Origin of the sequence: Saezia sanguinis (assembly GCF_963921665.1) — a bacterium.
In the GTDB taxonomy this organism is placed as follows: Bacteria; Pseudomonadota; Gammaproteobacteria; order Burkholderiales; family Burkholderiaceae_C; genus Saezia; species Saezia sanguinis.
In genome coordinates this window covers 287,483-402,825 of the sequence record NZ_CAWUGC010000001.1, presented here as the reverse complement: position 1 = coordinate 402,825, position 115,343 = coordinate 287,483, and the positions used below count along the sequence as shown (strand labels likewise).

Below are 115,343 nucleotides of genomic sequence, written 5' to 3'. Positions count from 1 at the left end.
GGAATATATTCAAACAGCAGCAGAATGCGTGTTGCCCATTGTTGACCTTTTCAAGACCGAAGAAAACCGACCCGAAGGTATCAAACTGGTCAAAGCCATTTTGACACGTGTCATGTCTTTTCTTTAAATCATCAAAAATTCATTAATCCGGCTGGATTGCTCTAATCCTACCGGATATGAGCGATCTGCCATATCAAAGAAAGATACTGCGACCATGAATAATAGCTCACCCATCTTATTAATCGAAACTCAGTTGAGCGAAGAGGCCGGGGAACACATGAAAATTGTTCTTCCTGCCAATGTCAGTCTCGATTTGCGTAATATCAAAAACGACATCTTGCTTGAAGAGATGCGCAGACGTGGTTACTTCCTCAGTGTTTATGATCCTGAGGACATCAATCACACGAAGTTTATCCATGAAACGACCACTCGCTTCTTTGAAGTTTTAACGCTTTTTGAAGCTCGTGACATCAACAAGGCTTCTGAAAAACTCGGAATGCTTGTCGATGATGTTTTGGACCGCTTTTTGCACAGAAGCGCTGCATAACTGAGTTTTTTGTTTAACCCAATGGGAAATCATTTCCTATTGGGGAGATGGTTTCTCTTTATCTATAGGAGAAATCAAATGACAGATTAAATCTTTAATTTCATCACATTTTTAATCAGAAAACCTCCTGGTTTTATAGGAGGTTCTAATTTTTTATATTGGAGATATTTTATGTCTAACATGAATCACGGGTTTATTGTTACCACCTACCCAGAGGTGGAAAATGAGCATGCACATGCATACGAATTCATCAATGAAACTGAATTTTATTATTTCGTCGAAAAAAGTAGTGCAGAAAAAACGCAATTGAGAGAGCGTCCCAAAGACAACAAAGAAGCACTAGCGATCCTGTTCAAATCTATGCGTGTTCGCTTTTGCATCGTCTACTGGCAGCAATACCAGCGTATTAATAATTGGACGGATGCATTTACTGCTGCCGCTCAAAGGTTGGGCTGGTTACATCCTGTAATTGATTTTCCAGATGATTAATAACAGTATGACCTGTTAGTTATATCATTGAATGGATAACTTAAACCTCCCGGCCAAACCGGGAGGTTTTTTATGGAAATCTGCTCTTGCCCATATCGCTTTCAAGTGGATAAGTCAAAGTTTTTAAATAACAATGAAAAACATGTAACGCCGCTGAGTCGGCAACATGCCCAGGCAGCCAGGATCATTAGGGCTGCGATACAGATGTTTATCTGCATTGATCCATCCAGTCCGTTCTCAGCATCCGACACGCGGACGATCATCTGAAATGATGAAGGATGTCATTTTTATTTCTACGGTCATATGACCTTCTTTAACCCTTGCGGGAGATAACTCTCTCCCGCAAGGGTGAAGTATCTCCGCTGTCAATCATTGGAGATATATATTATGAACAGAGGAAACAATTCAAATTCATCCAACCAGCCTAAAAGGCGGAATAATTGGGTCACCGCTGGTATTGCCGCAATGGCTTATCTGCAAGATTTTAAAATCATCAAGACAGGTGATAGCCCCTTTATGGTGTGTGACTTCAAGGTTCTTGAAAACACCAGCAAAGGTCGCTTCTATCACCGTTTCAGTTGTTACGTCATTGGTGAAGAGGCGCAAAACCTGCTTTGGGATCTTGAGCAGGACGTAGACGAGAAACGTGAAATCCTGATGGGTGTTTTGATGCGTGGCATGACGCCAAGCATTTTTCAACACCAAAAAGGTGATCGCACAGGCCAGACCGATGTCAGCTTCCAATCCAATCTGATGTATATCGACTGGATTCGTGTTGATAAGGATGAAATCTACAAGGTCCGTCCTGAAGACCGTGAAGATGATCAGCGCCTTTCTATTCCTCAGTACAGTGACAACAGGAGAAATGATAACAACTCCGGCCATGGTCGTGCTGATAATCAGAACTACGAGGAAGAGCCCCAAGAACCTCGTCGGGAGCAACCATCTCGCCGTTCATCTAGAGCACAGACTTCACGTTCTTCTTCCAGAAACAGCAGTGGTAATTCATCGAATCGCCATCGCAACTGAAAATGATTGATCGCACAATCCATCATTTTTTGTAATCCATGGGATTGGTTCTGATCATCAGAGCCAATCCCGTTTTTTAAAGGATCAACCATGAGTCAATCATCAAAACAAAGTAGCGTTAACCTTGATAGGGAAGAAACGATTCTGGGAATTGCAAAAAAATATTTTCGTGTTGAAACACTGAAATCCCGTGGTCTTGACAGTCTGGATTTCTATGACGTCGCCGTATGGAGCATTCAAAGCGCACTGACGGATGCTTATAACGCCGGTCAGGATTCCGTCAGAAAAAAGCGTCAGAAGTAGGATCGCTTTTTTTATCTCAGTTGAGGAAGTAATCATGGAAAGTAACTTCTTTGTTATCGGAGAAGTTTAAACATGACCAAACCCATTGTTCCGTGGATCGGTGGCAAACGCCGTTTATCCAACATCTTGCTCCAGCGGATACCACAACATAGATGCTATGTCGAGGTATTCGCCGGAGGAGCTGCAATTTATATGCTCAAGGAACCGTCAAAGACGGAAGTTATCAATGACATCAACGGTGAGTTGATCAATCTGTATCGGGTTGTGCAACGCCACCTTGAGGAGTTCGTTAAATCGTTTCGGTGGATGCTCAGCAGTCGCCAGTTGTTTCATTGGCTTCAAGACGCCAATGTCGAATCGTTGACCGATATTGAACGGGCGGTGCGTTTTTATTATCTGCAAAAGCATGCCTTCGGAGCCAAGGTATCCAGCCAGAATTTTGGTACTGCAACAACAGACCGAGCTCCAATCAATCTGCTGCGGATTGAGGAATCCCTGAGTTTAGCGCACTTGCGATTGCAAGGAACCTATATCGAGCATCTGGATTGGAAAACCTGCATCAAGAAGTATGACCGTCCTCATACGTTTTTTTATCTTGACCCTCCTTATTGGCAAGTGGAAGGATATGGGGTTGCTTTTCCGTGGGACGAGTATGTCGCTTTGAAAGAAGCGATGCAAACCATCCAGGGCAAATGCATCCTCAGCATCAATCATCATCCAGAAATTTGTGACCTGTTTTCAGCGTTCAGAAACGAGTCCGTTCAGATCGACTACACAGTCGGCGGATCGCAGGCAGGCCAGGTCAAGAAGGCCAAAGAACTGATTATCTATAACTGGTAATTCTTTTTTACCGGCGTACTGATCATATTGCGTTATCGCGCAATGTTGATGGGTACGCTTTTTTTCAACTGAATCGAAAGATTCAATTTTTTATTTCAAGGAGTTTTTATGAGTATCACTTTACATTTATCCGAAGGATACAAAGACGAGGAACAGTGGGCAATGAGCTGGTCTGATGAAGTCGAATCCGACCCACCTGTGGATGGACCAATGATCCAAGGTATCCGGTGCATTCGCTTTGATCAGACATCCATCGTTTTTTATTTTGAAAGCGATGATACCCTCAAAGCAGCAAAGGAACTGACTGGCTGGAGCGAAGAGTGTGATTCAACTACTGCTGAAAAATCGCTCAGAGCCACATTTATCGGTGATCACATTGAGTTTTACCACGATCCGGGCATCATGCTTGAAGCCCATCACATCAGATGCTTCGATCAGTATGGAGATGTACGGAGAGTATTCTTTTTCAAATGGGAATTTATCTACGAGTAACCAAAAAGGAGAAAAACATGACTTTTATCGTTGCCTCTTACCCGCTTGATGAGAATGTAAATCCTCGTGGGGTAAGTATTTTTGAAGATGAATCACATTTCATTAAACATGTTCAGTCGCTGAAGAAAGAATACAAACTGGACATGCCAGCAAGTTCATTGCATGAAGCTGTTTTTATATACAACAAAATTTATGGCTACTCTCATTGTCTGGTATCTAAAAGCGACTATCAGTCGAGTAAACAGTGGTCGACAGACTTCATTGAAGCAGCACGCAGCCTTGGCTGGTACCACGCTGATCTTGACTGGATATATAAACCGATGGCAGATAAATAATGATCCATTGATTTAAGCCACTTTTATACTTAAAAGCCGTTTCACCTGAAATCGGCTTTTTTTCTATCCGTAAGCCAGCACACCCCATCATTGGAGCATGTTCAGCTGACGTTGTCAGCAACTGCCCAGGCAACCGACATCTTTAAGGTTGCGGCCTGGTTCACCCAGGCAGATGCTTTTTTTTCAATTAATTCACCACCCGGCAGGGATATCTCCCTGCCAGGGAGTTACTCCGGCCATTTATATATGGAGAACTATTCTCATGAATTGGATTTTATTTGCAACCAGCACAACTGAAGTTGTGCATGAACTGCTACGGCCCAAAAAGACAGCGAATGTTGATATCTGTGTTCTTGATTTCACACCCGCTGTTGGCGGTCTATTTTGGTCAATCAATCAGGTAACAGCCAGAAATGATTCTCCCTTGTGGCACCTTGCTGCAGGTCAATCAAAAAAGATCATTGTAAGCAATCTGATTGAGCATGTTGATGCTCATTGGGGATATCAACAGATCGAAGAAGCATTTCACCCTTCTTACTATTCGTGTCCTTTGGCATATCTGGACAAAGTTCCAACTGCATCGGATAAGTGGCGAAACAAAGTCCGGTTGTTTCACGCACAACGTTGTGAAACACCAAAAACTTTGTGTTCATTTGCCATGTAAATCAAAGAGATTTTATTCATTCACTGATCGCTTTTGCGACCATATTTTCATTATCAGGAGATTATCATGTCTTTAAATATTGATTTTTTTCATACTTTTCAAAACCCAACTACAACCGGAAAGTTTATTAGCCCTAAGAAGCTAACCGTTTGTAACATTGGTGCCACGAAATATCAAAATGGCGATATTTCACTTCATTTCAAATGTAACGATGCACTAACACTTGCTCATGAAAAAACCGGATGGTTGCCTATCGAAAACGGAGCAGGTAATCATTGGCACGGGTTTATATACCTCTCATTCATATATCATCAAAAGCTGCACAAATTGATTGCTCTGATTGATTCATTCAAAAGACAAATCGTGAACAGTCCTGTATTTTGTCTATCCCATCAAAATGCAGGGCAGAAATTACATATGCGCCTGTTCACAGACTGCACAAATCAGAAATGTTGTGCAAATTCCAGCGTTATCACAATTGAAAACATCTCTGCGCTGAAATTCCATCTTGGTTCTTACTATCTGGAATTTGACGATATCAAGGCATTTCAAAAGTGCCAACAGCAAACGGGTTGGGAAACTGACATTGAAAAACATTTCAGGGTATACCTTCCTGAAACCCGTACCTGGAGTACGAAACAATGCCAGATCAGCGTATTTCGTGATGATGTAGAGGTTTTATACAACAATTTTGAGCTCATTTCTCAGTGAAATAGCCCATAACTTTTTTATTCCCCGCAGGGTAAACACCCTGATGGGATGTTTGCCCTGTATTTCTTTAATAAGGAGCAAACACATTATGTCACTTTATATGAACATCTTCCATGGTCGAACCTGGGATCAGGATCAAAAGCAGTCTTATCTCAAAGGCGATGGCTGGGGCTCACAAGGCCCGCGTTTAAACAATATCCATGCGCTCCGTTATCAGCGCGACAATCTGCATTTGTTTTACGCTTCACCTGAACAGCTTGTTCAGGCCAGTTGTGAAACCGGCTGGGCAATTATCAGTATGCCGCCTTTTGGCACATCTGATAACTGTTTGCAGACACATTTTCTTGACAGCAGGGATGATCTGCTGGGTTGCTATGACCGTGAGTTAAACCAGATGGTCTATTATGGCGACTTCAATATTGAACACCAGGATCATTGCCTCCTGAAAATGAGTCTTAAAATGGACGATCTCTATGGCAAAGGTTTTCCCGGGCATATACGAGAGCTGACACTGGAGAAGATTACTGATCTGCATTTTACCTACGGCACGTACACTGTCTGGTTTGACAATGAAACTGCCTGCCATAAAGCCAGGGTACTGACCGGGTGGCGTAGCGGAGCCGATGATGTCAGTCTTGTACTGCCAGTAAGCCCAATTCGCAATACAGTACTGGTTCAATCACAATGCTATGATGGAGAGTCATTGTTATACGAATATTTCGAACTATCCTCTACCTAATAGCACATCAACCCCCGGCTTATGCCGGGGTTTTTCTTTGAGAAAAAGCATTCTCGAAAAGAAATCAGCATATTTCTATTTTGCTTTATTTCACTGCTAACCTCACTGGTTTGTAAAGATCACTCATGGTTTTTATTCAATGGGAGCAAACAGTGATCCGCATTCATTCTTTTTTCAAACCGGCAGCATGCCTTTTTACGATGCTGCTGATCCTTTTCCTCACGGCATGTCAGACAACCCCACCGGCTAAAACATCGAAAGTGGATAAAACCTGTCCGCATTTGGATACTTCCCCTGTACAGGTTGTCCGCTATGGACGATATACGCTGGTAGAACTCATGCCTGAACAGGAACAACACGATCTGATGGCACAGGTTGTCGATGTAACCATGCCATTGTCCCAGGGCATGTCCGAAACAACCGTTGGCCAGGCCATCCGGTATGTGCTGCTGCGTTCAGGCTACCAACTGTGCGATGCCCTCAACACATTTGACGCGCTGCCGCTACCGCTTGCACACACCCATTTAGGGCCAATGCAATTACGAGATGCGCTAATGGTGCTGGCTGGTCCTGCCTGGGAATTAAACATCGATGAGATGGCCAGACAGGTTTGCTTTGTGTCAAGGTTGGATAGCCTGAGGGTCAAAAACGAAAAAGCGGAGAGCGTGCAATGATCCAACTTCCCGAACTCAAAAAACCCTCCAAACTGCACTATGTGTTCTTCGCGGTATCAGTCGTTTGGCTTTTTACACTTACTATCGCACATTTCATTCACAAAGATCAGTTGACCGTACTTGAATCCGGAATTAACGATTCACAAAACACAGCATTGATCCAATCACTGCAGGCCAGGCAAGTCGATCTCATCGAGCAGCTGGAAAGCATTATCGTCAACCTCAGCGACGAGCAGGCAATTACTGCCTCCCAACTACAGGAGCTCTCCCGTTTGGTTGATCAGCGTTTTGCAGACATTCAATCACGCTTGCAAAACAATCAGCCCGATCTTTCGATACTCCACGAAAGACTCGACAAGCTCGACGAACAAATTATCCAGTTATCTAAAAAGCAGCAAACCCCTCCTGTTGAAAAGGCTGCACCGCCAAAAGCATCACGAAACAACGTCAAGCCACAAAACCCGAGCTCCCCATCATTCCTGTTGATCGGCTCGGAGCTCAGGGGTGGCGAACGATTACTCTGCGTAGTTCCCAAAGCAACGCCTGCGCTATCAAACGCACGCCCAATCCGTGTTGGTGAAACCGTAGATGGCTGGACATTGCAGGAATTTGATGGTCGCTTGGCAACTTTTGAGAACCAAGGCCAGATCCGCAAACTGGTTGTACCCATGGGAGAACATCCATGAAAACATTGTGGCAAACACTTTTGTGCCTTATCACGGGTCTGTGTTTTTTCAGCATGACCCACGCACAGCAGCTCTCACAGCAACCGATCCAACAGCATTTTACCCCCGTCCAAAACAGCCAAGCCACTCAAGCACAGGTCAAAGGTGAGGAATGGGGACTTATACCTGAAGAATGGCAGCGTTACGAGGAACTGATGAACGGTCCTCGTGGCCTGTATTCTCCGGGTATTGATCCGCTTACTGCATTAGGTATTGAGGCACGTTCTGATGAAGAACGCCGCTACTATGCCGAAAAACAGGTCCAGGCCGAAGCTGCTCGTGTACAAAAAGAGCTCGCCTATCAGCACGCCTACGATGCTGCCTGGAAGCGGCTCTATCCGACGTTACAGCCAGTCACTGATTTGTCCGATGGCATCACCACAATCACTGGCGATGGACGCCTAGCTGTCTTTGTGAAAGAAAACTGCCTGCCCTGCGACCAGCAGGTCAAACACCTCCAGGCAAAAGGCCAGTCTTTTGATGTCTACCTGATTGATAGCCAAGGAGATGACACCACAGTACGCCGCTGGGCATCCAAAGTGGGTATTGATGCTGCCAGGGTGCGCTCAGGCAGCATTACACTCAATCACGACGCAGGCCGCTGGCAACTGCTTGGTGTTGGCGGTGAATTGCCTGCCGTAGTAAAAAATGTTCAAGGAATGTGGGTTCGTCAATGAAACCCCTTCTCTTCCTTTTATTGCTGTATAGCCTTGGAACAGGTACTCAAAATACCAAAGCACAAGCGCAGGAAATCCCACCGCCTGCCTATCAGATCGCCGCTGCTCATACCGAGATTCCTGCCACAGTACTTTATGCCATCGCCTTGCAGGAAAGTGGCAGGTCCGTCAATGGCAAACATCGCCCATGGCCCTGGACACTCAATATCTCAGGCCAGGGATATTACTTTGATACACAGGAAGCTGCCTGCTCCAGATTGACCACAACCCTCAAAACCACATCAGCCAAACGTATCGATGTGGGCCTGGGGCAGATTAATGTGGGTTATCACTCTCACAGAGTCGAGAAACCGTGTGATTTGCTTAATCCCTATGTGAATCTGGCACTCGCCGGGCAAATACTGGCTGAACAACACCGCCCCGGTCAGGATTGGCTCATCACGATGGGTAAATATCACTCCCCTGCCAACGGGGCTGCCGCTGCGCGGTATCGGGCAGCCATTCAAAGACACTATGCCCAACTACTACCGCAACAGCCACCCCAACGCCAATCATCTTTATCCAAACCACTGGTCGTGCTGAAATGAAACACTTTTGCCTTTCCCTTTTACTGTTATTGTCCGTAACCTGTATAAATGCCCAATCATTAACCGTTGTTGGGGACTATGGTGGCAGGTCTGCTTTACATTATTTTGACGCTATCGGCATAGTCCCGGATACACCTGCGCCTGCTTCCTCACACCAACCGGCACAAGTTTTTCGAGCGGACGAATCCTTCGTGTTACCGATAAGCTCCAAGCGCCTGACACCTGGGCCGGTTACCCCCCGAAGAATCAATGCGCCCGGTCTGTTGCCGTTCTTTTTGATTGGCGATGATGAACTGTCCCGAAAATGGCTGAAAGAGCGCAGTAGCATGTTGCGTGAATTGGGAGTATTCGGTCTGGTGGTCAATGTGGATTCCATGGACAGCCTGTCTCAGCTGCGCCAACTGGCTCCAGAAATCATACTTTCCCCTATCCCCGGTGACGATCTGGCCGCACGCTTGCAATTGTCGCATTATCCGGTACTGATTACATCATCCAGTATCGAGCAGTAACACTATGGCGCAGGATCAGTCTATTGAAGTCTTGCTGCGGCCAGCAGTCGAACTTTACACGGTCGCGGTCTGTATCTGTGCGGCATTTTTGTGTATTGCCGCACCCTGGGCACTGGCACTATCCCCTGCTTTTGGCGTTACCGCTGCCGCTTTGCTGCTGACATTTGCAGGTATCCGGCTTCGTGATGCCTGGATCATTCTGCGCTACCGACGCAATATTCGCCGTCTGCCCAAATACGCGCTGACCAGCAAGCAAATTCCAGTGAGCAACCAGCGGTTGTTTATTGGTCGAGGGTTTCAGTGGGGACAGCAGCACACACATCGCCTGGCACAGACTTATAAACCGGAATTTCGTAAATACGTGGAAATGCCCGTCTATTGGCATGGTGCCAGACGCTTTGAGGCAAAGCTGGAGTTTTCACCGAAATACATTGCATGGCTGACAAAGGTTACGCGCTGGGACAATCCACTGAACCTGGTCAGACCATTGCCACCCGTTGGCGGTATGCCCCGCTTGCATGGCATTGAACCCAACGAAGTCGATGTCACCCTGCCGCTGGGTGAGCGTGTCGGGCATACGCTGGTACTGGGTACGACTCGCGTTGGCAAAACCCGGCTGGGTGAACTTTTCGTAACACAGGATATCCGGCGCGCAGAGACAACGATTTTTATTGATCCCAAGGGCGACGCTGACATGCTGATCCGCATGTACATCGAAGCCAAACGCGCCGGTCGGGAAAACGAATTTTACATCTTTCACCTGGGCTGGCCGGAAATCTCGGCACGGTACAACGCGGTCGGACGGTTCGGACGTATATCTGAGGTTGCCAGCCGCATTTCCGGTCAGCTTTCTGGTGAAGGCAATTCTGCAGCGTTCAAAGAATTCGCCTGGCGCTTCATCAATGTGATTGCCCGCGCACTCGTGGAACTTGGCCACCGCCCTGACTACCTCCAGATACAAAGGCATGTCATCAATATTGACGAGCTCTTTATTGAATACGCACATCATTATTTTTCCCAGCGCAACTCAAAGGCATGGGATGCCATCGTACAGATCGAAGCCAAGATCAATGAGAAGAACATGCCTCGCAACATGATTGGCCGGGAAAAGCGCGTTGTTGCCCTTGACCAGTATCTGACACAGGAACGCATTTATGACCCAATTCTCGACGGACTGAAATCAGCTGTGCGGTACGACAAAACCTATTTTGACAAAATCGTTGCGAGTCTTTTACCGTTACTGGAAAAACTGACTACTGGCAAAATTTCACAGTTACTGGCTCCGAATTATTCGGACCTTAATGATCCCCGCCCTGTTATAGACTGGATGCAGGTCATTCGCCAGCGAGCCATTGTTTATGTCGGACTGGATGCCTTGTCCGACACCGTGGTGGCTTCTGCCGTTGGCAACTCCATGTTCGCCGATCTGGTCTCTGTGGCTGGCCACATCTATAAATTCGGATTGGATGATGGTTTGCCTGGAAATAACCCTCACGTCAAAGTACCAATCAATGTCCATGCCGATGAGGTCAACGAACTTATGGGCGATGAGTTTCTGCCCATGATTAATAAAGGCGGCGGCGCGGGTTTACAAATTACAGCTTATACCCAAACGATGAGTGATATCGAAGCAAGGATCGGCAGCAGACCCAAGGCCGGTCAGGTATTGGGTAATTTCAATAATCTGATCATGCTGCGCGTGCGGGAGACAGCAACGGCTGAACTGCTTACAAAACAGTTGCCCAAGGTTGAAGTCTATAGCTCACTTCTCATGAGTGGCGCAACCGATACATCCGATCCCACCGGCAACACCTCTTTTACCAGCAATACCGTCAACCGCATTACGGCAACCAGTGTCCCGATGCTAGAACCCTCGCATATCGTTGGCCTGCCTAAAGGACAGGCATTTGCACTGCTCGAAGGAGGGCAACTCTGGAAAATCCGTATGCCGCTACCGGCAACCGATCCAGGGGAGGAAATTCCCAAAAATATCCAGTCCCTTGCCAACTATATGAGAGAGCAATATGTCGAGTGCGGACGCTGGTGGGAGCAGCAGATATTACCGTCACTTCATAGTGAAAACCTGCCTGCCGATTTGATCGAGGATTTTAAACATCTGACTGGACAAGAGGCAACACCAGCGCAAGCCGATGAAGCGGGTATCTATCAGGTCATGTCGCCAGACCTTTCGGCCACGGAAGAAGTCGAGCATGGCTGATGCCACCGACACTGCTCAATCGCAGCAGGCCAAACCCAAAACCTTTATCGGAAAGATGCTCGGTCTGCCATTGACTGTATTCGGGATTCTGTGTGCCTCACTGGTACTGTCCATTCTTGTGGAAATCCTCGGGATGCATCTGTTTTGGAAAGATCAGGGCTATAAACACGCACAGAACATGTTTTATTACGAGGTGCAACAGTTTTCGCAAACATATACCGAAAGCATCCTGATCTCTGAGCCTGTAGAAAAAGTCGGCTGGCTTTTGAATCAGGCGTATGAATGGCTGTTTATTCGCACAGGACTGACCGAACAGGCCAAAGCCATCGTAACACCCACTGATATGGATAGCGCCCGCAAACTACGTTTCAGGGAGTATGTGGCACTGGCTTATGGATATATACAGGATGATGTACTGGCTGCGGCATACACCACGCTGACATTCATGGTGAGAACACTGGTGATTATGTTCAGTCTGCCGCTGATGCTGCTGGCAATCATTGTCGGCCTCATTGACGGACTGGTTAAACGTGATATCCGGCGCATGACTGCCGGATATGAATCCGGCTTTATCTACCACCGCGCAAGAACTTTTTTGATTCCATTTCTCGTTCTACCATGGATGGCATATCTGGCAATGCCATGGAGCATTTCTCCGATACTGGTGTTGCTACCCGGTGCCATGCTGCTTGGCACTGCTGTCAATATTACCGCAGCAAGTTTCAAACGATACCTTTAATTTTTATTATTGAAGTCATGATGAAAAGCCAAAACATCAAATTCATTCGGGATACCGAATGCCTGGATGGCGATTTTTCGAGCCGCTGTGATTGCGCTGAGTGGATGAGTGCGTTTGGAGCATATGTTAAATCCAGACTGAACACATTTGAAGTGAGGGTGGATGCTTACTATCACAGCGGAAATCTTTATCTCACCGTGGACTCATATAACCTCGCCACGAAAGATTCCATTGCCTCAACCATTGTTATCAACCGGGGATGCATTGATTTGGGTAATCCGCAAGATGACCAGCAGGATATCGCCTTACCCGGATTAGTTGATGGCTTTTTCTTTATCAAATCGTTATTGAATATAGCGCAAAACGCTAATACGCCTACCTCGTCTACTTCACCTATTCCCCGGATTCATCTCCAACAGGGGCTGTGGGTTTCTTTGAGGGACAGTTAAGTCGCATGGTAAAGTGAGATAGATGTTTAAAATCCACGCTATACCCCTTCTCCCCTTTTTTAAGACCCCCAATCCAGTAAATTGTGAAATAAGGATTGAGCCCATCGTTTACCATTTCCTGCATTTGATCGATATCCCGGTTAAAGCGTTTTGCAGGCCGATAACTTTGGATATCATCTTTTGATATGTATAAACTGATGTTTTCCCCATCTTTTTTGTCTATCAAGTTCAGCGCAAAGCCGTCTCCATACCGTTTGTAAAGACGCGCACCACCATGATAAACAGCAAATCCGTCCACAAGACCATACTGTATATGTCTGAACAGACTTCTGAAATTGATGGTGCCAGCACCACCGGATATGGACACTTCCTGTACATCGAGTAAATTCTGGTCTTTTAACCCTAAAAAGCAACTCACCAGAGAGTCCAGATTTCTGGTGGTAGCACCAGCTTGTTGTGCATATTCTTTTCTGGCACCCAGCCTTTTCTTGCGATCAACAATGGCTCTGATTTTCTTTAATTCATCATCTTGCAGCGTATCGACAGTCGGCTCTTTTTCAACATCGGGAATAATAAAATGACTGATCAGCCGCGTATTAATCGCCTGCAGTTGTGCAGCCACCCTGCTGGGGCGGGTGTTTGCAGTTGACTCTGTATCCTCTTGCTGCAATGCCTCATCCAACTCCATCCATTCACACTGCTCTGAATGTGTATCCCATATACGGAAATGCGGGCTTTTAAGAGGTGTATCTTCTGCAACCTTGTTGTGATTGATTGCCAAGACCCTCACACCGTAGTTTCTGCAAACCGGATCGGTACACAAAAAATGAAATTTGCTGACCTTGTCCTGCAGGGCAAACTCTACACATGCCTGTTCAATATCAACTTCCCTGCCTAGCTCTTCACAGTAGGCTTTATCGATCCTCATGCTCTCTCCACTACTTTATCAGGCAATCCTTTGTGAAAATAATCTTTCTACACTTCTTGCATTGGAACGGTTTGCCAACATCACATTGTTATTTTTTCCCAGGGCGGATTTTCAATTTTTCTATATCCTTGCCCTGCTCAATCCAGGCCATAACCCACTCGGGCTTTCTGCCACGTCCTGACCAACTTTTGCCTGAATCTGTCCGATGAAAATATACCGGCCTTAACGGTTTTTTAGACTGTTTTACCCCGCTCGTCTTTTTGGCTCGTTTTGCTGTTTTTAGAATTTGTGCGCCCATAGTCTCCTCAAGGCTTATTAATTCTTTAAATGCCACACCTTCTTTGGCACAGAGCATTTTTATTTCCGCTAAGAGATGCTCTTGTTTAGACTGACAGGTTCTTTTTTTAATCTCACTGAGAATGATCTCGTGGAATAGTTTCAGTTCGGACAGGTCTAGTTTCGAGATACTATCAGGCATTTTATGTTTTCCTCAAGTGGATGAATGACTCGATAATTTTATATCAAAGAAAACCGTCTGTATCAAAACCGCTTTTATTAATCCCCTGATGACCATCCTAATCGAACATCGGTATATCTTCACTTCACCAATGAAGTTATGCCTAAATTATTTTATTGTTTAAAACTCGCCATTGCAGTTCTATTTACCGGGCTGCTCCATGTTCAAGTACATGCACAACCAGCAGATTCAAACGAACACGCACAGCTGGCCTTATTCGTGCGGCAACTAAACACACTGGAGCGCATCGCAGATGAAAGCCATGCCCTCTCGCAGCACCAGGACAGTCGCTACCATTTCGACTATCAGCGACTGCATGAGGATATACAGCGTATCCGCAGTGGCATCCATGACTACCTAAGACCCCAGCGGGCACAACCCCGTGATCCGGTTGAGATCAGCGCTCACTACATCACCGAACACGTCAATAACGTGAGAGGCCAGCCATGAGCCTTTCTACTGACCAGCTGAATGCCTTCAAGGTCAATGGCGGTTTTGAGCCAGATGCCGTGGCCACGCTGCTCTTATGCGTCGTATTTGTCGTGCTGCTGGTGTGGGGTATATGGGCAATCCGCTCTGCCTACTCCTGCTGGGCAGTCAACGACCTTTCCCATAAAGAATTCGCGCTCGTCGTCGTGCGTTTTGCATTGATGTATCTGGTGCTTACTTTTCTTTTGCTTTCATGATTTTTCACTCACAAAGGTACATCCATTAATGACAAAACCATCCTTTATTAAACGACTGTTTCCCGCCGCTGCAATCACAGCACTTGCTCCACAACTGACTTTTGCCCAGGGCAGAATGCCCACAATTGAAGACCCGAGCCGAGGTACAGGAAGCGGTATTCTCACAACACTGCAAAACTACGGCTACGACATCATTATGCTAATTGCACTGGTCGTCATTGCCAGCATTTTTGTGGGAGTGTGCTATCACGCCTATATTTGTTATAGCGAAATCCAGACCGGCAAAAAAACCTGGGGCCAGTTTGGTCTTACGGTTGCCATTGGTGCCATGCTGCTGGTACTCGGTATCTGGTTGCTGACACAGGCCACAGAAATTCTTTGATCCAATGAGCAACGGTCAAAATAGCCTGCAAACACTCTCAGACGGTACTGTTAATTTTCTCCCACACCGGTTGAACCGTCAGCCAGTAGTGGTACGGGGTCTGACTGCGGATGAATTATGGATTACGGTTGGCATTACGGGCATCGGTGGACTGCTGGCGGGAATTCCATTAGGCATTGTGACCAGTCAGATCGGCATGGTGCCCACTTCCATCCTCATCTGTATTGCACTTGGCATCTTTGTTGGCGGCTCAATATTACGCAGACAAAAACGGGGACGGCCTGATACCTGGCTGTACCGGCAACTCCAATGGCAAATCCGCGTCCGTTATCCAATGATCTCCGACATGCTCGGTGGTTCCCATCTGATTACACGCTCCGGTCGTTGGACAACCCGGCGAATCCTCAAAAGAAAGGAGAACGGTCAATGAGCCGTTTTAGAAATGAGGTCGCGCACCTCAAATCTCATGTCAAGACTTTGCGCTTTCTGGCTTTGGCGCTTTTCCTGTTGGCTCTGGCCATGGGGGCAGGTTGGTGGAGTGCTCCCAAAAACCTGATGATCCATGTCCCGCCTGATCTGCGCTCGGGATCAACTCGAAAATGGTGGGAGATCCCACCCGAGTCTGTCTATGCCTTTACTTTTTATGTGTTCCAGCAGATCAACCGCTGGCCTACAGATGGCGAAACTGATTACGCCAGAAACATTCACGCTTACTCACCCTATCTCACACCGAGCTGCAACGCATTTTTGCAGCGTGATTACACCTTAAAACGCGATAGTAGCGAACTGCGGCGACGTGTACGTGGCATTTACGAGATACCTGGTCGGGGTTATGGGGATGATCCAACTGCCCGCGTCAAAATCCTCTCTGAGAGCGACTGGATTGTGACGCTCGATATCGCAGCAGATGAATACTACGGCACCGAACAGGTTAAACGCGCCCTGGTGAGATACCGCATCAAAGTCACTCGCTCGGATATCGATCCCGAGAAAAATCCTTTTGGCCTGGTGCTCGATTGTTACAGCGAGACACCTCAGCGCATTGAAATCCCCGAATCTGCTCCTGTTGCTACAGGTTTCTCCAACCGATGAAAGGCACCATCATGAAATTATTTAAATGCCTTATTCCATTTTTCCTCCTCTGTCTGGCAATACCTGCCAAGGCGGTACTGCTGATGTCCTGGGAGCGTCTGCCACTGGCCATTTCACTGGTCGTAGGTCAGGAACGTGTGATTTTTGTAGATCGAAACGTGCGCGTGGGTATCCCGGGATCAATTGCCAATAAACTGCGTGTACAAACGACCAACGGCACGGTTTATCTTTTAGCAAGAGAGTCAATCGACCCGGTACGTTTGCAACTGCAGGATGCCGAAACGGGGGAGTTGATCCTGATCGACATTGCTGCAACCCCGGCAGTTGAAGGTGACACACCATTAGAGCCGGTACGCATTATCGAAGGTGAAAATCCCCCTCGTCGTTATGGCACACCTGCGGTTACAACGCAGTCACAAAACCCGACAACAGCCACCAACACCCCCCGGCGCGAAACCCCTGTACCGGTCATTCTGACAAGGTACGCTGCACAATCCCTTTATGCGCCACTGCGCACGGTGGAGCCTGTTCAGGGCATTACCCGCGTGAATCTGAGACACAATTTTGATCTTTCCATGCTTTTGCCAACCTTGCCTGTGGCTGCCACACCGATGGCAGCCTGGCGGCTGGAAGATTTTTGGGTAACAGCGGTCAAACTGCAAAACACATCCAATACGGCTATACCGCTCGATCCGCGTTTGCTTCAGGGAGATTTCATCGCAGCCACTTTCCAGCACCCTGACCTCGGTCCTGCTGGACACGCCACAGACACTACAGTGGTTTACCTGGTAACACACAAACACGGTCTTGCCCAATCGCTGTTACCAGCTCTCAGCAGGATTGATGCCTCAATCAATGTGCCCTTCACATCTGTACAGGGAGGTCCCCATGAAAAGTAACGGACTGCTGAAATGGCTGCTGATTCCTGTGGTGCTGTTGGTACTTTTCATTGGTATCAAGCTGGTATCAGGAAATAAGGCAAACACAGGCTCATACGACGAAACCCCGAAACTCACAGCTGAAGAAATGAAGGCGCTCGGGATTGAGGGCGACACCCCACGCGATACGGTAGCGACTCTGGTTGGCCAGGTCAAACAAATGCGCTTTGAACTTCAAAATACCCTGAAGGAAAACACCCAGCAAAAAACCGAGATCGACCGCCTGCGTCAGCGTGAGCGCGATATTGAACAGCGTATCCAAAATACCCTGGATGATGAAAAAAACCGGCTTCGCCAGGAACGCAATGAAACTGCCAGCAATCAGCAGCAAACCCGCAGCATGATCGAGGACTTGCAGCGCCGCTTGGAAAATATCGGCAAAACATCTGCCCAACCAGATATTGCAAACCTTCCTAACCTTCCGATTGGCCTGGGACTGGAGCCGCAAGAGCAAGTACAAAATGACCAGGTTATCTGGATTGAACCCCAGGATGCAATCCAGCAGGACACTCGCAGCAACAAACCGACGATAAGTTTTCCCACGAGTTTTAGAAAATCCGATGAGCCCGAGTCCCTGTATGCCGGTGAAAAAATACGCCATGAACCGTATGGAGAAAATAGCGGCAAAACCAACCCCCGACCTGTATATACGGTTCCGGCTAATGCCACACTGATGGGGTCGGTTGCCATGACCGCACTGATCGGGCGTATTCCGGTCGATGGTACGGTCACAGACCCCTACCCCTTTAAAGTGCTGGTTGGTCCGGACAATCTGACTGCGAATGGCATCGAGATTCCTGATGTTGCCGGTGCTGTGATGAGTGGCAACGCCAGTGGTGACTGGACCCTCTCGTGCGTTAGAGGTCAGATTCACTCAATCACCTTCGTATTCAACGATGGCACGATTCGTACCATACCACCTTCAACCGGCAACAGCCGCTCCAACAGCCGTAATTCCACCAACGGCGCAGGGCTGACAGGACTTACAGGGGGGTTGGGCTGGATTTCTGATCCTTACGGCATTCCATGCGTAAGCGGTGAGCGCAAATCCAACGCACAGCAATACTTGAGCACACAAGCGCTGATTACAGCAGCTGGTGCAGGGGCTGCCTCCCTGATCAAAGATGAAGACGGCAGCTTCAACTACGCCAACTCCGATGGCACCGTTGGAACAGTGGGCATCTCCAGCAATCAGGCTGCAGGCCAAATTCTAATGGGTGGGGTACGAGACATGTCACGCTGGGTGAATAAACTGTATGGCGAGGCATTTGCCGCCATTTACGTGCAGCCCGGCGCACAGGTTGCAGTACATATCGACGAGCAGATCACCATTGATTTTGACGAAACAGGCCGCAAGGTCGACCATACTTTAGGGGGAAGTCATGTCCATGACCTCGATTAAACGAACCTTGATTTTAATAGTTTTGGCCACATGGCTGGCCGGGTGTTCCACGACCAAAGACGCTATGCTCACTCATGGCGACAAAACAATGATGGATGTTTGGGAGGTGGGAACCGGTGGATCTGCCGGGAGTCAGCAATCCCGCCAGTTGATGGATGCACGCCAGAGTTTGCGTCGCCCATTGTCAAACGCTGATATTGGGCAAACTCCGGTCATGCAGGCCACATATACGAGAACAGCAGTAAATGAAATTTATAGCCAGTTTCAACGTCTGCCCAACCCTGACATGGTCATGTACATATTTCCGCATCTGGCAGGAACTGATCCTGTGCCGGTACCAGGCTATACCACCGTATTTCCGCTGTACCAGCGCGTGCAGTATGCGATGCCCGGTGAGAGAGTTGAGGATTATTAATGGGCATATTCGACCGTATTTTTAAACGTAATACCAAGAGCCCAACAGCAGATTTAAACCATGATGCCTGGCAAAGCCATGTTAAAAACCTCAAAGCCAATGGTATTCCTGAACCTGGTGCGGCTGCACAGAAAAAACCGGCAACAAAACCGGTAACAGTAGCTGATGAGCAAGCCCTGTACCATGTGGGACCTTCTTTTACTGATCTGTTGCCCTGGGTGGAATACCTCAGCAAGTCGCAATCCATGCTGCTCGATGACGGGCAGTCTGTAGCAGCGTTTTATGAGCTACTGCCCATTGGCACCGAAGGCCGGGAGGCAAATTGGCTCCAGCATGTGCGTGACGCACTGGAAAACGCTTTACAGGACAGTTTTGATGAGCATGAAACAAATCCATGGGTCATTCAGCTTTATGCTCAGGATGAAACAAGCTGGGACAAATACCTCGACACCCTTGAAAACTATATCCATCCCCGTGCCAGGGGAGCGCAGTTCAGCGAGTTTTATCTCAGGCATTTCCGGCACCATTTGCAATCAGTTTCAAAGCCAGGCGGGTTATTTACGGATAACGCCGTTACCCGTTTACCCTGGAGAGGCCAGACCCGGTGCGTGCGGCTGGTGGTGTATCGTCGAGTGGCTGGCGCGGTTTCGCGCCGGGATATGTCCCCGGAGCAGGCACTGAATATCGCTTGCGAACGGCTCACGGGCGGACTTGCCAATGCAGGGGTCAAGGCCACTCGGATGGGTGTGCGTGACATTCACGACTGGTTATTACGGTGGTTCAACCCGCATCCGAGCATGCTGGGGGGTCATATCAATGACCGCGAACGCTTTTACCGGCTGGCATCCTACCCGCAGGAAAACGAGCCCGGTGAAATTGAGCTGGCTTGCGGGACAGATTTCTCACAACGTCTGTTTTTTGAACAACCCCGCTCAGACACTGAAACAGGCCAATGGTATTTCAATAACTGGCCTCACCGGGTGCTGGTGCTGGATCGTCTGCGTAATCCTCCAAAGATCGGCCACATTACCGGCGAGACCTCCAAAGGGGGGGATGCCATTAATGCGCTGATGGATCAGATGCCCGAAGATACGCTGATGGTGCTCACCATCGTGATCACTCCACAGGACACCCTGGAGTCCCATTTGAACTATCTGGCGAAAAAATCTGTTGGTGACACACTGGCTTCAGAACAGGCCAGAGCCGACGTCAGACAAGCCCGGTCACTGATTGGCAGTTCACACAAACTCTATCGTGGTTCCATCGCCTTTTATCTGCGTGGTAAAGACCAGGCCGAACTCGATGCACGGGATCTGCAACTATGTAATGTGATGCTCGGTGCGGGATTGCAACCGGTTCGGGATGAAGATGAAGTGGCGCCACTGAATTCCTACCTGCGTTGGTTGCCCTGTGTATTCGATCCCGACCGGGACAAGCGCCACTGGTACAGCCAGTTGATGTTTGCGCAGCACGCCGCCAATTTATCGCCTGTATGGGGCAGAAGCCAGGGTACTGGCCATCCTGGTATTACCTTTTTTAACCGGGGCGGCGGTTTGGTAACATTTGACCCACTCAACCGCAAAGACCGGCAAATGAATGCACATCTGTTTGTCTTTGGGCCAACCGGTTCGGGCAAATCCGCCACCCTCAACAATCTGCTTGCACAAATGGTCGCCATATACCGGCCACGTCTGTTTGTGATCGAAGCAGGCAACAGTTTTGGGTTATTTGGCGATCTTGCCAAAAAAATGGGATTGTCCGTGCATCGGGTACGGTTGGCTCCAGGTTCTGGTGTGTCGCTGGCTCCGTTCATTGATGCGGCCCGGTTGGTTGAAACCCCGGACAAGGTCAAAACCTTGGACGTGGATGCACTCGATGAGGATGCTGCACAGATTGCACAAAAAACTCAAGACGGTAGTCATGACCTCTTTGACGAGCAACGAGACGTATTGGGAGAATTGGAAATTACAGCACGTCTGATGATCACTGGCGGTGAAGAGAAAGAAGAAATGCGTATGACGCGGGCAGACCGCAGTTTGATTCGCCAATGCATTCTGGATGCTGCCCAAAAGTGTGCAAAACACGACCGTATGGTGTTGACGCAAGATATTCGTGATGCGCTGAAAACCCGCGCTAAAGACACCGGTTTGCCAGAATCCCGCCAATCCAGGTTACTGGAGATGGCTGACGCTCTTGCTTTGTTTTGTCAAGGTATTGATGCAGACATGTTCAACCGACCCGGTACACCCTGGCCGGAAGCAGACATAACGATTGTGGATCTGGCAACATTTGCCCGCGAGGGATATAACGCGCAATTATCCATTGCCTACATATCGCTCATCAATACAGTCAATAACATTGCCGAGCGTGACCAGATGCTGGGTCGCCCGATCATCAACGTCACCGACGAAGGGCATGTGATTACCAAAAATCCGCTGCTTTCACCCTACATTGTCAAAATTACAAAAATGTGGCGTAAGCTGGGCGCGTGGTTCTGGTTAGCCACACAGAATCTGGATGATCTGCCCAAAGCGGCTGAACCGATGTTAAATATGATTGAGTGGTGGGTCTGTCTGAACATGCCACCGGACGAAGTGGAAAAGATCGCCCGTTTTAGAGAGCTCAATGCCGCGCAGAAAACGCTGATGCTCTCTGCCAGAAAAGAGGCCGGGAAATTCACTGAAGGCGTTATTCTTTCCAAATCAATGGAGGTGCTGTTTCGGGCAGTTCCGCCAAGTCTGTTTCTAGCATTGGCTGCAACGGAACCGGAGGAAAAGCATGAGCGCTATCAACTCATGAAGGAGCATGGTATCTCTGAGCTCGAAGCCGCTTTCAAGGTTTCTGAAAGAATAGATGCGTTGCGAGGAATTGAGCCGCTTCAAATTGATCCTGATAAAACCACCGCATCATGATCTTTATGCTGCCAATCGGAATTCCTATTTTATGCCCCCTCCTTTATAAGTAGAGCCAATATTACACAATGTCATGCCGCTTAAGTCGGCAACATGCCCAGGCAGCCCCGATCTTTAAGGCTGCGACACCACGCCAGTGGTGCTGATTCTTAATAGTCCGCTCTTAGCATCCGCTTTGCGGCACGACCGGGAAAACCGGCAGGATGCCTTTTTTAACTAACCCTTCAGGGATGCTCATTTCCCTGAAAGGGAGAGTGCTCCCTGATTTTATTTAAGGAGTATTTTTATGTCCCGTTCTGATTACAGCTTGAGACTGCAGTTGTGGAATGGCAGAAAGAGTAAGCAGGAATTTTCAACGAAGATGGGATACACAGGCCCAACGATCCTCAAGGTTCAAAGTGTTTATCACAAAGGCCCGCGCCAGATTATGGTGGAATTTGAAACACCTGAAGATGCGCAAGCGGCCAGGAAGATCACCGGCTGGAATCTTGCAAACCAGAAAAACTGGTCTGCAGCAACGCTGGAGATATCCTTTGTTGGTACCGATATGGTGTGTCGCAATAAAAATCCACAAGGTATTGTTATCACCGAATATTACGCTCATTGGGAAATCACAATGGAGTAATCCTGACCCATTTTTTTTATTAACCCACAGGGGAAACATTTTTCTCTGATGGGAAAAGATGTTTCTTCTGTTCATTTTTAGGAGATACATCATGCCTCAAAATAATCAGCAAAATCAGTCCAATGATCAAACGCTGAACTACTTTGTGTTTTACAACATCTTTTTTGCACTGGGTCGCTTGACTGCTGTGGTGCGCAATTCTTTAATCGAGCTGTTGACCACAGTAACAACACGAAAGAACAGGTTCAATCCGGTTTGTTGCACACATGACGCTCATTCAGATATATCACCAGCCATGGCGATTCAATATGAAGACTGGCTTGCTGTACTCATCCCTGAACAGGTCAAGTGTTTTAGAGAAAAAAGTTTGGCAATGACATATCACCATGACTTTATTAATCAGTAGGAGAGAATAATGAACAAGCGTATGACCAACGTTGAATTCGTCACCGATTTAATGGAATATTCAAAATACGGTGCAATGGCACAACTATTTGTGATTGAAGCACTGCATCACTATTCAAATAGTGTAGCCAATGCCTCACATGAACAATTTGAAGAATGGAACGGGTTAATCAGTCCACAGGTCTGGCAAGGTGTTGCTCGTGAAATCGCTGAAAAAATTGAAAATCGTCATAAGCAAAAATAATATTGCTATTTACAACGCCCTTTGAAATAAAGGGCGTTTCTTTATCTCATACAAAATCAAGCCCGGCTACGAAAAAAAGTGACTGTCGGCAATCCTGAAGCTATCTGTTCCTTGCGAATATCAAATTCTTGCGACTCATGAAGTACATGACGCCAACTGCTGCATCCATATCGTTGGGGCATATGATAAGGTGCATTCTGGCGAATATATTCAATAGCATATTGAAGCGATGTCCATCCTGCTTTCGCCAGAACAGTTTCAGCTTTTTTCAACTGAGCAACGATTGTGCTTGAAGGCCAAAGAACCCCACCTCCCCCTGGAATAATTCCATGCAGGAGAAAATCCTGAAACTCAGGCGATTGAAAAAAAGCTGCCATCTGTTTATCCGCTTCAATATAGACTTTAGCTATCATACGAAATAACTTATAGAGTTCATCAATTTGCCTATAGCAGTCCTCCAGATAATCATCGGCACGCTGACAACCTGTTTCAGTCCCGATGTCATGTTTTTCAGAAAAATGATGAACTAACCTATTTCGCAGGTCAACGATCCTACCCATTTTTTCCTTAACTTCCTCGTACTCCTCCCCCTCTAACAAAACAGGGCGGTTTATAGAGAGCCAAATCTTATTCTGGCTAAAAGGAATTTCTTCATCTTTATTTAAATGCGACTCAGGCAATGTGGATACCAAGCAGTCGTTAATAAATTCACCTGTTGTCTGTCCAAGCGTTTTTTGGAAATTTTTCTCAATTCGACGTGCCTTGATATCAGGCCATTCATCGATAAACCCCGAAATTTCTTTGTTTGTAATAAATGCCTTTATCAGTCGCTCATATTGCTGGATAAGCAGAATATTTCGTCCGAGTTTGCGCTGGATTTCACGCTGAATTGTATAAAGATGATCTGCATCATTGTCAGCCTCTTCAGAAGCGACATTAAAAGAGTTATCGCACTGCTTCATCATTGACTCGGGGTCTTATTGGAAGAAATCTGCATAAATCAAAATCCGATTCTTGCGCATAAGAATCGCCAGAATCGATTGAAATCGGACCATATTGATCACTATTTCATTCGCTCATGCATAAGTATATCGTTTCATGTATCGCTGCCCTGGCATTGCTTGCCAGTTTTGGTGTTAACGCACAACAAATCCTGGTTTTTACCGACACCCAGCACCCGGTTTTTTCCGTACCAGATCAGACGCATGTCTATGAACTGGATCAGGTAGGGCAAATTGAAGAGTCACTTTTCGATGGCCTGGACACTCACAAGAGCGATCCGGCTGAGCTCGTAAAAGCCAGGCTCACCCCCCAAACACACCATCAGCTGGCTCAAGCCTATCAGGGCATTGTCGATGCCTGGACGCTTGGCATTCAAAAAATCCCCGCTGTTGTCGTAGACCGCCAGTATGTCATTTACGGTGAACCTGATGTGGGAAAGGCCATTTCACGCATTCAGATTTACCAGGAGAAGCATCAATGAACACACTTTTTTCACGGCTGCGCGTAACCATGCTTGCTTTAGCGGCAAGCATCAGCATGTCAGCCCAGGCCCTGACCACCCCCGCCATAGTCACTTCGGCTTTATCCCTTGATTGCCTGGATTACAAAATCGTGGGCATCTGCTACTGGCTACACTGCGACCTTGGTGGATGCAAAGTACGAACGTCTGTCAAAATCCGGCACTACGTTCCTGATGCGGTGGTATCAAGCTACCAGAATACGGGTAAAAATCCCTGGTCAGAAGTTGCCATCATGAGTACCCCCAACACAACCGCCGAAGACGGTGGCAATGGAACAACCAGCGAAAAGCATGAGAATGATTTATCACGCTTCAAAAACGCTGACGTAATCGGTCACCCGGCAAGCGAGGTTTTTAGCGAGTTTGTTGGCGCAATGGGCTACTCCTGCTCCGGCGCTGGCATGCCATTTATACCTTACCTCCTAAGTACCCTGGATACGCTCGCATGGCGCTATTATGTGCCTGAAATGGCCTATCCGGAAGCCTTGGTGCCCGGAATGCGGGAGGTTGGCAGCACAATTGCTGCCAATATGTGGGGCTCCGTTTATCCACGCGGAGGGTTTGTCCATCAGGCTGATGACCACAAAGCTGCTGCCGTCACTGCTCAGCGGGCAGGAGATATCGTCACCCGCAGCGCACAACCCCATGTCTACTACCCCCTTCTTGCTGAGTCCAAGGCTGGTTATTGGCCCGCTGGCGCTTTGGTCGAGGGCAACACCGCAACCGGCAAATGGCAGGAACTCACTCCCTCGATGTCCTCCTCGTGCATGACATTTCCCCGCTCCGGTTTTCTGACACAGGACACCCAGGGCGCTTATGCCTGGACACTCTGGCGACCTTATAGCTGCTGCAAAAAACGCGGTCAGATATTTTTGGGCAGTATTGATTTTTAATGAGGTAAAGGTATGAAAAAACAACTCCCCGCTTTGGCAAAAAAGATCAGCTATCTGCTGGTCGTTAGTGCCATAACACTTTCAACTGTGGTGCATGCTCAAAATCCCAACCAGACCCGGTTGGATGAGAACGGCTTTAATCATGGCGGAGCCATTATAGATGACCATGTTTTGTATAACATTGGCGGCGGCAGAGCCGTATCAATGACCAAAACCGCCAATATGCAGTCTCTGTCGGTTGGCGCTGGCTGGAGCTCCAACCTGATCTGTGGTGATATGTCGATCAGCACCACACTGCAAAACCAACTCAATGGCGTGACCAATGGTTTTCAGAACATCATGAGTAATGTGCTTGAAAACGCTACCTCAGCCGTTGCCTCTCTTCCGGCGCTGATCCTGCAGCGTGCTAATCCTGCCTTGTATAACCTGATCACAAACGGTATTCTCCAGGCTCGAATGGATTTTGACCGCTCCAAGCTGACCTGCCGCTCGATTGCAGAGCGTATGGCCGATGTTGCCGGAGGACAACTGGAGTGGAACCGGCTCTCCGAAGGCATGGCTTTAAAAGCAGCTGTTAATAAAAGCGATGCCGTATCTGCCATAGAAGAAGCCGAATCGGACCGGGGTAATTCCGGCGTGCCGTGGGTAGGCGGCACCAATGCCGGTGGCGCTGGCCAGGAACCGATCAAAATCGTTGGCAGTGTGACCAAAGCGGGTTACAACCTTTTAAGCGGTCGCAGCGTCACTGAATCATCTGCCATTAATCCATCAACCTGCCAAAACAATCTTGTCTGTCAGACATGGTCTTCCCCTGAAGATGCACAGAAATGGGCTGTACGCGTTCTTGGGGAGCAGGAGCAGCGCACCTGCGAAGGCTGCACCAAAACGCAGACAACGCCCGGTGTGGGCCTCACGCCGCTAATACAGGAGGAATATGAAGCCAAGATTGAAGCACTGCAGGCAATGCTCGATGGTTCAAAGCCCACGACTGCAGAAAACCTTGCCGCAGCAGGCAGCAGTTCCCTGCCAATCAGCCGAGGCGTGATTGAGGCGTTGCGCGAAGAGCCTGACCTTGACCTGATGGCAAAGCGCCTGGCTTCCGAAGTGGCCCTTGCCAGCGTGATGGAAAAAGCCTTGCTACTGCAGCGCACGATGCTCACCGGCTCCAAAGAGCCCAATATTGCCGCAAACGAACTGGCGCAAAAATCAATCAGCCGTGAAACTTCCGCACTGGATCAGGAAATCCAGAACCTTAAAACCGAACTGGAGCTGCGCCGGACATTGGCAGGAAATTCGGCCACTGCCATTTTAGAGCGTCAACGCATCCGCGCTGAGGCTTCTCGAGGTATTTATGAAGGCGATCCTGAAACGAATCGGCTCGATACAGTCAATCGTGGCATTGACGGGAGCATTGATGGGAGTACAGCACCATGAGGATTTTACGCAAGGTGTTTAACCGGCGCATTGCACTGACACTGCTCGCTCTCGCCCTGGTAGTGGCCGTTGCTGTTTTAGTCAATGTTGTCGGTATTGAACTCGCCGGTGATATTCCATCGTGGAGCCACTGGCTTAAAAATAACGCCCCTGTCTTTTTTGTTTGGCGCATATTCCTTTATGCCGCAACGGTCTATGGCTGGCTTTGGATGCGAAAGCGTGTATTGCAAAGAGAAGAAACTCTAGATGCCCGTAAGCGCCTTAAGCGCGTTGAGATTTGTGCAGCTGCTTCAATTGTGCTGCTTGAAGTGGCCAACTTCCTGGGGCAAAGTTAAGGGGGAGAAATGACGCTATATACAGGCGATTATTTAGAATATTACCTGACCCTGGTGGCCTGGGTCATTAACAATGGTGTGTGGAACATCCTGGTTGCGTCCGGCATTTTTGCCATTCCCTTTATCGCGATCATTATTCAGGAATGGTTAAAAGCCCGTGGTGAAGGCGTAGACGAGGGTAACAAAGGAGCGCTCTCCGCTATCCGTATCGAAAACCGTGTCTGGGTCGCCATTGTCGTGTTGCTCTTTGCAGGCGTTCCAATGATCACGATTGATCTTTCATCCATCAAATACGATGAGGGTCGAGCCAAGCAATGTCAGGTATCGGTTCCAAAGCCCGAGGAAACGCGCTGGGACACAGTATTTACAACCATCAACAACCAGTCGGCCAAGGTGCCGATATGGTGGTTCTTTGTGCATTCGCTCTCACGCGCAGTGACCGGCGCTTCAGTAGCATCCATCCCCTGCGGCACAGATCTGCGTCAAATGCGTATGGAAATCAACGATATACGGATCAATGACCCTGTGCTGGCTCAGGAGGTCGCGGATTTTACCAATGACTGTTATGCCCCCAGCCGTGCAAAGCTGTTCATGTCGCGCCCTGAATTGAGCAACAAACAGATGAATGATGTCGCCTGGATCGGGTCGCAGTATTTTGTTGGAACACCGGGGTTTTATGACAGTTTCCGCTCCAAGACACCAAGAGAGGCTTGGCCATACGATTCCACACGTGATGCGGGTCTTGCTCAGGTTGCAAGCGGCGGAGGCTATCCGACATGTACCCAGTGGTGGCTTGATAGCAGCAAAGGACTACGGGCACGCTTGATTGCACAGGTCGATCCGAGCCTGATATCACGTTTCGGCCACTGGATCGGATTCTTATCTCAGGATGAAGTCAATGATGAGCTGATCCGGGTCGTTGCCTCACCCCGTCAGCAAAATATGAATCGCGGGGCTGTTTATACCGATTACGGCGGTCAGGTTGGCGGCTCGCTTACCAATGGCGTCACCCGGTGGGGCAGCAATTTGGGGACGGCGGTGACCAGTTTCGGGTATTTCCCGGCCATGGATAACCTTCGACGGTCGCTACCGATGGTGCTCTCTTTTTTAAAAATGGCACTGGTGATTTGTATTCCAATGCTTCTTGTCTTTGGCATTTATGAGCTGAAAAACGTCATCACGGTAACGTGCATTCAATTCGCGCTGTTTTTTGTCGATTTCTGGCTCCAACTGGCGAGGTGGGTTGATTCGACCATACTGGATGCACTCTATGGCGGAGAGTCACCTCACAGCAACCTCAATCCATTGATGGGGTTTGATAACGGAATGAGCGATGCGCTACTCAATTTTGTGATGGGGTCTATGTTTCTGGTGTTACCGGCTCTGTGGATAACATCCCTTAGCTGGGTTGGCATTGCTGCAGGTAATTTTGCCAGTTCATTAAGTAATGGAACCAAGAGCAGTACGGAAGCAGGATCAAAAGCAGGGAGTCTTGCCAGTAAGGCAGGCGGTGAATTCAAAAGCGGTTTTGATGCCGGTTCGAAAAGCTGATAATTAAGCAGGTAAATTTAATCTTTGAACCTAGGGTCACGCTCATCACCAGGATAAAAGTGAGGATCATATCCAGGCTGATTACGGTGATCGTCTTCATCTTCAGGGAAATACGATGGCGATGGTTTTTCTTCCAGAACCTCTCCCAGCCAAGATGGCCAATTAGCCAGGATGAGCACCACCAGGATGATCATGACCAGTATTTGAGCGATTGCCCACAGCAGGGAAACTACACCGGTCGCAAACAACATGGCAACGAGGCCTGTCACCAGCAACAACCGAATGGTTATTATAGTGAGAATCACCGGAACTCTGATTTTTTTGAGCCGCAGCGCAAGGCGGTTTTCAAGACGAAGCCACCCCCGCCAGGCTCTTGCAAGCATGGCACCAATCCGATGAGAGGTTTTAGGGGTGGTTTTGTTCATATCGTCTGCTCTGTTATAACGACTGTATTCATCATTTACGGTTATGTCAACCTGAAATGACACTTTGACTATAAACACTTTGAGTGATTCGTGCCAAATTTTAAATGGAATAAATGGCATAAAAGGCACAAATGGGAATTAAGGGCAATGGATCATTAAGGGCAACGGTCCTACCCCTTTAAACAGCTAAAAAGGGAAAAGGCTTAAAGGGCCATTGGTTGACGAAACGATTGGAATAGAGATGTTTTCAATTCTGCGCAGGAAGCTGCCACTTCAGGCAACCTCTGTTACCCCCTCTGCACTGACAGAGACTACCGGTGATTTTTTACAGCCCATGATCGCCAGTGAGCTTTTGGCCACACCCCGGCGTCAAATGCTCCTCAAGCATATCTGGCAGCGAACCGCCCTCTCCCCTGCTCAGTTCGATTCTCTTTATCAGCGTCCCATTGAACGGTATGTTGCCCTTGTGCAGCAGTTTCCGGCCTCACAAGCCCATCACCATGCCTATCCAGGGGGTATGGTCGATCATGGGTTGGAAATCGTCGCCTACGCCTTAAAACTGCGCCAGTCGCATCTTCTCCCAGCCGGTTCTTCGTCCGAGACGCAAACAGCACAGGCCGAAGCCTGGACCGCCGCTGCAGCGTATGCCGCACTGTTGCACGATATTGGCAAGATCGCTGTCGATATCGATGTCGAGACAGCAGATGGTGGTGTCTGGCATCCGTGGCACGGGCCGCTGACACGCCCTTACCGGTTTCGCTATCGGCAAGGACGCGAATACCGGCTGCACAGCGCCGCCGCCGGGCTGCTGTACACCCGTGTGCTGGATCAGGACATTCTGAACTGGCTCAGCGGTTTTTCAGAATTATGGTCAGCGCTCTTGTACGTTTTGGCCGGACAAATGGAACATGCCGGAATTCTTGGTGAACTTGTCACCAAAGCAGATCAGGCTTCAGTGGCGCAGGAGATGGGCGGTGATCCGGTCAAAGCATTAACGGCACCTAAACATGCCCTGCAGCGTAAACTGCTCGATGGCCTGCGCTACCTTATTAAAGAATCACTGAAAATAAATCAACCCGAAGCCTCAGACGGCTGGCTCACTGATGACGGATTATGGCTTGTGAGCAAAACCGTATCGGATAAACTGCGGGCACATTTGCTCTCACAAGGCATCAGCGGTATTCCTGAAAAAAACACAGCAGTATTCGATGTACTTCAAGAGCATGGCATTGCTCAGCCTGCATCCAATGGTAAAGCGATCTGGAAAGTTACCATCAACAGCAAGTCAGGTTGGTCCAATACCCTGACGGTTTTTAAAGTAGTTCCGGCATTGATATGGGAAGCCGGTGATCGGCCTGACCCCTTTGAGGGATCGGTTGTCCCGGTTGACGAAGAATCTATCACAGAGTCAGCGGCATCTCCAGGAGACACACCAGAATCCACTGCCCTAACACAAACTGTTACTTTGATAACACCCCCCACTCAACCGATCAAAGCTGATAGCCTTGACGCAGTGCTGGATCTGCTGGGACCCAATGCATTAAACCAACCTGCACAAATGTTGGCTGAACCTATCACTGCCCCTGCAGCATCCTCCAGAACCGTTCCTGCCAGCAGCAATAAAACAGCGTCTAAATCCGTACAAGCCACCACACTCAGTAATAACGAAATTGATCCAGGTGGAGAACATTTTGTGGCGTGGTTAAAAGAAGCTATTCTTTCCAAAAAACTGATCATCAACGATGCTCAGGCCATGATACATACAGTTGCTGATACTGTTTTTTTAGTCACTCCGAGTTTATTTGTCCGATACGCCCAAGAATTCCCACTGAGCTTAAAACTGGCAAAACTCGATAAATTGACCGATTGGGAGTGGTGTCAAAAGCAGTTTGAACGCCTCAAAATCCATCGAAGGCAGCCCAATGGCTTAAATATCTGGACATGTGTTGTTTCAGGGCCTCGCAAAACCCGAAAACTCCATGGTTATCTGCTGGCCAGCCCCGAACTGATCATGCCTGATATTCCTTTTAACAACCCCTACTTGTCGTTATTGGGAAACGAAAAAGATTAAATATTATTTAATCCGTACTAGCTCAGATCAGATGAAACAATCACCAGTTTTTTGATGGTATCTGTCAGTCTAGATCTGGCTCAGGTTTTTCTCCGGCCAGATCCGCTTGCCGCTAAGCAAAGCCTGCATAGGCGTTCTCCCGCAACAGACTTTTCCTTGATGAACTCTTTCATTATTATAGAATTCCAGCCAGACATCAAGATTTTGCTGGAGTTCATCTAATGATATGTAAAGTTTCTTTCTGAAGGTGATCTGATAAAACTCCCGCAAGATAGTCTTATGGAATCGTTCACATATCCCATTGGTTTGAGGCGACAGGGCTTTAGTCCTAATGTGATCAATGTCGTTAACTGCAAGGTAAAACTGATAATTGTAGCGCTCAACAACCCCGCAATACCCCGCTCCTGTGTCAGTGAGTATGCGCAGCATAGGCAACCCATGTGCTGCATAAAAAGGCAATACCTTACCATTAAGTAAATCAGCTGCTGTAGTAGGTGTTTTACTTGTGTAAAGCTTACAGTGTACAACCTTGGAGTAGATATCAAAAATGTTTGCTGGTAAATTCGGCCTACGCCTTTAAGATTACCCACATAAAACGTATCTTGCGAACCCAAATAACCGGGATGTGCGGTTTCAATCTCCCCGCAAACTTCATCATCATGTTTTTTCTTCTCCAATGCAGCTATTTGTGTATCATTAAGAATAATACATTCTTGGGCAACTTTATCTTCTAAGGCCTCAAGCCGTTTCTTAAAGTTCTCCAGCTTATGGCGTAATCAAATTGAGCGTACTCCACCGCCAGAGACAAAGATACCTTGTTTGCGTAGTTCATTACTGGTTCGATGCTGACCATATGCCGGATAGTCAATAGCATAAGCTACAACCGCTTGTTCTGTTTGTTCGTCAACCCGGTTCTTGAAATTAGGAACGCACCGATTTGGGTTGATCAAGGAGTCTACATCTCCTTGATCGACTACTGTATCATTTCGTCTAAACTAATCCACTTTAGGGATAAGGCCTTTATCCCTTAAAAGCACATTCCCTTATTCCCTTTAAATTTTTGCCTCACATAGTTACATACACTACTCCAATCGCATTCTCAACCTTTTTGCCATGACGCCGCTTCTCTGCGAGCTGCATGGTTGCCGATTCTTCTTTCATCTCAATTAATGAATGAATCCTCAATCTAGTCAATGTACTTTATATATGGGAAAATCGGCAGTTATTGGCAACTTTAAGCCCATATCGGCAAAGGCAAGACGATAAATGAACACTGATGATGAGATCATGACTCTAGACGAAGTTACCTTGTACCTCAAGGCAGGGAAGCGGACAGTTTATCGTTTGATCCAAGAGGGTAAGATTCCAGCCTTTAAGTTGGGAGGCACGTGGCGCTTTCGACGTTTGGATTTGGAATGCTGGATTGCTGAAAGCACTAACAAACAGAAACCGGAGGCATGAGTGAGCATTTTTCACACCAACTTCTGCATCAGATTCCGGAGAGGGCAAATGGAGGATCACCGTAAATGAAGCAGCAGCTTCTGACGCCGCATCAGAGCCAGTACATCGCTTGGCTTTTGACTCGTCGCGCGGCTGGCGATACAGTTGAATCATTAGCATCGACGCTGGTTGACTCTCAAGTTGATCTGAACCCTCATCAAGTCGAAGCGGCGCTCTTTGCCTGCCGCAATCCCCTCTCGCGTGGTGTAATCCTTGCTGATGAGGTTGGCTTAGGTAAAACTATCGAAGCTGGCCTTGTCATTTCCCAACGTTGGGCTGAGCGCCGTCGTCGCATCCTAATTATCGTCCCGGCTAATTTGCGCAAGCAGTGGCATCAAGAGTTGCAGGATAAGTTCGGCCTGCAGGGGCTAATTCTCGAAACTAAAAGCTACAACATAATCCGCAAGCAGGAGCAGCAAAACCCTTTCCTGTTGGAGTCCGGCCCAATCATCTGCTCCTACCAGTTCGCCAAGGTCAAAGCCAACGACATCAAGGGCATCGCTTGGGATCTTGTCGTACTCGACGAAGCGCATCGGCTGCGCAACGTTTACAAAACCAGTAATGTCATCGCCAAAACACTCAAAGAAGCAATGGCGCATGTCCATTCCAAAGTCCTGCTTACAGCCACACCTCTTCAGAACTCACTGCTGGAACTGTATGGCCTTGTCAGTATCATCGATGACCGCGTCTTTGGCGATCTGGACAGTTTCCGCTCACAGTTCACCGGTAGAGGGCAATCATTCGATAGTTTGCGCGAACGACTTTCCGCTGTTTGCAAACGTACTTTACGCAGACAGGTGCAGCCCTACGTATCCTACACAGCACGCAAGGCCATTGTGCAGGAGTTTACACCGTCCGTCGAAGAGCAAGAGCTGTCTAGTCTCGTCGCAGATTACTTGCGGCGCCCCAATCTTCAGGCGCTTCCGCAAAGCCAACGCCAATTGATTTCGCTCGTGTTGTGGAAGTTGCTTGCTTCCAGCACTCACGCTATTGCTGGCGCACTAGAGACAATGACAAAGCGTCTGCAAAGCAAGCTTGATGAATCGCTGGTGGTCGACTTGACAGAGGAACTGGATGAAGATTACGAGTCGCTTGACGAAACTGCGGAAGAATTTGTTGATAGCAACAGCGGCCAAACAACCGATACTGCGGTGTTGAATCAAAGAGAGCGAGAGGCCATTTCCAGCGAGATGGAGGAACTGCTTCACTTCAAGACTTTGGCCACCAGTATCCGCGACAACACCAAGGGGACAGCACTGCTCACTGCCCTCGACCGCGCCTTTGCCGAGTTGGATCGATTAGGCGCGGCTAGGAAAGCCATCATCTTCACCGAATCCAAGCGTACGCAGGACTATCTGCTTAGACTACTGGAAAATACGTCTTATGGAGATGGCATTGTCCTCTACAACGGTACCAACAGCGATGTACGTGCACAGGTTATCTATAAGGATTGGCTTAAACGCCACGAAGGCACCGACCGAATTACCGACTCAAAGGCTGCTGACACACGTGCTGCGCTGGTTGAGCACTTCAAGGAACGCGGCACAGTTATGATCGCTACCGAGGCCGGAGCTGAGGGCATCAATCTGCAATTCTGCTCCTTGGTCATCAACTATGACCTACCTTGGAATCCGCAACGTATCGAACAACGCATTGGACGCTGCCATCGTTACGGACAGAAGTTTGATGTGGTGGTAGTGAATTTCGTTGATCGCAGTAACGAGGCCGATGCACGCGTATATGAGTTGCTGGCGAAGAAATTTCAGCTCTTTGAAGGTGTATTTGGAGCCAGCGATGAAGTGCTGGGGGTGATTGGCTCTGGCGTGGACTTTGAGCGCCGCATCGCCGAAATCTATCAGAACTGCCGCGAGCCTGCCGAGATCAAGGCTAGCTTCGAGCAGCTTCAGCTCGACCTTTCCAGCGAGATCAACGAGGCGATGGTCAAAACACGCCAGATCCTGTTGGAAAACTTCGACGAAGAAGTGCAAGAAAAGTTGCGCATCCGTGCCAAAGACAGCCGCAACACCCGCAGTAAATATGAACGCATGCTGATGGATTTGACCAGAGCTGAACTGAGCGACTGTGCCGAGTTTGACGACGATGGTTTCAACCTTCATCGTGCTCCGGTGGCTATCGCTAGCAATGGCCCTAGGGATATTGAATCGGGGCGCTACGAACTACCACGCCGCAGTGGTAACGCATACCTTTATCGGGTCAGTCATCCATTGGCGCTATGGGTTACCAATCAGGCAAAAAACCGACAACTGACAACAGCCAAGCTGGTGTTTGACTACGATGCTTACGGAGGGCGCGTCAGTACGCTGGAAGCTTATCGCGGAAAGAGTGGATGGCTCACACTGAAACTGATTGAAGTGGAAGCCCTAGGCAGTCAAGAGCAGCACCTGCTGGTGGCAGCCATCACGCACGACGGCATTGCGCTGGCCGAAGAAGATCCGGAAAAGCTGTTGCGCTTGCCCGCCACCTCTCAGGAACTAGGTCTGTTCAATGCTGTGGATACCGCGCTGCTGACTGATGTGGAGATGCGTAAGTTCACTCTGCTGCACGACATCAATCTGCGTAATCTTGGCTATTTCGAGCAGGAAGTTCAGAAGTTAGATGCGTGGGCAGACGATTTGAAGTTAGGCCTTGAGCAAGAAATTAAGGAGATCGACCGCGAGATCAAGGAAGTGCGTCGCACGGCGGCAATGTCGCCTACTCTGGAAGAGAAATTGTCGTGGCAGAAAAAACAGCGTGAACTGGAAGGTAAACGCACCAAGCTGCGCCGTGAGCTATTCAATCGACAGGATGAAGTCGAGGCCCAGCGTAATGACTTAATCAGTCAGTTGGAGATTCAGCTTCAACAGCAGGTGGCCGAACGAACGCTGTTCACCATTGAATGGGAGTTGGTGTAATGGCGACAAACATTGCAAGACCACTTGAGCTGGATTTGTTGTGTCAAAAGCTTGACAACGACTACTCAACCTTGATCGTCAGGAGTGGCACGGACGACGACGCCAAACGAAGAAATTTTCTCACTAAAGCGGTTGCAGCATTCGTACTGCACGAAGCTGCCGGTGCATCAATGGCAGATGCCGTTGCCGCCAGCATTGATGGCGGGGCTGATCACGGTGTTGATTCCGTCTTTATTGCCGCCGACTACACTATCTGGCTTGTGCAATCCAAATACATCGACTCTGGCATGGGCGAACCTGTGCTCGGTGATGTATCCAAGTTTCGTGATGGTGTAGCCGACTTGCTGCATGGCAATATGGATCGTTTCAACAATACATTGCAAAACCGTCAGGCTGCTCTCGCGAGTGCACTAAACAATGAGGTCTGCAAAGTCGAAGTGGTGCTGGCTCATACCGGCGGAGCTATCCACGATGATCGCAGGCATATCTTTGGTGACTTGGAGCGCAGTTTCAATGGCACAACTCCGGGCTTCATCCGCTGTCGTGCTTTCGGTCTTACCACGTTGCACGATCTGCATTTGGACGGTATATCTGCAGATCCAATCGATGCTGAAGTCGAACTGAAGGATTTTGGCTGTGCAAATACACCTTATCGCGCATTCTATGGACGCATGGATGTCAAGTACCTTGTTGAGCTATGGAACGAATATAAAGAGCAGCTTGTTGACCGCAATATTCGACGCTTTAAGGGAGCAACAGCGGTCAACGTGGGGTTGAGCAAAACGCTGAAGACAGAAGCCGAGCACTTCTTTTACTTTAACAACGGCGTTACCTTTCTGTGCCGGGCGATTATTGAGCAACACCCGCGCGATGCCAATCGGCAGAAAGGTAAGTTCCGAGTCCTCGGCATGTCTATTATCAATGGCGCACAGACGGTGGGTGCAATTGCACAGGAACCGGTCACACATTATGACGAACATCCAGCAGAAGTGTTGGTCACTTTTGTCTGCCTCGAAAACGCACCAGACGACTTTGGCGACCGTGTCACGCAATCACGCAACCGGCAAAATGCCGTTGATTTGGAAGACTTCGCTGCGCTTGATGAACGTCAGTGCAACTGGCAAAACACCTTGCGCATGGCAAATATTGCCTATCTCGTCAAACAGGGCGAGGACGATCCGCTGCCTTCAGACACCTGTTTCAGTGCACGTGAACTCGCACCATACCTCGCATGTACTATCACGACCGACAACTGGTCAGACTATGTCGTAGCCGCCAAGGCTGACAAAAAAAAATTGTTTGGGCGTGAAGGTTTTGTCTCTGCCAAAGATCCCTTGCGTCAAGCCTATGGAATTTTGTTCGCAGATTCACTTACAGCAAGGCGGATATGGCGCATCGTCCAGATAAGCCGTATCGTACTCGGCGCGGTGAAGGGACGATCGGCTGAACCCGACCCTGCTAACCAACTCCCCGGCACGCTTCCGGCCAGAGAAATTCTGGCTCATGCGGTGTGGCTGATTTTGCATGTTGTTTTTATTCGGCAGAAAGCGATCCTAGATGGTGCAGAGCTTGCTCTAACTGACGCCGAAAAGCAGATCTTGTCACGCGAAGTGGATCTGCTGGCGGACAGGCTTGTGGCTGTCATACAGGCCACACAGAATTGGGGCAAACAGGCACGCGCCTTGTTTGAAAACAAGACTGACTGCCGAACCGTGAAGGCAAGCCTGATGGCTGCCCTCGCGTAACAAAATCAAAGGTAAAACGAATGAATAAGCAAAAGTTAGAACTAACATGGATCGGGAAGGAAAAGCGGCCAAAACTGGAACCACGCATTCTGCTTGAAGACCCGGAAAAGTCGTATCACGCTAAACAACGCGTGACGGACAGTGACATCTTCAACAACTGGCTGATCTTTGGCGATAACTTGCTGGCGTTAAAAGCGCTGGAGCAGGAATTTACTGGGAAGGTGAAGTGCGTCTATATCGACCCGCCATTCAATACGCAGCAAGCATTTGAGCACTACGACGATGGATACGAGCATTCCATCTGGCTTGGACTCATTCGTGATCGCGCCGAATCACTTCGCCGCCTGCTGTCCGATGACGGAACACTGTTCGTTCACATTGACGACAACGAGCTTGGCTACTTGATTGTATTGCTAGACGAGGTGTTCGGGCGGGCAAACCGAGTTTCGGTTGTGTCGTTCAAGCAGGGGTCAGCGACTGGCCACAAAGCAATCAATCCGGGCGTTGTAAGCATCACGAACTTTATCCTGATCTACGCGAAGAACAAGACATCGTGGTCACCGAATCGAATTTTCACAGCTCGCACCCAGCGAGACAAACGTTATGGGCAGTTCATCGAGAAAATTAATGAGCCGTATCGCGGCTGGCGCTTTATTACCTTAACCAAGGCGTTTGCTCAGAGTCTCAGACTTCCTGAGAAAGGGGTCAAGAAAGCTCTCGGTGAGGAGTATGAAAAACTACTATCAGAATTCGTGATGAAAAGTGCGGAGCGTGTGGTTCGTCTTGCGCGTCCGGACTACAACGCGGTAAGCAATGAAGCGAAGGAGATGATTGACAAATCGAAGGCTCAGCCAAACGAAGTTTTTTTACTTAAGCGCGAGTCGCACTCGGACATGTACTTTGTAAATGGAGAGCGAATCCTTTTCTATTCAGACAAGCTCAAGCTTATCGACGGTCAGTATGTCGCGGGAGAACCACTCACAAGCCTATGGGACGACATCCTATCAAACAATCTGCATAACGAGGGTGGCGTTGAGTTCCCAAAGGGCAAGAAGCCTGAAGCGCTCATCAAGCGGTGCTTTGACTTGGCAACCAAGCCGGGAGATCTCGTTCTTGATTCATTCGCCGGCTCTGGAACGACTGGTGCGGTTGCACACAAGATGCGCAGGCGCTGGATCATGATCGAGCTTGGACAGCACTGCCATACCCACATCATTCCGCGCTTGAAGAAGGTAATTGATGGTGAAGATCAGGGGGGCATCTCCAAGGCAATGAATTGGCAAGGCGGCGGCGGCTTCCGCTATTACAGCCTCGCCCCAAGCTTGATTGTCAACGACCGCTGGGGCAACCCGATCATCAATCCAGACTACAACCCCGCACAACTGGCTGAAGCATTGGCCAAGCTGGAAGGTTTTGCCTACGCACCTTCAGAAACCCGTTGGTGGCAGCACGGCCATTCCAGTGAGCGTGACTTTCTGTTCGTCACGACGCAAAACCTGTCTGCTAACCAGTTGCAGGCTCTCTCTGATGAAGTAGGCGGCGAGCAAAGCCTACTAGTATGCTGTTCGGCTTTCCGTGGCGTAACGGCAGCACAGGCCTCACAACGTTGGCCAAACTTGACGCTGAAAAAGATTCCCAAAATGGTGTTGGCCCGTTGCGAGTGGGGGCATGACGACTACAGCCTGAATGTGGCCAACCTGCCAATGGCAGAGGAAGAAAATATGGGATTGACGGCTGTTGTTGCTACCAACAAAACCAAAAATAAAAAAGCTGCCTTCACAAACCCAGATCAAAGCGGTCTGTTCGAGCAGAATGCTGGAGAGGATGAATAATGAACATCGCCCAAAGTACCCGCGCTTTCCATCACGTCAGTGGCCGGTTGTCTCTGCGCCCTCCGCAGTCGGAATCCCTCTCCCGGCTGGTGCGTGCCCTTGAGGCCTCGCCAGAGTTGCTGACCCACAAGCGCGACGTTTCATCCATTCTTTCCACGCTCAAGGCTGAATTCAGCACATTAGATGACTTCGAGCGTGAATTCCCCTCTCTGTGTTTTGCACTGGCCACAGGTGTTGGCAAGACCAGGCTGATGGGAGCTTTCATCGCCTATCTGCATCTGGCGCACGACATCAATAACTTTTTTGTACTCGCGCCCAACCTGACGATCTACAACAAGCTGATTACTGACTTTACACGTAACACGCCAAAGTACGTGTTCAAAGGCATTGCTGAGTTCGCACAACAGTCGCCATTGATTATTACTGGTGACAACTACGACCAAACTGGTGCGGCGGTAGGTAATCCGCCGACAGGTTTTTCTCATGATGTACTCATTAATATTTTTAATATATCCAAGATTAACTCGGAGGTTCGCGGCGGAAAGGAGCCACGCATCAAGCGTATGCGCGAAGTGTTGGGTGACAGCTACTTCAATCATTTGGCGAACCTGCCTGATCTGGTACTGCTGATGGACGAGTCTCACCGTTATCGGGCACAAGCTGGAATGCGGGCGATCAATGAGCTTAAACCTCTGTTTGGTCTGGAAGTGACGGCTACCCCGTTCGTTGAGTCCAGCAAAGGGCCGGTGCCGTTCAAAAACGTGGTGATGGACTACCCACTGGCGCGGGCAATGGAAGACGGCTTCGTCAAAGAGCCCGCTGTGGTAACCCAGCGCAACTTCTCGGTATCAAACTACAAACCAGAGGACATTGAGAAGATCAAATTGGAAGACGGTGTGCGACTGCACGAAATCACCAAGATAGAACTGCTCACCTACGCCCGTGAGAATGGTGTGCAGGTGGTCAAGCCTTTCATGCTGGTGATTGCGCGCGATACTACGCATGCAGCGCAAATTAAGGCGCTGATTGAGTCAGATGCCTTCTACGAAGGTCGCTACACCGGCAAGGTGATTCAAGTCGATTCCAGTCGTACCGGCGCGGAAGAGGAGGAAATGATCACGCGCCTGCTGGCGGTGGAAAGTGTTGATGAGCCAACTGAGATCGTGATCCACGTTAACATGCTCAAGGAAGGCTGGGACGTAACCAATCTCTACACCATCGTTCCGCTGCGTGCGGCCAATGCCCGCACACTGATCGAGCAGAGCATTGGTCGAGGTCTTCGCCTGCCTTATGGCAAGCGCACTGGCGTGGAAGCGGTGGATCGTCTGAACATCGTTGCCCATGATAAGTTTCAGGAAATCATCGACGAGGCAAACCGTGGCGATTCGCCGATCCGTCTGAAACAGATCATTCTCGATGCGCCTTCTGCCAACGACAAGAAAGTAAGCGTACAAGTTGGAGCCAACACGATGGCCTGGCTTGGTTTGGCAGCCCCCCCTGTAGTGGCACCAACCGATGGAAGCGCTATAGGTGGCGGTGATTCCGCGCCGTCGTCCAGTGTTACTTCGCCTACGCCGGTGTTTACCACTGAGACTGAGAAGCAGGCTGCGCGTGTGGTGGTTGAAGTGATCAACAAATACGAGACCAAGCGCGATCTGGTGCCGACCAGCGGCGCACTACTGATGCCTGAGGTGCAACGCGCCATTGTGGTGGAGGTGGCTGAGCGCCTGAAGCCTGTTCAGGGCAATCTGTTGGCGAATGTGGATGAGGCTACACCTACATTGGATTTACTTGCTGTGGTGGCAAAAACGACCGAGATTGTGGTGCAGCAAACCATAGATATTCCACGCATTGCTGTGGTACCCAAAGGAAAGGTTACCACGGGCTTTCATCCATTCACACTAGATGCAAGCCGGCTTCACCTACAACCGGGTGAGCGCGAGATTGTCGGACAGATGCTACGTACAAACGAACAGTTTACGCTGGCGGCGGAAATAAGCCTCAAGGAGCAACGCCCTGAGGATTACATCGTCCACGCACTGGTGGATTTCGACGATATCGATTACTTCACTCATGCTGATCTGCTCTATGACCTTGCTGGCCAGATGGTGCAGCACCTGCAAAGCTACCTGACGGCGGATGAAACGATTAGCGTGCTGGATCAGCAACGGCGGTTAATTGCGCGTGAAATCCACGCACAAATGATGGCCCACTTTTGGGAGCAAGTCACCGAATACGAAGTGCAGGTTAGTCGCGGTTTTACCGCGCTTAAGCCTTGCAATTACACTGCCACAGCAGGCCAAACAACGCACCATTTCCGCGAAACCGTTGCCGAAGTCAGCCACATCAAACAAATGCTGTTTGGTGGCTTCGCACGCTGCCTATATCCGTTGCAGAAATTTCACTCGGACACGGAGAGACGCTTTGCAATCATTCTGGAGCGTGACGCCAACAAATGGTTCAAACCTGCCAAGGGACAGTTTCAAATTTTTTATAAATTAGGTACCGAGCAACCGGAATACATCCCGGACTTCGTGGCTGAAACCAACTCAACGATTTTCATGGTAGAAACCAAGGCGCGCGGCGATATCAACACGCAAGAGGTTCAGGCCAAGGCCGCTGCTGCCGTGCAGTGGTGCAAGCATGCATCGGATTTCACAGTAAGCGTTGGCGGCAAGGCATGGAGATATCTGTTAGTACCCCACGACGAGGTAAGCGAATCGATGCGGCTAACAGATTTCTTGCGGTTTGAAATGAAAGGGTAACTTGAAGGAATGCTGACATGAACCATGCCTAACTACGTTTTCAGGCTGATTACCGCGCGGTATCGAAAGCGGCGGCAGAATCGGTGCGCCGCCTGTTCCGAAAATTGACCAAAACCAAAAGCGCTTTCCCCAATGAAAACAGCCTGCTCAAGCTGCTTTATCTGGGACTGCAAAACGCACAGGAAAAATGGACCATACCCCCATACGCAACTGGAATCTGACTTTATCGCAGTTAGCCATTTACTTTGAAGGACGACTCGATCATGCGCTAACTTTATAATGTCACACTCTGCCTGACACAGAATTCTGAACGCTCTCGTTTCAGGGCCTCGCAAAACCCGAAAACTCCATGGTTATCTGCTGGCCAGCCCCGAACTGATCATGCCAGATATTCCTTTTAACAACCCTTACTTGTCGTTATTGGGAAACGAAGAAGATTAAATATTATTTTGTCAAATCAAAGCTATGATCTATTAAGGCGTAAACCTCTTTTGCCGCAACAGTGCCATCCAGAAGAATCGTCAGCCAATGCTCCTTGTTCATGTGGTAACCGGGAAAATAACCCGGTGTTTGTCTTAAGACCCCGCTGAGCTCGGGCCTGCATTTGACATTCATAATTTCGGCCCGACCCTCACCTTTTAATCCCAGCGTGCTTTTGGAAAGCATCATTAAAACGCCATACCATTTTCTGTTACCAGCATGTCTCAAGATGGCGTTGTTGGGTGTTTTTTTCCAAAGATACTCAGGCTGTGTCCCATATTTGTCCACCACATATTGCAGAACTCTGGATCTGTCTATCATTTTCCCTTCTCCAGTTCCTTTTTGTTTTTGCACTCACCTAAACACCATCTCTTTAAAACCCGACATTCAGATTAAACCCCGAAGTCCATTTAGAGGTCTCGAAGCCATCGGGCTTATGCAGCCATGTCCCCATAAAAACATCATACCTCACATGTTTGGTCATGCTGCCCCTAAGACCAAGCACCGTACCCGTCAGATTCTGACCCACCTGATAGCGCGTCGCCTGTCCTGCAACACTGCCAAAATCCAGCCCCCAATAAAGCTCCTGGCCCGTGGTAAATACCTGCCAGCCCAGGTCATTGCGTAATAACCAGCCACGATCCCCCATCAGCGTATTGCGTCCGTCAAAGCCACGTACTGTATAGCGCCCCCCAATAGAAAACTGATCCTGTGGAATCAGCGGGGTGTCGTTCCATTGAACACGTAAAACGTTACTGTAGCGAAACTGCTGTTTGCCCACCTTGAACGGCAACATCAGTGAAGCATCCAGATTATAGATTTTCATGCGCGAGGTTCCCTCTCCCGTTTCCTCCAAAGGAGAGCGCAACGCTTCCAGTGCGCCTGTACCCCGGCGGTAAGACAGATTGGCATTGAATACCGCGTTGCCTATGAACTGACGGTAATTCGCTCCAATCTCCCAACCCGCTGTGCGACGTTTCTGGTTTTGGATTTCTGTATCTTCTATATAGTTTTTTGAGCGCCGCTGCCAGCCACTTACATAAAAGTTCATCCTGCGTATCGCATCCCGGTAAACGCGCCGGGTGAGTGTGATGTCCATATTCTGGCTCGTGCCCCTATAGTCATAATCCCTACTACTTCCCGCAATCATCTGATGATAGTTGTAGTAGCTGGCATTCAAACTCAACAGCCAGTTGCCTTTTATGGGTACGGAGTAATGAACAGCGTATCCTTTGGAGCGCCCATCATTGCCATCCCCCAACCCGTGGTTATAGCTGACATAAAAAAGGTCGCTGAGTGCAAATGGATTGTCATACGCAACGGTCAATGCGCCCTGATAACGACTGGTATCGAGGCTTCCTCCATCGTCTATGGAAAGGTTCAACCGCAAAGGGAATGTTTCTTTCCAGTAGATGACAAGATCGCTCTGGCCGGTGTCGCCTACTGGTTCGATCTGTATATCTACATCGGTTGTTGGTACTCTTTTAAAGACTTCCAGTGCCTGCTCCAGATCACGCAGGTTTAATAGGTCACCCTCACGCATGGGCAATGCACTGTGCCAGTTAATGCGCGTATCAGAGCCTTCTCTCCATCGGATGGCATGAATTCTTCCAGGAGTAAACCCCAGCTTTAACACACCTTGCGTCAAATCCTGCTCGTCAACTGTAACGCGACTTGTGATATAGCCTTTTTCTACAATGGCGTTTTGTATCCGGCCCAACACGATGTTAATACCGTTTGCCCCCAGGCAGCGGTTAAGTGCCGGGTCAAGCTCTCTTTGGCTATTGCGATCTGCTGCTTTGAGTGCCCATTGGAATTTTTCTGCCAATTCACCTTCCAGTTCCATGGCATGGATCATAAAGCAAGGGGTTTCATCAGGAATTTTGTCTACAGCCAGGGGCATTGGTGTAATTTGCAGGCCGGGTTCATCTGCAACAGACTCCATCTGGCGTTGCAGGGCTTCTTCACGTTGTTGTTGCCGGATGAATTCCGAAGCGGCATTATGGGGTATGGGTATCTGAGCCTGAGCAGGCACAGTCAATGTTGCCAAGACAACGGCAGCCAGTAATGTGCTTGTTTGAGGAAATTTGGGACAAAAGAACATAACACCCTTTGAACAGGTAAAGCTATTAACAAATCTATTAACGGGGAAAAGCGTAAATACCAGCGCGGTAGTAAAAAATCAGAGACTGCACCACCTGTCTGACTTGGAAATCTATTTTTTTACTTTAGTGACGCCCTGTTTTTATTTCGCGCAAGCGTGCCAAAAACAAAACTAAACCTATTGGAAATCCAATCAATGCAAATTTTGCATGCTCAGCCACTAAATCCCAAGTTAGAACATATTTAAACACTCCTATCTTTTGATATGCCACACAAACAGCAATAAAATGAGCAAAAAATGCTATGACAAAAAAAAGAAGGTAACACCCTATACAAAAAATGCATAATGCTTTCAATATCCCCTTCATATTAATTGCTGCCATCGTTTTCCCTTTTAAGTATTGATTGCAATTGATTTTGGGTGTATTCAGCAGCACCAGATTCTGCAACGTTTCCGAAATAACTGGGGAGGTTACTAGGCGTACGGAACTTGGTAAGCTCTATAACGGTGCCATTTTTCCATTGCTGTAAAACGATTTCTTGTTGATATTTATAATTAATCGGATTTATTTGTGCATTAGCCAATTTTGTGATGGATTGCCCTACCCCCCAGCCAACTCCTGCGGATAGTCCTGAACCAGCCATACCCCATAAAATACTTTCCCCCTTAAGTCCGGCTGAGAGGCCGCCTCCAGCGGTATTGGTTCCAACCGTCACCCAAAAACCACCGCCAGCCCCTCCAGTGACGCCCCCAACCGTTGTAGCAATAGCAACATCAGCCCAGTTGATATCTCCTGTAAGCCAATACTGAATACCTGCGTTTGCCCCACCGGAGATACCTGCACCCACTACGGCGCTTTCCAACGCAGGTATTGAGATCGTTCCCTGCAACGCCGGAATACTGGATATACTTTGCGCCGCAGAACTGGCTGCATTCTTTGCAACTGTTCCCGCCCCAACAAGTTTGAGCACACCACCCGCACCGATGATGTACGTCTCCGGCATTACCTGCTCTATGGTTCCAAACGGGCTTCCATAATAATTACTCCAAAGGTTCTCAAGTGCCGAGCCCAGGTAGTTGCCCGCCGTATTGGATACACTCCAGTAATCATCATCGTTTTGCGGATACGCTGCCAGTATCATTTCATTGTTGCGCTGCTCGTCTGTGGCGCTAAAGTAATATAGCGGGTTGCCGTAGTAATCTTTCTCGCCTGTAATCTCCTGCCCCGATATTTCTTTTAATGCCCTATAAGCTCCAGCCAGGTCTGTCACCATATCGGTGATTCTGTCGCTGGCGTTCTGGTGCGAATACGCACCTCCCAATTGCGCCTGAAATTGCAGCATCTGGTCAATGTAGTATTCCGTAGCGGCTTCTGACTGGGTATCTACCAGATAAAGCGCAGCGGTCTCATAAGTCTTGTACCAGTAATTAATCTGGTCTTGTGTGCAAGTGGGGTTATTCTCACAGGCCTTTTCTTTAGCCAGTTTAGCCAGCACAGCTTTTTCATCATTATGCAGCTGCCTGTTATTGATATCCTGGTTAAAGGCGGCACTCGCTCCGGTATTGCCTCCAAGCACGCCACCAATACCCGCAGCAATACCTGCGCCTATAGCCTGCTTGACCCCATCGGGCAAGTCCTTGGTGATCTCATTCATCTGCCCGGCAACCAGGGCGCTTCCTCCTGCTCCCAGCGCACCACTCAAGTCCCCGGCAAGCCCTCCGGCGATGGCGTGTGCAACCACCTTGTAGACGCCACCTTCACCCCAGCGGTTATATTCCTCCCTGAGTTCGGCAAGCAGTTGCTGGTTTTCCGGGGTATCTTCTCCAAGCATTAAGTCGGCTACCTGCTTTTGAATGGCGGCCTGCCGGTTTTGCGCAAACGTACCGACACCCTTGGCTGCCTGTGAACTGAAGTTGGCAAATATCTGCGCTTCAGCCTGCACCTTGTCTAAAAGTTCCTGCGTATCCCAATCCTTGGCAAGTCCTCCGGTAGCCATACCGGTCTGTATGTTGGTGTTGATGTTATTGATAGTTTCTTCTGCGGTTTGCACTGTTTTCTGTTTCTGGCCTTCTTCATCTGTGATGGTGATCACCCCATTGCTGATACCCGCTACCGTAATGCTGGAGTCAAACCCGCTGTCCTTGGAAACACCAGCCATACTCCCCGCAGGGGAGAGCGCATTACCACCCCCGCCAGAAACCCCCATCGTCAGGGTACTGCCCTTGGCATCATAGCTGCTCACATTGATCAGGTCTTGTGTGGTCAGTGTCCCTGTGGTCAGGCTGTTTTTGTTGTTTTGTGCGGCGTTTTCTGTACTGGCAATAATGCCGCCAATCAATGCCGTATTGCCTTCTACATTGATATCAAACCCGCCGTCTCCGGCCATGATGCCTGCGTACTCATTGGCACTGATGTAGGTGCCACTGGCATTTGCCTTGCTGTGTCCAACGCTGCCACCAACAACACCGCTTAAACTCACACTCAGGCTTGCAGAAGTATCTTTCTGCTTGCTTTGGCTGATGCTCACGTCTTGCAGCGTCTGGATGTTGAGGTCACCGCCAATATCGGCAATCACGGTGTTTCCTGCAAGCTGTCCGCCAATCAGATTCGCATCCCCTCCGGTAACAACGGTTAATGTGTTTCCAGCTTCTACGCTGCCATAGCTCCAGGTCTGGTCAAGGCTATTGCTGCTGCCTTTACCCTGGCTTGCCCCCACACTGACACTTGGGCCACCTGCGCCAACACTCACCCCCACAGAAGCCGAAGAACTTTTATTGCTACTCAAGCCCATCTGCGTATTTTGCGCAGCTTTCACATTGAGCTGGTTATTGGCAATGAGCGTGATATCGTTTTGTGCGGTAACAGCGCTTCCCTGAATCAGGATATTGCCGCTATCTTTATTCCCCTCGATATCATTTTTATTTCCAGTTGCAACCATATTGATGTTGCCACCAGCACTGACGTTGGAGCCTTTGCCCGTATCACTGGTCTCCATGCTCTGGCTCTTGGCTTTTTGGGTTCCAAAGCTCACACTTAATGAGCCCACACTGCTTAAGTTGCCACTGGCAAGGTTTTTAACACTATCCACCGCACCATCATAATTGGTGTATACATTCAATGCCACCGCCCCGGCAGCCAGCGCATCCATCCTGGAACTGCTGGTTTTATCACTGGCATCACTCATCTGTTTGGCCTGTTGTGCCATGCTCACAAGCGGACTGCTTACACCAACGGTCACACCACTCTTTTTATATTCATAGGTTTCTATGTAGGTACTGGTTTCCCGCGCTTCTTCGATATGGATGTCCTGTGCAATGACATTGATATCTCCTTGCAGGGCAAGGACATCACTTCCCACCTGGTTATACGTGCCTTGCTGCGCACTGATGGTAATATCCCCACCCAGACTTCCCAGCGTTGTGCCCTGTGCCCCTTGGGCAATGCTCAGTTCTGTCCTGGTGGTCTGCTCCTTGCCAATGCTGATTCCCGCCCCACCTGAACCCGTAACCCCACTCTTTTGAGTCTTGTTGTAGGTCAGGCTCGTGCTGTTGGTTTCCCCAGCCGCTACATTGATGTTGCCTTCCTGGGATACCAAAGTGAGGTTCTCATCGGCAATCACGCTGCTGGCTGTGTAGTTCTGATCGCCCGTGGTCACGACCGTGATGTTCTTTGCCCCCAGGTTTGAGCTTGAGAGTCCCTGGCTATCCTCATAGCTCATGGCGTGACTCGTCTTCTTGCTCATCGTGCCCTTGTGTTCGGTATAGCTACTGCCCATCGCGGTATCGCGTGTAGCTGCTGCGCCAATGTTCACTTCTTTGGCACTCAAGGTCAGGTCGCCATCCATGCTTTCTACTTGTGAACCCGTAATATTGATCTGATTATTTGCAACCAGTGTAATATCACCCATCGCCTGAATCTGCGAAGCATTCTGAGTGGTACTCTCCTTACTGTACCAATTCATCGCGTCATAATTAAAGGATTCACTCCTGTAGCTCTCCAGGCTTTGCAGTTCAATGTTGTTGCCTGCCACCAATACAGTTTGTGCAGTTTCTTCCTGTGTTCCCTGCGCCGCATTGATGATCATGCCACCCGTATTGGTGATATCGCCTCCTGCCTGGATATAAATCTGGCCTGCATTGGTGCTACTGGTGTTGTTGGCCTGCGAACCTGTTTGGCTCTCTGTTTCGATATCCACTTCCTGTTGATCTTCTTGTTGACCTTGTTGCTGACGGTTTCCACTCAGGTACACCGCCGCCACATTGCTGATGTCCTTCACCGTATGGTGTTCCGTTTGGCTCTCAAACGTGGTGCTTTGCTGCGTAAAGTCACCCCCGGCCACGATGGTGATGCTGTTATCGGCACTGATCACGCCACCCGTGTTGGTAATATCCTGTGTGGCTTGCAGGTAGGTGTCATTGCCATGCAGGTGTCCCAGTTCATTGGTGATGTTTTGCGCACTTACAATCAAGGTGTTTTGTGCGGCTATGGTGGCGCTGTTGTAAAAATAGGTTGGGTTGGCTGTATGGTTTGCCAGTTCTGTATCGCCTATGACCACATTGCCCGCACTCACCAGTGCCCCGTCCGTTGTCAGCATACTGTTGCCGCTTTTAAGGTAGACCTGCGGCACCAGTACCGTTTCCACGCTCCCGTCTGGTAATGTGACTTCCTTGCTCACCAACCACACCATGTCGGTGGTAAGCACACTCATCTGCTCGGCGGTAAGCGTTATACCCGGCGTGATATTGAAGTCCTGCGCAAACTCCACACCGGCAACCATCAGTGCCTGATACATTTCCTCATTATTTTGATAACCCGCTAAAAAATGGTAGCCGGTAAGCTGCCCCACCTGTTCACGGATCAACTGCTGTTCATAAAAACCATCTCCGAACCTCTTTTGCGCAACCGCCGGGTCAAAGCCCAGGGCCTGGAGCATATAATCAGAAGATAGCCATGTGCCGTAGTTCGTAAACCGGGGATCGGTTTCTATGAGGTAATTACTGTTGGTTCCTGGGTTGATCTGGTACAGGGCATTGTTGCTCATGCCCGGTAGGTTGATGCTTCCTGCGCTGCCTCCTCCATTGCTACCGCTATAGCTGGCGTTTTGTTCATATTGAGCTATACCCAAATCCGTCTGGGTTGAGTTTACCGTTGTGGGGGCGTAAGTGACAGGAATAGACCATGTTCTGCCACTGGCATCGCGTATCGTCATCACCTGCGTGCCAGCGCGTACCACACTGTCCTCACCCTTGGTGGCGGTATTGATGAGGGTGTCAGCGTAGATGGTTTCTCCAGCCATTACACGGCTGTTGTCGTTGGTGAGTATCCCGTTGATGGTGATGTTGCCTGCGGCAAGGATTTGTCCAGGGTTGGAAGCAGTGACTTCGGTGCTGTACTGTGTTTCGGTATACTGGTGCAGGGTTTCGGCACTGACTTTGCGGTTGTCAAAGTCGCTGTTGTAGTCCATGATCACCAACCCCAGGTTCCAGTAGGCACCTGTATTATCCGTTTGCCATTGGACAAGGTCACTTTGGTAGGTGTCATACAGGGTCTGCTGCTGCGTGGAGCACGAGATGACCGCGCAGTCTACCGCTGGCGCTATGGGCGCTGCGCTAGGGGGCGTTAAATTAAATACATTCCAGATGGAATCATCGGGCGCATAGGCATCCAAGTTGGGTACACCCCCAACCAGACCGGCTTCATACAGCCCACCAACAGAAAGAACATAATCGGTTTGGTCTTTGGTGTAGACACTGGAAGGAATCAAGAGGAAGTAGTCCGAACTGGTTCCAATAAGGCTGATGGTGTCGCTGATGCTTGCGCCCTTGCCAATCGAATAATAGCTGTAGCTGCCGTTTGACCCCTCACCAATGTAGATCACATCGGCATTGTCCCACGAGAGACTCCCCAGCGGGATGTCATGGGTAAACTTGTTTTGTGTATCGACCACAATTTGCTGTGTGGCCAATTCACTGTTGAGGTTCTTGACATCTACCGCTGTGATGATGATGTTGCCACTGCTGTTTTGTGCGGTTCCCGCCGCTTCAATGATCGCCCCATCATTGGTAATCAGTGTGGCGCTGCCTGTGGCTTCATGGCTGGCATCAAGACTCCCGCCAATGGTGATATCGCCTGCACTGTAGATGAGGGCGTTGCCCTCATTGGTGAGTGTATCGGCTCCAATATGCAGCCCAGCACGCGCGGCAATGACTGCGGCACTTGTCTGGCTGCCCACCGTTTCAGCGTGGTTGTGAAGAATGCGTGCATCAATCGCGAGGGTATTGCCATAGATGCGCCCTGTGCCTACATTGTCCAGGGCATTGGCTTCAATGTGTACAGCCGCACCGTCTACCAGGCCCCGGTTGGTGAATGTAGTGGCTTCAATCGCAAGGCTCTTCTGTCCAACGATTTCCCCATCTTTGCTGTTGCCAAGGATGTCTGCAATGATGCTGGCATTGCCTCCTGCGATGAGGATGCCGTCATTGGTAAGGTGATAGGTGGCATTCAGGTCAAGGTTGCCTGTTGTGTTCAGGCTGTTGTCGCTATTAAGCCCTGCGGCAATCAGTGCATCAGACTGGTTGTCAACTGCTTGTGCATTAACACTGAGGTTGCCCTGCGCGGCAAGGGTTCCAGCGTTGGTAAGCGCCGCACCACTTTGCACACTGGCGCTGCCTGTGGTGTAGAGCGTTCCTGTGTTGCTGATATCATCAGCAGCATTAATCTGGATGTTCGCTCCATCTCCGGTACTGTTAATCCGCCCCTTGTTAATCAGCCTGCCTTCAGCGGTCAGATGCACTTCCCCGGCACCCGCCATAATCTGGCCTGCGTTGTTGACCCCAACGCCGTGTTCTGTACCTATCAGATATATCTTGTTTGAGTACATACCACCCAAAAGAGCCACATCAATGGCAAACTGCGGTTTGTTTGCCGTATCGGTTGTTTCCATGGGCGTGCCATCAGGGGCAAAGGTGCCTGTGCCTGCGGCTACCGTCAAATGGTTGGCCCATAGCCCGGCGTTAATCTCCACCGCACGGGTAATGATGGTGGTGTAGTCGGTATGGCTGGCGTTAAGCCCCAGGCCTGCGACTGAAATCCTGCCCCCGCCTACACGGTAGGATTCAATGGCACCCCAGGTGTTGAATTGCGGTATGCCTGTAGTTAAGGTCACGCCTGCGGCGTTGATAAAGCCCGCTCCATCCACTGAAATGCCAGCCGGATTGGCGATGATCACATCGGCCCGCTGGCCCCCGACTTCTATATAGCCGCCTAAATGGCTGGCGTTGCCTGAGTTGACTTCGTTGAGGATGACACGGGCGTTGCCATAAACCAGGTTCGCATTGCCCTGAATGTATCCGCCCAGTTGCGTGTTGGTGTTCACATTGCTGTTGTTAAGGATCAGTCCCTGGCTGCCAACATTGAACTGGTTATAGATGTTGTGGCTCACTCCCGCGCCATTAGGCGCAACAATGTTGACCACCGGCACATTGTTGCTGCCTGCGGTTGTACCCACTCCGGGCTGGTTCTGGATCGGGACGTTGGGCGCAACGACAACCTGGGCGTGGCTGGTCTGCAAATGGCCTGCCATTGAACTCAATGCTAGCAAGGCAAAAAAATTGCGTTTAAATGATTGAGGATTGGTTTGAACTCTGCCAGGATATTTTTTTGCCATATTCAATTGCTTAAAATTAAAGCGAATTGAATATCTTATTACAGATAATGAATATTATTCCAGTTTACATGTAATGAAACAGGTTATTTGTGTTAACTTGTCCACATTATTGAATATTTATGTTTTATTAAAAAACAATATTGATTAATAAGGAAATGTTTTTTAATGCAATTAATTTCAAAAAAGATTTTAAAAAGACAGGGAAGCATAGCAAACAATAGAGTGCCTTAGATACCCATACCAGACGGCCTTAATGACCAGCAACGATTGAAAAAGCAGGAGAGGTATTTCAGATCACTTTGGTACGGGCAAGACTTGTCAGTTTGGATGAAACCACACCTCTTCATTGCAACGAAAAAACGCTGCTTCAAAACCCTGTTGTTATGTATTCACAGGTACTAAAAAGTATGGTCAGCGTCTCAAATTTAGGGCCTATTTAGGGCCCAAACCCTAAAATGAAAAAGCCGATTTTCTAGGAAACCGGCTTAAGTCATTGATTTTAAATGGTCGGGGCGGCGGGATTCGAACTCGCGACCCCTTGCACCCCATGCAAGTGCGCTACCAGGCTGCGCTACGCCCCGACGTGAATTTGGTATTCTAATTCAAAATGGTTCGCGTGTCACGCAGTAGTTATTCGTCATTCAGTATTTTTTGGATCGCGAGCAATTCTTCACGCACCACTTTCCAGTCCATCGCAGACCATGCAGTATCCGTTTTATGCGACTGTGGCTCCATGGAAACAGGCACATCATTTTGGTGGTCAGAAACATCGGATTCATCTTGCCGGGAGGAAGGAAACTGGCTATCGAGTTCCGCAAAGCTCACAGCAATTTCTTCTTCATCTGCTGTTTTTTGAATAGCAGGAGATTCTGAATCGGTATTTAAGTTTTTATCGGATGAAGCATGTCCACCAGTTAGCTGTTGCCTGGCCCCACTGATGGTAAACCCCTGCTCATACAAAAGGTTGCGTATCCGCCTGATCAACAGTACTTCATGATGCTGATAGTAGCGGCGGTTTCCTCTTCGCTTGATGGGTTTAAGCTGCGTGAATTCCTGCTCCCAGTACCGCAGTACGTGCGGTTTGACACCACACAGTTCGCTGACTTCACCAATGGTGAAATAGCGCTTGGCAGGTATGGGTGGCAATACAGATGTCATGAAAGGCAGCCGAATAAATGTGTTTCGATTCGCCTTAAGGGCAATTGTTCAAATCATCAACCACTATGAAAGCGGTATTTCAGCCATTTGCCATGAAGTGCTTATTTGAAAAGTGTTCAACAAGCAAATACACAACCCGACGTTTTTGTACGATCGCCCCCCGCGATTCCTCAAGAGTAGATATTACTACAAATTAACGAAGCAAGTAATTGAAGTTATTATGATTGCTCATCGCCTGTGGCGATTTTCTGCTCTTGGACACTGCTTTTGAGCTTATTGCTGGCATGAAAGGTCACGACCCGGCGGGCTTTGATTGGCACTTCCTCACCTGTACGCGGATTGCGCCCTGGACGGGACGCTTTGGAACGGACCTGGTAGTTGCCAAAGCTGGAAAGCTTGACTTCTTCCCCACGCACCAGACTTTGGGTGATCTGGTCAAAAAATGCTTCCACAATGTCTTTGGCCTCGCGTTTGCTTAAGCCTATACGCTCGAACAGAAGTTCCGCCATGTCTGCCTTGGTCATGGTCGGCGTTTCGATTGTGGTCAAGTCAAATAAACTGTTTTCCATGACTCGCTTCCCTTCGTACTGTACCTAGATCTTGCCTAGTATCTGTTTTTATCCGCGCAATTTGGCATTATAAGCTTTTCCGGCAGCCTGAACCAATGTTGCAACGACTTCACTGATGCGCTCATCGGTTAATGTTGCAAGCTCGTCCACAAGTTCCAGCCGGAAAGCCATGCTTTTAGACCCTGCAGGCACGTCAGATACAGCACCCTCTTTAGGGCGATATACGTCAAACAGCGTAATTTGTTTGAGTATGCCGTCTTTGCTGACAGATTGCTGCATCACATCAACCAGCTGAGCATATGTCACACTCTCGGCAACAACCAGCGCCACATCGCGTAATACAGCGGGAAAGCGTGATACAGGCATATACCCGGGTAACTGAGTGTGCTGCAACGCGCTGAACTGCAGTTCAAACATCACCGGGGCGTGCGATAAATCATATTTCTGCCGCCATTGGGGATGCAACTCTCCCACCACGCCAACCACATGTTTGTTCAACACAACATGGGCACAACGCCCAGGATGCAGCATCGGATGGGATGCAGGCACAAACTGCACCTGCTGGGGCAAAAATAGTGCTTCAACATCCCCTTTGGCATCATAAAAATCTGACGCACCGGGCCTATCACCCCATTGCACCGGCTTTTTATCACCATAGATCAGCCCGGCTACGTAACGGGGCTGGGCAATGCCTTTTACAGTGGTGTCGGTATTTTCAACTGCAGCATCACGAATAAAAACATGACTCAGTTCAAAAACCTGCACCCGCTGCGTATGCCGACCCACATTCTGCCTCAGCACATTCAGCAGGCTTGGCAGCAAGCTTGAACGCATCACTTCCAGTTCGCTGGCAATCGGATTAAGTACCTCTATCGGTGTGGCATTGTCCACCAGTTCGTTTTCCCATTGACGCGGCACAAAGCTGAAATTGATGGTTTCCAGGTAACCCAGTTCAGCCAGTTTATGACGAACCTGCATCGGGGTACGTTGCATCTCAGAGCTGGTGCGTGCAAAGATAGGGGCCACTGGTGCTGTCACCGGCAGTCCATCATAGCCAATAAAGCGAGCCACCTCCTCTATCAGGTCCGCCTCTACTTCAATATCAAACCGCCAACTGGGAGGCGTCACTGTTATTTGTTTATCCCCTTGGGTTAAGGGAAAATGCATGCGTTCAAAAACACTGACACATTGTTCCTGTGTCACTGGTACGCCAATGATCTTGCTGGCCCGATCAATCCGTAATGTCACAGAACTGCGTTGTGGCATGTTGGGCTGAACATCGGTAATGACGCCACAACGTGTTTCAGGCGTACCGCAAATGCTCAGGATCAATGCCGTAATGTATTCAATGTGGTCAATGGTTGAAGCGGGATCAACACCGCGTTCAAAACGATAGCCCGCATCGGTTGCAAAATTAAAACGCCGTGAACGCCCTGCTACGGCTTCAGGCCACCAGAACGCTGCCTCGATATAGATGTTGCGCGTGGTATCAGCAACTGCCGATGCATCACCCCCCATGATCCCTGCCAGGCTTTCCACCCCTTGGCTATCTGCAATGACGCCGACCTGTTCATCCAGCGTTACGGTATTGCCATTAAGCAGCTTCAATGTTTCGCCTGTTTGCGCCCAGCGAACCTGCAAGTCACCATGAATTTTGTCTGCATCAAAAATATGGCTTGGCCGACCCAGCTCAAACATGACATAGTTGGAGATATCCACCAGTGCAGAAACCGAGCGCTGTCCGCAACGCTCCAGACGTTTGACGATCCAGTCAGGCGTTGCCACTTGTGTATTCAGGTTTTGCATCAACCGGCCTGAAAACCTGCCGCACAGATCAGGGGCCTGAACATCTACAGGCAGTACAGCATCTGTTGTAACCTGCTGCGCAGGGAACTGCAGTGTTTTCAACGGTGCACCCGTCAGCGCTGACACCTCACGGGCCACACCATACACGCTGTTACAGTGTCCCAGATTAGGGGTAAGTTTCAGCTCAAAAATCACGTCATCCAAGTCCAGCACTTCGCGGATATTTTTTCCGATCGGCGCATCAGAGGCAAGCTCCAACAGTCCACCATGATCTTCAGAGATGCCCAGCTCGCGCGCCGAACACAGCATGCCATAGCTTTCCACACCACGCAATTTACCGACTTTAATTTTGAATGGCTTGCCATCCTTGCTGTCTGCCGGTGGCGGCAGTTCTGCACCCACAGTCGCCACAGGCACACGAATACCCACCCTTGCGTTAGGTGCGCCGCATACAATATTCAGCAGTTTTTCTGCGCCAATATCCACCTGGCAAACACGCAGGCGATCTGCATCCGGATGCTGCACAGCCTCTTTGATTTCGCCCACGACAATACCTGTAAAAGCAGGTGCAGCAGGCCTCATCTCTTCCACTTCCAACCCGGCCATGGTCAGTACATTGGCCAACTGCTCGGTGTTCAGATCAGGGTTACAGTATTCTCGCAACCAGGATTCAGGAAATTGCATGGTATGTTTCTCTCGTACTATTCAATCGTTCACATAACAAAATTCGGCAGTTTTCTATGGCTTAACTGAACTGGGATAAAAAGCGCACATCGCCATCAAAGAACAGGCGCAAATCATTCACGCCATAGCGCAACATAGCCAGACGGTCGATACCAGAGCCAAACGCAAAGCCGATATAGTGCTCCGGATCCAAGCCCATATTGCTGACCACATTCGGGTGCACTTGCCCCATGCCCGAAATTTCCAGCCAGCGCCCCCGCAACGGTCCGGTATTGAACATCATGTCCATTTCGGCACTGGGCTCGGTAAACGGAAAGTAACTCGGCCTGAAACGGATATGCATGTCTTCCGTCTCAAAGAACTGATGCAGAAAATTAATATACACCGCCTTCAGATCCTTGAAGCTGACTTGCGTGCCAATCCATAAGCCCTCAAACTGGTGAAACATGGGCGAATGCGTGGCATCGCTGTCCACCCGGTAAGTACGTCCGGGCACAATCACACGGATGTCGGGCATGGTCTGCCCAGCATCTATCAGCGATTTGTATTTTTTGACATGCTGCACCGCGTAGCGAATCTGCATCGGGCTGGTATGGGTACGCAGCACATAACCCTGCTCGACATAAAACGTGTCGTGCATGGAACGCGCCGGGTGGTTTTCCGGCATATTCAGCGCGGCAAAATTGAACCAGTCTGATTCAATTTCAGGACCATCGCCCACGTCAAACCCCATAGAGGCAAAAATTTTCTCAATACGCTCCTGCGCACGGATCACCGGGTGCAATCCACCCTGGCTGCGTGAGCGTCCGGGCAAGGTCACATCCAGCGCCTCGGCCTGCAACTGTTGCGCCAGTTCAGCATCGGCCAACGCCTGGCGGCGGCTGGTCAATGCCGCTTCTATCGCCTGCTTGGCCTGGTTAATCACAGCACCCTGCTTCTTTTTTTCTTCTACCGGCAGGCTGGCCAGTTGTTTCATCTGCTCAGTAATCCGCCCGGCTTTGCCCAGGTATTTGGCTTTGGCATTTTCAAGCTCTGCGGCCGTATGGGCGTTTTCAAAATCGGACTGGGCTGACGCCACCAGTTGTTGCAGTGTATCCATATCAATCTGTGTATTTTGTTACAAACTTTTGCCAAGCACCAAAATGACAAAGGCCGAAGCTTGTCACTTCGGCCTGAAGAGCCAGGTTCTCCTTTATAGAAAACCTGCCCTGTTTCGTTTACGCATCTATGCAATGCCAGATAAAAAAATACAGTTCAGTGCATAAAGCGTCACGGCTGAAATCAGGCCGCCAGCTTTGCTTTCACCTGTTCCACAATGCTGGCAAACGCTGCCTGGTCATGGATAGCCATGTCAGCCAGCACCTTGCGGTCAATTTCAATGCCAGCCAGTTCCAGCCCGGCAATAAAGCGGCTGTATGTGAGGCCCAGTTCACGGGTTGCCGCATTGATACGGGCAATCCACAACTGGCGGAATTCACGTTTTTTGGCACGGCGGTCACGGTAGGCGTATTGGCCTGCCTTCATCACTGCCTGTTTGGCAATACGGTATACATTACCACGGCGACCACGGTAGCCTTTGGCTTGATCTAAAACTTTTTTGTGCCGTGCATGTGCGGTCACACCACGTTTAACGCGAGGCATATTATTCTCCTAAATCCGGTAAATCAAAAACGACAACAGACTGCGAATCACAGGCCGGCAAATGGCATCATTTGTGCCATATGGCCCAGATTGCTGTCATGGACATTCACAGCACCACGCAGGTGACGTTTGTTCTTTGTCGTCTTCTTTGTCAGGATATGGCGCTTGAAAGCCTGGCCGCGTTTAACGGTACCACCTGGACGAACACGAAAGCGCTTGGCAGCACTTTTCTTGGTTTTCATTTTGGGCATGACTGCTCCTTTGTTTTTGTCACTCTCAGGCGCTGCAAACTGCTTGCAGACTTCCCGGGCCCAGAGCGCTCGGACTGTTTGAAGCGCAGCTTCGAAACAGTGAAACGCGTATTCTACTACAAAAATGGCAATGTAGTCCAGAGCAGATATGGGGCAGGCCCTTACAGGGAACAACACCGTACCTCTGGGTACACAGTTTAAAACTGCAGAGTGATGCCGCCTGTTTTAAACAAAAAGGCAGCCTGCCTGGCTGCCTTTTGATTCATGGGGTGCAGGGTCGCACACCAAAACTCTTATTTTTTCTTCTTCGGGGCCAGCATCATCACCATCTGGCGGCCTTCCAGTTTGGGCATGGATTCCACCTGCGCCACATCTTCCAGCTCATCACGGATACGTTCCAGCAATTCCATTCCAAGCCGCTGATGTGCAATTTCGCGTCCGCGGAAGCGCAATGTCACCTTGCCTTTGTCGCCACCTTCGAGGAACCGTCGCAAATTACGCATTTTGACCTGATAGTCTGCCTCATCCGTCCCCGGACGGAACTTGACTTCCTTCACATCAACCACTTTCTGCTTGGCTTTGGCTTCCGCCGCTTTTTTCTGCTCGGCGTAGCGGAACTTGCCATAGTCAATCAGGCGGCATACAGGCGGGTTGGCCGTGGGTGCAATTTCGACCAGGTCGGTATCGTATTCGGCAGACAGGCGCAACGCCTCCTGCAAACTGACAACCCCCAGCGGCTCATTTTCCGGGCCATTCAAACGGACTTCCGGTGCCGTAATTTCACGGTTCAAACGGTGCTTGCGCTCAGTAATGTTATTCGGCGCGCGACGATCTGCTAAGGTAGCGATGGTTTCATCCTCTCTTCAAATTATTCAACAAAAATCAAACGGTTATTCATTGGCACAAGGCTCTCAACTCTTGGCGTCAATCTCAGAACAAACACGTTCGATCAATTCTGTCAGTGCCATTTCTCCCAGATTCTGGTTGCCACGGGCACGCACCGACACTTTCTGCTCTGCCATTTCTTTATCCCCAACCACAAGGATATAAGGCAACTTTTGCAAAGCGAGTTCCCGAATTTTATAGTTCACCTTTTCGTTGCGCAAATCGGTAACCACCCGAATGCCCCGTTTTTGCAGCGCATTTGCAACGGATTGCGCGTATTGCGCCTGCGCATCGGTAATGTTCAAAACCGCCACCTGGTAAGGCGCCAGCCATACCGGCATCGCCCCTGCATAATGCTCCACCAGAATACCAATGAAGCGTTCCATGGATCCGACAATAGCACGGTGCAGCATCACCGGGTGTTTACGCTCACCAGATTCTGCCACGTATTCGGCATCCAGGCGCTCGGGCATTGAAAAGTCTACCTGAATGGTGCCGCACTGCCACTGGCGCCCGATTGCGTCTTTCAGCGTGTATTCCACTTTGGGGCCGTAAAACGCACCGTCTCCCGGCGAAACAACAAACTCACAGCCGGAGCGGCGCAGGCTTTCCATCAGCGCATGCTCGGCCTTGTCCCAGATTTCATCAGAGCCAATGCGTTTTTCCGGGCGGGTTGCAATTTTGTAAATGATGTTGCTAAACCCGAAATCCTGATAGACCTTTTGCAGCAAGGTCGTATAGGCCACGCACTCTTCCAGAATCTGATCTTCCGTACAGAAAATATGGCCATCGTCCTGCGTAAAGCCACGCACGCGCATGATGCCGTGCAAACCACCCGAAGGCTCGTTGCGGTGGCACTGCCCAAACTCACCAAAACGCAAAGGCAGGTCGCGGTAGCTTTTAACCCCCTGTTTATAAATCAGGATATGCCCCGGGCAGTTCATGGGTTTCAGTGCATATTCACGCTTTTCACTTTCGGTGACAAACATGTTTTCGCGATACTTGTCCCAGTGCCCGGTTTTTTCCCACAGCGATTTATCCAGCAGTTGCGGGCCTTTGACTTCGCGATAACCATTGTTGCGGTATACCGCGCGCATGTACTGCTCCACCTCCTGCCAGATGGTCCAGCCTTTGGCATGCCAGAACACCACCCCGGGTGCATGGTCATCAATATGAAACAGGTCCAGTTCCTTGCCCAGTTTGCGGTGGTCGCGCTTTTCCGCTTCCTCCAGCATGGTCAGGTAGGTTTTCAGCTCTTCCTTGCTGGCCCAGGCGGTGCCATAAATGCGCTGAAGCTGCTCATTGTTGCTGTCGCCACGCCAGTAGGCGCCTGCCACTTTCATCAGTTTAAAAAACTTCAGCTTGCCGGTACTGGGCACGTGCGGGCCGCGGCACAGGTCGGTAAAACCGCCTTCTGTATAAAGCGATACCTCCTGATCGGGCGGAATGCTTTCAATGATCTCGGCTTTATACGCTTCGCCAATACCTTTAAAGTAGGCGACCGCTTCATCGCGCGGCATCACCTTGCGGGTTACCGGCTCGTCTTTGGCGGCGAGCTCTGACATGCGCGCTTCAATCGCCTGCAGATCTTCCGGCGTAAACGGACGTGAATAGGAAAAGTCGTAATAAAACCCGTTTTCGATCACCGGGCCAATGGTCACCTGAGCATCAGGAAACAACTCCTTCACGGCGTACGCCAACAGGTGAGCCGTTGAATGGCGGATAATCTCCAGCCCGTCGGTATCTTTGGCGGTTACGATTGACAGGTCTGCATCCTGGCTCAACACATAACTGGTATCCACAAGGCGGGCAGCTTCACCTGTTCCTACCCGGGCGGCCAATGCCGCTTTGGCCAGCCCTGGCCCAATAGACTCAGCCACCTGTGCCACAGTGACTGCCTGAGGATAGTCACGTTTGGAACCATCTGGAAGACGAACAGAAATCATGGTTTTTCTCTTATCAATAAAAGCATAAAAAAAGCGCGTAAACCGCGCTTATATATCAATGGGTGTGAAATAACGAATTCAATATCAATAACACCTTTACCGCATACAAGCGCAGCAGCGTACTCAACAAAAACCTTTGTTAGAAGTTCGCGGTGTCATAACCCATGGAGCCTTTCTCAGTCTTACATAAAAATCAGAATTTAAGGGAGATTTTACCCGAAAACCGCAACCCGTGCGCTTACGCTAAGGATTGCGGCGCGGAAAATCCAACAAAATAGCCTGAAGCAAGCGGTCCAGATCATCCACAGACAACTGCTGCTCTACCTGTTTGCTGTAAAAAAACACCGGTGCGCCTGGTATGGCTGGTATACCGTAGAGCCAAACCATCCCAGGCTCATGCCGATAAATCACCAGGCCATCCATATACAAGTTGTAGTTTTCCAGCACCGTTTGCATACGGTTGCGTGCAACCATGTTGCCATCAACGGCCAGTAACGCATCTTCTTGCGTAAGGCCTTGGGGAATGCGGTTTAAGAACAACTGGTCAATCCCCGTATAGGCACATTCGTAATTCTGGCAAACACTGCTGCGGTCCACCACATTTTCAGAAGGTAATGGATTGAGTTGCACCGTGCTTGCCTGCGCGCGCCAGCGGGTCATCAACACTTTGCCGTCCTGATACGCAGGTTCGGAAATATCCATAAATACAATATTCTGAGGCCGTGTTGTCATCCCCGCCCATGTTGCCATGCTGAGCAGCATAAAAAATACTGCGGCCAGAAGCAGGCATATCAAACGACCATGCCGTATTTCACGCATGGCATTTCCATAATTCGTGTATGCATGGAGGCAGCTCATAAAGTAAAGCCCTCATTCCACATCAGCAGTTGCCCCACCACCAAACGCTCCAGCAGCCAGTCAAAATCGGCCAGAGATAATTGTTCCGGCACATCATAGGCAAGCAAAAAAACGGGCGTGGCATCCAGTGCCCGCAGTGCATACAGTCTAACCTGACCAGCCTCATGCCAATACAGCACCAGGCCACTGAGGTAACGCTGCATCACGTCATCTGTATAAGGCGGCACATTGTATCTTTGCAAAATGCGCTGCAACCTGTTTCTGGCCTGCTCATCCCCTGCAATGGCGGCACGCGCATCTTCAATTGTAAGCCCCTGCGGCACGGCATTCAGGTAAAGCTTTCCAATACTGCGCCAGTCATCCTGATTATCTTTGCAGGCAAAACATCCCCGATAGCGGCCACCAAAGCGTGACCCTGCATCTGCACTGCGCAACTGGCGCAATTGCGACATGAGCAGCTTGCCATCCTGAAAAGCTGCTTCAGAGACATCCATGAACACAATGTTGTACTGCCGCTGGGCAAAAACAAGCTGCGAGCCACCCAGCAAAAACAGCAAAAGGCCAGATAGCCAGAGCTTTCTTAGCAAACGCCCGGCATCTATCACCGCTTATACCGCCGGCACATCAATTTCTTCCTGATGTGCCCGCTGCACAGAAGGGCGCTCACTGACAACATCCATCCAATTGGCCAGTTCAGGCCACTGCTCCAGATCAACACTGAACCGGGGCATCCAGCTCAGGATCGGGAATAAATAGGCGTCTACAATGGTGAAGTGTTCTCCCATCACATAAGAGCGCCCCTTCATCCTGTTGGCCAGATTGCCCAGCCGCCACTCCAGTTTTTCAGTGATGATTTCTTTCACCTCATCGGGAATTTCTGCCATGAACAGCGGCGCACATAAAGCGTGCAACTCGTTACTCATGAAATTCAGAATCTCCCATAACTCCACCCGCTCCCATGAACCCTGGGGAGGCGCAAGCTTGGTTTCAGGCTTCAGGTCTGCCAGATACTGAATAATTGCAGGCCCTTCTGTCAAAATCTTGCCATCATCCAGCGTCAGAGCCGGCACATAGCCATTGGGATTAATCTCCCTGAAATCCCCACCTTCAGAAGTATGCATTGACGCATAGTTCACCCGGATCAGCTCGTAAGGGATATTTTGTTCAATCAAAATAATGTGGGGAGCCAATGCGCTTGCTTCAGATGCAAAATAAAGTTTCATACCCGAAAAATTCCTAAAATTAACAATACGTCTTCAACATGGGCTATATTTTCCCATGTACATAGAATTCACATGCAGAGCAGCAGTATATACAAATCGCCTACTACCTCATTGTTATTGCTCAATATTTTAACTGATGCCTGAAAAGGTCTGATATTGGAAGTGCCATAAGGGCAGACAGCCCTTAAGCACACCAGCAGCAAACAGATCGCACACAGAGCAACATCACCACCGGTTGCCGGTGATCCAGCCATCAACACCGCTGGCGCAACGCCTCATACAGACAAATGCCACTGGCAACCGACACATTCAAGCTCTCTACCGCCCCCTTCATGGGAATACTGACCAGCAGATCACAGCTTTTACGCGTCAACTGCCGCATTCCAGGCCCTTCAGCCCCCAAGACCAAAGCCAGCGGCATTTTCAAATCGGCCTCATACAAGGACTGTGATGCATCATCAGAAGTTCCCACGCACCAGATATTGCGCTCTTTCAGTTCTCCCAAAGTACGGGCCAGATTGGTCACCATGAAATAAGGCACGGTGTCTGCCGCGCCACTGGCCACTTTGGCAACGGTGGCGTTGATGCCTACCGCATGGTCTTTCGGCGCAATCACAGCATGTGCGCCTGCACCATCCGCCACACGCAGACAGGCCCCCAGATTATGCGGATCGGTCACACTATCCAGCACCAGCAACAAGGGTGGTCCCTCAACAGCATCCAACAAATCATCCAGGCTTTTTGTCTGGGTCAGTTCCTCAACAGCTGCCACAACCCCCTGGTGGCGGTGCGTTTTGGCCATTTTTTCAAGGCGTGCAGCATCAGACTCAATGATACGCACACCTGCGTTTGCAGCCTGCTCCAAAAAACGGCGCATGCGCTGATCATGCCGCGTCATATCCGCATAGATTTCGCGAACTGACTGCGGTGCAGTTTTTAAACGGACACTGACAGCATGAAAACCAAACAACAACTTTTGCGACATTTTTACCAACCTGCTAACAAATTAAACACACAATAATGCAAATACCTGCCGGCATTATCCGATAACAAACCATCCGTAACCGCGCCCTTATCAATCCACTGAAACCAGATACAGCATCGTATTCAACAGCATCTGTGCGGGCAGCGCTCCATCAGTAAAGCAACAACGCATTGTAACCGCCGCTTGCCCCCTGACCAGGAACAGTCATGCCACGCGGTAACTTTGCAAACGGGTTCAAAACAACAAAGACACCAACACCATCAGGGCTGCCGCCTTTACACAACAGATAGTCTACCGTTACAGTGAACAGCGACATAGATATTTTTAATCGCGATTGATAAGCCCTTACCCGCTGTTTATTCATTAAACCACGCTGTTCCGACTTATACATATTGCTCTGACATGAAACTTCACTATCGTACGCACTCACAGCGTAGCCAAAAGATTTACAAGCGCTTGACCGGGCTTTGCGTGAATAGTGGCACAAGTTCAGACTTTGCCTTTTGGACACTGATCTCCGTTCGATTAAAACGCTGCATCCCTCCAGATTCAAAACAACTTATGTTGTAAAAATACCATAAATACATCACACATTGTTCCTTTTACATAACCACGAAATCACAAGCTGATATGAATACTCAAAATAAAACCGCATCACATTTTGCTTTCAGCCCAATTGTTCATGCATGTCAAACTTTTTTGCGGCAAAAAGCATCCCGTTCTTTTTCAAAAATTTGGCGGGCAAGTGCTGTCTGCGCCAGTTTTTCAACCGTACTTTACGCCAACAGCGTATGGGCACAGTCATATAACGTGACAGATGTCACCTCACTCCAAGCCGCCTTACAAAATGCGTCTATTACCAGCGGCTCTATCATCATGCCTACCGGCCTGCAATGGACCTTAACCAGCAGTATCAATGCTGCTGGCGGCGCAAGCAATTTCACGCTCAATGGCAGCAACGGCATGCTGCTTGGCAACAATTCATTTGCACTGATCGACATGGGCACTCAAAGTGTCAATGCCATACAGAATATAGAACTTAACCGGGGTACATCATCCGCTGCCGGCGGCGCTTTTTCTGCCGGAACCATCGCTGCAGGCATCAACAATACTGCATTCAGAAATAACCAGGCTGCAACCAATGGCGGCGCTGTTTATATCAGCGGTGCCTTTGCTGGCGGCATTCAGAATAACATCCATTTCGACAGCAATACTGCTTCGGGTGGCAGCGGGGGCGGTATTTACATCGGCGGAAACTTCAGCGGTGGTATTGGGGGCTCAGGCCAAGATGCCCACTTTGACAATAACCATGCAAGCGCTGACGGCGGAGGCATGTACGTCGGCGGCACATTCAGCGGCAACATCAGCACCAACTACTTTGCCACCAATACGTCAGGCGGTTCCGGTGGTGGCCTTTATGTCGGCGGAGCGCTTGATGGTGTGTTGTCCAGTTATGCGTTCTTTATCAATAACACGACCGGGATTGATGGCGGTGGCCTGTATGTTACCGGTGCATTGGGCAACAGCGGAAATGCCATTGACGGCGCCATTGTGACAGGCAATACCGCCCAGAATAACGGCGGCGGCATCTGGACGGGTTCACTTGCCGGCAATGTCACAGCCAATTTTGCGCAAAACACTGCCACGAATGGAAGCGGTGGCGCCATCTACGTCAATACCGGCGATATCACGGGCAACATCAACAATGCCCAGTTCACAAGCAATACGGCAGGTGCTAATGGCGGTGGGCTTCATGTCGCCAATGGCGGTATCGCAGGCAGTATCAACAACAGCAACTTTTCCCAAAACGCAGCGGGCGGCAGTGGTGGCGCCATCAATCTTCAGGGTAGTTTGACTGGCAGCATCTCCGGCGCCAATTTCACACAGAATACAGCAGGTGCTAATGGCGGCGGACTCAACGTGGTATCCGGCGGCATCGCTGGCGATATCAGCAACACGACTTTTACCGGCAACCGGGCCAATGCCAATGGCGGAGGCTTCAACATTGTCAGCGGCAATATTGGCGGCTCACTCTCCAATGTCACCTTTTCACAAAATATCGCAGCAGCCAATGGCGGCGGGTTTAACCTCAGTCAGGGAAACATCACTGGTGATATCAGCGGTACAAGTTTCGCTACCAACTCAGCAGGGCAAAACGGTGGCGGCCTGAGTGTCATGAATGGTGATATCAGCGGCACCCTTTCCAACTCCCCCTTCGCTCAGAACTCTGCCACCGCCAGCGGCGGAGGTATGTATGTTTCGGGCACTGTGGGCAACATCACCAACATGAATTTTTCTGCCAACCATGCTGGACAGCACGGAGGTGCGGCATTCATTGGCACGCTTAACAACGGCATATCCAATTCAACGCTCAACGTCAACACAGCCAACGGGAATGGTGGCGCTTTATATATTGATCAGGGGCTGAACGGAACCATTTTAAATACGCAGTTCCTCTTGAACACGGCCGGTGGCAATGGTGGTGCGATATTCGTCAATACGTCATCAACCACCGGCAGCACCAATTTCACCCTCTCCGCTGATGCTGACAACCGGACCAACTTCACAGGCAACTACAGTGCTGCAACCGGCCAAAACAGCAGCATTTATTTTGGCCGCGCCAACGGGCAGAATTCAGGGCACGATGTCTTCATGAACGTTGGCGGCGCCGATTTCACCGGCACCGTTGCCATATATGACCCGATCACTGTTGATATGACGGGCGGCAGAAACTTCACCTACACTAATAACGGGGGAACCGGCACCCATTACTGGGGTGGCCGTAACAACATCACCACCGTTGGCGGCACTGCCACATTTAACCTGAATGCTGGTACAACACAGCTTCGCCCGGACTTTACCCTGGTTGCAGGAAGCGGTACCCGGATGATTATCAGCATGGGAGCCGGCCCCGAGATCAAACGCTTTTCCATGGATGTGTCGCAGCGTGATGCCAATCTGGCCGTTTTCAATTTTGCCAATGCAGCCGCGGGCTCTTCATTTACGCTGGGAAGCAATCTGGTGCTGACTGCACCCCGCACACTTTTGCCTCAGGTCGGCAAATACCTGATGGTGGAAGGCGGCATTGCCGCCCTTCCAGACCAGGCCGCACTGGACCATGTCAATGGCAGCATTGAAGAAACACACGAATACCAGGCACAGTTCCTGCGTGAAGGCAATCAGATCTGGCTGACGACTGTTTATGTCCCTGACCACGTTACAGACCTGGGCCCAAACGGTGAAGAATCTCTGGGCAACATTGAAGACTGGCTGCACAATACCGAAAACGGCAATAAGGTTCTGGACAACGACTGGGCGTTTTACCTGTTGAAAAACGACCTGAACTCGGTTTCTCCTGAAGCGGCATTGACACTTGGCTGGATCAATACCAACAACCATATCAAAGTAGCCAACCAGGCGCTGGATATGGCTTTTGAAAGTTGCCGTGAACAAAATCCCTCAACAAAAGACGACGATACCAATCGCCTGAATTGCGAAAGAAAAGAATTTTACGCATGGGTGAGTTACCTTGGCAGTTTTGGTCAGGATGCGCGCTCAAGAAGAGACCATTCAGGCTACCGGGTCGACACCAACGGCATCGTGATGGGGTTGAACTGGAATTTCCGCGAGAACTGGACTGCTGGCGTGTATGGCAGCTATACCAGATCAGATACCAATTTCACCGACATTCATGCCAGCTCGCAAACCGAAGCCGGCCAATTTGGCTTATTCGCCCGCTACACGACCCCTGAAAACATGCGCCTGACCGTTGATGCAGCATATTCTCATCATAAAAATGACCTGCGCCGAAGCCCTGCTTACCTGGGCGTCAGTGAAGGTGACTACGCACATGATGTGTTCAGTGTGGGAGCAGAAATCGCTCAGGACTTTTACCCCTGGGACAGCCATGCACGGTTGACACCATTTGCTTCGGCACGCTACCTGTGGATCAACCAGCAGGGGTTCACAGAATCCGGTGGCATGATGAATGCTCATGTCAGCCGTACCGATCATGACTTCCTGACCACCAATCTGGGAGCAACGCTTGAACGTGACTACACCCTGAAAAACGGAACCGTATTAACGCCCGGATTCACACTTGCCTGGCGGCATAACTTCGGCAACAGCCAATTCTCAACCAGAGCCCGGTTCGCAGAAACATATCTCGACGGCTCCTACGGCCCCACTTATCAAGTTAAGTCGCGCCCGCAGGAACGCGATGCACTGGTTGTCGGCCTTGGGCTCAAGGCTGAAGGGCAACTGCGGCCCGGCGTGCTGTGGAATACAACACTGTCGTACACCAGAGAGCAAAGCAGCCGCTCAAGCGATGATGCGCTTTTCTTAAGTGTGGGACTCAAGTTCTGATTCCGTTAGCTCTGCTGTAAACGTTTTATCTGTATGAAAAATGCCCTGGCAAGAAACTTCCAGGGCATTTTGTATTTTTGCTGATCAATATATTAAAGTAATAAAGGATCGTTCTAAAAATTAAAATTATCCGGATCAGCCCCCAGGCGCAGATTCTGATTCAGCGCCGTAATCTGCTTCACTTCATCGCTGCTGAGATCAAAATCAAAAATGTCCAGATTCTCTGCCTGCCTGTTTTGATGAACAGACTTCGGAATCACAACCACTCCCCGCTGCACATTCCAGCGCAATATCACCTGTGCAGGTGATTTCTGATGCTTTTGAGCAATTGCGCCGATAACCGGGCTTTTCAGTACATCCGACTGCCCGGCACCCAACGGCCCCCACGCCTGCGGGCAGATCTGGTGTGCATGGCAAAACTCAACCAAAGGCTCCTGTACCAGGTAGGGATAACATTCAAACTGGTTGATGGCGGGCACAATCTCTGCCTGCCCGAGCAAATCCTGCAAATGGTGAATTTGATAATTGCTCACGCCAATGGCTTTTGCCTTGCCGGCGTGATACACCGCTTCCATCTTTTTCCAGACATCCACATACGTTTTAGGTACTGGCCAATGCACCAGATACAGATCGACGTAATCAACGCCCAGCCGTTGCAGGCTGGCATCCATCGCCTCCTGCACCTTACCGCTGCGCTGGTCGTCATTCCATAATTTGGTGGTCAGAAAAATTTCGCTACGCGCAACTCCCGAATTCTGAATTGCCTTGCCCACAGCCTCCTCATTACCATAAATCATGGCGGTATCAATGTGGCGGTACCCGCTGGCCAGCGCCGTCTCAACCATTTGCTGTGTCACAACATTGTCAACCCTGAACACACCAATGCCAACAGCGGGAATCTTTGTGCCATTATTCAACTGCATATATTTCATATGTCATACCTCTTAGTCTGATTATTCAGGAAAAAACAGAAACACCTGCCCTTTCCCCATCATTCAAATAACCACCATTTCAGCCAGGTGGCCGGCCTCAACCTTCACCTGGCGATTGCATCGTGCAGACAGTTCACGGTCATGTGTCACCATCAGCAACGTCGTGCCAAGCTCCTGGTTCAACGTCATCATCAAATCCATAACCTTATTTCCAGTGGCAAAATCCAGCGAGCCCGTAGGCTCATCGGCCAGCAGAATATCAGGCTCCATCACAAAAGCGCGGGCCAAAGCCACACGCTGCTGCTCACCACCAGATAAAACCTTCGGGTAGTGCGATAAGCGCTCACCCAAACCGACACGCTCCAGTATTGCCTGCGCCTTCTGTTTGGCCTGCGGCCGGTTTGTCAACTCCAGCGGCAGCATCACATTTTCCAATGCGGTCAGATTAGGCATCAACTGAAAATTCTGAAACACAAACCCGACATGTTGCGCCCGGAAAGCTGCCCGCGCATCTTCACTCAGTGCAAAAATATCCTGTCCGGCCAGATAAACCGTTCCATCAGAAGGATGATCCAATCCGGCAATAATCCCCAATAACGTACTTTTGCCCGACCCGGAAGCCCCAACAATCGCCACCGATTCACGCGCCAGGACAGAAAACTCAATATCGTGCAAAATCTCCAAGGTACCACTGGAATCCGTGATACGTTTGTAAACATGCTCAACGTGAATAATCGATTCTGACATGAATAATCCCTTGATCATTTGGCGCCACAGCCATTCAACCACCCTGTTTCAGGCTGCAGCAAATATTCTTTTGTGTTTGCTACTGGCATTATCAGTGACTACGGGCGCTATTGCACAAAGCGCGCCTCAAACCATTTTGGTGGTAGGTGACTCTCTATCGGCCGAATATGGCCTGCCCCGCGGTACAGGCTGGGTTGCACTGATGCAGGCCCGGTTGCAGCAAAACTCTCCTGATGCGCAGGTGATCAATGCCAGCATCAGCGGCGATACCTCTGCCGGGGGTAAAGCCCGTTTACCTGCCGCGCTGCAACAACACCACCCTTCTATCGTCATCATCGAGCTGGGTGCCAATGATGCGCTCAGGGGCCTGTCTTTGGATGCCACAGCAGCCAACCTGGAAAGTATGGTGGAAATGAGCCAGGCAGCCGGCGCCAAGGTGCTGTTGCTGGGTGTGCAGGTACCGCCCAATTATGGAAGAAATTACACGGAACAGTTTGCACAGATGTATGTGCGCATTGCCCAAGAGAAAAACACGGCATTGGTGCCCTTTTTCCTCAAAGGTATTGCAGATGTTGCAGACTCTGAACAATACTTTCAGAGGGATCGAACGCATCCAAACCAATCTGCGCACCCGATTATTCTGGAAAATGTATGGCCTGAATTTGAAAAAATGCTGAACTGATTCTCTTCCTCGAATAAAACCCTATTGCATGACACGTTGTTTTCTTGCAATTTAAGCTTGATAATGAAGCAGTCAGTGCATAAATATTTGAAAAAATCAATATCAAAGAAGTGTTTTTCAGCCATTATTGGTTTTCGTCGCGGGCAGAGTTAACACAAAGTGTCGAAAGGATTTTCCATGAATACTCCAAAATCAGCAAGCGAGAATCTATCGTTTTCTGCCGAAAAATCATATTCCCCAACACTCGTCCCGGATCTGGTCCATGAGCATCAGGGGATGGTTAAACATCTGGCGGCAGTCATTAGCTCGTTTGACAACCGAGAATTGCGAACTACTGCAAGCCTGCTCGAACAATTCAAGCAGGAAACGATTGCCCATGTCTATAAAGAAACCACCAAACTTTACATGTATCTTCAGTACGCTTTGGTTGACCAGCCTTACGACTTTGCACAAATGCGTGAAATCCGTAAAGAAATGGATACCATCGTGGCCTACACCATGGATTTCCTGAAAAAATACGCGTCGCTCGAAACCGATTCACAATTACAGCAAGCATTCAGAACGGAAATGGAGGAACTGAGGGACCGCTGGATCATGCGGGTGGATATTGAAGAAAGCATTCTTTTCCCGATGTACCAGCCACCTGTACATTAAATACTGCAGGCCACCCTCTGTTTATCTTAACGTTGAGGTTTCTTTAATCGATGGCACGCAGCCGTGTGCCATCGATTTTTGATAGAACAAGCTTACGCAGATACCATTGTTTTAAGTGCCTGTTCGATATCGGCCTGCAAATCCTCCAGCGTTTCAAACCCCAATGAAAACCTCACCAGAGTGCCCTGCCATGCCGGTTTTGCGCGCATATCCTTTAAATCGTATGGCACCACCAAGCTGACAGGGCCGCCCCAACTGTAGCCGATTTTGAATAGCTTTAAAGCATCAACAAAACGGTCGACCTGCTGTGCGCTGTAACGCGCATCCACAAGCACGCTGAACAACCCCGCCCCAGTGCCGTTGCATAATCTCTTCCAATGCACATGCCCTAGGCTTTTTTCAAGTGCCGGGTAAAGTACGGCAGAAAATTCTGCCCGGTTTTCACACCACTGCGCCAGCGCCAATGCCTGCTCAAACTGTGCCTGGTACCGCACAGTCATACTGGGAAGGGAGCGCAACAGCAATTCGGCGTCATTCGCCGCAACGCCTATGCCGGTATACATATGCACACGCTGAATCTGCGCATGCAAATCGGCATCGCGCGTCACAATGCTGCCCATCAGCACATCGCCGCCCCCGCTGGGGTACTTGGTCAGTGCCTGCATCACCACATCAACGCCCAAGGTGTTGCCATGGTCATCAACACCCAACTCAAATCCGCACAGTGCCAGCCCTGCGGCCCAGGTATTATCAAGTGCAGTAACCACCCCGGCTTCTTTGGCAATCATGACCAGTTCATCCAGAGGAGGAAATTCCATCGTGACCGAGCCCGGGGCCTCCAGCCAGACCAACCGGGTTTTATCCGTCAAAGCAGCACGCAACGAAGCCGGCTGCATGGGGTCATACGTCGAATAGCTGATACCCAAATCACGCAATAAGCCTTTTGCGGTCACCAGACTCGGCCCATACACATTGTCCGGCAGCAGCAAATGATCTCCGGCTTTTAAAAAAGCCAGGTCCACCATGACAATTGCCGCCAAACCGCTGGGTGCCAAAGTACAGTATGTGCCCCCTTCCAGGTTGGCAATACGCTCTTCCAACGTAAATGTGGTCGGTGTGCCATGCAGCCCATAGGTATAGCCGCTTTTATCCATCCAATTGCGCTCGCGCATAGCCTGTGTGTCAGGGAAAAATACCGTGGAAGCCTTGTAAACACCGGGTTGCGGGGCATCAAACCCGGCTGGCGGGGTATACGGATTATGAAGAATACGGGTAGCACGTTTCATACAATACTTTCTCATACTTCTATTTGATGCGACCGGCTGTCAACATCACATAAGCGGTCTACATGCCCCCAAAAGGGGCGCATGCTGCAAAATGACATGGTAGGAACCGGCCCAAGCAAAACCCATTATAGAAAGTAAACTAATCACTTACCCAAGTACCGACTGTTTGACGTGCTTCTCTATGCGTCTCTCTGCGAACAACCGCTGAAAGCATCTCGCTACTGCACAAGCACCCTGAGATTTTCCGGTAAAGTCGCCCGCCACCAGACAACAGTACCACCCTGCTCGCGCAAATCGGTCAAACCAATCAGCACCCGCCGGCTGGCACTCAGCAGCCTGACCTGTATGGAGGTACTGGTCATTTCTTTTGCCACACCATGGTTCCGTAGCCATTCGTCCAACCAACCAAGCCCTTCTGTGGCAGTCCAGATCCAGGAGCGTCCATTTCCCGTATTAACGTCTGCCGTCGTTCCTACCACCAGATTGCCGTCATCACTGATGCCGAGTACATCTGCACCATGCTCAAAACCACCCAGGCTCAGCATCTGTCCCTGCCTATCCCAGCGGAAAATACCCTGCCCCACATCGCCAGCAAGCCACTGTGCATTGCGGCTGACAATATTCGGCCCCGGATCGGTCTGAATAAAATCGCCCTCTCTGGAAGGCAGCTCAGCCTGTACCCGCTGTTGATTCTGCCCTGGGGTCCACCATGTCAACCAGGCCTGGTCACAATGCGCGTCTTTCAGACACGTTTCCACTGTACTCAGCACCAGCGTACCATTGTCGGAAAACCAGAAACGCTCTTTGGCATGTCCCGCAGCATCCAACTGCAAAAAATCGGCAGCAGGCCATTGCTCAGCTTGAGCGCCGTCAATTGAACGCAAAACAAAGTTACTGCCGGATTCAATCCCTATCAACTGGCAATCATCGCGTACAGCATAAGTCCAGAATTGACGACCAAGATCCGTTAGCTGCTGGTGCCCTGCCTGCCACACCCAGCGACGGCCAAAAACAATATCGGCAGCGGCATTCACCCCGGCAGGCGTGCTGCTGGCTTCGCCCGCGACAACCCCTAGCCACTGCCAATGGTTCTGGGTCAGATCCCAGCGAAAAGCTTCAAGGCGTTTTAAGGATTGCCCGGATTCACCATCAACAGCACGCTCAGCCTCACCAACCACCACCTGTCCATCTGCACTGACGGCTTTGATATTCAGCGTGGCGGCATCTGCCTGAACACCTGCAGGAATTTGCAGATATGCCATATCCACATCCTGCCACGGCAAACGTGTGGAAGCTGTATCCTGCGATACCTCCATCGAATGATCCACAGCATGCCCCGTACACCCTGCCAACAGCACTGTGCCCAGCAGCAAAAACACCCAACGTTTCAACTCATTCATCTCACTTTATCGTCGAAAAAACTATTTTATTCACGGTGGCCTTCACCTGATGGCCTACGCACTCCAATTCACATCAAACACCGCCACCCAGTGCCTGATACAACATCACCTGGTTTTGCAGACGGGACAACTGATTGGCCGCCAGAGAAATCTCTGCACTGCGGCGGCTCTCCTGCGCATCCAGCCAGTCTTTCAGCGGAACCTCGCCGGCACGGTAGCGTTCTTCATAAATGGATTCTGTTTTGCGTGCATCTGTCAGCGACTGCTGCAACAACGCATACTGTATGTTCAGTTGCGCGCGGGCAGACAAGGCATTCTCCACATCCACCAGCGCCTGGTACAGCGTCTGGCGGAAGTTGACAACCGCCTCTTCATAGCGCGCCTTTGCCAGTTCGTTGTTAAAACGCATCTCGTTGAACTGTAAAAATGGCAATAAAAGTCCGGCACCCAGCGTTGCCACCGGGTTATTCAGCAAATTGCCCAGTGAACTGCTGGAGGTCCCCAGTGCGCCGGTCAGCGTCAACTGTGGATAGTAGCTGGCCCTGGTCGCATCTACATTTGCCAGGCTTTCCCGCAAACGCATTTCCGCTGCACGCAGGTCAGGACGCCTGGCCAGAACATCGGCCGGCACCCCCTCTTGAACCGGTGGCAGTTCCTCATACCCCAGGAACGCAGGCTCATCGGGCAATATGGCTTTTAACCCCTCTTCGGTTGGCGGCATGTCAAAAATAATGGCCAATGCGTTACGCGTTTCCACCCGCTGCTGCACCAGTTGAGACAGGTTGGACTGCTGTGTCAATAAACTTTGTCTGGCCTGTGTCGGCTCCAAAATAGAAACGGCCCCTGCCGCATGCTGAGCCAGCACCAGCTCAAGCGTTTTCTGCGTATAGGCAATACTTTGCTGCGTACTGGCAATGCGCTGGTTCAGATAAATCAATTGCCAGTACAGGTCAGCCACCGTTCCGGCCAATGACAAGGCTGTGGCCTCCCGGTCTGCTTCGGTTGCCATAGCCTCCCAGTCAGCGGCATTTTTCAGGCTTGACAAGCGTCCCCATAAATCGGCTTCATAGCTGACCGACAGGCTGGTACCGCTGCCTTTGGACCACGCCTCTGAAATATCGATGCTGCGCTCACCACTGGCATTCAGGCGCCCGGTAACCGTAGGCAGCAAATCACTGCCGGCCAGTTTGGCCTGCAACTGCGCCTGCCGCACTTTCAGTGCCGCCGCAGCCAGATCGTTGTTACGCTCAAACGCCAGTTCAACCAGAGCATTCAACTGCTCATCGTTAAACAACTGCCACCAGCGGTCATTGCTTTGCAGCATAGATGGTGCCTGCACCCTGTACTGCCACTGTTCAGGCGTTTGGACTGCCGGCGTTTCATAAGGGGTGTGCATCAAAGAGCACCCGGTCATGCTGGCGGCAACAGCCAGCGAAACCAGCTTGACGGCCCAGCCTGCAAACCCGCGTTGGTTATTATTTTTAGCGTACATGCTGTTTACCCCCTTAATCGCTGGACAGTGCATCAACCGGGTTCAACCGAGCTGCACTGCGTGCTGGCAGATAACCGAAAATGATGCCAATCATGGTAGAGCAGACAAACGCAACCACCATGGATGTTGCAGAAAATGCAGTGGAAAACCCTGTCTGCGCAAAACTGAACAGCCAGCCAAACAGCAATGCCAGCGAAATCCCCAAAGCCCCGCCCAGAATACAGACCAGCACCGCCTCAATCAGAAACTGCTGCTGAATATCGGACTGCCGGGCACCTACAGCCATGCGCACGCCAATTTCACGTGTGCGCTCGGTCACGCTCACCAGCATGATGTTCATCACGCCAATGCCGCCCACCACCAGCGAGATCACGGCAATGGCCGAAATCAGCAACGTCATGGTCTGGGTGGTGCTTTCCACCGTCTGCCGGATACTGTCCGTGTTGATGATGAAAAAATCCTCCCGGCCATGGCGCAACGTCAGCAGATGGGTAATGCCCTGCTCAGCGGCTGCCATCGGTGCGCCATCATCCACACGCACGGTGATGTTCCGCAGATAAGACTGGCCCAAAATACGCTTCATCACAGTGGTATAGGGTACAAAAACATTCAACGCATCGCTGTTGGTGAACGCACTGTCTTTTTTCTCCGTCACACCAATCACCCGCGCCGGGATCGACCCCAGCAGAATGACCTTCCCGATCGGGTCTTCTCCAGCCACAAACAGCTTGTCGCGGGTGTTCTGATCAATCACCACTACCTGGGCCAGCTCCTGCTCGGCCGCCTTGTCAAACGCAATGCCATCTTGAATGGCAATATCCTTGACCCTGAAATACTGGCTGCCCACGCCCTGTATCGTGGCCGAAGCCTCCACATTGCGGTAGCGCAAGGTACTGGATGAAGTGACATTCGGTGTCACACTGTCCACATAGCCCTGAGTTGACAAGGCCTCGGCATCCGCAGGAATCAGCGTTCGGATTCGCCCGGAGCGCGTATCCCCGAACCCCTGCCCCGAATAAATCTCAATGGTATTGGTGCCAATCGCACTGATGTTGCTCAGAATATCACGGCGGGATCCCTCCCCCAGCGCCACAACCGACACCACAGAGGCAATCCCGATGATGATCCCGAGCATGGTCAGAAATGTGCGCAATTTGTGAGAGCGCATCGCCAGTGCGGCCATGCGAAACGCTTCACTCAAGCGGTCCCACAGCGCCAGCAAAGGCCTTTTGTTGTCTTTCAGGACATGATCGGCACTGCTTGCAGGGCTGATCGTTTCATCACCATTTTTGCGATCCGCCACAATCTCGCCATCGCTGATTTCAATGATCCGCTGCGCATATTCGGCGTTGTGCATGTCATGCGTCACAATGATGATGGTATGCCCGGCTTCATGCAGCTCGGTCAGAATCTTCATCACTTCCTTGCCGCTGTGGCTGTCCAGCGCACCGGTAGGCTCATCGGCCAGAATAATGCTGCCGCCATTCATCAATGCGCGGGCAATGGATACCCGCTGCTGCTGACCGCCTGAGAGTTGTCCGGGTTTATGGTCCACCCGGTCTTCCAGCCCCAGCCTTTTGAGCAGTTCCAATGACCGCTCATGGCGTTCCTGTGTCGAACGGCCGGCATAAATGGCTGGCACCTCCACATTGCCCTGTGCCGTCAGGTCTGAGAGCAGATGATAACGTTGGAAAATGAATCCAAACCGCTCCCGGCGCAAGGCTGCCAGTTCATCAGGGCCCAGGTCCTTGACCTCTTTCCCCCCTAAGCGGTAACTGCCCGAAGTGGCCTGGTCCAGACAACCGATGATATTCATCAGCGTTGACTTGCCCGAACCGGAAGCCCCCACAATGGCCACCATTTCACCGGCCTGAATGCTCAGATCCACATCTTTCAGTACGGCAACGGTCTGCTCGCCAGACTGGAATTCTCGGCGCAGTTTTTGGATTTCAATCAACGGGGTTGTCATTTGCCCCCCCTTAGAACCGCATCGGACGGCGCATGTTGCCGGAGTTACCGGTGTTCATTGAACTGTCGCCAATCACCAGCTTGTCGCCTTCCTGCACGCCTTCGAGTATCTGTGCCGTCACACGGTTGTTGATGCCGACCCGGACCGGGCGGTTCTCTATCTGGTTGTTCGCTCCCAGCACTCGCACATAATAACTGCCGCGATCCTTGTCATTCTGCAAGGCAGAAGATGGCACAATCAATGCAGACTGGGCTTCATCGCGCACAATATTCACTTCTGCCGTCATGTCAATGCGGAATTTGCCATCCGGGTTGGCAATATCAAACAGCCCGTTATAGTAAATCGCCGTGCTGCTCGAAGAACTGCTGGAAGAACTGCTGCTCGATGTTTCAGAGGTAATGGATTCCGGCGCTGGTTCAATCTGCCTGAGCGTCGCTTCAAACTGCGTATCAGGCTCACCTAATATGGTGAAATAAACCCGCTGACCCGGCAGCACCCGGGTTACATCCGCTTCAGAGATTTCAGCCTTTACCGTCATGGTATCCAGATTGGCCACCTTGATGATGGTTGGTGTGGTCTGGTTGGCATTCACCGTCTGCCCTTCTTTGGTCACAATCGCCACCACGGTACCAGCCATCGGGCTGGTAATGCGCGTATAACCCAGATTCACTTTGGCGGTATCCACGTCAATTTTGGCCTGCACAATCTGTGCCTGCAATGACTTGATATTGGCCTGAATGGTTTTATAGTTTGCCTGCGCCTGCTCGTAGTCGGCCTGCGCACTGGCATCTGACTGGCGCAGACGCTGCTGGCGTTCAAAAGCCAGTTTGGCCTGTGCCAAGTTGGCCTGCTCAGCCTCCAGCTTGGCCTGTGATACCGCCAAAGCAGCTTCGGCATTTTTTAACGCATTCTGTTGTGTCAGCGAGTCAATTTCGGCCACCAGTTGATCCATTTCAACCCGGTCACCCAACTCAACATGCAACACCTTGACCTGCCCTGAAGCCTGCGCACCCACACTGACCTGCTGAATGGCCTCAAACGTTCCTGTGGCCAGTACCGTATCTTCAATATGGCCGAGCGTCACCGGTACAGTGATCAATTGGGGGCCATCCTGCTTGCCAAAGAAAAAAACCTTGATCAGCAGCGCCGCCACAATCACAGCACCAGCCAGAAACACCCAGCGAAAATTTGATTTTTTAGACCTTGCCATAGTTTTCCTGTCTAAATAAACCCTTCGGATCAACCATCGGGCCATTTTGATTATTCTTGTCTGATACCAAGTCTGTCATGCCTCTGTTGCCGGTTTACGTCGCAATTGTTAAGCAATTGTGAAGTTCTCAAATAATCAGCACATGCAAAACCTGAACATCCCTTTCAGGATGAGCTATTCTATGCCCCGCCTTGAGCACGGGCACAATAGACTTTCAATTTACCCGAAAAAATCTCCCCGGCAGGCCACTGCGCAGCGTCCAGCAACTGAACGGACGGCAACCCTGCCTGGGAAACCAGTTCACGGTATTGTGCATCCGTGTAGCCCTTCATGGAGCTCTGATACGCACACACACCGGCATGATCAGCTTCAATGATCCAGAAGCATGTTGTCGCAGTGGCCGTTTCAGAATTCCAGAAATGCTCCTGCAGGCAGATATGCGGTGTGCTCAGGAACAATCCCGTTTCATAGGACTGCCACGAAGGTGGTTGCTGCCCCTGGCGTTGAACCTCTTCCAGTGTGTGCGTCTCCAACAGCAAAATACCGCCGGGCTTCAATAGTTTGGCAGCGTTATGAAGAATGTGTTCCGCATCTGTTTGCGGAAAAACATTCAACTCGCCAAAAGTCATCATGATCAGGTCAAACTGTCCTGACACCTCTATGTTACGGACATCTGACAGCAGATACTCAATGGCAAGCTGTGCCTGCTGCGCCTGCTGTTTGGCATAGGCGATAGAGGCTGGCGAAAAATCCACCCCAACGCACTGATGCCCCAGTTGCGCCAGCCGATAGGTATAAAACCCGGGGCCACAGCCCAGGTCAAGTATGCGGGCAAACGCGGGCAACTGGCTGGCAAGCCACTGCACCTGCCGGTCAATCACATCAAAACGGCGGCTGGCCCAGTCATGCTCCTGAGACAGATGGTTTTCCAGCATGCGCTGGCTGAATGCAGGATCATCCCATGGAATTTTCCCGCCATGGTTCCAGGGTTGAGGTGGAATCTGACGCGAAATCATGTCGTATAGCTTCATCGTGTTTATTTTCTTTAATATATATAAAAATGCGACACAGACTGTATCAGCCTGCGCGCAAAGTCAACCGCTGGCAATAGCCAGACAGTCGCTAATCTGTCGTATGTATGGAGCTACCCGATATTCACATGCACCATTCCTCAAAGCCTTTGTGCAGAAAACGTATCACAGGCCTGCACGTTGCCATCTTCCCAGCCGCGCCGGAACCAGCGTACCCGCTGCGCACTGGTTCCGTGTGTAAAGCTGTCCGGAACCACGCGGCCCTGAGAACGCGACTGCAGCGTATCATCACCAATCTGGCTGGCAGCATTCAGCGCCGCATCAATATCACCGTCTTCAATCATCGGCGTCTGCTCATTGGCGGTATGCGCCCAGACACCGGCAAAGCAGTCTGCCTGCAACTCCACCCGCACGCTCAAAGCGTTGTATTGGGTTTCACTCAAGCGCCGGCGCTGCGCATCCACCTGATCCGTAATGCCCAGCAGTTTTTGCACATGGTGTCCGACTTCATGCGCAATCACATAAGCCTGTGCAAACTCGCCTGGTGCTCCCAACTGGTTTTGCAGCGTATCATAAAAACTCAGGTCAATATACACCTTCTGGTCAGCCGGGCAGTAAAACGGCCCCATTGCGGCCTGCCCCATCCCGCACGCTGTCGGGTAAGCACCCCGGAACAGCACCAGCTTTGGCGGCACATACTGCTGCCCTGCCTGTTTGAAGATCGGGGTCCACACATCCTCAGTGGAGGCCAACACCGTCGCCACAAACCTGCTCTGTTCGTCATCAGCAGGCGGCGCCTGTGCCGGCCCCTCCTGTACTGTCGCAGGCAAACCACTGTCGCCACCGCTTAACAGCCCCAATACAGTCAGCGGATTAATGCCAAATATCCAACCGATTCCCAACGCCAGTACCACAGTGCCCAGACTGATACCGCCAACCCGTGCACCCCGGCTGCTGCGTCTGTCTTCTACATTATCGCTTTCACGCTGCCCTTGCCATCGCATGTTGTTACCTTTAGTGCTACTAAAATTAGTGTAATTATGCTATCGTGATGGCATTGAGGTTATTCATCTGCTTTTTGGCCGATCAATGCATCATGAAACCATTGCTTCGCTGTATTTCTGTCCTTGCGCTATCCACCTGTTTTGCATTGCTGGCAGGGTGTACAACAACGTCTGTTTTCAAAGCCCGGGTGACCACGTTTCAGGACTGGCCGGAAAACGCCGATCAGACCGCCATGACCTACACCTTTTACCACCTGCCAGGACAGGATATTTCGCTGGAGCAGGAAACCTATGAAAACCTAGTCCGGCATCCCCTGGACAATGCAGGCTTTATTGAAACAGCGCCCGACAGCCAGCCGCGTTACCTTGTTTACCTTTTTGTATGGTCTGGTGAAAAAGAACGCCAGGTCTCTGTTCCCGTCTACGACAATGCCCCGCCCCCTGTGCTGGTACCCGGTTATCGCAACCCCTATTCTGGCATATGGTACGGATCGCACTGGGTCTACCCTTACGGCATGGGCCCCCGCTACATGGGAGAGCGGCTGGTGACCCAGAACTACCTGCACGCACGCCTGACGCTGATCATCCGCGATACCCATGAACCCAGCGAACAGGGCATGCCGCACTCAGTGTATGAAACCACGGCCATCACCAAAAGCGCATCCAGAACACTGCTGCAGCTTATTCCTTTGATGGCTCAGGCCGCATTGAGCGACTTCCCTGCGGCCAACGGCAGCGAGCGGATCGTGCAGATTGAACTGGAAAAAGGCCGCTGACACCTTATACGCTGATACGGGCGTATCTGCAAAAATCCGTCTTCAGGCCCTGGGCAGCGTCACGCCACTTTGCCCCTGGTATTTTCCACCACGGTCTTTATAACTGGTCTGGCAGACTTCATCGCTTTCAAAAAACAGCACCTGTGCACAGCCTTCGCCTGCATAAATCTTCGCAGGCAGTGGCGTGGTGTTAGAAAACTCCAGCGTCACATACCCTTCCCACTCAGGTTCAAACGGTGTCACGTTCACAATGATGCCGCAGCGCGCATAAGTGCTTTTGCCCAGGCAGATCGTCAGCACATTGCGTGGAATACGGAAATACTCCAGCGTACGCGCCAGTGCAAAGCTGTTGGGCGGAATCACGCAGACATCGGCGTTGATATCGACAAAACTTTTTTCATCAAAGTTTTTGGGGTCCACCACGGTGCTGTAAATATTGGTAAACACCTTAAATTCAGGCGCGCAGCGGATATCGTAACCATAACTGCTGGTACCGTAACTGATGATTTTCTGCCCGTCTTCCGAACGGCGTACCTGCCCTGGCTCAAACGGCTCAATCATGCCATGTTCTTCGGCCATGCGGCAAATCCATTTATCGCTTTTGATACTCATGATCTTGTTTTATCCAACCGCTGTTGATATCTTAAAAAAATTGCCATTTTGACATGTGCAGGCCCGTTTGACCATGCTTTTGGCACATATCCCGCAAACTGCCCGTCGGTTTTTAGCGGGACACATTCACCATTCCCGCCAGTTGGGCTGCTAGTTAGGCTGATAGGCCAGCCGCACATAAATCGGCGCATAAGCCTGCGCCTGAGTAACCTCAACCAGCATCTCGCGCGCGAGTTCCAGCAGCGCAATGAACGTTACCACAACCACCCCGACACCACGCGCAGTATCAAACAGCTCTTCAAATGCCACAAAGCGCCGCCCCTGCAAGGTTCTGAGCACCATACTCATATGCTCACGCACAGACAGCTCTTCGCGCGTAATCGTATGCTTTTGAACCAGCTTGGCCCGTTTAAGCACATCGGCCCAGGCCTGGCGCAATTCATCCACACTCACGTCAGGAAAGCGCACTTCCATGCTCTGCTCAACATAGACATGCGCTTTGAGAAAATCACGCCCAAGCTGCGGCAGTTCATCCAGCCGGGCAGCGGCCAGCTTGATCCGCTCATACTCGAGCAAACGACGCACCAACTCCGCCCGGGGGTCTTCAGCCTCCTGCCCGTCATCGCTTTGTTTGACCGGCAGCAGCATACGCGACTTGATCTCGATGAGCATTGCCGCCATCAGCAGGTATTCGGCAGCGAGTTCCAGATTGGTGTTGCGGATCTGTTCGACATACAGCAGATACTGATTCGTCACATCCGCCATCGGGATATCCAGAATATTGAAATTCTGTTTGCGAATCAGATACAGCAGCAAATCCAGCGGGCCTTCAAAAGCCTCCAGAAAAACTTCCAGCGCTTCAGGTGGAATATACAGATCCTGCGGCAGCTTGAACAGCGGTTCGCCATACAGCCGCGCAACCGCCACAGTGTCTATCACTTCGGGGTGTGACGTAGCCAGCATGGCTTCGTCATTTCGCAAGGCCTCATTTTCCAGTTCGGACATGCAGATTCACTGTGGTTTGAATAATAAAGACAGCAGAAAACAAACTCCGCCGCCCCGCAAGCGGCAGCGATGCCGTTTTCACGCTAAGGGAAGAAATTTACTCGCCCTTGACCTGATAGACGTAAGCCGTCTGAGGGACATTGGCCTTGTCAAACTCGGCTTCTTCCTGATGGTCAATCGGATGATCCCACAAACGCAGACGACCTTCCTGCTGGCGCTGTTCCAGCGTCGGATCCTTTTTTCTGAGTTCGGCAATAAACTCTGTGATATCTGAGGTAATGGGTTTTTGATGAAGGTCGAATTCCATCTTGTGCTTCTCCGTAATTGTGCAAGCTGTTCGTGCAAGCTGTTCGCCTGCCATTTATTTTAACGTGTATTTTATGCCATCTGGGCATAACAGGCAGCTTACCCGCATTGACCCTGACGAACACACCTTTATCAAACCAGATTGTTACATGTAATCAATTGGTGTATTGTACGGCTTTCCCCTGGCGGCATAACCCGAAAAGGCGCATGCCAGTATGACCTGCAAGCTGCACGGCCAGCACTGTAGGCGCAGAAATCGCCGCCAGCACCGGAACATTGCGATACGCGCATTTGCGGATCAGCTCGTAACTGGCCCGGCTGGTCATCACCACAAAACCTTCAGCCGTCTCTTTTTCAGGCAACATGGCCCGCCAGCCCAGCAACTTATCCAGTGCATTGTGCCGGCCTACATCCTCCATCACCTGAACCAGCTCTCCATCGGGCAACACCCAGCCAGCCGCATGCATGGAGCCCGTCTGCCGGTTCAGCACCTGACGAGCAGGCAGTTGTTCAAACGCGTGCGCCAGCGGTGTCACATTTAATGCATCGCTCCATGATGGCCTGGCAACCCGGGGTGCATCCAGTTCAAAAGAAGCCAGGCTTTCCACACCACACACGCCACACCCGGTACGGCCGGACAGAAAACGGCGACGCTCCTTTAAGGTTGCAAAACGGCGCGAAGCAATTTCCAGCCGCACTTCAAAGGCCGCAGTCAGGCCGTTGGTTGCAGTCTGCGCATCCATGGCAACCACTTCAATGCCATAACACTCATCGGCTGCGCCCAAAATCCCCTCGCTGAGCGAAAAACCAAGCGCCAATGCCGGCAGGTCCTGCGGCGTAGCCATCATCACCGCATGGGAAATGCCATTAAACACCAGAGCCACCGGCACCTCGTTGCTCAGCATATCGCCTTCGTGCACCAGTTGCCCGGCAACCAGGCGCTGCGTGGACAGTTCCACAACAGGTTGCAACATGTCTGATGCAGCAGCATCTTCTGGCAATGTGTGCGAATTCAAAAATCTGGCGCGAGATGCGTCCATCAATATGCTTTCCCTTAATGAGTCAGAGCTTGTGCCCATAAAAAAACAGAGTGGCACCAGCTAAATCAAGCTCTGGCAACCAAGGCAATCACAGATTTACATTGTAAATCCGGAAGGCAGATTCATCGCCTACAACACGATACCCTGATGAATCTCATGTGTGCTTCGTATAGGCATCATACACGCGGCTTCACCAGCGAAGCCGCCAGCACCGCCTTTTCGCGCGCTTCGGTCACATTGTCAGCATACGCCAGCGCCACGCCCATACGGCGTTTGGTAAAACTTTCCGGTTTGCCGAATAAGCGCAATTCGGTCTGAGGCACAGCCAGCGCTTTTTCAACGCCGTCAAACTGAATCCCTTTAGCATCTACCCCGCCATAAATCACGGCACTGGCACCTGTATTGCGCAATTCCGTGTTAACCGGCAACCCCAAAATCGCGCGTGCATGCAGTTCAAACTCGCTCTGCCACTGGGTAATCATGGTGACCATGCCGGTATCATGCGGCCGTGGACTCACCTCGCTGAACCAGACCTGATCACCCTTGACAAACAACTCCACACCATAAATACCCAGCCCATCAGGCTGCCCGTCCAGCCCCTGCCCCAGATTATCGGTAATGGCATGGGCAATTTCCTGCGCTTTGCGCAAAGCCGCAGGCGACATCGGATGCGGCTGCCAGCTTTCCACGTAATCGCCGTTTTTCTGTAAATGCCCGATGGGTGCACAGAAAGATGTCTGCACCTGGCCCTGCACATCGCGCCAGCGTACCGTCAGCAGCGTGATTTCATAGTCAAAATCGACAAATCCTTCCACAATGATGCAGCCGTTCTGCACCCGCCCGCCTTCCATCGCGTATTGCCAGGCACGCTCAATATCGGCTGCGCTGTCAATCCGGCTCTGCCCTTTGCCGGAACTGCTCATCACCGGCTTGACAATGCACGGATACCCCACGCCATGGGACTCAATCGCTGTTTTAAGCTCATCCAAGGAATCGCAAAACCGATAAGGGCTCGTTGGCAGGCCCAGCGTTTCAGCCGCCAGACGGCGAATGCCCTCCCGGTCCATCGTCAGGCGTGCCGCACGGGCAGTGGGCACCACACGTACAGCCCCCTTGGCCTCCAGATCCTGCAACACGGTGGTGGCAATCGCCTCAATTTCAGGTACCACCAGATGCGGCTTTTCCTGTTCGATCAGGCAGCGTAGCTGCTCGGCATCATTCATCGCAATGGTGCGGCTGTGATGTGCCACCTGCTGCCCCGGCGCATGGTCGTACCGGTCCACCGCAATCGTTTCCACCCCCAGGCGTTGCAGTGCAATAAGCACTTCTTTTCCCAGCTCACCCGAGCCTAACAACATCACACGCGTCGCACCAGGCGATAAAGGGGTACCCAAGGTTGTCATAATTCCATCTTTATGCAAAAAATCAAGTGTTCCATTTTACCGCGTTCAATCTCATCAGGTTTGCCAGAAGCACATTGCATTTGCTCTGCCTGCCGTTCTTACCTGCCGGGTGAATGCCACACCCATATGAGATGAATAATCAGCTATGATCTTGAAACAGCTTAAAGAGAAATGACAAATGAATAAGATCAAACTGATATCTTTGCTCCTAGAAAAAAAGATATGTAAAGAAGAGGATATTCAAGGATGCTCTATCGCAGAGATAGAACACTTGGAAAAATCAGCAGGACTTCAATTGCCTGGGCAATATAAGGAGTTTTTACTTGCTGTTGGGAAAGGCGCTGGCAGCTTTTTCCAAGGGTCAGACATTTTTTTCCCACTGATGAATGGCCTCAATAAAGAAGCCATCGAACTGCTGGAAGAGAACGATGAAGAATTTGACCTGCCGGAAAATGCGTTTGTATTTTTAATGCATCAAGGGTATGAGTTTGATTATTTCGACACTTCTAATGGTAATGATCCGCCCGTTTATCAATATGTAGAAGGCAATGGACCTCCCGTTTTGACATGGGGATCGTTCAGCAAATTTCTCAATGATTCAATAATGCAGCATGCCAAGGCGTGTTCATGCTAACGGGTACGCAGGCATTCAACAATCAGGCGTTGTTGTGCGTCAGTCATCATCACGCCAGTATGAATATCATGATCAGCAAAGCGTGTGAACAGACCCTCACGTAAAAACCAAAAGCCAGCCCGGCATAAGCCGGGCTGGCTTTACTTCTGCATAAAAATACCGCTTTTAACCAATCGTCATCAGGCTGGCGTTCCCTCCTGCAGCGGCAGTATTCACGCTGGTGCTGACTTCTTCCAGCAGGCGCTCCAGCGCATACGCTTCACCGGCAGCCAGTGCTTCTGTCGTCAACCCCTGCACGGTCAGGATCGGGCCGGTACGTTCTGCAATGCGCTGATTCAGTACCATCAGCGCATCAGCTTCACCTTCAAACAAAACAGAATCAATCTCGGCAGTGCCTATATCAGACGCCTGAATAAACCGGACCTGTGACTTTTGTTCAGGATGCTCAGCATGCAGCCAGGCACGTACGCGTTCATTATCAACAAACACGGCCTGGCAGCCGGTTTTATGCACTGCGTCCCACTGGGCCTTGGCACCTGTTTCGGTCTGCGCCACACACAGTACTTTACCGCGTGGCTTCAGTTTGTAGGTATTGCTCTCACCGGTGGGGCCCGGCAGCGTCATTACCACCGGCCACTGCGGCTGCGGTTGTGCCCATTGGGGCAGATCTTTGGAAAAAGGCTTCACCAGACGGTGCAGGTACAACGGCCCGCCAGCTTTAGGCCCGGTACCGGACAATCCTTCTCCACCGAAAGGCTGCACACCGACAATCGCTCCAATCACATTGCGATTCACATAGATGTTGCCCACATGGACACAAGAAGTCACATGCTGAATGGTTTCATCAATGCGGGTATGCACGCCAAACGTCAGGCCATAACCTGTCGCGTTGATCTGCTGCAGCACATCATCGAGGTGATCACGCTCATAGCGCATGACATGCAGTACCGGACCAAACACCTCGCGCTTGAGCGCACCAAGGTGATCAATTTCAATCAGTGTCGGCGGTACAAAAGTGCCGTGTTCGCATTGCGGATCGGCTTCCGTCTGGTACACCTTGTAGCCGGCTTCGCGCATGGCCTCAATATGGTCCAGAATGACTTTCTGCGCCCCTTTGTCGATGACCGGGCCGACATCGGTTGAAAGGCGGTCCGGGTTGTTGACCTTCAATTCCTGCATCGCCCCTTTGAGCAGCTTCAGAATACGGTCGGCCACATCGTCCTGAATGCACAGAATACGCAATGCCGAACAACGCTGGCCGGCAGAGTCAAAAGCGGAACCCAGCACGTCATAAACCACCTGCTCAGCCAAAGCGGATGAATCAACAATCATCGCATTCTGGCCGCCGGTTTCCGCAATCAGCGGGATGGTGCGCCCCTGGTCATCCAGCCGCTGTGCCAGTGTCTGGTTCATTCCCTGCGCCACTTCGGTAGAGCCGGTAAACATAATGGCACGGATTTCCGGGCTTGCCACCAATAGCGCACCAATCACAGAACCACGCCCCGGCACCAGTTGCACCACTTCGCTGGGCACACCGGCTTCACGCAGAATTCTGATCACCTGTGCGGCAATCAGTGTGGTCTGATCGGCCGGTTTGGCAATCACCGGATTGCCCGCAGCCAGTGCCGCAGCGACCTGCCCGGTGAAAATCGCCATCGGGAAGTTCCACGGGCTGATACACAGCACCGGCCCCAGCGGCTGCGCTTTATCGGTATTGAGTTCAAGCTCGGCCTGCTCCGCGTAGTAGCGCAGAAAATCAATCGCCTCGCGCACCTCAGCAATGGCATTGGGCAGGCTCTTGCCGGCTTCGCGCACAATCAGCCCCATCAGCGTCTGCATCTGCTCTTCCATCAGGTTGGCCGCACGGCGCAGACAACGGCTACGCTCAATCACCGGCGTGGATTGCCAGATCGGCGTTGCACTGATGGCATGCTGCAAGGCCTGTTTGACCTCTTCTTCAGTGGCCTTGATTGCCTGCCCCACCCGGTCCCGGTGATCCGCCGGGTTCAGCACATCCACCACCCTCGAGCTATCCCATACAAAACCATCGCCACCCAGCATTGGATGCGACTGCCACTGCTGCGCAGCACTGCCCAGCAATGCGGCAGACAGTGAACTCAGGCGGGTTTCGTTACTCAGATCCAGCCCCATGGAATTGACGCGCGCCCCGCTGTCTGCCGGCCCATAAAGCTCACGTGGCAACGGTATTTTGGCGTGCGGCGCCCCCAGTGGGCTGATCTGCTCTGCGACATGAACCGGATCCACAATCAAGTCTTCCACCGGCACGGAACGGTCACCAATCAGGTTCACAAATGATGAATTGGAGCCGTTTTCCAGCAGTCTGCGCACCAGGTAAGGCAGCAGTGTTTCATAACTGCCCACCGGCGCATACAGGCGGCACGGACGGTTCAGCTTGTCCTGCTCCACCGGGCCCACAACCTGCGCATACAGTGATTCACCCATACCGTACAGGCCCTGGAACTCATACTGGCCTTTATAGTAATTGGAACCTGCCAGGTGGTAGATAGACGCCAGTGTGCGCGCATTGTGCGTGGCAAACTGCGGGTACACATGTTGCGGCACTTCCAGCAGCTTGCGTGCGCACGCCAGGTAACAGATATCGGTGTACACCTTGCGCGTATAGACCGGATACCCCTCCAGCCCATCCACCTGGGCGCGTTTAATCTCGCTGTCCCAATAAGCGCCTTTCACCAGGCGAATCATCAGCCGGTGGTGTGTGCGTTTGGCCAGGTCAATCAGATAATCCAGCACATACGGCGCACGCTTCTGGTAGGCCTGCACCACAAAACCAATGCCGTTCCAGCCTGCAAGCTCCGGCGCATTGCACAGCATTTCCAACAGGTCCAGCGAAAGATCCAGCCGGTCTGCCTCTTCAGCATCAATGTTGATACCGATATCGTAACTGCGTGCCAGCAGGGTCAGGTCTTTGACCCGTTGGTAAAGCTCGGTCACCACACGTTCCCGCTGGCCACGGGTATAACGGGGATGCAGCGCAGACAGCTTGATTGAAATGCCGGAACCTTCGTAAATACCTTTACCGGCATTGGCCCGCCCGATGGCATGGATCGACTGCACATACAACGCATGGTAATGCGCGGCATCTTCCGCCGTTGTGGCCGCCTCGCCCAGCATATCGTAAGAATAGGTGAAGCCTTTGGCCTCCATTTTGCGGTTGTTCACAATCGCTTCGGCAATGGTCTGCCCGGTGACAAACTGTTCGCCCATCATGCGCATGGCCATGTTCACGCCCTGGCGAATCAATGGCTCTCCGCCCTTGCTGATGATCTTGGTCAAAGCGCTGGAGAGGCTCTTCTCACTGTTCACCGCCACCAGTTTGCCGGTGAGCATCAGCCCCCAGGTGGCCGCGTTGACAAACACCGACGGAGAACCTTTGGAGTGTGACTTCCAATCCCCCTTGGCAATCTTGTCGCGAATCAAGGCATCACGCGTGGCCTTGTCAGGAATGCGCAGCAGCGCCTCAGCCAGACACATCAGAGCCACCCCTTCCTGGGTGGACAAAGAATACTCCTGAATCAACCCTTCGACAGCACCGGATGACTTTTTATGGCGCAGGGTTTCCGTGAGCTTTTTGGCCAGCGCATGAATCTTTTCTTCCTCAGGCATTTTCGCCTGTTCCAAAAGCGTCATGACACACTCGGACTCATTGCGGCGGTAAGCGGAGGTGATCGCTTCGCGCAATACCGACTGCGACTGCACATCACAGGCAAACTCAAGAAACGGCTGCGGCGTATCCAGATGGTCTTCATGCGCAGCATCTTTGCTGTAACGGCTCAGGCGGTCAATCTCCTCGGGCGACAAACCACTTTCAATCTGCTCCACATAAGCCAGCAACGCACGTTTATGCAGTGCATGGGGAGAACAGTTCATCCGTTGTGCGGCGGTTTTCAAGCGGTCACGCAATGCTTCGTCAACCTTGAGTCCAAGTGTTATATTGCTCATCCTGTTTTCTCAATTTATCATTAGGGGGTTATCAAATACTGTGTTTTCTGCAATAGAAAAACATTGCTGCTTTTCACCACGTCCAACAATCCCATACTGTCTTTTAGCTTTCTCAGTTACAACGCTTTTTTTACCACTCCTTTGTCTTAAAAACTGTTATTGCGCAAACAGCACACCATCACCGGCCTGAAAGCAGGCATACACCGGCATACCCGGCACCATCGGCTCATCCTGTTGAACCTGCTCCGTATTGACAATCTGCACGCAGATATCTTCTCCCTGGTTCAAGCGTACAAACACATCCAGCTGCGAGCCCTGATATACCACCGACTCCACCTTTCCCGGCAAACAGTTTTCATGCTCTGAAGCCTCCCGCTGCAGCACCATCCGCTCCGGCCGCACACCCAGGCTGATTGCATCTTTGACCGGCTGCGTGACCGCAATGCGTGCACCGCCTTGGCACAAAAACTGGTGCGTGCCGTCCATCCTGCCTGCAAAAAAATTCATCTTGCCCAGGAAATCTGCCACAAACAGATTCGCCGGCTGACCATATAAATCTTCCGGCGCTCCTAGCTGCTGTACTTTTCCTTCATGCATGATCGCCACCCGGTCCGCAATTGCCAGAGCCTCTGCCTGATCGTGCGTCACAAAAATAGTGGTCAGCCCCAAACGCTGCTGCAATTCGCGAATTTCCTCGCGAACCTCAAGCCTGAGCTTGGCATCCAGGTTAGACAACGGCTCGTCCAGCAAAAAGACCTTGGGCTCAATCGCCAGAGCACGGGCAATCGCCACCCGCTGTTGCTGCCCCCCGGACAGTTGCCTTGGATAACGGCTTTTCAGGGATACCATGCGCATCATGTCCAAAACACTGTGCACGCGCTTTTCACGCTCGGAAACCGGTACGCCATGCATTTGCAGTCCGAATGCAACGTTTTCCTCCACGGTCATGTGAGGGAACAGTGCATAACGCTGAAACACCATCCCGGTTCCGCGCTTTTGCACCAGTACCTTGGTGACATCAACGCCGCCAATGAATATCTGCCCCTGCGTAGGCTCGGTAAAACCGGCAATCAAACGCAAAACGGTGGTTTTGCCGCAGCCACTCGGGCCCAGCAGCGTCAACAACTCGCCTTCCCGCACATCCAGATATAAATCCGAAATGGTGACGGTATCACCGAACTGCTTCTTAATACCTTGAAGTGATACTTTCGCCATCTTGATACTCCGCCGCCCACTATGATTTTGAAAGGACCATATGTACTTCCGGCGATCTGCCTGTCAAACGGCAGGTCAGCCCATCCTGTTCAGCGCATATGACAGAGGAAACCTCTGCGCCAAAATCATCCGCAGGATTCCTGTAAAATTTCCACAACATGCACACTTTATGTGAAAGTGCCTACTCTCTCAATAAGGGTAAACCCTTTGGGTTAACCTTATGTTTTATAAAAGAAAAAATGGTTAACCTGATTTTTTCAATTGGTTTTTTACCCCTGTGATAACTCCACAAAGAATGCAAACCTCCCATTCCAAACATGGTTAACCGCATACACAAAATCCGCTCAAATAACTCCTGACCTGTTAAACCCACTATTTATGAACAACCCAACCTTGCGCAATTCATTGGAATTTATCAAGCGCGCAGAAAACCTCAAAAATACATTGCGCTGTGCCTTTACATCCCAGGGACGAACTGAAAGTGTGGCTGAACACACCTGGCGTCTGTGTCTGATGACCATGCTGTTTGCAGACGAATTCAAAGATGCCGATCTCCTGAAAATGCTCAAAATGTGCGTGATTCATGATCTGGGAGAAGCCATTCACGGTGATATTCCTGCAACCGCACAAGATACACAGAACAGCAAATCCTTTCAGGAACGCAACGACCTGCAAACATTGATGGACGGGTTGTCTGAACCGCAGCAACAGGAACTGCTGGCGTTGTGGGATGAATATGAACATGCCTCCTCACATGAAGCACGGCTGGTCAAAGGCTTGGATAAGCTCGAAACGCTGATTCAGCACAACCAGGGGCAGTACTCGCCAAGTATTGATTACAACTTCAACCTATCCTACGGACAGAAATACATGGATGCGCACCCTTTGCTGAGTGCCTTGCGCCATCTGGTGAATCAGGAAACCGCCGTCCACGCACAACAGCAAAAACAGCCAGACCTGCCAAACGACACGACTGTTTGACACACGTTTGATACACAGGCAGCATCTGTTACGGCTTGTCGTCCGTATGGTTTCCCTGCACGGCAGCGGCATCGCCTGCTGACACAACGGAATCCGGCTCAGGCCTGCTCCACAGCCAGGTCAGCACACACGCCATGATGACACAGGGAATCAGGGCGATCCAGATGTTGGAGACAAATATAAAAATAATCACACCGCAGATCAGCATGGTGATGGCGGCAGTCCATTTGGCCTTGCGGCTGACTGTGCGGCCATGGTGCCAGTTGTAGAGAATCGGCCCGAACAGGCGGTGCCGGTACAGCCAGCGCAGCAATTCGGGTGAACTGCGTGCAGCCGCCCAGGCAGCCAGCAATACAAATACCGTTGTCGGCATACCAGGCAGAATCACGCCGATACCAGCCAGCACCAGAAACAGCACCGCCAACCCGCGAAACAGCCACCGCACCAGCGGCGGTGTTGCCCGGATTTTGTCCTCCCAGCCTTTTGGTGGCTCCAGAGGAGATGGCTGTTGTTCTTCTGTTGTCATGGCAATCCCATTATGCCTTTTTCAAAAAAAGTTTTCTTCCGTTCTATTCTTCCCTGCATATCGCATGGGGCCGTCGTATATTCACTGCCCGTGACACCAAAGGCCATTAAAATAAGTGCCTGAGATTACGATCATTGCAACAACCCCGTCCATTTATCTGCCATGGCTTGTTTTGTACGTATGCGTGCCCGCTGGGTAAAATTTAGCCTCTGTTTTATCCTGCTTGCAGGACTGTGGTTCATTGTCCATACCGGCTACAGCATTTATGTCGGCACCCGCCAGCCCACCCACCCGGCTGATGCCGCAGTGATTTTAGGCAGCAAAGTCAATGTCGACGGTACCCTGTCCGAGCGCCTGGAACAACGGCTTGCCGCCGGTTACGAGCTGTACCAGCGTGGCCTGGTTGAATACCTTGTAGTGAGCGGCGGACTGGGCAAAGAAGGGCATTACGAGGGCAACAAAATGCGCGACTACCTGCTTGCGCAAGGCGTCCCTGCAGACAAAATCATTGTCGACAACCTCGGCAACAACACGCTGGCAACCGCTCAGAACCTCAAAACACTGCAATCCCAGTACCACTTTTCCAGCGTGATTGTCGTGTCACAGTATTTTCATGTTCTGCGCAGTGCCATGCTGGTCAGGCGCGCAGGCTTTGCCGATGTGCAGGGCTACAGTCCCAACTATGTCGAATGGCGCGATATCTATTCTGTTCCGCGTGAATTCATTGCGTTTTATGCCGACTGGCTTTTACACTGAACACCCACCGGAAACCGGTGGCTGTCAGGTTGCCGTTTTACGGTAAAACAGCGCATACGCCGCGCTCAGCGTTACGCCGGAAATCAGCACCATCGGCCACAGCAGCGGCCAGACCTGTGCAAAAGTAAAGTACTTCAAAAAAATACCTTGAGATGCCTGAATGAAATACGTCAGAGGATTGCACTGGCTGATGGCGTACAAAATCGGCGGCATGTTATCAGTAGGCGCAAAAAAACCGGATAGGGTAATAGATGGCACCATGAAACAGAACACCCCCAGAAACGCCTGCTGCTGCGTGGCACAAAATGACGAAATAAACAGCCCGACTCCGACCAGTGCCAGCGCATAACAAAACATGGCCAGCACCAGCAACAGCCAGTTGCCGGTCATAGGCACCTGGTAAAAAACCACGGCACACAATGCACCGACAAGCCCCTGCCCCATGCCCACCAGAATACCGGGGATGATTTTGCCCATCATGATGTAGCCGGTGGTCAACGGTGTGACCAGTAACTGGTCAAACGTGCCTTCTTCCCGCTCGCGCGCCAGCGACAGTGCCGTCACAATCAACGCCCCCACCGTAGACAGAATCGCCACCAGGCTGGAGAGTACAAACCACTGGTATTCCAGGTTCGGGTTGTAGGCGTAACGCACCGCCAGTGTAGCCAGCGGTTTTTGCGGCGAAACCTCCTGCGCATAACTCTGCACAATATCCTGCGCATAGCTGAAAGCAATCTGCGCGCTGTTGGATCGTCTGCCGTCAATCAGCGCCTGTATCTGCGCTGGCTGACCGGTTGCAATCTTGCGCGAAAAATCCTGCGGAAACCTGATCACCAGTGCCACCTGCTGGGTGTCAATAGCCTGTTGCAGCGTGGTTTCGTCATAAATCATCAGCACTTTGGGAAAAGCGCTGGCCGCACTCAGCCGCTGAATCAGCTCCACCGATGCGGCGCCACGGTCTTCGTTATAAATGCCCAGTGTGCTGTTTTTCACTTCCAGCGTCATTGCAAACGGAAATACCAGCAACTGCATCAGCACCGGCATGATCAGTAACTGGCGGCTTTGCGGGCTGCGCCACAGTTGCTGCAGTTCTTTAATGACCAAAATCCAGATACGTGCCCACATGATTTGTCACCTGTCCAGCCGTCGCCGCATTTTGAGCGCCGTCAGCCCAAGCCAGAAAATGGCAGAGAACACCAAAAACAAGGTATTGAGCCCAATGACGGCCCAGATTTCACCGGCCTGAAATACTGTTTGCAGGATGGAAACAAAATACCGCGCCGGAATGATGTAGGTGATCCATTGCACCACCTGCGGCATGCTGGCAATTTCAAACATAAAGCCCGAAAGCATCACCGCCGGCAAAAAAGCCGCATTCAGCGCCGCCTGAGCCGCGTTGAACTGCTCACGAGTAATGGCCGATATCAGCAACCCCATGCCGAGCGCGCTGCCCAGAAAAAGGCTGCCCGTCACGCACAATACCAGTAAAGAGCCCTGTAGCGGCACATTCATCAGGCCTGTGGCCATGGCAATACAGATCAGCATCGCCAGCATTCCCAGCAGGTAATAGGGAATCACTTTGGAGAGCAGCAGTTCCAGCTTGGTCACCGGCGTGGCCAGCAGCGCCTCCATCGTGCCACGCTCCCATTCACGGGCAATCACCATCGATGTCAGCAGTGTGCCAATGATGGTCATGATGACCGATATGGCTCCCGGAATCAGGAAATTGTGGCTATCCGTGGTCGGGTTAAACCAGTAACGCACCACCGGATCAATGCTGACGGCCAGTTTTTCTCCGGCATCCTGTAACGTCGCCTGCTGCCAGGTCAGCCAGGCCCCCTGCGCATAACTGACAACAAAGTTCGCCGTATTGGGCTGCGAACCATCGGCCAGTACCTGAATCACCGCCTGCCCCGGTCCTTGCGCCAATCCTTGCTCCACTTTTTCAGAGAAATCGGCAGGCACCACCAGCATCCCGTAAACCTTGCCCTCGTCCATCATCGCCTGCATCTGCACGCGCGAGTATCCTACGGTAGCTTCCATATAAGGCGATGCCGCCACCGCAGCCACAAACCGCTGTGCATGCATGCCGTTATCTTCAACCACCACACCCACGCGCAGCCGGTTGGAATCCAGACTGATGCCAAAACCAAAAATCACTATCAGCATAATCGGCAGAACCACCGCAATGGCAATGCTGCTGGGGTCGCGCACAATCTGCAGCATCTCTTTCCAGCACAGTGCCCTGAGCCTGCGCCATGAAAAATGATCATGACGATTCTGCGCTGTGGGCGGCGCTTTTTCATCAGCGGAAGAAGGCATACCGTGATCGCTCATGCCGCCTGCTCCTGCTGGTTTGCCGCATTCTGCTGCTCTTTACGTATGATCAGGTCAACAAACGCATCTTCCATCGTCGGGTCAGGCAAATCCGCTGAGGCAATCTGGCGTTTGAGCTCATCGGTCGGGCCAATGGCAATTGCCTGACCCTGGTAAATCAGCGCAATCCGGTCGCAGTATTCGGCTTCATCCATGAAGTGCGTGGTTACCAGCACCGTTACGCCCTTGTCCACCAGCCCGTTGATATGGCCCCAGAACTCACGGCGTGTTACCGGGTCGACACCGGAAGTGGGCTCATCCAGAAAAAGCAGTTGCGGTTCATGCATCAAAGCACACGCCAGCGCCAGCCGCTGTTTAAAACCCAATGGCAGATCACCGGTTTTAGCGTGCAAATAGTTTTTCAGGGCAAAACAACTGACCATTTCCGCCATGCGCTCCTGCCGCTCGGCGCCCCGCAGGCCATAAATGCCCGAGAAAAAAGCCAGGTTCTGCTGCACGCTCAGGTTGCTGTACAAAGAGAATTTCTGCGCCATATAACCCAGCCGCTGTCGTGCCTGCGCCGCGCTTTTGCGCAGGTCCACCCCCATTACCCTGGCCTGCCCTTCGCTGATAGGCAGCAGCCCGCAGAGCATTTTAAAGGTGGTTGATTTGCCCGCCCCATTTGGGCCGATCAACCCAAAAATCTCTCCTTTGCGCACCTTGAACGTGACATGGTCGGTCGCCACAAAACTGCCAAACCGGCGTGTCAGGTTGTTCACTTCAATGACTGCATCGGGGTCGACATTGGCAGGCAGCTCCACCTGCGGCATGTGCTGGGCCAGCACCGAGACTTCATGCGGCCCGCCGCCCAGCATGTCAATGAACGCATCTTCCAGCCGTGGCGTCACTTCCTGTATAACCGCATGCTCACCGGCCTGAATTTCCTGCAGGTCAGGCTGCTGATGCTGTTTTTTCATTACCAGGCGAACACTGGAGCCCTGAATCACACCATCAACCACATCGGGCAGCAGTAACGCACGCTGCAATACATGGCGGCGGTTGCCATCGATTTTCTGCACCTGTATGCAACGGCCCTGCATGGTCGCCACAACGTCTTTGGGCGGCCCGTTGAACATAACCTTGCCGAGGTTCATCAGGCACAGGTCGTCACACAGTTCCGCCTCATCCAGATAGGCGGTAGCCCATACCACTGCCATGCCCTGGCTAGCCAGGTCGCTCACCATTTTCCACAGCTCTCGCCGGGAAATCGGGTCCACCCCAACGCCAGGCTCATCCAGCAGCAGCACCTGTGGCCGGCCCAGCAGGGTGCAGGCCAGCCCGAGCTTTTGCTTCATGCCACCAGAGAGCTTGCCTGCCATGCGGGTGGTAAAGCGTTTGAGGTCGGTCATTGTCAGCAGCCGCTCAAACTGCTCATCCCGCGCGGCACCTGTGACATTGCGCAAATCGGCATACAGGCGCAGGTTCTCAATGACGCTCAGGTCTTCATACAAACCGAACTTCTGCGGCATATAACCAACGCGCCAGTGCAGGTCATTCATCTGCTTAACCGGGTCCACCCCAGCCACCTGCAATTTGCCTTCAGTTGCCACCAGCAACCCGGCCATGATGCGCATCAGCGTACTTTTACCGGCACCATCGGGGCCGGCCAGCCCGGTGATCACACCAGCGCGTATGCGCAGATTGATATCATGCAGCGCATCTTCCAGCTTGAGGTCAAAGCTGTGCCTGAGCCCCTCAATCACAATGGCATCCGACGGCCCCGGCTGATTGACAGGCTGGGCTAGCTGGGCAGAGGGCTGCATGTTTCCTGCCATTTAAGATGATGCATCGGCCGCCAATTTCACCGTTACCGGCATCCCCTGGCGCAAACCTTGATCAGGGTTGCGCACCACCACACGGATGCGGTATACCAGGCCGGTACGCAAATCCTGCGTCTGCACCTGTTTGGGTGTGAATTCAGCGGTAGGTGAAACAAAACCGATCACGCCCTCATAGGTCTTACCATCCGAGCTATCGGTATAAATCACCACGGCAGTTCCCGGCGCTACGCGCCCCAGGTCAGGCTCTTCCACATAAGCGCGCACCCACACCGGGTCATTGAGCGACAGGGTGAACGCCGTGGTGCCTGCCGATACCATCGAACCCACCTCCACCGCGCGGGTAATGATCACACCGGTAGAAGGCGCGGTTAACTGCGCGTCTTCTAGCTGCAACCGGGCTGTTGCCACGGCCGCACGGGCCTGCTCGGCCTGAGCACGGGCCTGCTCCACCTCTTCCACTCTGTAGCCGCGGCTCAGCGCCTCATAATTCTGCCGTGCGGCTTCCACCTGCCCGGCCGCCTGATCGCGTGCAGCACGCGCATCATCCAGTGTGCTGGCCGGAATCGCCCCGGTACCCGCCAATTGCTGTTGGCGTGCAAGCATTTTCTGCGCGTTCACCAGTTGTGCCTGCTGGGTTTGTAGCTGTGCACGGGCCTGGGCAATATCTTCCTGGCGGTAACCGGCAGTCATCAGCGCCAGATTGGCTTCAGCCGCGGTCAGGTTGGCCTGTGCCTGGTCCAATGCGTTTTGCAGTGGTTCTGCGTCAATCACCGCCAGCAACTGCCCGGGCTGGCCAATCACGTCGCCCTCATCCACCAGCACTTCCTTGACACGGCCGCCCACCCGGAATGCCAGATTCGCCTGGCGTATATCCACATTGCCGCTGAGCACCAGCGTGGCATGGCGTGGCGATATGTCATTGCGGTAAACATACACCAACACCGCCACAACCACCAGTGCGGCAACCAGCCCGATAATCACACCCCGATATTTACGCATCTGATCTCTTCCTGCGTTTTAAATCCCACGGCACTGCCTGTTCATTCTTCTTCAACCAGTGAATGCACATAATCATAAACCGCTTCCAAAACCTGCATATCGCGCATGGCCTGTTCATCTTCCCGCTCTTCACGCTCCATGCTCAGCGCATCAATCTGATCCTGTACCTGTGCAATGGTACGGCTTGCGCCTGCACCGTTCAGCAGCCGATCCATACAGTGCTGATGCCAACCCTGTTTTTCCTCTGCTGACAATGTCTCAGGGTAATTGCGGGCGCGGTAACGCCATACCAGTTCCATCAGCCGCTCATCGTCAAACCCCAGACGTTCAGCCGCCAGTTCCTGCGGCGTCATCTGCCTGATGCGTTGCAGGCGGCGCCGGTCTTCATCGCCCAGAAAGCCGCCATACAAATCACCATCCACATCAGGCTGCGGCATTGAAGCATCGCGTGCATACACTTCTGCCCAGATCGCGCTCATATCAGGCAGTTGCTGCGCTTTAAGCGCATGGGCCATCGCCTGCGCCACATCAATTCCCCAGCGTTCTGCCATTTGCGGGCTGAGCGTTTTCAGGTGGCTGATCACTATGGGTGATTTATTTAGGTGCACGCCTTTGATCGGCAGGCGTGTCACCCCTTCAGGCAGATCATCCGTCCGGGTAAACAAACGAGCACGAATTTCCTCGCTGTTCAGTCCCACCAGTTCAGAAGGGTCGGCACTCAAATCCCACGCCAGCAATTCATTGCGGTTGACCGGGTGCGTGGCCAGTGGCCACATGATCGCCATGCAACCGCGCTCAGGCGAAAACATGCCTGAAATATGCAGAAAAGGCCGGGCGCTGTCCTGCGTTACCGGCAGGCGCAACTCCTGCGCCACACGGTCTTTACGCCGCAAGGCCAGGCAGAAATCAAACAGTTTAGGCTGCTTTTCACGCACCAGCCGTGCCAGCGCAATGGTGGCCCGCACATCCGACAAGGCGTCGTGCGCACTTTCATGCGACAAGCCATTGGCAGCGCTTAAATGCTCCAGCTTGAAGCTGGTCATGCCATCTGCATTGACCGGCCATTCAATGCCATCAGGCCGCAAGGCATAGGCGGTGCGCACCACATCCAGCAGATCCCAACGCCCACAACCATTCTGCCATTCCCGCGCATAAGGGTCGATCAGGTTGCGCCAGAACATGAAGCGCGTCACCTCGTCATCAAACCGGATGGTGTTATAGCCCACTCCGATGGTGCCGGATGCCGCCAGTTCTTTTTCAATACGCGCTGCAAACTGGTATTCAGGCAGGCCATGTGCCAGGCAATACTGCGGCGTGATGCCGGTGATCAGGCACGACACCGGGTCCGGCAGATAATCCGGCGCAGGCCGGCAGTACAGCATAAGCGGCTCGCCAATTTCGTTGAGCTGCTCATCGGTACGGATGGCGGCAAACTGTGCCGGCCTATCCTGCCTGGGATTGATACCGAAGGTTTCATAATCGTGCCATAAAAAAGTCATTATCTATTTGCCTTGTCAATCTGATATCTGAATTCTCAAAGAGCTTCTATCCAAAACAGCCATTCAAGCCCGCCCCGTCACCATACGGATTATCCGTCACTCAGGCATTGCCCCTGTTTAAATGCCTCTGTCAGCCATCACGCCCAAGGTTATTCGGCCAGAAATATCTCCAATGGATACTCTGAGTATATTAATCAGATACTTTTCAGAAATAGGCTTCCAGAATTCCCACCCAAAATGACAATGCATTCACCAGGGCGTGTTAACCCCTCTCAGAAAGGAAATGCTTGATGTACACCACTGAACATGCCAGATTCACAATGCCTGCGAAACCAGGTTACAAAAAAGCAACCCTTGTTGCAGAAAAATCGCATCCGTAAAACCCCTATACCGTATCGGTTCTTTTTCACCCCACTTTTTCATAGAATAACTTCATTATCAAGGTAAAACAGGTCATGTCATTTCAAGATACTTTCCCCTCTGCGCTAACACACCCCCTGCGTATCGGTGTTGATATTGGTTCAACCACGGTCAAAGTGGTTGTGATCGATTCGGGCTGCCATATCCTTTACAAGACCTATACCCGCCACCTCTCCGAAGTAAGGGCAACCGTTCTGCGCTGTATTCAGGAACTGCACCATGCCCAGATCATCTCGGCACTGGAGCCTGTGGCGCTGGTCATCACAGGTTCCGGGGGGATGGATATTGCCCAGATGGTCGGCTGCCAATTCACCCAGGAAGTCATTGCCTGCGCCAAAGCGGTAGAAACATTGATTCCCCAGACCGATGTCTGCATTGAGCTTGGCGGTGAGGATGCCAAAATCACCTTTTTCACCAACGGCATTGAACAACGCATGAACGGCTCGTGCGCCGGCGGTACAGGCGCCTTCATTGACCAGATGGCCAGCCTTCTGCAGACAGACGCCACCGGCCTGAATGAACTGGCCCAAAAAGCCAAAAACCTCTATCCGATTGCCGCGCGCTGTGGCGTTTTTGCCAAAACCGACGTGCAACCCCTGCTTAATGAGGGCGTTGCCAAAGAAGACATTGCCCTGTCCATTTTCCAGGCGGTGGCACACCAGAGCATCAGCGGCCTGGCCTGCGGGCGCAAGATCAGAGGCAAAGTGGCATTCCTCGGCGGCCCGCTGAACTTTTTGCCGGAACTGCAAAAACGTTTTGTACAAACCCTGCAACTGCAACCTGAAGATATTGTCAAACCGGACAACAGCGAACTGTTCGTCGCCTTAGGCGCTGCTCTGCATGGCAAACCGGAAGCCGCCGTTTCATTCCAGGAAATGCTGGCCAGCTTTGAAAAAATGCGTGCACAGCAGCAAAACGACCTGCGCACACTGCGTCCCCTGTTTCTCGATGAACAGGAACGCCAGGATTTCACGGCACGCCATAGCGATGCATGTGCCAAACGCGCTGATCTGTCCACTTACAGCGGCAATGCCTTTTTGGGTATCGACTGCGGCTCCACCACCACCAAGGCTGCACTGATCGGCGAGAACCACGAGCTGCTTTACAGTTACTACGGCAGCAATGAAGGCGAACCGCTTAAAGTGGTTGCAGCCATTCTGGAAAAAATATACGCTTCGCTGCCCCCCACTGCCACCATTGCGGCCTCATCCGTCACAGGCTACGGCGAGGCGCTGATCAAAGAGGCCTACAAGCTCGATTTTTCCGAGGTGGAAACCATTGCCCACTACAAAGCGGCCAACCACTTTTTGCCTGGAGTGGACTTTATTCTGGATATCGGCGGGCAGGACATGAAGTGCCTGCGGGTGAAGGATGGCGTCATTGACAACATCCTGCTCAATGAGGCCTGCTCCTCGGGCTGCGGTTCGTTTCTGGAAACCTTTGCCAAATCGGCGCAGATGCCGATTATCGACTTTGCGCAGGCAGCGCTGACATCACAGGCTCCTGCTGATCTGGGCTCGCGCTGTACCGTGTTCATGAATTCCAGCGTGAAGCAGGCGCAGAAAGAAGGCGCCAGCGTGGCCGATATTTCGGCCGGCCTGTCTTATGCCGTGATCAAAAACGCGCTGATCAAAGTCATCAAAATCAAAGGCCCGCAAGACCTGGGGCAAAAAGTCATCGTCCAGGGTGGCACGTTTTACAACGATGCAGTGCTGCGCGCCTTTGAACTGGTTTCGGAACGCCACGCCGTGCGCCCCGATATTGCCGGGCTGATGGGGGCTTTTGGATCGGCCATAATTGCCAAAGAACGCTGGCAGGGTGCCGAAGAAAGCACCATGCTGAGCCTGCAGGCCATCAACGAACTTTCGGTCAAACATGCCATGGTGCGCTGTAAAGTATGCGAAAACACCTGTGCCATGACCGTCAACCGTTTTTCCGACGGGCGTAAGTTCATCACTGGCAACCGGTGTGAACGCGGCCTGGGCAGCAAGCATGCCAGCAGCGGAAATCTGCCGGATTTGTATGCGTACAAGTATGAGCGGGTGTTCAATTACACACAGCTGGAACAACCCACACGCGGCACCATCGGCATTCCGCGCGTACTCAATATGTACGAGAACTATCCGCTGTGGTTCACATTCCTGACCGAGCTCGGATTCCGGGTTGTACTGTCATCGCCCTCTTCCAAGTCACTGATGGAACAGGGGCTCGATACCCTGCCATCAGACTCCATGTGTTATCCGGCCAAGCTCGCCAACGGGCATATTGTGGATCTGGTCAACCAGGGAGTTCCAACCATTTTCTATCCGTGTGTTCCTTACGAATTCAAAGAGTTTACCGACAGCCACAATAACTTTAACTGCCCGATTGTGACGTCCTACCCGGAGCTGATCCGCAACAACATCGACCTGCTGAAAGAAAAGAACATCCACTTCATCCAGCCGTTCCTGTCGCTGGAAAACAAAGACAAGCTCGCCAAACGCCTGGTGGATATTTTTAAGCCCATGGGCATTACCGGCAAAGAAATCAAGCAGGCCCTGTCTGCTGCCTGGGCTGAACAGGAAAACTACCGCCAGGACGTGCAGCAAAAAGGCGAAGAGGCCCTGGCCTATCTGGAACAAAACGGCATCCATGGCATTGTGCTCTCAGGCCGCCCCTACCATATGGACCCCGAAATTCACCACGGCATTCCGCAGGTCATCACAGGCCTGGGCATGGCGGTGCTCTCGGACGATTCCATTGCCCACCTGTCCAAGGAAATGGACACCCCGTTACGGGTGATCGACCAATGGACTTACCATGGCCGCGTCTACCGGGCCGCCAGCCAGGTTGCCAAAGCGAAAAACCTGGATTTTATCCAACTGAACTCGTTTGGCTGCGGGCTGGATTCGGTCGTGACCGAGCAGGCTCAGGAAATGCTGGAGCCGGCAGGCAAAATCTACACCGCCATTAAAATTGACGAGGTCAATAACCTGGGGGCAGCGCGTATCCGCATCCGCTCGCTGAAAGCTGCACTGAATGAGCGCCAGGTCAAAGACCTGCCGGAACAGCCCATCCGCTTCTTCCCGTCCAAATACAAGCGCAACACCTTCACCAAAGAAATGAAGGAAGGCTACACCATCATTGCGCCGCAAATGTCGCCGATACACTTTCAGTTCTTTGACAACGCGGCCAAAGCCTGTGGTTACAACCTGAAAATTCTGCAGGATGTTCCGGCAACTGCCATTGATACCGGGCTGCGCTTTGTCAATAACGACGCCTGTTACCCCGCCATCATTGTGATCGGGCAGCTCCTTGAAGCACTCAATTCAGGCGAGTTTGACACGTCCAAAACAGCGGTCATGATCTCGCAGACCGGCGGCGGCTGCCGGGCCACCAACTACATCAGCTTTCTGCGCAAAGCGCTGTATGATGCAGGGTATCCCGATATTCCGGTGCTCTCGCTCAATGCGCTGGGCATGGAAAAGCACGAGGGATTTAAACTCTCACTGCCCATGCTCAACCGCATGATGATGTCTGCCGCCTATGGCGATACCCTGATACAGGTACTGTTCAGAACCCGTCCTTACGAAAAAATACCCGGCTCGGCCAATGCTCTTTATTACAAATGGGTTGAGCGGTGCAAAGAAGCCATATTCAAAGCCGATTTCAAGACATTCAAACAAAACATCCATGGCATTGTGCAGGATTTTGACAAGCTGGAACTGCTGGAACATGTCCGCAAGCCCCGCATCGGGCTGGTGGGTGAAATTCTGGTGAAATTTCACCCCACGGCCAACAACGACCTGGTCAACATCATTGAACAGGAAGGCTGCGAAGCCGTCATGCCGGGCATCATGGACTTCTTGCTGTACTGCGCTTACGACTACGACTATAAGCACCAGTACCTCTCCAAGAGCAGGCTGGCAGCACTGGCCGGGAACCTGGCTGTCAAGGCTATGGAGTTCTACCGCAAGGATATGCGCAAGGCACTGGCACAAAGCAAACGCTTTACCCCGCCCCACACCATTGATGAGCTGGCATTTGGCGCCGCACCCATACTTTCACGCGGCAACCAGACCGGTGAAGGCTGGTTTCTGACTGCCGAAATGGTCAGCCTGATTGAAGAAGGTGTGGATGACATCATCTGCATGCAGCCTTTTGCCTGCATGCCCAACCATGTCACCGGCAAGGGGGTGCTTAAAGCACTGAAAGAACGTTACCCGCAGGCCAACCTGACGCCGGTGGACTACGACCCCGGCGCTTCGGAAGTCAATCAGCTCAACCGCATTAAACTGATGCTGTCTGTTGCTTTCCAGAAAATGGAGAAAGGCCAAACAAAACATGCATTCCATGAATGCGAGGAAATCTCCTGATTGATCTATGTCATTACTACCCCATTAAACACATGTACACCAATTGCCATATCGCTATGAAGCATATATATTCAAAGAATATATTGGGTTTAAAAAATGCCGATACTGGGGGGAAAACCACCCCCGGATTAATGAGCTGTTGTTTTGTGGGAAAATACCTGTGATATGTGGTGAAAGCTTGACATCACTACATTCCAGCTATTTATCTTCTCGTTAAAATGGTTTAACTTATACTTGTCTATCGTCTCACGATGGAGGCCAACAATGGTTATGCACCCTCACGACGCTAAAAAACCGAGATCCTCACAGGATCCACTGTGGAATGTGTTCGACATCATTCAGCACTATTTTTACCGCGAAGATGGATCAGTCAACCACGATGACCAGCAAGCCACCAAGCTGGTTATCAACTGCATGTTTGACCTGCTTGCCCGTCTTCAGCCAGATGAATTGACGGCACATGAAAAAGTAGGCATCTTTGCTGCGCAGCAATACTGGCTGCAAGGCGCCAATGAACTGGCACCATTGATGATCAGCATCAGCAACGCGATTGAAAGCAAAATTACTTATCGCCGCCCGGCTGTCGATAACCGGTTGTCATGCGTCATGCAGATTCTGTCTGTGGACAGCGATCACTTTAATGACTTCCCTGAATTCCTGGAAAATATCCGCTACGCAGGCCTGACCGATAATGAAATCGTTGCCGTGGTCAGCAAACACTTCAGCTTTATTCCCCAGGTCAAGGCGTTCAAAGTCTGAGCCAGACAGCCTGAAGATAACCTGACATCATCAAAAAGGAGAACCCGCAGGTTCTCCTTTTTTTTCAGCCGCTTTCCAAAAATGAACCTTTTATTTGCCTGCCCTGGCAACCGCTTTTGTCCGGTTCAAAAACGCCGTGTCACCTGAAAAGCAAACCCGTGCGCGCTGTTTTTATAGCGGGCATGATAAGAGGGAACAAACGCACTCTTAACCGGCTGGTTGATGGTGGCCGTATTTTCCCACAGGTAGGTATAGGCGAAATCAAATGTCCAGTCCGGCGTAGGTGTCCAGCCCGCACCTAAAGCAAAAATGTGCCGATCGCCTACCGGGATGCGCACATTCCGGTATTCGCTGTTGGTTGGCGAAGGATCATAAGTCAGGCCGGCACGCAAAACCAGCTCCGGACGGATCTGGTAAGACGCACCAAGGGCAAATGACCACGTATTTTCCCAGTTGAACTTCTCGTTCAGATGCCTTAAAGATGCAACCGGCATACCGGTGTTGTAGATATCCAGCGCCTGAAAGCGGCTCCAGCGCGTCCAGGTTGCGCCACCGTAAACAGTCCACTTGTCGGAAAGCCGCTGGGTAATCGCCATATCCACCGATTCCGGCAATGTGACATCCAGGTTGGCATCATAGCGCCCATTCACCGCCGCCAGCGACCCGCCCAAACCAGAAAAACGGGTCCTGCCAGTCAGCTTGTAATCAACCCGGGAGTGGTAGGTCAGCCCGAGCGTTGTGAAGTCTGTGGGGTCAAACATGACCCCAAAATTAAACCCCATAACGCCCGAGTCAGAACCTTTGATATCCACCATCCCTTCGCCACCGCCGAGCATCCGTGCATCCATGTTATTCTTCAAGCGGCCGGAAATGCGGTTAATGGTCGGCCCGAATCCGATTGAGAGGCGGTCATTCACCTTGAAGCTGACCGTCGGCTGTATCGTCACCACCGATACTTTGCTGTGAACCCCATGATAGCGCCCCATGAATGTAGGCTCATAATCATTGATCAGTCCAAAAGGCACATAAATGCCAATGCCGACAGCCCAGCGGTCATTGATCGGCGTTGAGGCAAAAGCAAACGGCACATACACATCAGGAACCGAATCTCCCTGGTTGGTTCCCACCACCGGCGACCCGGTTGCCGTCATACCCCAGGCATCAGAGATGCCCACATCCGCCTTGACAAAACCAAAGCCCGAAACCAGTTGTGGACGGTCAAGCCTGACCAGGCCCGCCGGATTGCCATAGATCACTGTCGCATCCAGTGCGGTTGATGCGCGCCCGGCCTCTCCGGTACCAACACCACTGGCACTTTGCACATTGATGGCAAAACCATTTGCCATGGCTGCTACGGAACAAAAACTTAAGAAAGAACCCAGGAAAAAACGCCCGGCGCTGAAACTCATAAATACCGCCATCACAAAATAAAAATGCAGTCATCCACTTTGCTACGCCAGTACCGGACGGAAACTCATCTGCCTGATAACTGCCAAAATACGTAGCTGAACTGCATCAGATGGGGCATTATTCCACGTGCATATACCCATCGCTGGCTACTCTGCCTTGTCTGCATCAAAGAGTATGAATTGGCAGTTCGCCCCACCCCTGTTTGCCATTTGCGTGTATGCATCGGCCAACACATTAAGCGCTGTATTGCTGCAACCTTTTACAAACACCAGCGCCCCCCCGCAACCGCACATCAGCGCCATAACGCCTTTTTTAGTACTGAAAGCGATCTGACATCAAGAGCCTGCATCTGTCTTTACCATTGCGCCAATGGCGACTGGCCGCGCTGCACCTGTCAAAAGCAGAGCACGGTACAAAACAACTCATATACCGCTTAATCATCAAACACCCCTGTTTATGTGGGGGGAAATAGATAAAATTAATAAGAGTGATAATAATTCTCATTTATAATTGACGTCACATTGTTACAGGAACAACCTCATCATGATCGTTTGCGTCTGCCGCCGTATCTCGGATCGCGAAATTACCGACTGTGCCCAGCAGGGCATGGGGTTTGATGAAGTCCAGTTTGAACTGGGTGTTGCGACCCAATGCGGGCGCTGTGCCGACTGCGCCAAAAGCGTCATCGGGCAATGCCACTCTTCTCATGAGCACGCGGCTGCATCCAGCATGGCAGCATTAGCAGCTCCTACACCCTGATTTTTCGTTACCGCCCATCTACCATCTGCTCTTTGCAGCATCTATGGATGCATAACGTCTCCAAATCGCGGCCTGCGCTATGCGCCGCGTCCTCACAAAAAGTACCTCTTCCGGCATTCTGCTGGCCCTTTCCGCACCAGCAACAGCAACTCAGTTCATGCATATGTTCTGCTTTTTGAGATTTGTGGGCATCGAAACACAGTGCCTGTTGCATACAGACATACCCATATAACCACATAGGTCAAAGGTTATTCTTGCTTTTTAAATGAAAATGATTATCATTACGTTAACGAATGAAATTTATTTATTCCTCAAAAAATCATGAAAACCTTAACACTGCGTCGAGATTCATCACTGGCAAACGCTGCTACGCAAACAAAGGCAGCGCAGAATGTAGAGCACATTGTTCATAGCCATTTTCTGCTGCAGGGTGCCAAAGCGGTCTCAATTGCTCACAATGGCGCCGTTTACCAGTTAAGAGCTACCAAATTTGGAAAACTGATATTGACCAAATAAATATCAGTTAAGGAAAGATCATCGTGGGGACGACTCTCTGTATTTCTCCATTAGCCTGACACAACAGGGGGTCGTTTTTTTGCTCAGCCACAAGATTGATGAAAAGGTTTTACCTGATGATCAATTGAGCCAGCCAAGCGCTTTTTTACGATGATCATATTTTCTCTGAACACGCCAACGCTGCTTAACCAAGCTGGCGGTTGCAAACAGAAATCACATGTGATAAAACGCAGGCAAATTCGCGTAAATAACTGATATAATCAGAACATTGGCGCCGGTTACAACCGTTTTGGACAGCCTGTACAGGGTGTGGTTTACAAAAATTCCCTTGTAAAATCAAGAAAAATACCCATATACGCTGTCAATGCATTATAGTTATAACCGTTCCAGTTTTCTGGTTATCAAACACCCCAAAACAGAGCAGTTAAGGAGCCCTGATTTATGAATAATAATCTGCAGACTGCAGACTATGGTTATGCCGTTTCAGCCGAGGAGCGTAACCGTGTGCTGCGCAACACATATTGGCTGTTGGCTTTATCAATGGTACCAACCGTTTTAGGCGCAGTCGTTGGCCACTATTTCGGACTGCTCCGTATGAGCCCGACCGTGTCGCTGATCGTATTCTTTGTGGGTGCGTATGGTCTGATGTTCGCCATTGAAAAAACCAAAGAATCCGTTGTCGGCGTGGTGTTGCTGCTGGTATTCACTTTCTTTATGGGATTGATGCTCTCTCGCTTGATCTCGTTTGTGCTCTGGCGTTACAGCAATGGCGCAGAACTGATCGCTTTGGCGTTCGGCGGCACAGGTCTGATTTTCTTTGTCATGGCATCACTGGCAACCGTCATCAAGCGTGATCTGTCATCCTGGGGCAAATTTCTGTCCGTAGGTCTGATCATGGCGATTGTCATTGGGATCGGCAATTTCTTCTTTTTCCAATCCAGCCCGTTGATGATTGCCCTATTGTTCCTGGTGATGGGTATTTCCACCGCTTTCCTGCTGTATAGCGTGAAAAGTGTTATTGATGGTGGCGAAACCAATTACGTCAGTGCAACATTGTCCATCTATGTGAGCCTGTATAACATTTTCCAGTCATTGCTGTCTTTGCTTGGCATCTTTGGCGGAGACGACTGATTTCCTTCCTCGTGCTAGTGAGAAAACGGGCTGTCATGGCCCGTTTTTTTATGCCTTCATCACGTGTTTTATCCCAGATAATCGAACACCGCCATACTTTCCACATGCGCTGTATGCGGAAACATATTGATCACCCCGGCTGCTGAACAACAGTACCCGGCCTGGTGCACCAGCAACCCTGCATCACGCGCCAGTGTTGCCGGATTGCAGCTCACATAAACAATTCGCTGCGGCAACATAAAGTCGCTGTGCTTCCCCTCCTGTTTTTCCTGATGAAGCTGTGCCAGGGCTTTGGCCAAAGCCAACGCTCCTTCGCGCGGGGGATCAACCAGCCATTTTTCTGCCACACCGTATTGAAGCAGGTTCTGCACTTCCACCTCAAACAGATTGCAGGCCGCAAAGCGGGTATTTTCACGCTGGTTGAACAAAGCATTTTCCTGCGCACGGGCGACCAGTATTTCGCTGCCTTCAATGCCCAGAACTTCTCTGGCTTGTGTTGCCATGGGAAGCGTAAAGTTCCCCAGCCCGCAAAACCAGTCAATCACCCGCTCATGCGGCTGAATATCCAGTGCACGTACAGCCCGGCTCACCAGCACCTGGTTGATGAATGGATTGACCTGCGTGAAATCTGTCGGCTTGAATGGCATGGTGACACGAAATTCAGGCAAGGCATAAGAAAGCTGTTCACTTGCCGTGTCGGGCTGATCCAGCAGATGCACCGTATCGGGTCCCTTGGGCTGCAACCACCACTGGATTTTTCTGCCATGCGAATGCCCGTCAGCAAACTGCCTGAGCCGCTGGGCATCTTCCGCGGTCAATGGCTCCAGATGCCGAACCACCAGCGCAATCACCGAAGTGCCTACTGCCAGTTCAATCTGCGGAATGCGGTCACAACCATCCATGGAAATAATCCGGTCGCGTAAAGGCATGAGCAATGCACTGACATCCGGCGGCAGAATTTCACACGTCTGCATATCTGCCACATAGGTCGATCGTTTTTCCCGAAAACCGATCAGCACCGTATTTTTTTTATACACATGACGTACGGACAAACGTGCGCGCCAGCGGTAGCCCCAGGCAGGCCCTTCAATCGGGCGCAAAACCATATCCGCTTTAACCTTGCCCAGGTGCCACAGGTTATCTTCCAGCACCCGCTGCTTCACAGCAATCTGCCCCACCGGGTGAAAGTGTTGCATTGCACACCCGCCGCATACACCATAATGGGGACAGCGCGGTTTCACACGCAGCGCACTCTCCCGCCGGATCACTCTGGCAGTGGCTGCCTCCCACTGGTTTTTACGGCGCCGCACATCCACCTGTACCGACTCTCCGGGCAAAGCACCTTCAATAAACAACACTTTCCCTGCATGGTTGTGCGCAATACCCTGTGCCTCCAGATCCAGAGATTCCACCTGCAGCCATTCATCCGGCAATGTTTTAGCATCTGTACTCACCGGAACCGGGGCATCAGCGGTATTGCCGGCTAAGGAGGTCTTCTCATCGTGATTCTGTACGGTCATGGTTATGATTTTCAAACATTCGTCAACAGCGCATTTTAACGGCAGTTATTAAATCTTTCGGATACACAAAATCAAAAGGCTGCCTTACTTAATTAAGGCAGCCTTTGCAACACAACGGATGTGCTGTTCGAGCCGTTATCGGGCCGGCAGGAATTTCAGGGGATCAACCGGGCTGCTGCCCTCCTGGTTTTGCTGCCGCACCTCAAAGTGCAACATTACCCGGCTGGCATCTGTATTGCCCATTTCAGCAATCTGGTCGCCTTTGCGTACCACCTGGTTTTCCTGTACCAGGATTTTCTGGTTATGGGCATATGCGGTCACAAAAACATCATTGTGCTTGATGATCACCAGGTTGCCATAGCCCCTTAACCCGCCACCGACATACGCTACACGGCCATCGGCTGCGGCATAAACCGGGTCTCCGGCATTGCCGGCAATATCAATCCCCTTGTTGCTGCCGCCATCAAAGTTGGCAACCACCTGCCCTTTGGCCGGCCAGGCCCAGTCCATGCGGTTGGACACTGTACTGGTAGCCGCCTCAATCTGCCCGCTGCCCGTAGCCTGCGGCTGATTCTGGGCTGCTGCGGTATTGGTAGGTGGTGTACTCTCTGGTGCGACGCCACCAGCGGGAACCACCAGCAGGCGCTGCCCGACCTTCAATACATTGGGGTCTGCCATGTTGTTCCAGGCCGCAATATTTTGCCAGCTTTGCCCGAACTGAATCGCAATCTTACGCAAAGAATCTCCCGGCTGAACTGTGTAATAAACAGCCTCTGCAGAACCACTACCCGTCATACCCCCGGTAGAAGTGCCTGCATCTACAATCGGTGCCCTATCAGTGCCAGTCAATGTACATGCTGACAAAACAGCGCTCAAAGCAATCAGCAAAAAAAGATAACCGCCGCGCGATCTGGCCATATGTGATACCTCTGAAATAAATAAATTAGATACTATTTTATGATGTCCCTGATTTTAAGGGCACAAACTGCACAGCTTCAAGCACATATTTTTGCCACCCCTGTTCAGTCCGCTCCACTTTGACCAGTGCCTGCATACCGGCCCCGGATGCAATCGGGGCCACCAGACAGCCGCCTACAGCCAACTGCTCGAGCCACGAAGCCGGAAGATCCTCCCCGCCAGCCGCCGCAATAATGGCATCATAAGGCGCACCGGAAGCAAATCCAAGCATACCATCAGCGTAAATCAAATGCACATTGCCAAGCCGCAATGGCCTTAAGTTCACTCTGGCACGCTCATGCAGCCCTTTCAGCCGTTCAACACTATACACTTCTTTGGCCAACAAGGATAATACCGCAGCCTGATAGCCTCCGCCGGTCCCAATTTCGAGCACCCTTTGCAGCGATGCGCCGGATTTGGGCATGATCAGCTCCAGCATACGCGCAACCACAGACGGTTTAGAAATGGTTTGACCAAGCCCGATCGGCAGGCTGGTGTCTTCGTACGCCTGGCTGATCAGGGCCGTATCCACAAAATAATGACGCGGCACCTGAGCCATGGCCTGTAAAACGCGCTCATCACGGATACCGTTTTGAGACAGGCGCTGAACCATGCGTACACGCAGAGAATCCTCATTGCCTGCAATGCCGGCCCTTGCAGAAGCCCCCGCCACGTTTCCCACCGGACCGGAAGGACGCGCAGCACTCCCTGCTTTGGCACCAACCTTGGTGCCAGGCGGGCGGGCCGGCTGAACCGGCGCCTGCAAATCCAGCGTGACCGGAAAGCGCTTCTTTTTGGGCGTACCGGGCGTATCCGCAGCACTCATAAAACGGACTCCCACCGGCGCATGCCCTGGTAATCTGTCAAATCCGAGCGCAAAGGTGTTACCGACACCCGGTTGCTGGTCACGGCATGAAAATCGGTGCCTTGCGCATCATCCTTGGCAGTACCGGATTTGCCTATCCAGTAAATCAGCTCACCATACGGGTTATGCGTCTGAATGGCAGGCTCACTGGCATGCCGCTTGCCCAAGCGGGTAATCTCTGTTCCCTGGAGCTGCTCATACGGCACATTGGGCACATTCACATTGAGCAGCCATGGCGGCTCAATGGCACTGGGTCCGATCAGTTTGGAAGCAGCCAGGCTGCCCACCAGATCTTTGGCGACCTGTGCCGCCGTATCCAGATGCTCCCAGCCCCGTTTCACCAGTGAAAACGCAATCGCCGGAATACCAAACAAATACCCTTCCAGTGCTGCGGCAACGGTCCCGGAATAAATCGTGTCGTCCCCCATATTGGCACCATTATTGATACCGGCCACCACCAGGTCAGGGCGGTACCCCAATAACCCTGTCAGGGCAATATGCACACTGTCAGAAGGTGTTCCGTTAACAAACCGAACCCCCTCCCGGGCCTGAAACACCTGTAGTGGCCTATTCAGGGTCAAACTGCTGGACATTCCGCTTGAATTTTGCTCCGGGCCCACCACCTCGACTTTAGCCAAAGAACTCAATGCCTGAGCCAGTGCATGAATGCCTGGCGCCAGATAGCCATCGTCATTGGTAACCAGAATTTTCAGTGCAGACATAACAACATAGCAACATAAGATGTGAAATCTTTGACATTTTCGCCCTTCAAAACAATAAGTGCTGACATGACAAAGCCAATTCCCTATATTATTACATCAGTAGACAACTTCATTGGCCCAATGTGACAAGTATGCAACCCTCTCCCTTAATTTCTGTCGCTGAACTTCAGCAGGCGCAGCAAACTCCAGCAGGTGATATTCTGCTCATTGACTGCCGTTTTGACCTGTCAAACCCGCAGGCCGGGCAGCAACAGTATGCGCAAAACCACCTGCCAGGGGCTGTTTTTCTGGACCTGGACAAGGACTTATGCGGTGTTAAAACCGGAACCAATGGCCGTCACCCATTACCCGAGCGTGAAACGCTGGCCCAGAAATTACGCACGCTGGGGGTTAACCAAAACACATCAATCATTGTCTATGACCAGCAGGACAGCATGTTCGCAGCACACTTGTGGTGGTTATTACAGTGGTTAGGGCACGCTCATGTGCGTGTTCTGGACGGAGGGCTGGTCGCCTGGAAAAACAAGGGCGGCCCCCTGAATACCGAATTGCCCCCGGCTCGGCCCGAAGGCAATTTTCAGGCACAACAGCCTTTAACGCCAACGGTCAATGCCGACCAGATTCTTCGAAGCCTGGGCTCGTCACAACTCTATATCATTGATGCACGTGCGCCAGAACGTTTCCGGGGCGAGGTTGAACCACTGGATCCTGCTGCAGGGCACATTCCAGGGGCAATTAACCGGTTTTTTAAG

The 115,343-nt window shown here is 51.0% G+C and carries 103 protein-coding genes, 1 tRNA gene and 3 pseudogenes (2 of these 107 running past the window's edge); 57 read left to right on the top strand and 50 right to left on the bottom strand.

Translation table 11 applies throughout. The annotated features are described in order from the left end of the window. The 19 genes from AACY98_RS01845 to AACY98_RS01755 all read left to right on the top strand — a co-directional run. Nucleotides 1-127: the end of a hypothetical protein gene (locus AACY98_RS01845; RefSeq protein WP_339800812.1), read on the top strand. 140 nt of this gene lie to the left of the window's left edge; only the last 127 of its 267 coding nucleotides appear in the window; its start codon lies off the left edge, out of view; it ends in the stop codon at nucleotides 125-127. An 87-nt stretch (nucleotides 128-214) separates the two neighbouring features. Continuing rightward, entirely contained in the window at nucleotides 215-547 is a 333-nt protein-coding gene (locus AACY98_RS01840; RefSeq protein WP_339800810.1) for a hypothetical protein, read from the top strand. Between the two features lie 171 nt (nucleotides 548-718). Continuing rightward, the gene (locus tag AACY98_RS01835) at nucleotides 719-1,036 is read left to right on the top strand and encodes a hypothetical protein (protein ID WP_339800808.1); all 318 of its coding nucleotides are present in this window, start codon (nucleotides 719-721) and stop codon (nucleotides 1,034-1,036) included. 387 nt (nucleotides 1,037-1,423) lie between these two features. Further along, nucleotides 1,424-2,065, top strand: coding sequence for a DUF3577 domain-containing protein (locus AACY98_RS01830; RefSeq protein ID WP_339800806.1), 642 nt, complete (start codon nucleotides 1,424-1,426; stop codon nucleotides 2,063-2,065). Between the two features lie 90 nt (nucleotides 2,066-2,155). Continuing rightward, a complete protein-coding gene (locus AACY98_RS01825; protein ID WP_339800804.1) occupies nucleotides 2,156-2,368 on the top strand; it encodes a DUF6900 domain-containing protein in 213 nt (70 codons plus the stop codon). Between the two features lie 72 nt (nucleotides 2,369-2,440). Further along, nucleotides 2,441-3,208, top strand: a complete 768-nt coding sequence (locus AACY98_RS01820) for a DNA adenine methylase (RefSeq protein WP_339800803.1) — start codon at nucleotides 2,441-2,443, stop codon at nucleotides 3,206-3,208. Nucleotides 3,209-3,316: 108 nt separating this feature from the next. Continuing rightward, on the top strand, nucleotides 3,317-3,700 hold the full coding sequence (locus AACY98_RS01815; protein WP_339800801.1) for a hypothetical protein: 384 nt from the start codon (nucleotides 3,317-3,319) through the stop codon (nucleotides 3,698-3,700). 17 nt (nucleotides 3,701-3,717) lie between these two features. After that, on the top strand, nucleotides 3,718-4,035 hold the full coding sequence (locus AACY98_RS01810) for a hypothetical protein (protein ID WP_339800800.1): 318 nt from the start codon (nucleotides 3,718-3,720) through the stop codon (nucleotides 4,033-4,035). A 262-nt stretch (nucleotides 4,036-4,297) separates the two neighbouring features. Further along, complete coding sequence (locus tag AACY98_RS01805) at nucleotides 4,298-4,699, top strand: hypothetical protein (RefSeq protein WP_339800799.1); 402 nt, start codon at nucleotides 4,298-4,300, stop codon at nucleotides 4,697-4,699. Between the two features lie 66 nt (nucleotides 4,700-4,765). Continuing rightward, a complete protein-coding gene (locus AACY98_RS01800) occupies nucleotides 4,766-5,410 on the top strand; it encodes a hypothetical protein (protein WP_339800798.1) in 645 nt (214 codons plus the stop codon). 88 nt (nucleotides 5,411-5,498) lie between these two features. Continuing rightward, nucleotides 5,499-6,149 (top strand): hypothetical protein, encoded by a 651-nt coding sequence (locus AACY98_RS01795; protein ID WP_339800795.1) that lies wholly within the window; start codon nucleotides 5,499-5,501, stop codon nucleotides 6,147-6,149. Nucleotides 6,150-6,274: 125 nt separating this feature from the next. Beyond that, entirely contained in the window at nucleotides 6,275-6,823 is a 549-nt protein-coding gene (locus tag AACY98_RS01790) for a PilL N-terminal domain-containing protein (protein ID WP_339800793.1), read from the top strand. Then, a complete protein-coding gene (locus tag AACY98_RS01785) occupies nucleotides 6,820-7,509 on the top strand; it encodes a hypothetical protein (protein ID WP_339800790.1) in 690 nt (229 codons plus the stop codon). Before AACY98_RS01790 ends, AACY98_RS01785 begins: the two co-directional genes overlap by 4 nt. Before the next feature lie 53 nt (nucleotides 7,510-7,562). Then, complete coding sequence (locus AACY98_RS01780; RefSeq protein ID WP_423817507.1) at nucleotides 7,563-8,225, top strand: TIGR03759 family integrating conjugative element protein; 663 nt, start codon at nucleotides 7,563-7,565, stop codon at nucleotides 8,223-8,225. After that, nucleotides 8,222-8,812, top strand: coding sequence for a lytic transglycosylase domain-containing protein (locus AACY98_RS01775; protein WP_339800784.1), 591 nt, complete (start codon nucleotides 8,222-8,224; stop codon nucleotides 8,810-8,812). Before AACY98_RS01780 ends, AACY98_RS01775 begins: the two co-directional genes overlap by 4 nt. Beyond that, the gene (locus tag AACY98_RS01770; RefSeq protein WP_339800781.1) at nucleotides 8,809-9,321 is read left to right on the top strand and encodes an integrating conjugative element protein; all 513 of its coding nucleotides are present in this window, start codon (nucleotides 8,809-8,811) and stop codon (nucleotides 9,319-9,321) included. The genes AACY98_RS01775 and AACY98_RS01770 overlap by 4 nt, the downstream gene beginning before the upstream one ends. A gap of 4 nt (nucleotides 9,322-9,325) precedes the next feature. Next, on the top strand, nucleotides 9,326-11,539 hold the full coding sequence (gene traD, locus AACY98_RS01765; protein ID WP_339800778.1) for a type IV conjugative transfer system coupling protein TraD: 2,214 nt from the start codon (nucleotides 9,326-9,328) through the stop codon (nucleotides 11,537-11,539). Beyond that, nucleotides 11,532-12,278, top strand: a complete 747-nt coding sequence (locus tag AACY98_RS01760; RefSeq protein WP_339800775.1) for a TIGR03747 family integrating conjugative element membrane protein — start codon at nucleotides 11,532-11,534, stop codon at nucleotides 12,276-12,278. Before traD ends, AACY98_RS01760 begins: the two co-directional genes overlap by 8 nt. 17 nt (nucleotides 12,279-12,295) lie before the next feature. Then, nucleotides 12,296-12,727 (top strand): hypothetical protein, encoded by a 432-nt coding sequence (locus tag AACY98_RS01755; protein WP_339800772.1) that lies wholly within the window; start codon nucleotides 12,296-12,298, stop codon nucleotides 12,725-12,727. Here the strand turns inward: AACY98_RS01755 and AACY98_RS01750 are convergent. Continuing rightward, nucleotides 12,672-13,655: a hypothetical protein gene (locus AACY98_RS01750; protein ID WP_339800771.1), complete on the bottom strand. Its 984-nt coding sequence runs from the start codon at nucleotides 13,653-13,655 to the stop codon at nucleotides 12,672-12,674. The two genes, AACY98_RS01755 and AACY98_RS01750, sit on opposite strands and share 56 nt — an antisense overlap. Before the next feature lie 88 nt (nucleotides 13,656-13,743). Further along, the gene (locus AACY98_RS01745; protein WP_339800769.1) at nucleotides 13,744-14,133 is read right to left on the bottom strand and encodes an H-NS histone family protein; all 390 of its coding nucleotides are present in this window, start codon (nucleotides 14,131-14,133) and stop codon (nucleotides 13,744-13,746) included. A gap of 138 nt (nucleotides 14,134-14,271) precedes the next feature. Between AACY98_RS01745 and AACY98_RS01740 the strand changes: the two genes are divergently transcribed. The 12 genes from AACY98_RS01740 (at nucleotide 14,272) to AACY98_RS01685 (ending at nucleotide 23,273) form a co-directional block, all read left to right on the top strand. After that, nucleotides 14,272-14,622, top strand: a complete 351-nt coding sequence (locus AACY98_RS01740) for an RAQPRD family integrative conjugative element protein (RefSeq protein ID WP_339800767.1) — start codon at nucleotides 14,272-14,274, stop codon at nucleotides 14,620-14,622. Beyond that, nucleotides 14,619-14,858 carry a TIGR03758 family integrating conjugative element protein gene (locus tag AACY98_RS01735; protein ID WP_339800765.1) on the top strand — a complete coding sequence of 80 codons (240 nt, stop codon included), beginning with the start codon at nucleotides 14,619-14,621 and terminating at the stop codon, nucleotides 14,856-14,858. Before AACY98_RS01740 ends, AACY98_RS01735 begins: the two co-directional genes overlap by 4 nt. A gap of 28 nt (nucleotides 14,859-14,886) precedes the next feature. Then, on the top strand, nucleotides 14,887-15,240 hold the full coding sequence (locus AACY98_RS01730) for a TIGR03745 family integrating conjugative element membrane protein (protein WP_339800762.1): 354 nt from the start codon (nucleotides 14,887-14,889) through the stop codon (nucleotides 15,238-15,240). 4 nt (nucleotides 15,241-15,244) lie between these two features. Next, nucleotides 15,245-15,670, top strand: a complete 426-nt coding sequence (locus tag AACY98_RS01725; protein ID WP_339800760.1) for a TIGR03750 family conjugal transfer protein — start codon at nucleotides 15,245-15,247, stop codon at nucleotides 15,668-15,670. After that, nucleotides 15,667-16,332: a PFL_4703 family integrating conjugative element protein gene (locus AACY98_RS01720; protein ID WP_339800758.1), complete on the top strand. Its 666-nt coding sequence runs from the start codon at nucleotides 15,667-15,669 to the stop codon at nucleotides 16,330-16,332. The genes AACY98_RS01725 and AACY98_RS01720 overlap by 4 nt, the downstream gene beginning before the upstream one ends. An 11-nt stretch (nucleotides 16,333-16,343) precedes the next feature. Continuing rightward, a complete protein-coding gene (locus AACY98_RS01715) occupies nucleotides 16,344-17,231 on the top strand; it encodes a TIGR03749 family integrating conjugative element protein (protein WP_339800755.1) in 888 nt (295 codons plus the stop codon). Next, nucleotides 17,221-18,672, top strand: a complete 1,452-nt coding sequence (locus AACY98_RS01710) for a TIGR03752 family integrating conjugative element protein (protein WP_339800752.1) — start codon at nucleotides 17,221-17,223, stop codon at nucleotides 18,670-18,672. Before AACY98_RS01715 ends, AACY98_RS01710 begins: the two co-directional genes overlap by 11 nt. Next, the gene (locus AACY98_RS01705) at nucleotides 18,653-19,087 is read left to right on the top strand and encodes a TIGR03751 family conjugal transfer lipoprotein (RefSeq protein ID WP_339800750.1); all 435 of its coding nucleotides are present in this window, start codon (nucleotides 18,653-18,655) and stop codon (nucleotides 19,085-19,087) included. Before AACY98_RS01710 ends, AACY98_RS01705 begins: the two co-directional genes overlap by 20 nt. Next, nucleotides 19,087-21,999, top strand: a complete 2,913-nt coding sequence (locus AACY98_RS01700; protein WP_339800747.1) for a conjugative transfer ATPase — start codon at nucleotides 19,087-19,089, stop codon at nucleotides 21,997-21,999. The genes AACY98_RS01705 and AACY98_RS01700 overlap by 1 nt, the downstream gene beginning before the upstream one ends. Nucleotides 22,000-22,285: 286 nt before the next feature. Beyond that, nucleotides 22,286-22,624 carry a hypothetical protein gene (locus AACY98_RS01695; RefSeq protein ID WP_339800744.1) on the top strand — a complete coding sequence of 113 codons (339 nt, stop codon included), beginning with the start codon at nucleotides 22,286-22,288 and terminating at the stop codon, nucleotides 22,622-22,624. A gap of 91 nt (nucleotides 22,625-22,715) precedes the next feature. Further along, complete coding sequence (locus tag AACY98_RS01690) at nucleotides 22,716-23,030, top strand: hypothetical protein (protein WP_339800741.1); 315 nt, start codon at nucleotides 22,716-22,718, stop codon at nucleotides 23,028-23,030. 21 nt (nucleotides 23,031-23,051) lie between these two features. After that, nucleotides 23,052-23,273: a hypothetical protein gene (locus AACY98_RS01685; protein ID WP_339800738.1), complete on the top strand. Its 222-nt coding sequence runs from the start codon at nucleotides 23,052-23,054 to the stop codon at nucleotides 23,271-23,273. Between the two features lie 56 nt (nucleotides 23,274-23,329). On the opposite strand, the gene AACY98_RS01680 is transcribed toward AACY98_RS01685, so the two are convergent. Beyond that, nucleotides 23,330-24,238, bottom strand: coding sequence for an OST-HTH/LOTUS domain-containing protein (locus AACY98_RS01680; RefSeq protein WP_339800735.1), 909 nt, complete (start codon nucleotides 24,236-24,238; stop codon nucleotides 23,330-23,332). Nucleotides 24,239-24,351: 113 nt separating this feature from the next. Here AACY98_RS01680 and AACY98_RS01675 point away from each other — a divergent pair, with 113 nt between their 5' ends. The 5 genes from AACY98_RS01675 to AACY98_RS01655 are packed head-to-tail and all read left to right on the top strand — an operon-like array spanning nucleotide 24,352 to nucleotide 29,008. Beyond that, entirely contained in the window at nucleotides 24,352-24,756 is a 405-nt protein-coding gene (locus tag AACY98_RS01675) for a TIGR03757 family integrating conjugative element protein (protein WP_339800733.1), read from the top strand. Continuing rightward, nucleotides 24,753-25,688 (top strand): TIGR03756 family integrating conjugative element protein, encoded by a 936-nt coding sequence (locus tag AACY98_RS01670; RefSeq protein WP_339800730.1) that lies wholly within the window; start codon nucleotides 24,753-24,755, stop codon nucleotides 25,686-25,688. Before AACY98_RS01675 ends, AACY98_RS01670 begins: the two co-directional genes overlap by 4 nt. 12 nt (nucleotides 25,689-25,700) lie before the next feature. Continuing rightward, a complete protein-coding gene (locus AACY98_RS01665) occupies nucleotides 25,701-27,122 on the top strand; it encodes an integrating conjugative element protein (RefSeq protein ID WP_339800727.1) in 1,422 nt (473 codons plus the stop codon). Further along, a complete protein-coding gene (locus AACY98_RS01660; protein ID WP_339800725.1) occupies nucleotides 27,119-27,457 on the top strand; it encodes a hypothetical protein in 339 nt (112 codons plus the stop codon). The genes AACY98_RS01665 and AACY98_RS01660 overlap by 4 nt, the downstream gene beginning before the upstream one ends. A 9-nt stretch (nucleotides 27,458-27,466) precedes the next feature. After that, nucleotides 27,467-29,008 (top strand): conjugal transfer protein TraG N-terminal domain-containing protein, encoded by a 1,542-nt coding sequence (locus AACY98_RS01655; RefSeq protein ID WP_339800722.1) that lies wholly within the window; start codon nucleotides 27,467-27,469, stop codon nucleotides 29,006-29,008. 17 nt (nucleotides 29,009-29,025) lie between these two features. Here AACY98_RS01655 and AACY98_RS01650 read toward each other — a convergent pair whose 3' ends face one another. Continuing rightward, nucleotides 29,026-29,433, bottom strand: coding sequence for a DUF3742 family protein (locus tag AACY98_RS01650; RefSeq protein WP_339800719.1), 408 nt, complete (start codon nucleotides 29,431-29,433; stop codon nucleotides 29,026-29,028). A 241-nt stretch (nucleotides 29,434-29,674) separates the two neighbouring features. Between AACY98_RS01650 and mobH the strand changes: the two genes are divergently transcribed. Then, nucleotides 29,675-31,504 carry a MobH family relaxase gene (mobH, locus tag AACY98_RS01645; protein WP_339800716.1) on the top strand — a complete coding sequence of 610 codons (1,830 nt, stop codon included), beginning with the start codon at nucleotides 29,675-29,677 and terminating at the stop codon, nucleotides 31,502-31,504. 69 nt (nucleotides 31,505-31,573) lie between these two features. Here mobH and AACY98_RS01640 read toward each other — a convergent pair. After that, nucleotides 31,574-32,472: pseudogene (locus tag AACY98_RS01640) on the bottom strand (integrase core domain-containing protein); the annotation flags it as partial. Nucleotides 32,473-32,770: 298 nt separating this feature from the next. On the opposite strand from AACY98_RS01640, the gene AACY98_RS01635 reads away from it, so the two are divergent. The 7 genes and pseudogenes from AACY98_RS01635 to AACY98_RS01605 all read left to right on the top strand — a co-directional run bounded on the left by AACY98_RS01635 (nucleotide 32,771) and on the right by AACY98_RS01605 (nucleotide 42,699). Beyond that, a complete protein-coding gene (locus AACY98_RS01635) occupies nucleotides 32,771-32,965 on the top strand; it encodes a helix-turn-helix domain-containing protein (RefSeq protein ID WP_339800713.1) in 195 nt (64 codons plus the stop codon). A 65-nt stretch (nucleotides 32,966-33,030) separates the two neighbouring features. Then, a complete protein-coding gene (locus tag AACY98_RS01630; RefSeq protein WP_339800711.1) occupies nucleotides 33,031-35,916 on the top strand; it encodes an SNF2-related protein in 2,886 nt (961 codons plus the stop codon). Next, a complete protein-coding gene (locus tag AACY98_RS01625) occupies nucleotides 35,916-37,661 on the top strand; it encodes an AIPR family protein (protein WP_339800709.1) in 1,746 nt (581 codons plus the stop codon). The genes AACY98_RS01630 and AACY98_RS01625 overlap by 1 nt, the downstream gene beginning before the upstream one ends. 20 nt (nucleotides 37,662-37,681) lie before the next feature. Further along, nucleotides 37,682-39,493 carry a site-specific DNA-methyltransferase gene (locus AACY98_RS01620; RefSeq protein ID WP_339800706.1) on the top strand — a complete coding sequence of 604 codons (1,812 nt, stop codon included), beginning with the start codon at nucleotides 37,682-37,684 and terminating at the stop codon, nucleotides 39,491-39,493. Next, nucleotides 39,493-42,258 carry a DEAD/DEAH box helicase gene (locus tag AACY98_RS01615; protein WP_339800703.1) on the top strand — a complete coding sequence of 922 codons (2,766 nt, stop codon included), beginning with the start codon at nucleotides 39,493-39,495 and terminating at the stop codon, nucleotides 42,256-42,258. Before AACY98_RS01620 ends, AACY98_RS01615 begins: the two co-directional genes overlap by 1 nt. Nucleotides 42,259-42,329: 71 nt before the next feature. Then, nucleotides 42,330-42,538 (top strand): annotated as a pseudogene (locus AACY98_RS01610) (IS256 family transposase); the annotation flags it as partial. A gap of 23 nt (nucleotides 42,539-42,561) precedes the next feature. Further along, entirely contained in the window at nucleotides 42,562-42,699 is a 138-nt protein-coding gene (locus AACY98_RS01605; RefSeq protein ID WP_339800976.1) for a conjugal transfer nickase/helicase domain-containing protein, read from the top strand. Between the two features lie 3 nt (nucleotides 42,700-42,702). Here the strand turns inward: AACY98_RS01605 and AACY98_RS01600 are convergent, their stop codons facing one another. From AACY98_RS01600 to AACY98_RS01515, 18 genes and pseudogenes are all read right to left on the bottom strand, one after another. Next, nucleotides 42,703-43,092 (bottom strand): MmcQ/YjbR family DNA-binding protein, encoded by a 390-nt coding sequence (locus tag AACY98_RS01600; RefSeq protein WP_339800700.1) that lies wholly within the window; start codon nucleotides 43,090-43,092, stop codon nucleotides 42,703-42,705. Between the two features lie 19 nt (nucleotides 43,093-43,111). Next, nucleotides 43,112-44,788, bottom strand: coding sequence for a ShlB/FhaC/HecB family hemolysin secretion/activation protein (locus AACY98_RS01595; RefSeq protein WP_339800698.1), 1,677 nt, complete (start codon nucleotides 44,786-44,788; stop codon nucleotides 43,112-43,114). 178 nt (nucleotides 44,789-44,966) lie between these two features. Continuing rightward, the gene (locus tag AACY98_RS01590) at nucleotides 44,967-45,224 is read right to left on the bottom strand and encodes a hypothetical protein (protein ID WP_339800695.1); all 258 of its coding nucleotides are present in this window, start codon (nucleotides 45,222-45,224) and stop codon (nucleotides 44,967-44,969) included. After that, nucleotides 45,211-52,425, bottom strand: coding sequence for a hemagglutinin repeat-containing protein (locus AACY98_RS01585; protein WP_339800692.1), 7,215 nt, complete (start codon nucleotides 52,423-52,425; stop codon nucleotides 45,211-45,213). Before AACY98_RS01585 ends, AACY98_RS01590 begins: the two co-directional genes overlap by 14 nt. Before the next feature lie 588 nt (nucleotides 52,426-53,013). Then, nucleotides 53,014-53,090: transfer RNA gene (locus AACY98_RS01580), tRNA-Pro, on the bottom strand. 333 nt (nucleotides 53,091-53,423) lie between these two features. Continuing rightward, nucleotides 53,424-53,667 (bottom strand): annotated as a pseudogene (locus AACY98_RS01575) (MerR family transcriptional regulator); the annotation flags it as partial. A gap of 218 nt (nucleotides 53,668-53,885) precedes the next feature. Then, nucleotides 53,886-54,236 carry an integration host factor subunit alpha gene (locus tag AACY98_RS01570; protein WP_126979728.1) on the bottom strand — a complete coding sequence of 117 codons (351 nt, stop codon included), beginning with the start codon at nucleotides 54,234-54,236 and terminating at the stop codon, nucleotides 53,886-53,888. Nucleotides 54,237-54,284: 48 nt separating this feature from the next. Then, a complete protein-coding gene (pheT, locus tag AACY98_RS01565) occupies nucleotides 54,285-56,726 on the bottom strand; it encodes a phenylalanine--tRNA ligase subunit beta (protein WP_339800689.1) in 2,442 nt (813 codons plus the stop codon). Between the two features lie 61 nt (nucleotides 56,727-56,787). Beyond that, the gene (pheS, locus tag AACY98_RS01560; RefSeq protein ID WP_126979730.1) at nucleotides 56,788-57,825 is read right to left on the bottom strand and encodes a phenylalanine--tRNA ligase subunit alpha; all 1,038 of its coding nucleotides are present in this window, start codon (nucleotides 57,823-57,825) and stop codon (nucleotides 56,788-56,790) included. 182 nt (nucleotides 57,826-58,007) lie between these two features. Next, nucleotides 58,008-58,367 (bottom strand): 50S ribosomal protein L20, encoded by a 360-nt coding sequence (rplT, locus tag AACY98_RS01555; RefSeq protein ID WP_126979731.1) that lies wholly within the window; start codon nucleotides 58,365-58,367, stop codon nucleotides 58,008-58,010. A gap of 47 nt (nucleotides 58,368-58,414) precedes the next feature. Continuing rightward, the gene (gene rpmI, locus AACY98_RS01550) at nucleotides 58,415-58,618 is read right to left on the bottom strand and encodes a 50S ribosomal protein L35 (protein WP_126979732.1); all 204 of its coding nucleotides are present in this window, start codon (nucleotides 58,616-58,618) and stop codon (nucleotides 58,415-58,417) included. 293 nt (nucleotides 58,619-58,911) lie between these two features. Beyond that, nucleotides 58,912-59,466, bottom strand: a complete 555-nt coding sequence (gene infC / locus AACY98_RS01545) for a translation initiation factor IF-3 (protein WP_126979733.1) — start codon at nucleotides 59,464-59,466, stop codon at nucleotides 58,912-58,914. Nucleotides 59,467-59,529: 63 nt separating this feature from the next. Next, the gene (gene thrS / locus AACY98_RS01540) at nucleotides 59,530-61,449 is read right to left on the bottom strand and encodes a threonine--tRNA ligase (RefSeq protein ID WP_339800683.1); all 1,920 of its coding nucleotides are present in this window, start codon (nucleotides 61,447-61,449) and stop codon (nucleotides 59,530-59,532) included. Nucleotides 61,450-61,692: 243 nt separating this feature from the next. After that, a complete protein-coding gene (locus AACY98_RS01535) occupies nucleotides 61,693-62,151 on the bottom strand; it encodes a hypothetical protein (protein ID WP_339800680.1) in 459 nt (152 codons plus the stop codon). Nucleotides 62,152-62,303: 152 nt separating this feature from the next. Next, a complete protein-coding gene (locus AACY98_RS01530) occupies nucleotides 62,304-62,894 on the bottom strand; it encodes a hypothetical protein (protein WP_339800677.1) in 591 nt (196 codons plus the stop codon). A gap of 21 nt (nucleotides 62,895-62,915) precedes the next feature. Then, nucleotides 62,916-63,530 (bottom strand): glutathione binding-like protein, encoded by a 615-nt coding sequence (locus AACY98_RS01525; RefSeq protein WP_126979737.1) that lies wholly within the window; start codon nucleotides 63,528-63,530, stop codon nucleotides 62,916-62,918. Nucleotides 63,531-63,783: 253 nt separating this feature from the next. Next, nucleotides 63,784-64,515 (bottom strand): 23S rRNA (guanosine(2251)-2'-O)-methyltransferase RlmB, encoded by a 732-nt coding sequence (rlmB, locus tag AACY98_RS01520; RefSeq protein ID WP_339800675.1) that lies wholly within the window; start codon nucleotides 64,513-64,515, stop codon nucleotides 63,784-63,786. A gap of 151 nt (nucleotides 64,516-64,666) precedes the next feature. Continuing rightward, nucleotides 64,667-64,906 (bottom strand): hypothetical protein, encoded by a 240-nt coding sequence (locus AACY98_RS01515; RefSeq protein ID WP_339800672.1) that lies wholly within the window; start codon nucleotides 64,904-64,906, stop codon nucleotides 64,667-64,669. Nucleotides 64,907-65,325: 419 nt separating this feature from the next. Between AACY98_RS01515 and AACY98_RS01510 the strand changes: the two genes are divergently transcribed. After that, the gene (locus AACY98_RS01510) at nucleotides 65,326-68,880 is read left to right on the top strand and encodes an autotransporter domain-containing protein (protein WP_339800670.1); all 3,555 of its coding nucleotides are present in this window, start codon (nucleotides 65,326-65,328) and stop codon (nucleotides 68,878-68,880) included. A 113-nt stretch (nucleotides 68,881-68,993) separates the two neighbouring features. Here AACY98_RS01510 and AACY98_RS01505 read toward each other — a convergent pair whose 3' ends face one another. Beyond that, entirely contained in the window at nucleotides 68,994-69,812 is an 819-nt protein-coding gene (locus tag AACY98_RS01505; protein ID WP_339800667.1) for an aldo/keto reductase, read from the bottom strand. A 63-nt stretch (nucleotides 69,813-69,875) separates the two neighbouring features. Next, entirely contained in the window at nucleotides 69,876-70,559 is a 684-nt protein-coding gene (locus tag AACY98_RS01500; RefSeq protein ID WP_126979742.1) for an ABC transporter ATP-binding protein, read from the bottom strand. Between AACY98_RS01500 and AACY98_RS01495 the strand changes: the two genes are divergently transcribed. Together AACY98_RS01495 and AACY98_RS01490 are read left to right on the top strand one after the other, a co-directional pair. Next, nucleotides 70,558-71,241, top strand: a complete 684-nt coding sequence (locus AACY98_RS01495; protein ID WP_423817501.1) for an arylesterase — start codon at nucleotides 70,558-70,560, stop codon at nucleotides 71,239-71,241. The two genes, AACY98_RS01500 and AACY98_RS01495, sit on opposite strands and share 2 nt — an antisense overlap. Before the next feature lie 177 nt (nucleotides 71,242-71,418). Next, nucleotides 71,419-71,895: a hemerythrin domain-containing protein gene (locus AACY98_RS01490; protein WP_339800659.1), complete on the top strand. Its 477-nt coding sequence runs from the start codon at nucleotides 71,419-71,421 to the stop codon at nucleotides 71,893-71,895. A gap of 92 nt (nucleotides 71,896-71,987) precedes the next feature. On the opposite strand, the gene AACY98_RS01485 is transcribed toward AACY98_RS01490, so the two are convergent. From AACY98_RS01485 to ypfJ, 7 genes are all read right to left on the bottom strand, one after another. Next, entirely contained in the window at nucleotides 71,988-73,181 is a 1,194-nt protein-coding gene (locus tag AACY98_RS01485) for a PLP-dependent transferase (RefSeq protein WP_339800657.1), read from the bottom strand. Between the two features lie 218 nt (nucleotides 73,182-73,399). Then, nucleotides 73,400-74,581 (bottom strand): hypothetical protein, encoded by a 1,182-nt coding sequence (locus tag AACY98_RS01480; RefSeq protein ID WP_339800654.1) that lies wholly within the window; start codon nucleotides 74,579-74,581, stop codon nucleotides 73,400-73,402. Between the two features lie 73 nt (nucleotides 74,582-74,654). Then, nucleotides 74,655-76,073 carry a TolC family protein gene (locus AACY98_RS01475; protein WP_339800652.1) on the bottom strand — a complete coding sequence of 473 codons (1,419 nt, stop codon included), beginning with the start codon at nucleotides 76,071-76,073 and terminating at the stop codon, nucleotides 74,655-74,657. A 13-nt stretch (nucleotides 76,074-76,086) separates the two neighbouring features. Next, nucleotides 76,087-78,042 (bottom strand): MacB family efflux pump subunit, encoded by a 1,956-nt coding sequence (locus AACY98_RS01470; RefSeq protein WP_126979747.1) that lies wholly within the window; start codon nucleotides 78,040-78,042, stop codon nucleotides 76,087-76,089. A gap of 10 nt (nucleotides 78,043-78,052) precedes the next feature. After that, complete coding sequence (locus AACY98_RS01465; protein ID WP_339800649.1) at nucleotides 78,053-79,252, bottom strand: efflux RND transporter periplasmic adaptor subunit; 1,200 nt, start codon at nucleotides 79,250-79,252, stop codon at nucleotides 78,053-78,055. Nucleotides 79,253-79,431: 179 nt separating this feature from the next. Then, complete coding sequence (locus tag AACY98_RS01460) at nucleotides 79,432-80,283, bottom strand: class I SAM-dependent methyltransferase (RefSeq protein ID WP_339800646.1); 852 nt, start codon at nucleotides 80,281-80,283, stop codon at nucleotides 79,432-79,434. A gap of 140 nt (nucleotides 80,284-80,423) precedes the next feature. Further along, the gene (gene ypfJ / locus AACY98_RS01455) at nucleotides 80,424-81,287 is read right to left on the bottom strand and encodes a KPN_02809 family neutral zinc metallopeptidase (RefSeq protein ID WP_339800643.1); all 864 of its coding nucleotides are present in this window, start codon (nucleotides 81,285-81,287) and stop codon (nucleotides 80,424-80,426) included. 92 nt (nucleotides 81,288-81,379) lie between these two features. On the opposite strand from ypfJ, the gene AACY98_RS01450 reads away from it, so the two are divergent. Continuing rightward, complete coding sequence (locus AACY98_RS01450; protein ID WP_339800641.1) at nucleotides 81,380-82,063, top strand: DUF4136 domain-containing protein; 684 nt, start codon at nucleotides 81,380-81,382, stop codon at nucleotides 82,061-82,063. A gap of 42 nt (nucleotides 82,064-82,105) precedes the next feature. Here the strand turns inward: AACY98_RS01450 and dcd are convergent, their stop codons facing one another. The 5 genes from dcd to purT all read right to left on the bottom strand — a co-directional run bounded on the left by dcd (nucleotide 82,106) and on the right by purT (nucleotide 86,429). Beyond that, nucleotides 82,106-82,675: a dCTP deaminase gene (dcd, locus tag AACY98_RS01445; protein ID WP_126979752.1), complete on the bottom strand. Its 570-nt coding sequence runs from the start codon at nucleotides 82,673-82,675 to the stop codon at nucleotides 82,106-82,108. 150 nt (nucleotides 82,676-82,825) lie between these two features. Next, on the bottom strand, nucleotides 82,826-83,680 hold the full coding sequence (locus AACY98_RS01440; protein WP_126979753.1) for a segregation and condensation protein A: 855 nt from the start codon (nucleotides 83,678-83,680) through the stop codon (nucleotides 82,826-82,828). 97 nt (nucleotides 83,681-83,777) lie between these two features. Then, nucleotides 83,778-83,987, bottom strand: a complete 210-nt coding sequence (locus AACY98_RS01435) for a DUF3460 family protein (RefSeq protein WP_339800636.1) — start codon at nucleotides 83,985-83,987, stop codon at nucleotides 83,778-83,780. Between the two features lie 154 nt (nucleotides 83,988-84,141). Then, nucleotides 84,142-85,026: a formate dehydrogenase accessory sulfurtransferase FdhD gene (fdhD, locus tag AACY98_RS01430; RefSeq protein ID WP_339800634.1), complete on the bottom strand. Its 885-nt coding sequence runs from the start codon at nucleotides 85,024-85,026 to the stop codon at nucleotides 84,142-84,144. A gap of 176 nt (nucleotides 85,027-85,202) precedes the next feature. Beyond that, nucleotides 85,203-86,429: a formate-dependent phosphoribosylglycinamide formyltransferase gene (gene purT / locus AACY98_RS01425; protein WP_339800631.1), complete on the bottom strand. Its 1,227-nt coding sequence runs from the start codon at nucleotides 86,427-86,429 to the stop codon at nucleotides 85,203-85,205. A 178-nt stretch (nucleotides 86,430-86,607) separates the two neighbouring features. Here purT and AACY98_RS01420 point away from each other — a divergent pair, with 178 nt between their 5' ends. Then, nucleotides 86,608-87,063 (top strand): SMI1/KNR4 family protein, encoded by a 456-nt coding sequence (locus AACY98_RS01420; RefSeq protein WP_339800629.1) that lies wholly within the window; start codon nucleotides 86,608-86,610, stop codon nucleotides 87,061-87,063. Nucleotides 87,064-87,228: 165 nt separating this feature from the next. Here the strand turns inward: AACY98_RS01420 and putA are convergent, their stop codons facing one another. Next, entirely contained in the window at nucleotides 87,229-91,044 is a 3,816-nt protein-coding gene (putA, locus tag AACY98_RS01415; protein ID WP_339800626.1) for a trifunctional transcriptional regulator/proline dehydrogenase/L-glutamate gamma-semialdehyde dehydrogenase, read from the bottom strand. A 156-nt stretch (nucleotides 91,045-91,200) separates the two neighbouring features. After that, nucleotides 91,201-92,259 (bottom strand): ABC transporter ATP-binding protein, encoded by a 1,059-nt coding sequence (locus tag AACY98_RS01410; protein ID WP_339800623.1) that lies wholly within the window; start codon nucleotides 92,257-92,259, stop codon nucleotides 91,201-91,203. 378 nt (nucleotides 92,260-92,637) lie between these two features. Here AACY98_RS01410 and AACY98_RS01405 point away from each other — a divergent pair, with 378 nt between their 5' ends. Then, entirely contained in the window at nucleotides 92,638-93,240 is a 603-nt protein-coding gene (locus AACY98_RS01405; RefSeq protein WP_339800620.1) for an HD domain-containing protein, read from the top strand. A gap of 28 nt (nucleotides 93,241-93,268) precedes the next feature. On the opposite strand, the gene AACY98_RS01400 is transcribed toward AACY98_RS01405, so the two are convergent. Beyond that, nucleotides 93,269-93,766 carry a YbaN family protein gene (locus tag AACY98_RS01400; RefSeq protein WP_339800617.1) on the bottom strand — a complete coding sequence of 166 codons (498 nt, stop codon included), beginning with the start codon at nucleotides 93,764-93,766 and terminating at the stop codon, nucleotides 93,269-93,271. A 162-nt stretch (nucleotides 93,767-93,928) separates the two neighbouring features. Between AACY98_RS01400 and AACY98_RS01395 the strand changes: the two genes are divergently transcribed. Beyond that, nucleotides 93,929-94,522, top strand: a complete 594-nt coding sequence (locus tag AACY98_RS01395; protein WP_339800614.1) for a YdcF family protein — start codon at nucleotides 93,929-93,931, stop codon at nucleotides 94,520-94,522. A gap of 24 nt (nucleotides 94,523-94,546) precedes the next feature. Here the strand turns inward: AACY98_RS01395 and AACY98_RS01390 are convergent, their stop codons facing one another. From AACY98_RS01390 to sbcB, 5 genes are read right to left on the bottom strand one after another with little or no spacing between them, the layout of a single operon-like run. Further along, nucleotides 94,547-95,647 (bottom strand): ABC transporter permease, encoded by a 1,101-nt coding sequence (locus AACY98_RS01390; protein ID WP_339800611.1) that lies wholly within the window; start codon nucleotides 95,645-95,647, stop codon nucleotides 94,547-94,549. Nucleotides 95,648-95,653: 6 nt separating this feature from the next. After that, nucleotides 95,654-96,859 carry an ABC transporter permease gene (locus tag AACY98_RS01385; protein WP_423817500.1) on the bottom strand — a complete coding sequence of 402 codons (1,206 nt, stop codon included), beginning with the start codon at nucleotides 96,857-96,859 and terminating at the stop codon, nucleotides 95,654-95,656. Next, nucleotides 96,856-98,661 (bottom strand): ATP-binding cassette domain-containing protein, encoded by a 1,806-nt coding sequence (locus AACY98_RS01380; RefSeq protein WP_339800608.1) that lies wholly within the window; start codon nucleotides 98,659-98,661, stop codon nucleotides 96,856-96,858. Before AACY98_RS01380 ends, AACY98_RS01385 begins: the two co-directional genes overlap by 4 nt. A 12-nt stretch (nucleotides 98,662-98,673) precedes the next feature. Then, entirely contained in the window at nucleotides 98,674-99,678 is a 1,005-nt protein-coding gene (gene hlyD, locus AACY98_RS01375) for a secretion protein HlyD (protein ID WP_339800605.1), read from the bottom strand. Nucleotides 99,679-99,719: 41 nt separating this feature from the next. Continuing rightward, nucleotides 99,720-101,177, bottom strand: a complete 1,458-nt coding sequence (gene sbcB / locus AACY98_RS01370) for an exodeoxyribonuclease I (RefSeq protein WP_339800602.1) — start codon at nucleotides 101,175-101,177, stop codon at nucleotides 99,720-99,722. Nucleotides 101,178-101,632: 455 nt separating this feature from the next. On the opposite strand from sbcB, the gene AACY98_RS01365 reads away from it, so the two are divergent. Together AACY98_RS01365 and AACY98_RS01360 are read left to right on the top strand one after the other, a co-directional pair. Beyond that, entirely contained in the window at nucleotides 101,633-105,952 is a 4,320-nt protein-coding gene (locus AACY98_RS01365; RefSeq protein WP_339800599.1) for an acyl-CoA dehydratase activase-related protein, read from the top strand. Nucleotides 105,953-106,216: 264 nt separating this feature from the next. Beyond that, the gene (locus AACY98_RS01360; protein ID WP_339800597.1) at nucleotides 106,217-106,711 is read left to right on the top strand and encodes a hypothetical protein; all 495 of its coding nucleotides are present in this window, start codon (nucleotides 106,217-106,219) and stop codon (nucleotides 106,709-106,711) included. 125 nt (nucleotides 106,712-106,836) lie between these two features. Here AACY98_RS01360 and AACY98_RS01355 read toward each other — a convergent pair whose 3' ends face one another. After that, nucleotides 106,837-108,120, bottom strand: coding sequence for an OmpP1/FadL family transporter (locus tag AACY98_RS01355; RefSeq protein ID WP_339800594.1), 1,284 nt, complete (start codon nucleotides 108,118-108,120; stop codon nucleotides 106,837-106,839). A 544-nt stretch (nucleotides 108,121-108,664) separates the two neighbouring features. On the opposite strand from AACY98_RS01355, the gene AACY98_RS01350 reads away from it, so the two are divergent. The 3 genes from AACY98_RS01350 to AACY98_RS01340 all read left to right on the top strand — a co-directional run bounded on the left by AACY98_RS01350 (nucleotide 108,665) and on the right by AACY98_RS01340 (nucleotide 110,527). Beyond that, nucleotides 108,665-108,880, top strand: coding sequence for a (2Fe-2S)-binding protein (locus AACY98_RS01350; RefSeq protein ID WP_339800591.1), 216 nt, complete (start codon nucleotides 108,665-108,667; stop codon nucleotides 108,878-108,880). Between the two features lie 321 nt (nucleotides 108,881-109,201). After that, on the top strand, nucleotides 109,202-109,396 hold the full coding sequence (gene hemP, locus AACY98_RS01345; RefSeq protein ID WP_126979917.1) for a hemin uptake protein HemP: 195 nt from the start codon (nucleotides 109,202-109,204) through the stop codon (nucleotides 109,394-109,396). A 441-nt stretch (nucleotides 109,397-109,837) separates the two neighbouring features. Beyond that, nucleotides 109,838-110,527, top strand: a complete 690-nt coding sequence (locus AACY98_RS01340) for a Bax inhibitor-1 family protein (protein WP_126979771.1) — start codon at nucleotides 109,838-109,840, stop codon at nucleotides 110,525-110,527. Between the two features lie 68 nt (nucleotides 110,528-110,595). On the opposite strand, the gene rlmD is transcribed toward AACY98_RS01340, so the two are convergent. From rlmD to surE, 4 genes are all read right to left on the bottom strand, one after another. Continuing rightward, complete coding sequence (gene rlmD, locus AACY98_RS01335) at nucleotides 110,596-112,047, bottom strand: 23S rRNA (uracil(1939)-C(5))-methyltransferase RlmD (protein ID WP_339800587.1); 1,452 nt, start codon at nucleotides 112,045-112,047, stop codon at nucleotides 110,596-110,598. A 135-nt stretch (nucleotides 112,048-112,182) separates the two neighbouring features. Continuing rightward, nucleotides 112,183-112,965, bottom strand: a complete 783-nt coding sequence (locus tag AACY98_RS01330; protein ID WP_339800584.1) for a peptidoglycan DD-metalloendopeptidase family protein — start codon at nucleotides 112,963-112,965, stop codon at nucleotides 112,183-112,185. 37 nt (nucleotides 112,966-113,002) lie between these two features. Further along, nucleotides 113,003-113,830, bottom strand: coding sequence for a protein-L-isoaspartate(D-aspartate) O-methyltransferase (locus AACY98_RS01325; protein WP_339800581.1), 828 nt, complete (start codon nucleotides 113,828-113,830; stop codon nucleotides 113,003-113,005). After that, complete coding sequence (surE, locus tag AACY98_RS01320) at nucleotides 113,827-114,582, bottom strand: 5'/3'-nucleotidase SurE (protein ID WP_339800971.1); 756 nt, start codon at nucleotides 114,580-114,582, stop codon at nucleotides 113,827-113,829. The genes AACY98_RS01325 and surE overlap by 4 nt, the downstream gene beginning before the upstream one ends. 140 nt (nucleotides 114,583-114,722) lie before the next feature. Here surE and AACY98_RS01315 point away from each other — a divergent pair, with 140 nt between their 5' ends. Continuing rightward, nucleotides 114,723-115,343: the 5' portion of a sulfurtransferase gene (locus AACY98_RS01315; RefSeq protein WP_339800579.1), read on the top strand. Its footprint extends 234 nt past the window's final position; the window shows 621 of its 855 coding nt (coding positions 1-621); the start codon lies at nucleotides 114,723-114,725; the stop codon falls past the right edge of the window.

Bases quoted from the DNA above. Each gene is read 5' to 3' on its own strand.
- AACY98_RS01840 (WP_339800810.1), top strand. From the start codon at position 215: ATGAATAATAGCTCACCCATCTTATTAATCGAAACTCAGTTGAGCGAA.
- AACY98_RS01835 (WP_339800808.1), top strand. From the start codon at position 719: ATGTCTAACATGAATCACGGGTTTATTGTTACCACCTACCCAGAGGTG.
- AACY98_RS01830 (WP_339800806.1), top strand. From the start codon at position 1,424: ATGAACAGAGGAAACAATTCAAATTCATCCAACCAGCCTAAAAGGCGG.
- AACY98_RS01825 (WP_339800804.1), top strand. From the start codon at position 2,156: ATGAGTCAATCATCAAAACAAAGTAGCGTTAACCTTGATAGGGAAGAA.
- AACY98_RS01820 (WP_339800803.1), top strand. From the start codon at position 2,441: ATGACCAAACCCATTGTTCCGTGGATCGGTGGCAAACGCCGTTTATCC.
- AACY98_RS01815 (WP_339800801.1), top strand. From the start codon at position 3,317: ATGAGTATCACTTTACATTTATCCGAAGGATACAAAGACGAGGAACAG.
- AACY98_RS01810 (WP_339800800.1), top strand. From the start codon at position 3,718: ATGACTTTTATCGTTGCCTCTTACCCGCTTGATGAGAATGTAAATCCT.
- AACY98_RS01805 (WP_339800799.1), top strand. From the start codon at position 4,298: ATGAATTGGATTTTATTTGCAACCAGCACAACTGAAGTTGTGCATGAA.
- AACY98_RS01800 (WP_339800798.1), top strand. From the start codon at position 4,766: ATGTCTTTAAATATTGATTTTTTTCATACTTTTCAAAACCCAACTACA.
- AACY98_RS01795 (WP_339800795.1), top strand. From the start codon at position 5,499: ATGTCACTTTATATGAACATCTTCCATGGTCGAACCTGGGATCAGGAT.
- AACY98_RS01790 (WP_339800793.1), top strand. From the start codon at position 6,275: ATGGTTTTTATTCAATGGGAGCAAACAGTGATCCGCATTCATTCTTTT.
- AACY98_RS01785 (WP_339800790.1), top strand. From the start codon at position 6,820: ATGATCCAACTTCCCGAACTCAAAAAACCCTCCAAACTGCACTATGTG.
- AACY98_RS01780 (WP_423817507.1), top strand. From the start codon at position 7,563: ATGACCCACGCACAGCAGCTCTCACAGCAACCGATCCAACAGCATTTT.
- AACY98_RS01775 (WP_339800784.1), top strand. From the start codon at position 8,222: ATGAAACCCCTTCTCTTCCTTTTATTGCTGTATAGCCTTGGAACAGGT.
- AACY98_RS01770 (WP_339800781.1), top strand. From the start codon at position 8,809: ATGAAACACTTTTGCCTTTCCCTTTTACTGTTATTGTCCGTAACCTGT.
- traD (WP_339800778.1), top strand. From the start codon at position 9,326: ATGGCGCAGGATCAGTCTATTGAAGTCTTGCTGCGGCCAGCAGTCGAA.
- AACY98_RS01760 (WP_339800775.1), top strand. From the start codon at position 11,532: ATGGCTGATGCCACCGACACTGCTCAATCGCAGCAGGCCAAACCCAAA.
- AACY98_RS01755 (WP_339800772.1), top strand. From the start codon at position 12,296: ATGATGAAAAGCCAAAACATCAAATTCATTCGGGATACCGAATGCCTG.
- AACY98_RS01750 (WP_339800771.1), bottom strand. From the start codon at position 13,655: ATGAGGATCGATAAAGCCTACTGTGAAGAGCTAGGCAGGGAAGTTGAT.
- AACY98_RS01745 (WP_339800769.1), bottom strand. From the start codon at position 14,133: ATGCCTGATAGTATCTCGAAACTAGACCTGTCCGAACTGAAACTATTC.
- AACY98_RS01740 (WP_339800767.1), top strand. From the start codon at position 14,272: ATGCCTAAATTATTTTATTGTTTAAAACTCGCCATTGCAGTTCTATTT.
- AACY98_RS01735 (WP_339800765.1), top strand. From the start codon at position 14,619: ATGAGCCTTTCTACTGACCAGCTGAATGCCTTCAAGGTCAATGGCGGT.
- AACY98_RS01730 (WP_339800762.1), top strand. From the start codon at position 14,887: ATGACAAAACCATCCTTTATTAAACGACTGTTTCCCGCCGCTGCAATC.
- AACY98_RS01725 (WP_339800760.1), top strand. From the start codon at position 15,245: ATGAGCAACGGTCAAAATAGCCTGCAAACACTCTCAGACGGTACTGTT.
- AACY98_RS01720 (WP_339800758.1), top strand. From the start codon at position 15,667: ATGAGCCGTTTTAGAAATGAGGTCGCGCACCTCAAATCTCATGTCAAG.
- AACY98_RS01715 (WP_339800755.1), top strand. From the start codon at position 16,344: ATGAAATTATTTAAATGCCTTATTCCATTTTTCCTCCTCTGTCTGGCA.
- AACY98_RS01710 (WP_339800752.1), top strand. From the start codon at position 17,221: ATGAAAAGTAACGGACTGCTGAAATGGCTGCTGATTCCTGTGGTGCTG.
- AACY98_RS01705 (WP_339800750.1), top strand. From the start codon at position 18,653: ATGTCCATGACCTCGATTAAACGAACCTTGATTTTAATAGTTTTGGCC.
- AACY98_RS01700 (WP_339800747.1), top strand. From the start codon at position 19,087: ATGGGCATATTCGACCGTATTTTTAAACGTAATACCAAGAGCCCAACA.
- AACY98_RS01695 (WP_339800744.1), top strand. From the start codon at position 22,286: ATGTCCCGTTCTGATTACAGCTTGAGACTGCAGTTGTGGAATGGCAGA.
- AACY98_RS01690 (WP_339800741.1), top strand. From the start codon at position 22,716: ATGCCTCAAAATAATCAGCAAAATCAGTCCAATGATCAAACGCTGAAC.
- AACY98_RS01685 (WP_339800738.1), top strand. From the start codon at position 23,052: ATGACCAACGTTGAATTCGTCACCGATTTAATGGAATATTCAAAATAC.
- AACY98_RS01680 (WP_339800735.1), bottom strand. From the start codon at position 24,238: ATGATGAAGCAGTGCGATAACTCTTTTAATGTCGCTTCTGAAGAGGCT.
- AACY98_RS01675 (WP_339800733.1), top strand. From the start codon at position 24,352: ATGCATAAGTATATCGTTTCATGTATCGCTGCCCTGGCATTGCTTGCC.
- AACY98_RS01670 (WP_339800730.1), top strand. From the start codon at position 24,753: ATGAACACACTTTTTTCACGGCTGCGCGTAACCATGCTTGCTTTAGCG.
- AACY98_RS01665 (WP_339800727.1), top strand. From the start codon at position 25,701: ATGAAAAAACAACTCCCCGCTTTGGCAAAAAAGATCAGCTATCTGCTG.
- AACY98_RS01660 (WP_339800725.1), top strand. From the start codon at position 27,119: ATGAGGATTTTACGCAAGGTGTTTAACCGGCGCATTGCACTGACACTG.
- AACY98_RS01655 (WP_339800722.1), top strand. From the start codon at position 27,467: ATGACGCTATATACAGGCGATTATTTAGAATATTACCTGACCCTGGTG.
- AACY98_RS01650 (WP_339800719.1), bottom strand. From the start codon at position 29,433: ATGAACAAAACCACCCCTAAAACCTCTCATCGGATTGGTGCCATGCTT.
- mobH (WP_339800716.1), top strand. From the start codon at position 29,675: ATGTTTTCAATTCTGCGCAGGAAGCTGCCACTTCAGGCAACCTCTGTT.
- AACY98_RS01635 (WP_339800713.1), top strand. From the start codon at position 32,771: ATGAACACTGATGATGAGATCATGACTCTAGACGAAGTTACCTTGTAC.
- AACY98_RS01630 (WP_339800711.1), top strand. From the start codon at position 33,031: ATGAAGCAGCAGCTTCTGACGCCGCATCAGAGCCAGTACATCGCTTGG.
- AACY98_RS01625 (WP_339800709.1), top strand. From the start codon at position 35,916: ATGGCGACAAACATTGCAAGACCACTTGAGCTGGATTTGTTGTGTCAA.
- AACY98_RS01620 (WP_339800706.1), top strand. From the start codon at position 37,682: ATGAATAAGCAAAAGTTAGAACTAACATGGATCGGGAAGGAAAAGCGG.
- AACY98_RS01615 (WP_339800703.1), top strand. From the start codon at position 39,493: ATGAACATCGCCCAAAGTACCCGCGCTTTCCATCACGTCAGTGGCCGG.
- AACY98_RS01590 (WP_339800695.1), bottom strand. From the start codon at position 45,224: ATGGCAGCAATTAATATGAAGGGGATATTGAAAGCATTATGCATTTTT.
- AACY98_RS01585 (WP_339800692.1), bottom strand. From the start codon at position 52,425: ATGGCAGGCCATTTGCAGACCAGCCACGCCCAGGTTGTCGTTGCGCCC.
- AACY98_RS01570 (WP_126979728.1), bottom strand. From the start codon at position 54,236: ATGGAAAACAGTTTATTTGACTTGACCACAATCGAAACGCCGACCATG.
- pheT (WP_339800689.1), bottom strand. From the start codon at position 56,726: ATGCAATTTCCTGAATCCTGGTTGCGAGAATACTGTAACCCTGATCTG.
- pheS (WP_126979730.1), bottom strand. From the start codon at position 57,825: ATGGATACACTGCAACAACTGGTGGCGTCAGCCCAGTCCGATTTTGAA.
- rplT (WP_126979731.1), bottom strand. From the start codon at position 58,367: ATGCCTCGCGTTAAACGTGGTGTGACCGCACATGCACGGCACAAAAAA.
- rpmI (WP_126979732.1), bottom strand. From the start codon at position 58,618: ATGCCCAAAATGAAAACCAAGAAAAGTGCTGCCAAGCGCTTTCGTGTT.
- thrS (WP_339800683.1), bottom strand. From the start codon at position 61,449: ATGATTTCTGTTCGTCTTCCAGATGGTTCCAAACGTGACTATCCTCAG.
- AACY98_RS01535 (WP_339800680.1), bottom strand. From the start codon at position 62,151: ATGGATATTTCCGAACCTGCGTATCAGGACGGCAAAGTGTTGATGACC.
- AACY98_RS01525 (WP_126979737.1), bottom strand. From the start codon at position 63,530: ATGAAACTTTATTTTGCATCTGAAGCAAGCGCATTGGCTCCCCACATT.
- rlmB (WP_339800675.1), bottom strand. From the start codon at position 64,515: ATGTCGCAAAAGTTGTTGTTTGGTTTTCATGCTGTCAGTGTCCGTTTA.
- AACY98_RS01515 (WP_339800672.1), bottom strand. From the start codon at position 64,906: ATGTATAAGTCGGAACAGCGTGGTTTAATGAATAAACAGCGGGTAAGG.
- AACY98_RS01505 (WP_339800667.1), bottom strand. From the start codon at position 69,812: ATGAAATATATGCAGTTGAATAATGGCACAAAGATTCCCGCTGTTGGC.
- AACY98_RS01495 (WP_423817501.1), top strand. From the start codon at position 70,558: ATGAATAATCCCTTGATCATTTGGCGCCACAGCCATTCAACCACCCTG.
- AACY98_RS01500 (WP_126979742.1), bottom strand. From the start codon at position 70,559: ATGTCAGAATCGATTATTCACGTTGAGCATGTTTACAAACGTATCACG.
- AACY98_RS01490 (WP_339800659.1), top strand. From the start codon at position 71,419: ATGAATACTCCAAAATCAGCAAGCGAGAATCTATCGTTTTCTGCCGAA.
- AACY98_RS01485 (WP_339800657.1), bottom strand. From the start codon at position 73,181: ATGAAACGTGCTACCCGTATTCTTCATAATCCGTATACCCCGCCAGCC.
- AACY98_RS01480 (WP_339800654.1), bottom strand. From the start codon at position 74,581: ATGAATGAGTTGAAACGTTGGGTGTTTTTGCTGCTGGGCACAGTGCTG.
- AACY98_RS01475 (WP_339800652.1), bottom strand. From the start codon at position 76,073: ATGTACGCTAAAAATAATAACCAACGCGGGTTTGCAGGCTGGGCCGTC.
- AACY98_RS01470 (WP_126979747.1), bottom strand. From the start codon at position 78,042: ATGACAACCCCGTTGATTGAAATCCAAAAACTGCGCCGAGAATTCCAG.
- AACY98_RS01465 (WP_339800649.1), bottom strand. From the start codon at position 79,252: ATGGCAAGGTCTAAAAAATCAAATTTTCGCTGGGTGTTTCTGGCTGGT.
- AACY98_RS01460 (WP_339800646.1), bottom strand. From the start codon at position 80,283: ATGAAGCTATACGACATGATTTCGCGTCAGATTCCACCTCAACCCTGG.
- ypfJ (WP_339800643.1), bottom strand. From the start codon at position 81,287: ATGCGATGGCAAGGGCAGCGTGAAAGCGATAATGTAGAAGACAGACGC.
- AACY98_RS01450 (WP_339800641.1), top strand. From the start codon at position 81,380: ATGAAACCATTGCTTCGCTGTATTTCTGTCCTTGCGCTATCCACCTGT.
- dcd (WP_126979752.1), bottom strand. From the start codon at position 82,675: ATGAGTATCAAAAGCGATAAATGGATTTGCCGCATGGCCGAAGAACAT.
- AACY98_RS01440 (WP_126979753.1), bottom strand. From the start codon at position 83,680: ATGTCCGAACTGGAAAATGAGGCCTTGCGAAATGACGAAGCCATGCTG.
- AACY98_RS01435 (WP_339800636.1), bottom strand. From the start codon at position 83,987: ATGGAATTCGACCTTCATCAAAAACCCATTACCTCAGATATCACAGAG.
- fdhD (WP_339800634.1), bottom strand. From the start codon at position 85,026: ATGGACGCATCTCGCGCCAGATTTTTGAATTCGCACACATTGCCAGAA.
- purT (WP_339800631.1), bottom strand. From the start codon at position 86,429: ATGACAACCTTGGGTACCCCTTTATCGCCTGGTGCGACGCGTGTGATG.
- AACY98_RS01420 (WP_339800629.1), top strand. From the start codon at position 86,608: ATGAATAAGATCAAACTGATATCTTTGCTCCTAGAAAAAAAGATATGT.
- putA (WP_339800626.1), bottom strand. From the start codon at position 91,044: ATGAGCAATATAACACTTGGACTCAAGGTTGACGAAGCATTGCGTGAC.
- AACY98_RS01410 (WP_339800623.1), bottom strand. From the start codon at position 92,259: ATGGCGAAAGTATCACTTCAAGGTATTAAGAAGCAGTTCGGTGATACC.
- AACY98_RS01405 (WP_339800620.1), top strand. From the start codon at position 92,638: ATGAACAACCCAACCTTGCGCAATTCATTGGAATTTATCAAGCGCGCA.
- AACY98_RS01400 (WP_339800617.1), bottom strand. From the start codon at position 93,766: ATGACAACAGAAGAACAACAGCCATCTCCTCTGGAGCCACCAAAAGGC.
- AACY98_RS01395 (WP_339800614.1), top strand. From the start codon at position 93,929: ATGGCTTGTTTTGTACGTATGCGTGCCCGCTGGGTAAAATTTAGCCTC.
- AACY98_RS01390 (WP_339800611.1), bottom strand. From the start codon at position 95,647: ATGTGGGCACGTATCTGGATTTTGGTCATTAAAGAACTGCAGCAACTG.
- AACY98_RS01385 (WP_423817500.1), bottom strand. From the start codon at position 96,859: ATGAGCGATCACGGTATGCCTTCTTCCGCTGATGAAAAAGCGCCGCCC.
- AACY98_RS01380 (WP_339800608.1), bottom strand. From the start codon at position 98,661: ATGCAGCCCTCTGCCCAGCTAGCCCAGCCTGTCAATCAGCCGGGGCCG.
- hlyD (WP_339800605.1), bottom strand. From the start codon at position 99,678: ATGCGTAAATATCGGGGTGTGATTATCGGGCTGGTTGCCGCACTGGTG.
- sbcB (WP_339800602.1), bottom strand. From the start codon at position 101,177: ATGACTTTTTTATGGCACGATTATGAAACCTTCGGTATCAATCCCAGG.
- AACY98_RS01365 (WP_339800599.1), top strand. From the start codon at position 101,633: ATGTCATTTCAAGATACTTTCCCCTCTGCGCTAACACACCCCCTGCGT.
- AACY98_RS01360 (WP_339800597.1), top strand. From the start codon at position 106,217: ATGGTTATGCACCCTCACGACGCTAAAAAACCGAGATCCTCACAGGAT.
- AACY98_RS01355 (WP_339800594.1), bottom strand. From the start codon at position 108,120: ATGAGTTTCAGCGCCGGGCGTTTTTTCCTGGGTTCTTTCTTAAGTTTT.
- AACY98_RS01350 (WP_339800591.1), top strand. From the start codon at position 108,665: ATGATCGTTTGCGTCTGCCGCCGTATCTCGGATCGCGAAATTACCGAC.
- hemP (WP_126979917.1), top strand. From the start codon at position 109,202: ATGAAAACCTTAACACTGCGTCGAGATTCATCACTGGCAAACGCTGCT.
- AACY98_RS01340 (WP_126979771.1), top strand. From the start codon at position 109,838: ATGAATAATAATCTGCAGACTGCAGACTATGGTTATGCCGTTTCAGCC.
- rlmD (WP_339800587.1), bottom strand. From the start codon at position 112,047: ATGACCGTACAGAATCACGATGAGAAGACCTCCTTAGCCGGCAATACC.
- AACY98_RS01330 (WP_339800584.1), bottom strand. From the start codon at position 112,965: ATGGCCAGATCGCGCGGCGGTTATCTTTTTTTGCTGATTGCTTTGAGC.
- AACY98_RS01325 (WP_339800581.1), bottom strand. From the start codon at position 113,830: ATGAGTGCTGCGGATACGCCCGGTACGCCCAAAAAGAAGCGCTTTCCG.